General features: G+C 54.1%; 103 protein-coding genes and 1 pseudogene (1 of these 104 running past the window's edge). 40 read left to right on the top strand and 64 right to left on the bottom strand.

All coding sequences use genetic code 11. The features are described from left to right. Nucleotides 1–606, top strand: the 3' portion of a protein-coding gene (cyoE, locus tag IV04_RS13845; RefSeq protein ID WP_037394652.1) for a heme o synthase. Its footprint begins 285 nt before the window's first position; 606 of the gene's 891 nt are visible here — the last part of the coding sequence; the start codon falls outside the window, past its left edge; its stop codon occupies nt 604–606. 238 nt (nt 607–844) lie between these two features. Further along, entirely contained in the window at nt 845–2,209 is a 1,365-nt protein-coding gene (locus tag IV04_RS13840) for an MFS transporter (protein ID WP_037394655.1), read from the top strand. A gap of 33 nt (nt 2,210–2,242) precedes the next feature. Here IV04_RS13840 and IV04_RS13835 read toward each other — a convergent pair whose 3' ends face one another. Continuing rightward, complete coding sequence (locus IV04_RS13835; RefSeq protein ID WP_024913870.1) at nt 2,243–2,734, bottom strand: YajQ family cyclic di-GMP-binding protein; 492 nt, start codon at nt 2,732–2,734, stop codon at nt 2,243–2,245. 168 nt (nt 2,735–2,902) lie between these two features. Here IV04_RS13835 and panE point away from each other — a divergent pair, with 168 nt between their 5' ends. Next, entirely contained in the window at nt 2,903–3,814 is a 912-nt protein-coding gene (gene panE, locus IV04_RS13830; RefSeq protein ID WP_037394658.1) for a 2-dehydropantoate 2-reductase, read from the top strand. Further along, nucleotides 3,777–4,367: a protein deglycase YajL gene (gene yajL / locus IV04_RS13825; protein ID WP_037394661.1), complete on the top strand. Its 591-nt coding sequence runs from the start codon at nt 3,777–3,779 to the stop codon at nt 4,365–4,367. Before panE ends, yajL begins: the two co-directional genes overlap by 38 nt. A gap of 36 nt (nt 4,368–4,403) precedes the next feature. On the opposite strand, the gene thiI is transcribed toward yajL, so the two are convergent. Next, nucleotides 4,404–5,852, bottom strand: coding sequence for a tRNA uracil 4-sulfurtransferase ThiI (gene thiI, locus IV04_RS13820; protein ID WP_037394664.1), 1,449 nt, complete (start codon nt 5,850–5,852; stop codon nt 4,404–4,406). 245 nt (nt 5,853–6,097) lie between these two features. Between thiI and xseB the strand changes: the two genes are divergently transcribed. Genes xseB through dxs form a run of 3 tightly spaced genes read left to right on the top strand, consistent with a single transcriptional unit; the run spans nt 6,098 to nt 9,165 of the window. Continuing rightward, nucleotides 6,098–6,361, top strand: a complete 264-nt coding sequence (xseB, locus tag IV04_RS13815; protein ID WP_037394666.1) for an exodeoxyribonuclease VII small subunit — start codon at nt 6,098–6,100, stop codon at nt 6,359–6,361. A gap of 5 nt (nt 6,362–6,366) precedes the next feature. After that, nucleotides 6,367–7,269, top strand: a complete 903-nt coding sequence (gene ispA, locus IV04_RS13810) for a (2E,6E)-farnesyl diphosphate synthase (protein ID WP_037394669.1) — start codon at nt 6,367–6,369, stop codon at nt 7,267–7,269. A 33-nt stretch (nt 7,270–7,302) separates the two neighbouring features. Further along, the gene (gene dxs / locus IV04_RS13805; RefSeq protein ID WP_037394671.1) at nt 7,303–9,165 is read left to right on the top strand and encodes a 1-deoxy-D-xylulose-5-phosphate synthase; all 1,863 of its coding nucleotides are present in this window, start codon (nt 7,303–7,305) and stop codon (nt 9,163–9,165) included. Nucleotides 9,166–9,208: 43 nt separating this feature from the next. Here dxs and pgpA read toward each other — a convergent pair whose 3' ends face one another. From pgpA to queA, 11 genes are all read right to left on the bottom strand, one after another. Next, on the bottom strand, nt 9,209–9,697 hold the full coding sequence (pgpA, locus tag IV04_RS13800; RefSeq protein WP_037394674.1) for a phosphatidylglycerophosphatase A: 489 nt from the start codon (nt 9,695–9,697) through the stop codon (nt 9,209–9,211). Continuing rightward, nucleotides 9,694–10,680 carry a thiamine-phosphate kinase gene (thiL, locus tag IV04_RS13795; protein WP_037394676.1) on the bottom strand — a complete coding sequence of 329 codons (987 nt, stop codon included), beginning with the start codon at nt 10,678–10,680 and terminating at the stop codon, nt 9,694–9,696. Before thiL ends, pgpA begins: the two co-directional genes overlap by 4 nt. A gap of 45 nt (nt 10,681–10,725) precedes the next feature. Continuing rightward, complete coding sequence (gene nusB / locus IV04_RS13790; RefSeq protein ID WP_037394679.1) at nt 10,726–11,142, bottom strand: transcription antitermination factor NusB; 417 nt, start codon at nt 11,140–11,142, stop codon at nt 10,726–10,728. A gap of 21 nt (nt 11,143–11,163) precedes the next feature. Beyond that, entirely contained in the window at nt 11,164–11,634 is a 471-nt protein-coding gene (gene ribE, locus IV04_RS13785; RefSeq protein WP_037394682.1) for a 6,7-dimethyl-8-ribityllumazine synthase, read from the bottom strand. A 111-nt stretch (nt 11,635–11,745) separates the two neighbouring features. Beyond that, nucleotides 11,746–12,861 (bottom strand): bifunctional diaminohydroxyphosphoribosylaminopyrimidine deaminase/5-amino-6-(5-phosphoribosylamino)uracil reductase RibD, encoded by a 1,116-nt coding sequence (gene ribD, locus IV04_RS13780; RefSeq protein ID WP_037394685.1) that lies wholly within the window; start codon nt 12,859–12,861, stop codon nt 11,746–11,748. Between the two features lie 10 nt (nt 12,862–12,871). Continuing rightward, nucleotides 12,872–13,321 carry a transcriptional regulator NrdR gene (nrdR, locus tag IV04_RS13775; RefSeq protein WP_037394689.1) on the bottom strand — a complete coding sequence of 150 codons (450 nt, stop codon included), beginning with the start codon at nt 13,319–13,321 and terminating at the stop codon, nt 12,872–12,874. A gap of 259 nt (nt 13,322–13,580) precedes the next feature. Beyond that, complete coding sequence (gene secF / locus IV04_RS13770; protein WP_037394691.1) at nt 13,581–14,549, bottom strand: protein translocase subunit SecF; 969 nt, start codon at nt 14,547–14,549, stop codon at nt 13,581–13,583. Nucleotides 14,550–14,559: 10 nt separating this feature from the next. Further along, nucleotides 14,560–16,407: a protein translocase subunit SecD gene (secD, locus tag IV04_RS13765; RefSeq protein ID WP_072010889.1), complete on the bottom strand. Its 1,848-nt coding sequence runs from the start codon at nt 16,405–16,407 to the stop codon at nt 14,560–14,562. Between the two features lie 25 nt (nt 16,408–16,432). Then, nucleotides 16,433–16,765, bottom strand: a complete 333-nt coding sequence (yajC, locus tag IV04_RS13760; RefSeq protein ID WP_037394697.1) for a preprotein translocase subunit YajC — start codon at nt 16,763–16,765, stop codon at nt 16,433–16,435. Nucleotides 16,766–16,798: 33 nt separating this feature from the next. After that, nucleotides 16,799–17,923 (bottom strand): tRNA guanosine(34) transglycosylase Tgt, encoded by a 1,125-nt coding sequence (gene tgt, locus IV04_RS13755; protein WP_037394702.1) that lies wholly within the window; start codon nt 17,921–17,923, stop codon nt 16,799–16,801. Between the two features lie 75 nt (nt 17,924–17,998). Further along, on the bottom strand, nt 17,999–19,066 hold the full coding sequence (gene queA, locus IV04_RS13750; protein WP_037394705.1) for a tRNA preQ1(34) S-adenosylmethionine ribosyltransferase-isomerase QueA: 1,068 nt from the start codon (nt 19,064–19,066) through the stop codon (nt 17,999–18,001). Between the two features lie 120 nt (nt 19,067–19,186). Here queA and IV04_RS13745 point away from each other — a divergent pair, with 120 nt between their 5' ends. From IV04_RS13745 to IV04_RS13730, 4 genes are all read left to right on the top strand, one after another. Next, a complete protein-coding gene (locus IV04_RS13745) occupies nt 19,187–19,768 on the top strand; it encodes an ACP phosphodiesterase (RefSeq protein ID WP_037394708.1) in 582 nt (193 codons plus the stop codon). 229 nt (nt 19,769–19,997) lie between these two features. Beyond that, nucleotides 19,998–20,600 carry a peroxiredoxin C gene (locus IV04_RS13740; protein ID WP_037394711.1) on the top strand — a complete coding sequence of 201 codons (603 nt, stop codon included), beginning with the start codon at nt 19,998–20,000 and terminating at the stop codon, nt 20,598–20,600. Nucleotides 20,601–20,805: 205 nt separating this feature from the next. Next, nucleotides 20,806–22,569: a gamma-glutamyltransferase gene (ggt, locus tag IV04_RS13735; RefSeq protein WP_037394714.1), complete on the top strand. Its 1,764-nt coding sequence runs from the start codon at nt 20,806–20,808 to the stop codon at nt 22,567–22,569. A 119-nt stretch (nt 22,570–22,688) separates the two neighbouring features. After that, nucleotides 22,689–23,687 carry a LacI family DNA-binding transcriptional regulator gene (locus IV04_RS13730; RefSeq protein WP_037394717.1) on the top strand — a complete coding sequence of 333 codons (999 nt, stop codon included), beginning with the start codon at nt 22,689–22,691 and terminating at the stop codon, nt 23,685–23,687. 42 nt (nt 23,688–23,729) lie between these two features. Here IV04_RS13730 and araD read toward each other — a convergent pair whose 3' ends face one another. The 19 genes from araD to IV04_RS13635 form a co-directional block, all read right to left on the bottom strand. Then, nucleotides 23,730–24,422, bottom strand: coding sequence for an L-ribulose-5-phosphate 4-epimerase (gene araD, locus IV04_RS13725; protein WP_037394720.1), 693 nt, complete (start codon nt 24,420–24,422; stop codon nt 23,730–23,732). Continuing rightward, nucleotides 24,416–25,285: an L-ribulose-5-phosphate 3-epimerase gene (locus tag IV04_RS13720; protein WP_037394721.1), complete on the bottom strand. Its 870-nt coding sequence runs from the start codon at nt 25,283–25,285 to the stop codon at nt 24,416–24,418. The genes araD and IV04_RS13720 overlap by 7 nt, the downstream gene beginning before the upstream one ends. Beyond that, nucleotides 25,272–26,765, bottom strand: coding sequence for an FGGY-family carbohydrate kinase (locus IV04_RS13715; RefSeq protein ID WP_037394723.1), 1,494 nt, complete (start codon nt 26,763–26,765; stop codon nt 25,272–25,274). The genes IV04_RS13720 and IV04_RS13715 overlap by 14 nt, the downstream gene beginning before the upstream one ends. A gap of 16 nt (nt 26,766–26,781) precedes the next feature. Further along, a complete protein-coding gene (locus tag IV04_RS13710; RefSeq protein WP_037394726.1) occupies nt 26,782–27,771 on the bottom strand; it encodes an ABC transporter permease in 990 nt (329 codons plus the stop codon). Then, nucleotides 27,768–29,258 (bottom strand): sugar ABC transporter ATP-binding protein, encoded by a 1,491-nt coding sequence (locus IV04_RS13705; RefSeq protein WP_037394728.1) that lies wholly within the window; start codon nt 29,256–29,258, stop codon nt 27,768–27,770. The genes IV04_RS13710 and IV04_RS13705 overlap by 4 nt, the downstream gene beginning before the upstream one ends. 54 nt (nt 29,259–29,312) lie before the next feature. Then, nucleotides 29,313–30,230, bottom strand: a complete 918-nt coding sequence (locus IV04_RS13700; protein ID WP_037394730.1) for a substrate-binding domain-containing protein — start codon at nt 30,228–30,230, stop codon at nt 29,313–29,315. Nucleotides 30,231–30,297: 67 nt separating this feature from the next. Then, the gene (locus IV04_RS13695; RefSeq protein ID WP_037394734.1) at nt 30,298–31,365 is read right to left on the bottom strand and encodes an alcohol dehydrogenase catalytic domain-containing protein; all 1,068 of its coding nucleotides are present in this window, start codon (nt 31,363–31,365) and stop codon (nt 30,298–30,300) included. A gap of 367 nt (nt 31,366–31,732) precedes the next feature. After that, complete coding sequence (malZ, locus tag IV04_RS13690) at nt 31,733–33,556, bottom strand: maltodextrin glucosidase (protein WP_037394739.1); 1,824 nt, start codon at nt 33,554–33,556, stop codon at nt 31,733–31,735. Nucleotides 33,557–33,788: 232 nt separating this feature from the next. Further along, nucleotides 33,789–35,192, bottom strand: a complete 1,404-nt coding sequence (gene proY, locus IV04_RS13685; RefSeq protein WP_037394742.1) for a proline-specific permease ProY — start codon at nt 35,190–35,192, stop codon at nt 33,789–33,791. A 71-nt stretch (nt 35,193–35,263) separates the two neighbouring features. Next, complete coding sequence (brnQ, locus tag IV04_RS13680; RefSeq protein WP_037394951.1) at nt 35,264–36,586, bottom strand: branched-chain amino acid transport system II carrier protein; 1,323 nt, start codon at nt 36,584–36,586, stop codon at nt 35,264–35,266. Nucleotides 36,587–36,989: 403 nt separating this feature from the next. Further along, nucleotides 36,990–38,723, bottom strand: a complete 1,734-nt coding sequence (locus IV04_RS13675; RefSeq protein ID WP_037440918.1) for a M14 family metallopeptidase — start codon at nt 38,721–38,723, stop codon at nt 36,990–36,992. Continuing rightward, a complete protein-coding gene (locus IV04_RS13670) occupies nt 38,720–39,571 on the bottom strand; it encodes an ABC transporter permease (protein WP_197062133.1) in 852 nt (283 codons plus the stop codon). Before IV04_RS13670 ends, IV04_RS13675 begins: the two co-directional genes overlap by 4 nt. Before the next feature lie 6 nt (nt 39,572–39,577). Next, nucleotides 39,578–40,504: an ABC transporter permease gene (locus IV04_RS13665; RefSeq protein ID WP_037394747.1), complete on the bottom strand. Its 927-nt coding sequence runs from the start codon at nt 40,502–40,504 to the stop codon at nt 39,578–39,580. A gap of 54 nt (nt 40,505–40,558) precedes the next feature. After that, nucleotides 40,559–42,079: an ABC transporter substrate-binding protein gene (locus IV04_RS13660; RefSeq protein ID WP_037394752.1), complete on the bottom strand. Its 1,521-nt coding sequence runs from the start codon at nt 42,077–42,079 to the stop codon at nt 40,559–40,561. Nucleotides 42,080–42,134: 55 nt separating this feature from the next. After that, on the bottom strand, nt 42,135–44,009 hold the full coding sequence (locus tag IV04_RS13655; RefSeq protein WP_369794917.1) for a dipeptide ABC transporter ATP-binding protein: 1,875 nt from the start codon (nt 44,007–44,009) through the stop codon (nt 42,135–42,137). A 336-nt stretch (nt 44,010–44,345) separates the two neighbouring features. Next, on the bottom strand, nt 44,346–45,284 hold the full coding sequence (locus tag IV04_RS13650) for a PstS family phosphate ABC transporter substrate-binding protein (protein ID WP_037394760.1): 939 nt from the start codon (nt 45,282–45,284) through the stop codon (nt 44,346–44,348). Between the two features lie 15 nt (nt 45,285–45,299). After that, nucleotides 45,300–46,616 carry a phosphate regulon sensor histidine kinase PhoR gene (gene phoR / locus IV04_RS13645; protein ID WP_037394762.1) on the bottom strand — a complete coding sequence of 439 codons (1,317 nt, stop codon included), beginning with the start codon at nt 46,614–46,616 and terminating at the stop codon, nt 45,300–45,302. A 24-nt stretch (nt 46,617–46,640) separates the two neighbouring features. Next, on the bottom strand, nt 46,641–47,330 hold the full coding sequence (gene phoB / locus IV04_RS13640) for a phosphate response regulator transcription factor PhoB (protein WP_037394765.1): 690 nt from the start codon (nt 47,328–47,330) through the stop codon (nt 46,641–46,643). 205 nt (nt 47,331–47,535) lie between these two features. Next, nucleotides 47,536–49,011 (bottom strand): IS1182 family transposase, encoded by a 1,476-nt coding sequence (locus IV04_RS13635; protein WP_037394768.1) that lies wholly within the window; start codon nt 49,009–49,011, stop codon nt 47,536–47,538. Nucleotides 49,012–49,419: 408 nt separating this feature from the next. Here IV04_RS13635 and sbcD point away from each other — a divergent pair, with 408 nt between their 5' ends. The 3 genes from sbcD to licT all read left to right on the top strand — a co-directional run bounded on the left by sbcD (nt 49,420) and on the right by licT (nt 54,925). Further along, nucleotides 49,420–50,643 (top strand): exonuclease subunit SbcD, encoded by a 1,224-nt coding sequence (gene sbcD / locus IV04_RS13630; RefSeq protein WP_037394770.1) that lies wholly within the window; start codon nt 49,420–49,422, stop codon nt 50,641–50,643. Then, complete coding sequence (gene sbcC / locus IV04_RS13625; protein WP_037394772.1) at nt 50,640–53,876, top strand: exonuclease subunit SbcC; 3,237 nt, start codon at nt 50,640–50,642, stop codon at nt 53,874–53,876. The genes sbcD and sbcC overlap by 4 nt, the downstream gene beginning before the upstream one ends. A gap of 191 nt (nt 53,877–54,067) precedes the next feature. After that, nucleotides 54,068–54,925, top strand: coding sequence for a BglG family transcription antiterminator LicT (gene licT, locus IV04_RS13620; RefSeq protein ID WP_037394774.1), 858 nt, complete (start codon nt 54,068–54,070; stop codon nt 54,923–54,925). Nucleotides 54,926–54,949: 24 nt separating this feature from the next. Here the strand turns inward: licT and mak are convergent, their stop codons facing one another. Continuing rightward, nucleotides 54,950–55,855, bottom strand: a complete 906-nt coding sequence (mak, locus tag IV04_RS13615; protein WP_037394776.1) for a fructokinase — start codon at nt 55,853–55,855, stop codon at nt 54,950–54,952. A 290-nt stretch (nt 55,856–56,145) separates the two neighbouring features. Between mak and IV04_RS13610 the strand changes: the two genes are divergently transcribed. Further along, nucleotides 56,146–56,886, top strand: a complete 741-nt coding sequence (locus IV04_RS13610; RefSeq protein ID WP_037394779.1) for a response regulator — start codon at nt 56,146–56,148, stop codon at nt 56,884–56,886. 49 nt (nt 56,887–56,935) lie between these two features. Here the strand turns inward: IV04_RS13610 and IV04_RS13605 are convergent, their stop codons facing one another. The 6 genes from IV04_RS13605 to IV04_RS13580 all read right to left on the bottom strand — a co-directional run bounded on the left by IV04_RS13605 (nt 56,936) and on the right by IV04_RS13580 (nt 63,182). Further along, on the bottom strand, nt 56,936–57,952 hold the full coding sequence (locus IV04_RS13605) for a carbohydrate kinase family protein (protein WP_037394783.1): 1,017 nt from the start codon (nt 57,950–57,952) through the stop codon (nt 56,936–56,938). Then, entirely contained in the window at nt 57,952–58,812 is an 861-nt protein-coding gene (locus tag IV04_RS13600) for a ketose 1,6-bisphosphate aldolase (RefSeq protein WP_037394785.1), read from the bottom strand. The genes IV04_RS13605 and IV04_RS13600 overlap by 1 nt, the downstream gene beginning before the upstream one ends. Before the next feature lie 11 nt (nt 58,813–58,823). Beyond that, a complete protein-coding gene (locus tag IV04_RS13595; RefSeq protein WP_037394789.1) occupies nt 58,824–59,510 on the bottom strand; it encodes a D-lyxose/D-mannose family sugar isomerase in 687 nt (228 codons plus the stop codon). 137 nt (nt 59,511–59,647) lie between these two features. After that, the gene (locus IV04_RS13590) at nt 59,648–60,589 is read right to left on the bottom strand and encodes an ABC transporter substrate-binding protein (protein ID WP_037394792.1); all 942 of its coding nucleotides are present in this window, start codon (nt 60,587–60,589) and stop codon (nt 59,648–59,650) included. 72 nt (nt 60,590–60,661) lie between these two features. Continuing rightward, nucleotides 60,662–61,630, bottom strand: a complete 969-nt coding sequence (locus IV04_RS13585; protein ID WP_152562881.1) for a ribose ABC transporter permease — start codon at nt 61,628–61,630, stop codon at nt 60,662–60,664. A gap of 28 nt (nt 61,631–61,658) precedes the next feature. Beyond that, nucleotides 61,659–63,182, bottom strand: a complete 1,524-nt coding sequence (locus tag IV04_RS13580; protein WP_037394797.1) for a sugar ABC transporter ATP-binding protein — start codon at nt 63,180–63,182, stop codon at nt 61,659–61,661. Nucleotides 63,183–63,447: 265 nt separating this feature from the next. Between IV04_RS13580 and IV04_RS13575 the strand changes: the two genes are divergently transcribed. Beyond that, the gene (locus tag IV04_RS13575; RefSeq protein ID WP_037394799.1) at nt 63,448–66,060 is read left to right on the top strand and encodes an ATP-binding protein; all 2,613 of its coding nucleotides are present in this window, start codon (nt 63,448–63,450) and stop codon (nt 66,058–66,060) included. 112 nt (nt 66,061–66,172) lie between these two features. Then, nucleotides 66,173–67,084 carry a recombination-associated protein RdgC gene (gene rdgC / locus IV04_RS13570; RefSeq protein ID WP_037394805.1) on the top strand — a complete coding sequence of 304 codons (912 nt, stop codon included), beginning with the start codon at nt 66,173–66,175 and terminating at the stop codon, nt 67,082–67,084. 45 nt (nt 67,085–67,129) lie between these two features. On the opposite strand, the gene ppnP is transcribed toward rdgC, so the two are convergent. The 6 genes from ppnP to IV04_RS13540 all read right to left on the bottom strand — a co-directional run bounded on the left by ppnP (nt 67,130) and on the right by IV04_RS13540 (nt 72,716). Continuing rightward, entirely contained in the window at nt 67,130–67,420 is a 291-nt protein-coding gene (gene ppnP / locus IV04_RS13565) for a pyrimidine/purine nucleoside phosphorylase (RefSeq protein ID WP_037394807.1), read from the bottom strand. 218 nt (nt 67,421–67,638) lie between these two features. Beyond that, a complete protein-coding gene (locus IV04_RS13560) occupies nt 67,639–68,565 on the bottom strand; it encodes a DUF1177 domain-containing protein (protein WP_037394812.1) in 927 nt (308 codons plus the stop codon). A 44-nt stretch (nt 68,566–68,609) separates the two neighbouring features. Further along, nucleotides 68,610–70,178 (bottom strand): OPT/YSL family transporter, encoded by a 1,569-nt coding sequence (locus IV04_RS13555; protein ID WP_037394815.1) that lies wholly within the window; start codon nt 70,176–70,178, stop codon nt 68,610–68,612. A 256-nt stretch (nt 70,179–70,434) separates the two neighbouring features. Next, the gene (locus tag IV04_RS13550) at nt 70,435–71,223 is read right to left on the bottom strand and encodes an IclR family transcriptional regulator (protein ID WP_037394818.1); all 789 of its coding nucleotides are present in this window, start codon (nt 71,221–71,223) and stop codon (nt 70,435–70,437) included. A 371-nt stretch (nt 71,224–71,594) separates the two neighbouring features. Continuing rightward, on the bottom strand, nt 71,595–72,119 hold the full coding sequence (aroL, locus tag IV04_RS13545) for a shikimate kinase AroL (RefSeq protein WP_037394821.1): 525 nt from the start codon (nt 72,117–72,119) through the stop codon (nt 71,595–71,597). Nucleotides 72,120–72,434: 315 nt separating this feature from the next. Beyond that, nucleotides 72,435–72,716, bottom strand: a complete 282-nt coding sequence (locus IV04_RS13540) for a DUF1471 domain-containing protein (RefSeq protein WP_037394825.1) — start codon at nt 72,714–72,716, stop codon at nt 72,435–72,437. Between the two features lie 661 nt (nt 72,717–73,377). On the opposite strand from IV04_RS13540, the gene aqpZ reads away from it, so the two are divergent. Further along, nucleotides 73,378–74,073 (top strand): aquaporin Z, encoded by a 696-nt coding sequence (gene aqpZ / locus IV04_RS13535; protein WP_037394828.1) that lies wholly within the window; start codon nt 73,378–73,380, stop codon nt 74,071–74,073. Between the two features lie 42 nt (nt 74,074–74,115). Here the strand turns inward: aqpZ and IV04_RS13530 are convergent, their stop codons facing one another. Continuing rightward, on the bottom strand, nt 74,116–74,886 hold the full coding sequence (locus IV04_RS13530) for a class I SAM-dependent methyltransferase (protein WP_037394831.1): 771 nt from the start codon (nt 74,884–74,886) through the stop codon (nt 74,116–74,118). A gap of 107 nt (nt 74,887–74,993) precedes the next feature. Between IV04_RS13530 and IV04_RS13525 the strand changes: the two genes are divergently transcribed. Next, complete coding sequence (locus IV04_RS13525) at nt 74,994–75,818, top strand: helix-turn-helix transcriptional regulator (protein WP_051916799.1); 825 nt, start codon at nt 74,994–74,996, stop codon at nt 75,816–75,818. Here IV04_RS13525 and IV04_RS13520 read toward each other — a convergent pair. Then, nucleotides 75,796–76,050: a hypothetical protein gene (locus tag IV04_RS13520; RefSeq protein ID WP_037394833.1), complete on the bottom strand. Its 255-nt coding sequence runs from the start codon at nt 76,048–76,050 to the stop codon at nt 75,796–75,798. The genes IV04_RS13525 and IV04_RS13520 overlap by 23 nt on opposite strands. Before the next feature lie 167 nt (nt 76,051–76,217). Further along, nucleotides 76,218–76,601 (bottom strand): VOC family protein, encoded by a 384-nt coding sequence (locus IV04_RS13515; RefSeq protein ID WP_037394836.1) that lies wholly within the window; start codon nt 76,599–76,601, stop codon nt 76,218–76,220. Nucleotides 76,602–76,880: 279 nt separating this feature from the next. Between IV04_RS13515 and IV04_RS13510 the strand changes: the two genes are divergently transcribed. Continuing rightward, complete coding sequence (locus IV04_RS13510) at nt 76,881–77,492, top strand: hypothetical protein (RefSeq protein WP_037394839.1); 612 nt, start codon at nt 76,881–76,883, stop codon at nt 77,490–77,492. Nucleotides 77,493–77,513: 21 nt separating this feature from the next. Here the strand turns inward: IV04_RS13510 and pagP are convergent, their stop codons facing one another. Then, nucleotides 77,514–78,101, bottom strand: a complete 588-nt coding sequence (gene pagP / locus IV04_RS13505) for a lipid IV(A) palmitoyltransferase PagP (protein WP_037394841.1) — start codon at nt 78,099–78,101, stop codon at nt 77,514–77,516. Between the two features lie 817 nt (nt 78,102–78,918). Here pagP and IV04_RS13500 point away from each other — a divergent pair. The 4 genes from IV04_RS13500 (at nt 78,919) to IV04_RS13485 (ending at nt 82,450) form a co-directional block, all read left to right on the top strand. Further along, nucleotides 78,919–80,595 carry an alpha-keto acid decarboxylase family protein gene (locus IV04_RS13500; RefSeq protein WP_037394844.1) on the top strand — a complete coding sequence of 559 codons (1,677 nt, stop codon included), beginning with the start codon at nt 78,919–78,921 and terminating at the stop codon, nt 80,593–80,595. Nucleotides 80,596–80,712: 117 nt separating this feature from the next. After that, nucleotides 80,713–81,321: an SAM-dependent methyltransferase TehB gene (gene tehB, locus IV04_RS13495; protein WP_037394847.1), complete on the top strand. Its 609-nt coding sequence runs from the start codon at nt 80,713–80,715 to the stop codon at nt 81,319–81,321. 85 nt (nt 81,322–81,406) lie between these two features. Then, on the top strand, nt 81,407–81,967 hold the full coding sequence (locus tag IV04_RS13490; protein ID WP_037394850.1) for a GNAT family N-acetyltransferase: 561 nt from the start codon (nt 81,407–81,409) through the stop codon (nt 81,965–81,967). A 111-nt stretch (nt 81,968–82,078) separates the two neighbouring features. Further along, a complete protein-coding gene (locus IV04_RS13485; protein ID WP_037394852.1) occupies nt 82,079–82,450 on the top strand; it encodes a VOC family protein in 372 nt (123 codons plus the stop codon). Nucleotides 82,451–82,533: 83 nt separating this feature from the next. On the opposite strand, the gene IV04_RS13480 is transcribed toward IV04_RS13485, so the two are convergent. Beyond that, nucleotides 82,534–83,238: a MurR/RpiR family transcriptional regulator gene (locus IV04_RS13480; protein WP_037394855.1), complete on the bottom strand. Its 705-nt coding sequence runs from the start codon at nt 83,236–83,238 to the stop codon at nt 82,534–82,536. Between the two features lie 370 nt (nt 83,239–83,608). On the opposite strand from IV04_RS13480, the gene IV04_RS13470 reads away from it, so the two are divergent. The 4 genes from IV04_RS13470 (at nt 83,609) to IV04_RS13455 (ending at nt 88,931) form a co-directional block, all read left to right on the top strand. Next, on the top strand, nt 83,609–84,397 hold the full coding sequence (locus tag IV04_RS13470) for an SDR family oxidoreductase (RefSeq protein WP_037394861.1): 789 nt from the start codon (nt 83,609–83,611) through the stop codon (nt 84,395–84,397). A gap of 21 nt (nt 84,398–84,418) precedes the next feature. Next, complete coding sequence (locus IV04_RS13465; RefSeq protein WP_152562879.1) at nt 84,419–85,891, top strand: FAD-binding oxidoreductase; 1,473 nt, start codon at nt 84,419–84,421, stop codon at nt 85,889–85,891. A 143-nt stretch (nt 85,892–86,034) separates the two neighbouring features. Next, nucleotides 86,035–87,474: an FGGY-family carbohydrate kinase gene (locus IV04_RS13460; RefSeq protein ID WP_051916798.1), complete on the top strand. Its 1,440-nt coding sequence runs from the start codon at nt 86,035–86,037 to the stop codon at nt 87,472–87,474. A 125-nt stretch (nt 87,475–87,599) separates the two neighbouring features. After that, nucleotides 87,600–88,931 carry a nitrate/nitrite transporter gene (locus IV04_RS13455; protein WP_072010888.1) on the top strand — a complete coding sequence of 444 codons (1,332 nt, stop codon included), beginning with the start codon at nt 87,600–87,602 and terminating at the stop codon, nt 88,929–88,931. Between the two features lie 213 nt (nt 88,932–89,144). Here the strand turns inward: IV04_RS13455 and IV04_RS13450 are convergent, their stop codons facing one another. The 3 genes from IV04_RS13450 to IV04_RS13440 form a co-directional block, all read right to left on the bottom strand. Then, entirely contained in the window at nt 89,145–90,317 is a 1,173-nt protein-coding gene (locus IV04_RS13450) for a cupin domain-containing protein (protein WP_051916797.1), read from the bottom strand. Between the two features lie 159 nt (nt 90,318–90,476). Next, nucleotides 90,477–90,905, bottom strand: a complete 429-nt coding sequence (gene arsC, locus IV04_RS13445; RefSeq protein WP_037394867.1) for a glutaredoxin-dependent arsenate reductase — start codon at nt 90,903–90,905, stop codon at nt 90,477–90,479. A 60-nt stretch (nt 90,906–90,965) separates the two neighbouring features. After that, the gene (locus IV04_RS13440) at nt 90,966–92,606 is read right to left on the bottom strand and encodes an FGGY-family carbohydrate kinase (protein ID WP_051916796.1); all 1,641 of its coding nucleotides are present in this window, start codon (nt 92,604–92,606) and stop codon (nt 90,966–90,968) included. Between the two features lie 114 nt (nt 92,607–92,720). Between IV04_RS13440 and IV04_RS13435 the strand changes: the two genes are divergently transcribed. Further along, a complete protein-coding gene (locus IV04_RS13435; RefSeq protein ID WP_037394969.1) occupies nt 92,721–93,737 on the top strand; it encodes a LacI family DNA-binding transcriptional regulator in 1,017 nt (338 codons plus the stop codon). A gap of 30 nt (nt 93,738–93,767) precedes the next feature. Here IV04_RS13435 and IV04_RS13430 read toward each other — a convergent pair whose 3' ends face one another. The 3 genes from IV04_RS13430 to IV04_RS13420 all read right to left on the bottom strand — a co-directional run bounded on the left by IV04_RS13430 (nt 93,768) and on the right by IV04_RS13420 (nt 97,872). Then, complete coding sequence (locus IV04_RS13430; protein WP_037394870.1) at nt 93,768–95,132, bottom strand: MFS transporter; 1,365 nt, start codon at nt 95,130–95,132, stop codon at nt 93,768–93,770. Between the two features lie 127 nt (nt 95,133–95,259). Next, complete coding sequence (locus tag IV04_RS13425; RefSeq protein WP_051916795.1) at nt 95,260–96,732, bottom strand: 2-hydroxymuconic semialdehyde dehydrogenase; 1,473 nt, start codon at nt 96,730–96,732, stop codon at nt 95,260–95,262. Nucleotides 96,733–96,882: 150 nt separating this feature from the next. Then, entirely contained in the window at nt 96,883–97,872 is a 990-nt protein-coding gene (locus IV04_RS13420) for a LysR substrate-binding domain-containing protein (RefSeq protein ID WP_037394871.1), read from the bottom strand. A 212-nt stretch (nt 97,873–98,084) separates the two neighbouring features. On the opposite strand from IV04_RS13420, the gene IV04_RS13415 reads away from it, so the two are divergent. Genes IV04_RS13415 through IV04_RS13385 form a run of 7 tightly spaced genes read left to right on the top strand, consistent with a single transcriptional unit; the run spans nt 98,085 to nt 103,665 of the window. Next, on the top strand, nt 98,085–98,897 hold the full coding sequence (locus IV04_RS13415; protein ID WP_231566225.1) for a 2-keto-4-pentenoate hydratase: 813 nt from the start codon (nt 98,085–98,087) through the stop codon (nt 98,895–98,897). Continuing rightward, nucleotides 98,894–99,841 carry an acetaldehyde dehydrogenase (acetylating) gene (locus IV04_RS13410; RefSeq protein WP_037394873.1) on the top strand — a complete coding sequence of 316 codons (948 nt, stop codon included), beginning with the start codon at nt 98,894–98,896 and terminating at the stop codon, nt 99,839–99,841. Before IV04_RS13415 ends, IV04_RS13410 begins: the two co-directional genes overlap by 4 nt. Then, nucleotides 99,838–100,875 carry a 4-hydroxy-2-oxovalerate aldolase gene (gene dmpG / locus IV04_RS13405; RefSeq protein ID WP_037394875.1) on the top strand — a complete coding sequence of 346 codons (1,038 nt, stop codon included), beginning with the start codon at nt 99,838–99,840 and terminating at the stop codon, nt 100,873–100,875. The genes IV04_RS13410 and dmpG overlap by 4 nt, the downstream gene beginning before the upstream one ends. Beyond that, on the top strand, nt 100,872–101,654 hold the full coding sequence (locus IV04_RS13400; RefSeq protein WP_037394877.1) for a 2-keto-4-pentenoate hydratase: 783 nt from the start codon (nt 100,872–100,874) through the stop codon (nt 101,652–101,654). The genes dmpG and IV04_RS13400 overlap by 4 nt, the downstream gene beginning before the upstream one ends. Beyond that, on the top strand, nt 101,651–102,070 hold the full coding sequence (locus IV04_RS13395; protein WP_037394879.1) for a RidA family protein: 420 nt from the start codon (nt 101,651–101,653) through the stop codon (nt 102,068–102,070). Before IV04_RS13400 ends, IV04_RS13395 begins: the two co-directional genes overlap by 4 nt. Nucleotides 102,071–102,109: 39 nt before the next feature. Next, entirely contained in the window at nt 102,110–102,682 is a 573-nt protein-coding gene (locus IV04_RS13390; RefSeq protein WP_037394881.1) for a 3-hydroxyanthranilate 3,4-dioxygenase, read from the top strand. After that, the gene (locus tag IV04_RS13385) at nt 102,679–103,665 is read left to right on the top strand and encodes an amidohydrolase family protein (protein ID WP_037394884.1); all 987 of its coding nucleotides are present in this window, start codon (nt 102,679–102,681) and stop codon (nt 103,663–103,665) included. The genes IV04_RS13390 and IV04_RS13385 overlap by 4 nt, the downstream gene beginning before the upstream one ends. 49 nt (nt 103,666–103,714) lie before the next feature. Here IV04_RS13385 and IV04_RS13380 read toward each other — a convergent pair whose 3' ends face one another. Genes IV04_RS13380 through IV04_RS13355 form a run of 6 tightly spaced genes read right to left on the bottom strand, consistent with a single transcriptional unit; the run spans nt 103,715 to nt 109,296 of the window. Continuing rightward, nucleotides 103,715–104,113, bottom strand: coding sequence for a hypothetical protein (locus IV04_RS13380; RefSeq protein ID WP_037394886.1), 399 nt, complete (start codon nt 104,111–104,113; stop codon nt 103,715–103,717). After that, the gene (locus IV04_RS13375; RefSeq protein WP_072010898.1) at nt 104,089–105,375 is read right to left on the bottom strand and encodes a phosphatase PAP2/dual specificity phosphatase family protein; all 1,287 of its coding nucleotides are present in this window, start codon (nt 105,373–105,375) and stop codon (nt 104,089–104,091) included. Before IV04_RS13375 ends, IV04_RS13380 begins: the two co-directional genes overlap by 25 nt. Before the next feature lie 5 nt (nt 105,376–105,380). Continuing rightward, the gene (locus tag IV04_RS13370; RefSeq protein ID WP_037394891.1) at nt 105,381–107,141 is read right to left on the bottom strand and encodes a bifunctional alpha/beta hydrolase/class I SAM-dependent methyltransferase; all 1,761 of its coding nucleotides are present in this window, start codon (nt 107,139–107,141) and stop codon (nt 105,381–105,383) included. Continuing rightward, on the bottom strand, nt 107,134–107,775 hold the full coding sequence (locus IV04_RS13365; protein ID WP_037394894.1) for a 1-acyl-sn-glycerol-3-phosphate acyltransferase: 642 nt from the start codon (nt 107,773–107,775) through the stop codon (nt 107,134–107,136). The genes IV04_RS13370 and IV04_RS13365 overlap by 8 nt, the downstream gene beginning before the upstream one ends. A gap of 4 nt (nt 107,776–107,779) precedes the next feature. Then, nucleotides 107,780–108,697: a phosphatidate cytidylyltransferase gene (locus IV04_RS13360; protein ID WP_037394895.1), complete on the bottom strand. Its 918-nt coding sequence runs from the start codon at nt 108,695–108,697 to the stop codon at nt 107,780–107,782. Next, nucleotides 108,694–109,296, bottom strand: a complete 603-nt coding sequence (locus tag IV04_RS13355) for a CDP-alcohol phosphatidyltransferase family protein (RefSeq protein WP_037394897.1) — start codon at nt 109,294–109,296, stop codon at nt 108,694–108,696. The genes IV04_RS13360 and IV04_RS13355 overlap by 4 nt, the downstream gene beginning before the upstream one ends. A gap of 313 nt (nt 109,297–109,609) precedes the next feature. Between IV04_RS13355 and IV04_RS13350 the strand changes: the two genes are divergently transcribed. After that, a complete protein-coding gene (locus IV04_RS13350) occupies nt 109,610–109,867 on the top strand; it encodes a YjhX family toxin (RefSeq protein ID WP_037394898.1) in 258 nt (85 codons plus the stop codon). A 116-nt stretch (nt 109,868–109,983) separates the two neighbouring features. Here IV04_RS13350 and IV04_RS13345 read toward each other — a convergent pair whose 3' ends face one another. Continuing rightward, on the bottom strand, nt 109,984–111,513 hold the full coding sequence (locus tag IV04_RS13345) for a cryptochrome/photolyase family protein (protein ID WP_037394900.1): 1,530 nt from the start codon (nt 111,511–111,513) through the stop codon (nt 109,984–109,986). A 381-nt stretch (nt 111,514–111,894) separates the two neighbouring features. On the opposite strand from IV04_RS13345, the gene IV04_RS13340 reads away from it, so the two are divergent. The 3 genes from IV04_RS13340 (at nt 111,895) to IV04_RS13330 (ending at nt 114,605) form a co-directional block, all read left to right on the top strand. Continuing rightward, the gene (locus tag IV04_RS13340) at nt 111,895–112,581 is read left to right on the top strand and encodes a type 1 glutamine amidotransferase domain-containing protein (RefSeq protein WP_037394902.1); all 687 of its coding nucleotides are present in this window, start codon (nt 111,895–111,897) and stop codon (nt 112,579–112,581) included. A gap of 157 nt (nt 112,582–112,738) precedes the next feature. Beyond that, the gene (locus IV04_RS13335) at nt 112,739–113,590 is read left to right on the top strand and encodes an aldo/keto reductase (protein WP_037394905.1); all 852 of its coding nucleotides are present in this window, start codon (nt 112,739–112,741) and stop codon (nt 113,588–113,590) included. A 25-nt stretch (nt 113,591–113,615) separates the two neighbouring features. Further along, on the top strand, nt 113,616–114,605 hold the full coding sequence (locus tag IV04_RS13330; protein ID WP_037394906.1) for an aldo/keto reductase: 990 nt from the start codon (nt 113,616–113,618) through the stop codon (nt 114,603–114,605). A gap of 35 nt (nt 114,606–114,640) precedes the next feature. Here the strand turns inward: IV04_RS13330 and IV04_RS13325 are convergent. Continuing rightward, nucleotides 114,641–115,324: pseudogene (locus IV04_RS13325) on the bottom strand (LysR substrate-binding domain-containing protein); the annotation flags it as partial. Nucleotides 115,325–115,343: the final 19 nt, after the last annotated feature.

The following is a 115,343-nucleotide window of genomic DNA, read 5'->3' as shown; positions in this document are numbered from 1 at the left end:
GGTTTTGCACTGCTGTATACCGCTGCTAACCCGCTAGCCATGTGGCTGGCGGTGATGGGCTTTGTGGTTTATGTCGGTGTTTACAGCCTGTACATGAAACGCCATTCGGTATACGGCACGCTAATCGGCAGCCTGTCGGGTGCAGCTCCGCCGGTGATTGGTTATTGTGCCGTCACCAACGAGTTTGACGCTGGGGCGTTGATCCTGCTGGCCATCTTCAGCCTGTGGCAAATGCCGCATTCTTATGCGATCGCCATCTTCCGCTTTAAGGATTACCAGGCAGCCAACATTCCGGTTCTGCCAGTCGTGAAAGGTATTTCTGTCGCCAAAAATCATATTACGGTCTACATCCTGGCGTTTATGGTTGCGACCTTGATGCTGACTTTGGGTGGTTATGCTGGCTATAAATACCTGATCGTCGCAGCGGCGGTGAGCGTGTGGTGGCTCGGTATGGCACTGAGGGGTTACAAGACTGAAAATGACAGCCTTTGGGCTCGCAAACTGTTTGTGTTCTCGATCGTTGCCATTACTTCGCTGAGCGTGATGATGTCTATCGACTTCAACACAGGCGCTTCACCAGAGGCGTTATTAAGCTACGCCTGGTAAGTTCGGTAATTTGTGAATGGGCCGCTAAGCGGCCCATTTTATTTGTCAGACAGAAAAATAGCGTTCCCCTGACTGGCTGGAATCACCGTTTCAAATAACCAAGTGGGCTGTAATATCTGTTAAACAACATTCGATTTACCCCCCTTACCCCACACACTAGAATGACGCAGCTTGCCAGAAGTTATTCCATCAGGTTTCATCCTGCCAGCCTGACGGAATAGGTTTTATTGAGGTCATGATGAACGACAATGTAATGACGCCCCAAGAACGCCGCGCAACATGGGGTTTGGGAGCCGTTTTTTCGCTGCGCATGCTCGGTATGTTTATGGTGCTGCCGGTTCTCACCACTTATGGCATGGCGCTGAATGGTGCCAGTGAAGCCTTGATTGGCATTGCCATCGGTATCTACGGCTTGGCGCAGGCCGTTTTTCAGATCCCATTCGGGCTGGTTTCCGATCGTATCGGGCGTAAACCCCTGATCGTTGGCGGGTTGCTGATTTTTGCCCTCGGTAGCGTCATTGCCGCCGTCAGCGATTCTATCTGGGGGATCATTCTTGGCCGCGCTCTGCAAGGTTCAGGGGCTATTGCTGCTGCGGTGATGGCCCTGCTATCAGACTTGACCCGTGAGCAAAATCGTACCAAAGCGATGGCATTTATCGGCGTCAGCTTCGGTATTACCTTTGCCATTGCGATGGTGGTTGGCCCAATCGTCACCCATGCCTTTGGCCTGCATGCCTTGTTCTGGATGATTGCCGTGTTGGCTTTGGCTGCGATCGTCATTACGCTGGCAGTCGTCCCTTCCGCCGACGATCATGTTCTAAACCGTGAATCGAGCATCGTGCGCGGTAGTTTCAGTAAAGTGCTCAGCAATCCCCGTCTGTTGAAACTCAATTTCGGCATCATGTGCCTGCACATTCTGCTGATGTCCAGCTTTGTTGCCTTACCACTCGCCATGCAACACGCCGGGCTGGCTGCCAGCGAACACTGGAAAGTTTATCTGGTTACCATGCTGATTTCTTTTGCCACCGTAGTGCCATTTATTATCTATGCCGAAAAATATCGCCGCATGAAGCAGGTCTTTATGGGCTGCGTCGCAATTCTGTTTTGCGCGGAAGTGCTACTGTGGTTTGCCGGGGTGCACCTGTGGGGCATCATTGCAGGCGTGCAGCTGTTTTTTATGGCGTTTAACGTGATGGAAGCGATCCTGCCTTCTCTGATCAGCAAAGAATCTCCCGCAGGCTATAAAGGCACAGCAATGGGGATTTACTCCACCAGCCAGTTTATCGGCGTCGCCATCGGCGGCAGCCTGGGGGGCTGGTTATATGGTCTGCAAGGGGCTGGCTTGGTGTTTATCGCCAGTGCAGTGATTGCTGCCGTCTGGTTTGCGGTCAGCAGCACCATGAAAGAGCCGCCGTATGTCAGCAGCCTGCGCATCACGCTCTCTGAACTGGCGGTAAAAGACTCAGCCTTGCAAAGCCGCCTGCTGGCACAACCGGGTGTAGCAGAAGCCGTAGTGGTGCCAGAAGAACGCAGTGCCTATGTGAAGGTTGATACCAAACAAACCAATCGTGGTCAGTTGGAAGCGCTGGTTAACTCACTCTAGAAAACCAGGGCCGCTTGAGCGGCCCGGTGTATTTTAATCGCGGAAGTTTTTAAACTGGAATGGCTGCCCTAGATCGGCACCGCGCACCAGCGCCATCACGCTTTGCAGATCGTCGCGTGCCTTGCCGGTAACGCGCACTTCATCACCCTGAATCTGCGCCTGCACTTTCAGCTTGCTGTCTTTAATCAGCTTCACAATTTTCTTCGCCAACGTCGTCTCAATGCCCTGCTTCAGCTTGGCCTCAACGCTGTAGGTTTTACCGCTGTGGGTCAGTTCTTCCGGGATCTCCAGAGCACCCCCATCAATACTGCGCTTACTGAGTTTTTCACGCAGAATATCCAGCAATTGCTGCACCTGGAAGTCAGACTCACTGGCTACTTTGATGCTTTCATTTTTCTCGTTCAGCTCAAAACTGGCCGGTACGTTACGAAAGTCCCAGCGCGTACTGAGATCGCGCGTCGCGTTCTCGACGGCATTACGCACTTCTTGCATATCAATTTCGGAAACGATGTCGAAAGATGGCATACTTCTTCCTCCTAAATGAGAGCCTAAGCGATTTCGATGCGCTGCATAATACCCGCTTTATCGCCCTTGGCAAAACCCCGATATCACAACCGGGCGAGACGCTCGGCACCAAAAAAGCCTATAATAGGTAGGATTATCAGCGGTATTCCCGAACACCAAGGAGATTGAATGAAAATAACCATTCTTGGTTGCGGTGCGCTCGGGCAACTGTGGCTTTCCCGGCTTTATCAACAGGGCCACGATGTACAAGGGTGGCTACGGGTGCCGCAACCATTTTGTGCAGTGAATGTCATCGAACCCGATGGCAGCTCGTTCAACGGTAATTTGCCCACCAACGATCCAGAACACCTTGCGCAGAGTGAATTACTGTTAGTGACGCTGAAAGCCTGGCAGGTGTCTGGCGCGGTCAGTACTCTGCTGCCTAAGTTACACCCTGATTGTGCCATCCTGCTGTTGCATAACGGCATGGGTACTCAGGATGAACTGCCCCCGCATAATCAGCCGCTACTGCAAGGCACCACCACCCATGCTGCGCGCCACGATGGTAACACGATCATTCACGTCGCCAGCGGGGTTACTCATATCGGCCCTATTACGCCACGGGCGACCCGCCTCAGCCATCTGGCAGAAGTGCTGCATCAGGCGTTGCCGGATGTGGCTTGGCATAATCACATCGCTTCCGCCAGTTGGCGCAAACTGGCAGTCAACTGTGTGATCAACCCGCTTACTGCCTTGTACAACTGCCACAACGGCGATCTACAGCGTTACCCGGAACAGATCGCCACGCTGTGCCACGAAATAGCTAGCGTGATGGAAATGGAGGGGCACCATACTTCAAGTGAAGATCTGATGTCCTACGTTATGCAGGTGATCCAGCTCACCGCAGATAACATTTCCTCAATGCTGCAGGATATCCGCGCTCAGCGGCACACCGAGATTGACTATATTACCGGTTATTTGCTGCGTCGCGGACGTAGCCACGGCATTCCTTTGCCAGAAAATACCCGCTTATTTGAATTAATTAAACGAAAGGAAAATGAATATGGGCGTGTCGGTGTTGGTTTGCCTAGCACCTGGTAGCGAGGAAACAGAAGCCGTTACCACTATCGATCTCTTGGTACGTGCTGGAGTGAAGGTGACTACCGCCAGCGTGGCCAGTGATGGCAGCCTGACGATTGTTTGCTCACGCGGCGTAAAACTGCTGGCTGATGCCCCGCTGGTGGCTATCGTTGATGAACCTTTCGACGCCATTGTGCTGCCGGGTGGGCTTAAAGGGGCAGAATGCTTCCGTGATAGCCCGTTGCTGGTAGAAAAAGTCCGCCAGATGCACCTGCAAGGCAAAATCGTTGCCGCCATTTGTGCCGCGCCTGCGCTGGTGTTGCAGCATCACAAACTGTTCCCGGTGGGCAACATGACCGGTTTCCCAAGCCTGAAAGATCAGATCCCATCCAATCAATGGATGGAAAGACGGGTCGTTTTTGATTCGCGTGTCAACCTGCTCACCAGCCAAGGGCCGGGCACTTCGATGGAATTTGCACTTAAGCTGATCGATTTACTCTTGGGTAAGGCCAAAGCCGCCGAAGTGGCTGCACAGTTAGTACTGATCCCTGGCATGTACGATTTCAGCAACTGAGATTCAACCGGCAAGCCTGCCTGCCGGTACCCGCCTTTATGGCCGATAGACTTTGACGTTGGTGTAACCTTGCTCAAGCAGATACAGCGCCTGCAAACGGCTCATCACACCGCGATCGCAATACAGTAAATAAGTCTTGCTCTGATCGAGATCGCCAAACTGGCTGCTCAGTTTGTAAAACGGCAGCGGTTTTACCTCAACCTGTTCCAGTTGTAGCGGTTTCTCTTCCTGTTCGTCTACCGAGCGGATATCCAGAATCACCTCATCAGAGGCAAACTCGGCCACGGTTTCAACTTCGGTAACCTGTTGCTGCGCTTCTTCTGCGATAGTGCGGATATCAACATTACGCGCTTCACGCACCACACGTTCCAGAATCTCGAAGTCAAAGTTCCCCTCTTCGTCTTCAATTCTGGTTTTTACCGCTTTAACCGTCGGGTTCTTCGAGATCACGCCGCAGTATTCCGGCATGGTTTTGGCGAAGTCCTCAGTGCCAATTTCACGCGCGAGCTTAATGATGTGCTCTTTGTCATGCGAGATCAGCGGGCGCAAGATCAAGGTGTCAGAAGCATTATCGATCAGGCGCAGGTTAGTGAGCGTCTGGCTGGATACCTGGCCCAGCGCTTCGCCGGTCACCAGCGCCTGCACACCATAGCGCTCTGCCACCAAGGAAGCAGCGCGCACCATCATGCGCTTGAGCACCACGCCCATCTGCCCGTCATCTACCTTTTCCAGAATCTCACCAACGACTGGCTCAAAATCGATGGCGACAAAACGCACTTTGTGCGAGCTGCCGAAGCGATTCCACAGGTAATACGCCACCTGCTTGACGCCAATCTCATGCGCGGCGCCCCCCAGATTAAAGAAGCAATAATGCACACGGCAGCCACGGCGCATCAGCATATAGCTGGAAACACCGGAGTCAAAACCGCCGGAAATCAGTGACAGTACGTCTTCCTGAGTCCCGATCGGGTAGCCGCCAATGCCTTCGCGGCGGGATTTAACCAGCATCAGTTTGTCGTCTTCGATCTCCAGATTCACCGTAACCTGCGGATGCGACAGCTTAACGCGGGCACTTTCAATGTGCTGATTCAAACCACCGCCCACATAGCGTTCAACATCCTGAGAACTGAACTCATGCTTGCCACGGCGTTTGACGCGCACACAGAAGGTTTTGCCTTCCAGTTGTTCACGATAGGCTTCCAGCGTCTGTTCGAAGATATGGTGCACATCGGTATACGCACGATCTTCCACTTCCAGAATATGATGGATCCCAGGAATGCGGGTTAATGCCTCAGCGATCGCTGGCCGCTGATTTTCATCTTTGGCACGAACTTCGATAAAATCCCAGTGACGGACCACCGCCAGCGTTTCATCATACTGCTTCAGTACGTTACGAATGTTGGTCGTCAGAATCTTAATAAAGCGCAAGCGCACAGATTGACTCTTGATGGTGATTTCTGGGAACAATTTAATGATAAACTTCATGGCGGCTTTTATTGTCTGATAAGAATTACGGGGCAAAAAGGAGCATACCCATCATTAATGCCTCAGGCATTTGCTGCCTGGCTGCAACTCGAAAGCTATTGGGTATACAATAATGGCGCGAAGTATATCACTAACTGCTCATGCGCCGCGCGCAAAACCATACATTCACGCCATGATTTGCTAATCAAGATCCGCTAGGATAGGCTCTGGCACTACTGTTCACATGATGATGTAAAAAGAAAATTATGCCGAAAAAACCTGCACAATCAGACAGTCCAGAGCAGAACATCAGCTTTGAAAACTCCCTCAGCGAACTTGAGCGCATCGTGACACGCCTGGAGTCAGGTGAATTGCCGCTGGAAGACGCATTGAATGAATTTGAACGCGGCGTGCAATTGGCGCGCCAGGGCCAACAGAAATTGCAGCAGGCAGAGCAGCGCGTACAAATCCTGCTTAACGACAACCACGATGATGCAGTTTTGGCCCCCTTTACCCCGGACGCTGAGTAATTACGATGTCGGATTTTCACCATCAGTTACAGGCTTTCCGTCAACGTAGCGATCGCGCGTTGCTGGACTATATTGCACCGCTGCCATTTAACAACGGCAAAATGGTTGAAGCCATGCGCCACGGTGCGCTGTTAGGTGGCAAACGCCTGCGCCCGTTCCTGGTTTATGCCACCGGGCAAATGTTTGGCCTGTCGCTGAATAATCTGGATGCTCCCGCCGCAGCGGTAGAATGCATTCATGCTTACTCTTTGATTCATGACGATTTACCGGCGATGGACGACGACGATCTACGCCGTGGGCAACCAACCTGCCATATCAAATTCGGCGAGGCCAACGCCATTTTGGCTGGCGACGCTTTACAGACCTTGGCATTCTCTATCCTGGCGGATGCGGAAATGCCCGATGTCGCAGTGCGCGATCGGCTCGCCATGATCTCCGAACTGGCAAGCGCCAGCGGCGTTGCCGGGATGTGTGGCGGCCAATCGCTGGATCTGGAAGCTGAATGTAAACACATCGATCTGGCAGCCTTGGAGCAGATCCACCGCCACAAAACCGGTGCTCTGATTCGTGCCGCAGTTCGTTTAGGCGCCTTGGCTGCGGGTGAGCCGGGCCGGGCAGCGCTGCCGCTGCTTGATCGTTACGCTGCTGCGATCGGTTTAGCGTTTCAGGTACAAGACGATATTTTGGATGTCGTCGGTGAAACCGCGAAAATCGGCAAACGCCAAGGAGCAGACCAGCAGCATGGAAAGAGCACCTACCCGGCCTTACTTGGGCTTGACAGCGCACGGGCAAAAGCGTGGGATCTCTATCAGGAAGCCTTGGCAGCATTAGAATGTTTAGCCGCACAATCTTACAATACCGCGCCATTACGTGCGTTAGCCAGCTTCATTATTGAACGCGACAATTAACGTATGACGTTAATCCTCTGATATGAGTAACGAATGAGTCTTGATATAGCCAAATACCCGACCTTGGCGCTAGCGGAAACCCCGGATGAGCTGCGCTCATTGCCAAAAGAAAGCCTGCCGAAGCTGTGTGACGAATTGCGGCAATACCTGCTGGACAGCGTCAGCCGCTCCAGTGGTCACTTTGCGTCCGGGCTGGGTGCCGTTGAACTGACGGTGGCGCTGCATTACGTCTACAACACGCCATTCGATCAATTAGTCTGGGACGTTGGGCATCAGGCTTATCCGCACAAAATCTTGACTGGCCGCCGCGATCGCATCGCCACTATCCGCCAGAAAAACGGGCTGCACCCTTTCCCGTGGCGGGCCGAGAGTGAATATGACGTTCTCTCCGTAGGCCATTCGTCTACCTCAATCAGCGCCGGTCTTGGCATCGCGGTAGCAGCAGCGCGTGAAGGTAAAGGCCGCCGCACCGTCTGTGTGATTGGTGATGGTGCGATCACCGCCGGGATGGCGTTTGAAGCCATGAATCACGCCGGTGACATCACCCCAGACATGCTGGTGGTGCTGAACGACAACGAAATGTCGATCTCTGAAAATGTCGGTGCTCTGAACAACCATCTGGCGCAGTTGTTGTCCGGCAAGCTTTACTCCACACTGCGCGAAGGCGGCAAAAAAGTGCTCTCCGGCCTGCCGCCAATCAAAGAATTGCTAAAGCGCACCGAAGAACATCTGAAAGGCATGGTGGTTCCCGGTACGCTGTTTGAAGAGTTGGGCTTTAACTATATCGGCCCGGTAGATGGCCACGATGTGCAAGGTTTGGCCGCTACGCTGAAAAACATGCGCGATCTGAAAGGCCCGCAACTGCTGCACATCATGACCAAAAAAGGCCGTGGTTACGCTCCGGCAGAAAAAGATCCGATCAGTTTCCACGCGGTGCCCAAGTTTGATCCTGCCAGTGGCACGCTGCCCAAAAGTGCTGGTGGCTTACCGACCTACTCGAAAATCTTTGGTGAATGGCTGTGTGAAACCGCCGCTAAAGACAGCAAATTGATGGCAGTCACCCCCGCCATGCGCGAAGGTTCAGGCATGGTGCAATTCTCCCGTGATTACCCGCAGCAGTATTTTGATGTGGCGATCGCTGAACAGCACGCAGTGACCTTTGCGGCTGGCCTGGCAATCGGGGGTTTCAAGCCGGTGGTGGCGATCTACTCCACCTTCCTGCAACGGGCTTACGATCAAGTGATTCATGACGTCGCCATCCAGAATCTGCCGGTAATGTTCGCTATCGATCGCGGTGGCATTGTCGGTGCTGACGGGCAAACTCACCAAGGGGCGTTCGATCTCTCTTTCCTGCGTTGCATCCCCAATCTGGTGATCATGACACCAAGCGACGAAAACGAATGCCGCCAGATGCTGTATACCGGTTATCACCATACCGCTGGCCCAAGCGCAGTCCGTTATCCACGTGGGTGCGGCACCGGAGCAACGCTGGAGCCATTAGCGGCATTGCCGCTCGGTAAAGGCATCGTGCGCCGTGCAGGCGAAAAAGTGGCGATCCTTAACTTCGGCACGCTGCTGCCAGAAGCCGCCGCCGCCGCTGAAGCGATGAATGCCACGCTGGTGGATATGCGCTTTGTTAAACCGCTGGATGAACAGTTGGTGCTGGAAATGGCTGCCAGCCACGAAGTGCTGGTCACATTGGAAGAGAATGCCATTATGGGTGGCGCAGGCAGCGGCGTTAACGAGTTACTGATGGCAAAACGCCGATTAGTGCCGGTACTGAATATCGGCCTGCCGGATGACTTTATCCCACAGGGCAGCCAGGAAGAGATCCGCAGCGAACTTGGGCTGGACGCCGCAGGTGTTCAGCGCCAGATCGAGAACTGGCTGGCATAGTCGGCTTACGGGCGCAATCTGCGCCCGTCTGACTGCCTTAACCTCAGATCGGCCAGTAGTGGCCAACCAGGTAGATAATACCGGCAGAGAGCACCCCGGCAATGATATCGTCAACCATGATGCCCATTCCGCCATGCACATTGCGATCAAACCAACGGATCGGCCAAGGTTTCCAGATATCCAGAATGCGGAACACCACAAACCCGGCAGCCACCCATTGCCAACTGTTGACCGGCAGCGCCATCAGGGTGATCCACATCCCCACGAACTCATCCCAGACGATGCTGCCGTGATCGTGTACCCGCATGTCTTTCGCGGTACGGTGGCACAAATAGACGCCAATACAGATACTGAACATCACAAACAGCGAATAGAGCTGTAATGGCAGTTGAATCAGCAACAACCAGAACGGGATCGCCGCCAGTGACCCCATAGTGCCGGGTGCGGTTGGCGAAAGCCCACTGCCAAAGCCTGTTGCCAGCAAGTGCCATGGGTTGCTCATGCTTAAGCGGCTTTTTGCTTCATCTTTCATAGGGTTGACTCTGCATTGAAGTGATCAAAACCTTTCCATGGCAACATAATCTCTTTGTTATCACGGTAGAACTTCAGGCCTTCGGCACTCGGGCCAATCTGGCCGATGCAGGTATAATCCGCCCCCAGATGGCTTAACGCCACTTCCAACGCCCCGCGATTAATCTCTGGCACCGTAAAGCATAGCTCATAGTCTTCACCCCCAGTCAGCGCCCAGCGCAACGCCTGATCGGCATCGGTATTGCCGGTCAGCGCTTGGGACATTGGCAGTTCGTCCAACTCAATGCGCGCACCGCATTCACTGGCTTTCAGCACGTGCTGCAAATCTGAAATCAACCCATCAGAGATGTCGATCGCCGAACTGGCCAGGTCACGTAATGCCTGGCCCTGCAACACACGCGGTTGCGGGCGCAGATGGCGGGCCAACAGATATTCACGAGCGGCCCGATCGCTCACCGTTAAACGATCCTGCAGAATCGCCAACCCAGCAGCGCTGTCACCCAGCATACCGGTCACATAAATCCAGTCACCGATACGTGCACCGGCCCGTGTCAACGCGCGCCCTGCCGGGATCAGGCCGTTGATGGTCAACGTCATACTCAGCGGGCCACGGGTGGTATCACCGCCGATCAGTTGCATACCATAGTAATTCAACTGTTCGAACAGGCTGTCGCTAAATGCCTTGAGCCACTCCTCGTTAACCTCGGGCAACGTCAGGGCCAGCGATAACCACGCCGGATCGGCGCCCATCGCGGCCAGATCGCTCAAGTTAACGGCCAATGCTTTGTAACCGAGATCGGCTGGATCGATATCCGCCAAGAAGTGAACACCCGAAACCAGGGTGTCGGTACTGATGGCTAAAAGCTGTTTCTCTGCCACTGTCAGGAGTGCGCAGTCATCTCCAATGCCCAACTGTACGTCCCGGCGCAGACTCTTGCACCGGTCAAAATAGCGGGCAATGAGGTCAAATTCGCCGCATGCCATGGTCGATATTCCAAAGAAACTAAGGCCGGAAAACCGGCCTTAAATTTATTTTTTCTTGCGGATGTTTGGTGCTGCTTTGTCCAGCACACCATTCACAAACTTATGGCTGTCTTCGGCACCGAAGGTCTTCGCCAGTTCGATCGCTTCGTTGATAGCCACCTTGTAAGGGACATCTTCACGCATTTTCAGCTCGAACAGCGCAACGCGCAGGACAGCTTTTTCCACCTGGCCCAATTCATCAAGCTGGCGTGACAGGTATGGGGCCATCAGATCGTCCAGCATACCTGCATTCACTGCCACACCGGACAGCAACGCACGAAAATAGGCGATGTCAACATCTTTGACATCCTGCTCCGTCAGGAACTGGTGTTCAACATCAGCAATGTCATTTCTAGACAACTGCCAAGAGTAAAGCGCTTGAACAGCGCACTCACGAGCGCGGCGACGAGCAGCAGGTTTCACGGAATTCCCCTTAGACTAAATTCAGGCTTTAATAGCTTTGATAACATTGATCATTTCAAGTGCGGTCAGTGCAGCTTCTGCACCTTTGTTACCCGCTTTGGTACCGGCACGCTCGATCGCTTGTTCGATGCTCTCGGTAGTCAGAACGCCAAAAGCAACCGGGATTTCGGTATTCAGCGAAACATTACCCAGACCAGAACTGGCTTCACCCGCCACGTATTCGAAGTGCGCAGTGCCCCCACGGATCACGGTGCCTAATGCAATCACCGCATCGTATTTACCGGTATTCGCCAACACGCGTGCTGTCAATGGCAGCTCATAAGCGCCAGGAACCCAGACAACGGTGATGTTGTCATCAGCAACCTGACCAATGCGCTTCAGCGCGTCAATCGCCCCTTGCAGCAGGCTGTCGTTAATGAAATTGTTAAAACGTGCAATTGCGATCGCCACACGGGCATTCGGAGTAGCAACAACACCTTCGATAACTTTCATGGGCTTTCCTTAAAAATGGGTTCAGTACCCCGCAGGGGGGCGGATTCTATCATATTCTTTACCTGCCTGCGCGGCGGTTTTGTAAAACCTTAGCAGCACGGCAGGCGAAGCTCATATTTGAAGTTTGGCTTTCAAACGCAAACGCAGATCGGGGCCGATCTGACGCACTTCGCTGAAGACAAATTCCGGCGCATCGGCCAGTTGTTCCAGGCCCGGCAACTGGCACAGGCCACGGCCGCTATCGCCCAGCAATTTTGGCGCAACGTATACAATAAGCTCGTCCACCAGCCCGGCTTGCAGCAATGCACCGGCCAGTTTGGCACCGGCTTCAACCCAGATGGAATTCACCTGGCGCTTGGCCAGTTGCATCATCATCACCACCAGATCGATACCGCCAGCGTGAGCCGGAAACGACAGTTGCTCGACGCTCTGTGGCCATATCTGCTCATCCGGTTGCAAACGTGCCAGCCAGGTTGCTCCCGACTGTTGCACCAACCGATGTTGCGGTGTCACCCGGTTCTGGCTGTCGAGGATGATCCTCACTGGCTGCCGCAGGTCTTCACGCGGGTAAACCAATTGGGTTGCGCTATCGAGCTCATCCCAACGCACCGTCAATGCAGGGTTGTCGGCCAGCACGGTGGCGCTGGTGCTAAGAATAGCCGAGCTTTCAGCCCGCAAACGCTGCACATCCTGCCTGGCCTGTGGCGAGGTGATCCACTGGCTTTCTCCTGATGCCATCGCCGTGCGGCCATCCAGCGATGCCCCTAACTTCAACTGCACATAAGGGAACCCGGTACGCATACGCTTCAAAAAACCCAGATTGACCGCTTCGGCCTCTGCCAGCATCACGCCATGATGAACGTCGATACCCGCCTGTTGTAATCTGTACAACCCACGCCCTGCCACCTGCGGATTAGGATCCTGCATGGCAGCCACCACACGGCTGACGCCTGCGGCCACCAGCGCCTCGGCACAAGGTGGCGTGCGGCCATGATGGCTGCAGGGTTCCAGTGTCACATAAGCCGTGGCACCGCGAGCCTGCTCGCCCGCCATACGCAAAGCATGAACTTCTGCATGAGGTTCACCAGCGCGTAAATGGTAGCCTTCACCGACAATGTGGCCATCGCGCACGATAACGCAACCGACGTTAGGGTTAGGTGTAGTGGTAAAACGCCCTAAACGCGCCAGCTCAAAAGCGCGTGCCATGTAAAACTCATCGCTCTGCATGAGGTTCCTGTTAATCCTGCAGTTTGGCGATCTCTTCGCCAAACTCACGGATATCTTCAAAGCTGCGGTACACCGAGGCAAAACGGATGTAAGCCACTTTATCCAGCTTCTTCAGCTCATCCATTACCAGATTCCCCACCATTTTGGTCGGCACCTCGCGCTCGCCGGTAGCGCGCAGTTGGGATTTGATGTGGCTGATGGCACTTTCCACATCGTCAGCACTGACCGGGCGCTTTTCCAGCGCTTTCAGCATGCCACGGCGCAGTTTATCTTCGTTAAAAGGTTCACGAACCTCATCGCTTTTAACCACTCGCGGCATCACCAATTCTGCAACTTCGAAAGTAGTAAAACGTTCGTTACAAACCAGACATTGGCGACGACGGCGCACCTGCGATCCATCCCCCACCAGGCGAGAATCAATAACTTTGGTATCAACGGCAGCGCAGAAAGGGCAATGCATAACTCGTCCTGATAAACGTTTTTATAGTTAAGAACAGTTTACCCCGAAGTTCAGCCACAACAAAGGCTAGCGGGCATTTGTTACAAACCTCTGCCACAAACGTACATAAACCCGCCACAAAACCGGGATATATCTCTCTTTCTCTAGCGATATCATTAAATTGACAATGAGTTCACCTGCTTACCACTACCTACCGCAGATAAAGAAAAAGCGCCAAATGGCGCTTTTTCTATTCAGCTGAACGTACAGCAGATTAGCTTTACGGCAGGATCGAAGGCTGGTCTGCGCCCTCTTTCTCTACTTTCTGCTGCAGCATGTGCTCACGTTTCATACCCAGTTTCAACGCCAGCGCGGACGCAACGTAGATAGAAGATATGGTACCGATGGACACACCAATCAGCATGGTCAGTGAGAAGCCCTGCAGCATCGCGCCGCCAAAGATATACAGCATCAGAACCACCATCAGCGTAGTGGCAGACGTCATAATGGTACGGCTTAGCGTCTGGGTCAGCGACACGTTCATGATTTCGTAAGGCGTTCCGCGACGAATTTTGCGGAAGTTCTCACGAATACGGTCAGAAACCACGATACTATCGTTTAGCGAGTAACCGATAACCGACATCAAAGAAGCGACAATCGTCAGGTCGATTTCAATATGGAACAGCGACAGCACCCCCATAGTGATGACCACGTCGTGCGCCAGAGCGATAACCGCCCCCAGCGCCAAACGCCATTCGAAGCGGAAGCCAACGTAAATCAGAATACAAATCAGCGCCACCAGCAGCGCCATGCCGCCGGTTTGTGCCAGTTCAGCCCCCACGCTCGGGCCGACAAATTCAATACGTTTGACGGTCGCATTCTTGTCAACGGCTTCGTTGATGACGCCGATCACTTTATTACCCAGTTCCTGGCCTGCGGTGCCGGTCGCAGGTGGCATACGCACCATCACGTCACGGCTGCTGCCAAAGTTCTGAATAATCGGATCTTTAAACCCGGCTTTTTCCAGCGTATCGCGCATCAGATCGAGATTCGCCGGTTTTTCCAGGTTGATTTCAATCACCGTACCACCAGTGAAATCCAGACCCCAGTTAAAACCGCGAACCGACATAATGGCGATTGACGCGATCAACAGCACTAACGAGATGCCGAAGGCCACGTAATCCCAGCGCATAAAGTCATAGACTTTACGGCCATAGTTGAGTTGTTCAACAGTATAATCCTGTGCCACAACGCACTCCTCAGATAGACAGCTTGTTAATGCGCTTGCCGCCGTAAAGCAGGTTGACGATGGCACGGGTACCGACAATCGCGGTGAACATGGACGTCGCCACACCGATCGCCGTAGTAATCGCAAAGCCCTTAATCGAACCGGTACCCACTGCGTACAGAATGACTGCGGTAATCAGAGTGGTGAGGTTCGCATCCACAATACTGGAGAACGCGCCTTTATAGCCCTCATGGATCGCCTGTTGAATGGACCGCCCATTCTTCAGCTCCTCCTTGATACGTTCGTTTATCAGTACGTTGGCATCGACCGCCACCGCCAGCGTCAGCACGATACCGGCGATCCCCGGCATTGTCAGCGTTGCCCCTGGCAACAGTGACATCACGCCGACAATCAGAACCAGGTTAGCTATCAGCGCACTTGAGGCGATCAGGCCAAACTTGCGATACCAGATCACCATAAACACGATGGATGACATCAGGCCCCACAGACAGGCTTCAAGCCCTTGGGTGATGTTCTGCTGACCCAGCGTTGGGCCGATAGTCCGCTCTTCCACAATCTGAATAGGCGCAATCAACGCACCAGCACGTAACAGCAGTGAAAGCTGACGGGCTTCATTCGGGTTGTTGATACCGGTAATCCGGAAGCTGTTACCCAAGCGTGACTGAATGTTCGCCACGTTGATCACTTCTTCCTGCTTCACCAGAACCGACCGGCCATTAGCGTCTTTCTTGCCGCTGTCTTTGTACTCCACAAACAGGGTCGCCATCGGTTTACCGATGCTGTCCTTGGTGAAGTTGGACATCGCGGTGCCACCGGCACTGTCCAGCGAGATATTAACCTGCGGCTGGTTGTACTCATCGGTGCTGGAGGTGGAATCGGTGATGTGGTCACCGGTCAGGATCACACGTTTGTATAGCACGATCGGCTGCCCATCACGGGTGAACTTCACCTCAGAATCACCCGGCACGCGGCCATTGGCTGCCGCAGTAGCATCCGCATTGGTATTGACTAGGCGGAATTCCAGGGTAGCGGTTGCCCCGAGGATTTCTTTAGCCCGAGCCGTATCCTGAATACCCGGCAGTTCGACCACGATGCGGTCTGCCCCTTGGCGCTGTACCAACGGCTCAGCAACACCAAGCTGGTTGACACGGTTACGCAGGATAGTGATGTTCTGCTGCACCGCATACTCACGCGCTTCGCTCAGACGAGCATCGGTCAGCGTCGCTTTCAGTGTATTAGGGCCACTGGCAGAAAGCACCAGATCGCGCTGGCGTGGCGTCATGTAGCTGATCGCCTGATCGCGCGCAGCATCGTCACGAAAGCGGACTTCTACGCCGTTGTTTTCCAGCTTGCGGATTGCAGCATAAGGAATGCCCTTTTCACGCAGTTCACTGCGCAGGGTATCCATGGTCTGTTCTTGCAGCTTGCTGAGCGCGGTATCCATATCAACTTCCATCAGGAAGTGCACACCACCACGCAAATCCAGCCCCAGCTTCATCGGCTCAGCGTTCAGCAAAGTCAGCCAACGCGGAGTCGCCGGAGCAAGGTTCAGCGCCACGACATATTTGTCACCCAGTTCCGCCATCAAGGCTTCACGGGCGCGCAGTTGAACGTCAGGATCTTTAAAGCGAGCCAGGATGGCACCGTTTTCCAGCGCAATTGACTTGCTCGCAATATTATCTTTTTCTAATACGTTACGGACTTGGTCCAGCGTAGCTTCACTGGCGGCGACACCGCGCGCGCCAGTGATTTGTACGGCCGGATCCTCACCGTAAATGTTGGGAAGTGCATAAAGCAGACCGATGAAGATCACCACGATCAGCATCAGATACTTCCACAAAGGATAACGGTTTAGCACGGCAATTCCCTTAGGGAAAACAAAATTACAGGGCCTTCATCGTACCTTTCGGCAGAACGGCCGCCACGAAGTCACGCTTGATCATCACTTCCGTGGTGTCATTCAGCGCAATGGCAATGATTCCGGTGTCAGCCACTTTGGTGACACGGCCAATCAGGCCACCGGTAGTCAACACTTCGTCACCTTTGCTGATGGAATCCATCAGTTTCTTGTGCTCTTTAGCGCGTTTCTGCTGTGGACGCAGGATCATGAAATAGAAAATCAGACCAAATACCACCAGCATAACGATCAGAGAGTACGGGCTTCCCTGAGCCGGAGCCCCTGCGGATGCGACGGCGTCAGAAATGAAAAAGCTCATTGAAAATCCCTCATTAAGTTATCAATTATTAATTCAAACATTTAAAGGTGGGACCGGCTTACCGATCCGCTCATAAAAATCTGCAACAAACAGCTCTAATTTACTCTCTTCAATAGCCTGACGTAAACCCGCCATTAAGCGCTGGTAGTATCGCAGGTTATGAATTGTGTTCAATCGGGCACCTAATATTTCGTTGCAACGATCAAGATGATGCAAGTAGGCACGGCTATAATGGCGGCACGTGTAGCAATCACAGTCTTTATCCAGCGCAGAAGTATCATCCTTGTGCTTGGCATTACGGATTTTCACCACTCCGTCAGTCACGAACAAGTGGCCGTTACGGGCATTACGCGTTGGCATCACGCAATCGAACATGTCGATCCCACGGCGCACCCCTTCCACCAGATCCTCCGGCTTGCCAACCCCCATCAGATAGCGAGGCTTATCTTCTGGAATTTGTGGGCAAACATGTTCGAGAATGCGATGCATATCCTCTTTTGGTTCACCGACCGCCAAGCCGCCCACAGCGTAACCATCAAAGCCGATATCCACCAGCCCTTTTACGGAAACGTCACGTAAATCTTCGTAAACCCCGCCCTGAATAATACCGAACAAGGCATTTTTATTGTTCAACTCGTCAAAACGCTGGCGGCTGCGCTGCGCCCAGCGCAACGACATTTCCATTGAGCGCTTGGCGTAGTCCCAGTCGGCTGGGTAAGGCGTGCATTCATCAAAAATCATTACGATGTCTGAACCCAGATCGTACTGGATTTCCATCGATTTTTCCGGGCTGAGGAACACTTTATCGCCGTTAATCGGATTGCGGAAATACACGCCTTCCTCTTTGATTTTGCGCATCGCCCCCAGGCTGAACACCTGGAAACCACCGGAGTCGGTCAGGATCGGGCCGTGCCACTGCATGAAATCATGCAGATCGCCGTGCAGTTTCATGATCTCCTGCCCTGGGCGCAGCCACAGATGGAAAGTGTTGCCCAGCAGGATCTGCGCACCGGTATCTTTCACTTCTTCCGGCGTCATGCCTTTGACCGTACCGTAAGTACCCACCGGCATAAACGCCGGGGTTTCTACAACGCCACGTTCGAAAACCAGGCGGCCACGGCGAGCGCGGCCATCGGTTGTTTGTAATTCGTACTTCACAAAACCTCCAGCACCGGAAAAACAGTCCGATGACATTAAAACAGGGCCACGCGGTGCGCGTAACCCAGGAATATGTTAGCCAACAGGGTCACTCTCTGCCTGCGGATTACGGCTGATAAACATCGCATCACCGTAACTGAAAAAGCGATACTGCTCGGCCACTGCCTGTTGATAGGCATTCATGGTGTGTTTGTAACCGGCAAACGCCGAAACCAGCATGATCAGCGTCGATTCCGGCAGGTGGAAATTGGTCACCAGCGCATCAATCACCTGATAATGATAGCCAGGGTAGATAAAGATCCGGGTATCGCCAAAAAACGGGGCAATCAACGCGTCTGTACTGGCCTTAGCCGCACTCTCCAGTGAACGCACAGAAGTGGTGCCGACGGCCACTACCCGTTTGCCACGGGCTTTACAGGCCAGCACGGCATCCACCACCTCTTGCGGCACTTCGGCATATTCCGCATGCATCACATGCTCTGCAATGGTTTCCACCCGCACCGGTTGGAAAGTCCCCGCGCCGACGTGCAGCGTGACAAACGCCATTTCAACGCCCTTGGCGCGTAAGGCCGCCAACAGCGGTTCGTCGAAGTGCAACCCGGCGGTCGGCGCAGCAACCGCACCCGGTTTTTCGCTGTAGACGGTCTGATACAGCTCGCGATCGGCATCCTCATCAGGACGAGCGATATACGGCGGCAATGGCATATGACCAACCGCATCAAGAATAGTAAAAACGTCACGATCGTCATTGAAACGCAGTTCAAACAGCGTGTCATGGCGGGCCAGCATGGTGGCGGCAATGCTTTCGTCGTCACCCAACAGCAGCTCAGCACCGGGCTTCGGCGCTTTGGAGGCCCGTACGTGCGCCAGCACGCGGCGATCGTCCAATACCCGCTCCACCAGCACTTCAATCTTGCCGCCGCTGACCTTGCGGCCAAACAGGCGCGCCGGGATCACTCTGGTGTTATTGAACACCAGCAGATCGCCAGCCTCCAGCTTATCCAGCAGATCGGTGAATACGCCGTGCGTCAACGCTCCGGTCGGCCCGTCCAACTGCAGTAAACGGCAAGCGCTGCGTTCTGGCTGTGGGTAGTGGGCAATCAAAGACTCAGGGAGTTCAAAAGAAAAATCGGCGACGCGCATGGGTATTCACTTCTTCAATATATAACGAACGTAGGAAAAACAGGCGCTACAGTCTAAAGCCGTGAGCGGCCAGCGGCAAGAAATAAGGAGGCTTTGCCTAACATGCGTTATAGTTGCCAAATGAATTTTCTTGCTCATCTCCATCTGGCCCAGCTTGCTGAAAGCTCGTTACTGGGCAATCTGCTGGCCGACTTCGTGCGTGGTAACCCTGCCGGGGACTACGATCCTGAAGTGGTGGCTGGCATCATGATGCACCGCCGTGTTGACGTGCTCGTCGATACCCTGCCCGAAATCAGAGGCTGCCGTCATTATTTCAGCGCGGAATTCCGCCGCGTTGCGCCCATTACGCTCGACGTGGTGTGGGATCACTTTCTGGCGCGCCATTGGCATCAGCTTGAACCCACCCGTAGCCTGCAAAGTTTCACTCAGGAAGCACGCGGCCAGATTGTGCCGCATCTGCCATTGACGCCAGCGCGCTTCCAGAATCTGAACCATTATCTCTGGCCGGAACGCTGGTTGGAGCGCTATGCTGAACTGCCGTTTATTGCCAACGTATTACAGGGCATGGCCAGCCGCCGCCCGCGTTTAGATGCACTGGCGGGGTCTTTTGCCGACGTGGAGCGCAATTATCATCTGCTTGAAACACAGTTCTGGCAGTTTTACCCGCAGATCATGCAACAGGCGAAAGCCAAGGCGCTGTAATCGTCTGCTTAAATGCTATAAGGTACGCAGGTTTACAAGAAATTGCCTTTTAGCGCTTGCCCTTTTATGCGAAAAGGTTATTTTTAAAGCTTGCCAAATTTAATCCCTCGGTTTGATAGGTAAAAACTATCTCATTGATTGGTTATTTACCCTTTCTTCACCGAGTCACGGCCCCTATACTGGCCCTTGTTTTTACATCAACCCCCTAACAACTATTACAGGAGTAATTATGGTCCTGGTAACTCGTCAAGCCCCTGACTTCACCGCTGCTGCCGTACTGGGCAATGGCGAAATCGTTGAAAACTTCAACCTGAAGAAACACCTGAACGGCAAACCAGCCGTCCTGTTCTTCTGGCCGATGGACTTCACCTTCGTATGTCCTTCTGAGCTGATCGCTTTCGATCACCGTTATGAAGAATTCCAGAAGCGCGGCGTTGAAGTTGTAGGCGTTTCCTTCGACTCAGAATTCGTACACAACGCATGGCGTAAAACCCCTGTCGACAAAGGCGGCATCGGTGAAGTGAAGTACGCCATGGTTGCTGACATCAAGCGTGAAATTCAGAAAGCTTACGGCATCGAACACCCAGACGCTGGCGTAGCGCTGCGTGGTTCTTTCCTGATCGACAAAGACGGCATCGTGCGTGCTCAGGTAGTTAACGACCTGCCAATTGGCCGTAACGTTGACGAAATGCTGCGTACTGTTGACGCCCTGCAATTCCACGAAGAGCACGGTGAAGTGTGCCCAGCTCAGTGGGAAAAAGGCAAAGCCGGTATGGGTGCATCTCCAGAAGGTGTGGCTAAGTACCTGTCTGAGAACGCTTCCAAGCTGTAATTTCAGTTTGCTTGCGTGTGAACCGGTCAGCCCTGCTGGCCGGTTTTTTTTATGTGTTGTACCTATTTTGTGCTTTACCTCTCTGTTTCAGCCCATCTCTTATTGCCCGCCTGACCCCTGCCGCTACTATCATTGTCCTGACCTGTTTTCTGCTTACAAAGACCGGTACAGAATCTCATCACAATAAAAACCGAAAGGAGTCACCATGTTATTGCAAAAGTGGAGCCAACCGCTGACCCTGGCAGCCTTGCTGGTCAGCAGTAGCCTGTATGCCGCCTCCAATCCGGCGGTAGAAGCTAAAAACGGTATGGTGGTAACATCGCAACATCTGGCCTCACAGGTCGGCGTAGATATTCTCAAGCTGGGGGGCAATGCGGTAGATGCTGCGGTGGCAGTAGGTTACGCCCAGGCGGTCGTTAACCCCTGCTGCGGCAATATTGGCGGTGGTGGCTTTATGACCGTGCACTTGGCCGATGGCACCGACACCTTTATCAACTTCCGCGAAACCGCACCAGCCGCCGCCAGCGCTGATATGTATCTGGATGCTGACGGCAAAGTAAAAAAAGACGCCAGCCTGTACGGTTATTTGGCGGCGGGTGTGCCTGGCACGGTATTGGGGATGGAAACCGCACGTGAGAAATACGGTAAGTTGAACCGTGAGCAAGTGCTCGCACCGGCAATTAAGCTGGCACGTGAAGGTTTTATCCTGACGCGCGCCGACACCGATATTCTCGACACCACCACGGCACGTTTCAGGCAAGACCCAGAAGCGGCGAGAATCTTCCTGCGTAAAGACGGTTCATCACTGCAGCCGGGCGATCGGTTGGTGCAAACCGATCTGGCCAATACGCTGGAAGCGATCGCCAAACAAGGCCCTTCAGCCTTCTATCTGGGCAAAATCCCGCAGGCGGTGGAGGAAGCAGCCAAAAAAGGCGGTGGGATCCTGACGGCAGCCGACTTTGCCAACTATAAAGTTACCGAAGATAAACCCATCACCTGCAGCTATCGTGGCTATAAGTTCGTTTCTGCACCACCACCCAGCTCCGGTGGCGTAACGCTGTGTGAAACGCTGAACATTGTTGAAGGGTATGACTTAAAAAGCATGGGCTTTAATTCAGCCGCAGCGATCCACACCCTAACCGAAGCCATGCGCCATGCCTATATGGACCGTAACACCTACCTCGGCGATCCGGCCTTTATTAATAATCCGGTCGATCGGCTGGTGAGCAAGAGCTACGCCGAACAGATCCGCAAACAGATTATCGCTAATCGAGCAACGCCTTCTGAAAACGTGCAACCCGGCATGCAACCACACGAAAAACCAGAAACCACCCACTACTCGATCGTCGATAGCTACGGTAACGCGGTTTCTACGACTTACACCGTCAATGGCCGTTTCGGCTCTGTGGTGATCGCTCCGGGCACCGGTTTCTTCCTCAATGATGAAATGGATGATTTCACCGTCAAAGTCGGCGAGAAAAACCTTTACGGCCTGGTGCAAGGTGCAGCAAACGCCATCGCCCCCGGTAAGCGCCCACTATCTTCGATGAGCCCGACGCTGGTGACCAAAGGCGACAAAATCTTTATGGTGCTTGGTTCACCAGGCGGCTCGCGCATTATCAGCATCACGCTGCAAACCGCCCTGAACATTATCGATCACGGTATGCCACCACAAGAGGCGGTAGATGCTCCACGCATTCACCATCAATGGTTGCCGGATGAGGTGTATTACGAACAGCGCGGCGTGTCAGCCGATACGCTAAAGATTCTGCAAGAAATGGGCTACAAAATGGTTGAGCAGAACCCTTGGGGAGCTGCCGAGCTGATTCTGGTGGGCTTACCGGGCGCTGCGGGTGTCACTCCTGCTAACTCCGGCAATGATTCTGCCGTTTCCGGTAAAGTGCGGGAAGGTTACCTGTATGGCGCCAACGACGTGCGCCGTCCGGCGGGGTCAGCCGTGGGTTATTGATTCCACGGCCTGACGCTCAATGGATTCCACCTGGCTGCCAGACGGCAAAGTTCGTCTGGCATCCTGTAGGTAGCTTCCCTACAATAGAGTTCTGTTGATGCATAAAGCAAGGATTGACGGTGTCAAAAGCAAATGCAACTATTGTCGATATTGCACGCCGAGCTAACGTGACTAATATCACTGTTTCCCGTGCTTTTAATAAACCTGAATTGGTGAAACCAGAGACGCTTGAAAAAATCCATGCTATCGCTAAAGAGCTTAATTATGTGCCTAATGCTTTTGCTCAGGGATTAAAAAAAAGCAGCAGCCAGATTATCGGGATTGTCACCAGCAGTTTGTATAATCCGTTTTACTCCAATTTAATTCAGACCGTATCGCGTATCGCCCGCTTACAGGGATATCAGATCATGCTGTTTGATACCGACGGTAGCGAAGCCGCAGAAATGCAGGCCATTCAGGCGCTGTTTGGTTATAAGGCCCGTGGCATTCTGCTTTCCGCCGTGCGCGATGACAAGCACTACCAACCGGCCTACCTGAACCAGGCCGAACGTTACCATACCCCGCTGATTCTGATCGACCGCGATATTTATAATCAAAAACTGAGCGGCGTATTTCTGAATAATCGGGAGATCGGCTACCTGGCCGGGAAATACCTCGCTGAACAGCCAGACAGCAAAATTCTTATTCTCGGTGGCCCGGCTGATTCAGAAATCACCCTGATGCGCACTCAAGGCATTATTGAGGCGTTGGAAAAAAGAAACAGTGAAGTCACTATTATCAACGGTGACTATGACTTTATTTCTCAGGCTGCACAGGTTAAAGACTATCTGGCGGTGAAGAAAAATCAGCCACACTATATTGTCGGCCTGAATGGCATTATCACGCTTGGCGCTATTTCCATCTGCCACCAGCTTAATATTTACGACCGGATAACATTCTTTTCGATTGATGAACCGCCCAAAGCCAATGATTACGGTTTACATATCGCGGGGGTTTATCACGATACGCAGATGTTAGGGGAAATAGCCGCAGAACTGCTGTTCAACGCCATTAAAGATACCGCTAATGATCGGCCCCTGAGGCGTGAGTTTTTTACCGGGAAGTTATTGGTGCAATAAACATCAGGTTGCCGCAGTTTACGGCAACCTGAACGCTGGCCGTTATTGCCCGTAGTAGGCATTCTTACCGTGTTTGCGCAGAAAATGCTTATCCAGCAACACCGGTTGCATGGCGGTTGCTGCTGGTGCCAATTGCCGGGTGGCCATCGCCATCGCGGCCACCTCTTCCATCACCACCGCATTGTGCACTGCATCCGCCGCCGTTTTCCCCCAGGCGAATGGGCCGTGGGAATAGACCAGTACCCCTGGCACCTGCAGGGGATCGCGATCGGCCAATTGAAAAGCCTCAACGATCACGTTGCCGGTTTCCCGCTCATAATCACCGGCAATTTCGGCTTCACTCATTGGCCGCGTGCAAGGGATATCACCATAAAAATAATCGGCATGCGTGGTGCCCAACGCCGGGATCGGCTGCCCCGCCTGCGCCCAGATGGTGGCATTGCGGCTGTGGGTGTGCACAACACCACCGATATGCGGGAACGCACGATAAAGCGCCAGATGGGTGTCGGTATCGGAAGAGGGCTTACGCCGCCCTTCCTGCACTACGCCGTCCAGATCAACCACCACCAGATCGTCCAACGTCATTTCTTCGTAAGCGATCCCCGAAGGTTTGATCACCACCAATCCGCGCTGGCGATCGATCGCCGACACGTTTCCCCAGGTAAAAGTCACCAAACCATAGCCGGGCAGGCTGAGGTTGGCCGCCAGCACCTGCTGTTTCAGTTCGCTCAACATGCCATACTCCCTATTTGCCTCTGTTGCTCAATCCAGCGTTTAGCTTGAGCGATATGTTGCCTGTCTTCGCCATCGTTACGCGCCCACATCTCCAGCAGGAACGGCCCCTGATACTTCAAACGGTCTAAAACGGCAAAGGTATGGGCAAAATCAACGCAGCCGCTGCCAAAAGGCACGTCACGAAACTGCCCCGCCGCCCCCGGAGCCACCGGTAGGGTATCTTTCAGATGGATGGCCGTGATCTTGTCGATGCCCTGTTCCAGCTCAAAAGCCACATCGTTACCCCAAGCGCTCAGGTTGCCAATATCGGGATAAACGGTGAACCACGGGCTGGCAATCTGCCGCGAAAACTCGCGCCATTTACTGATGCTGTTGATAAAGGGGGTATCCATGATCTCCACAGAGAGCATCACCTGTGCTTTAGCCGCTAGCGCCACCGACCACTGCATACCTTCGATAAAACGCTCGCGCGTGTGGCGATCCGAGCTTTCGTAATAAACGTCATACCCCGCCAGTTGGATATTCCTGATACCGAGGTCCACCGCGAAATCCAGCGCCTTCTCCAGCAAAACCTGTGCCTGCTGACGGGTAGCCGCATCGGCACTGCCAAAAGGGTAACGCCGATGTGCCGACAGGCACATGCTGGGCAAGGCAATGCCGCTGTCAAAACGAGCATTAATCAGCGCTAAACGCTGTTGACGATCCCAATCCAAACGCTGCTGGCGCTCAGGCTGCTCATCAATAGAGATCTCCATAAACTGGAAACCCAGCTCACTGGCAATCCCTAACCGTTGTGCCCAATCCAACTGTGCCGGTAACGCCTTCTCATATAGCCCCAGACACAGGGTGTTAGTGTTTTGCATAATTGACCTCGTTTAATGCCTGGGCGATCGCCAGATAGCCCGCAAACCGCTCGCGTAAACGCCGATTGGCAGCGGCATCGGGGAAATAGGTGTGTAATTTAGGCTGAACGACCTGTACCGCTTCGCTAAAGCTGGCGTATTCGCCCGCCCCCACGGCGGCGCAAAGAGCAGCAGCGCGGCAACCGCTTTGCTGGATATCCACCACTTCCAGCGGCAAGTTGCCCGCATTGGCAAACATCTGCATCCAGATAGCCGATTGGGTTGGGCCACCGGTCATGCGGATCCGCTCCACCCTTGGGTTCAGCGCCACCAGGCGATCCTGATGAACCAGGTGCGAGAACACGATGCCCTGATAAATCGCATGAACAACATCGGCCAGATCGTGATGGCTACCCAGGCCGATCAACCCACCGGGCAGATTGCTGCCGAGGTTAGAACCATACAGGTAGGGTAAAAACACAATATCGCTTGGCCGCTCGCTGCGCTCAGCCACCCAACGGTTGAACTGCGCATAACGCTGCTGGTCATTGTCACAGAATTGGCGTAAAAACCAGGCCAGATTGCCCGCTGAAGTCGGGCTACCTTCATGCACAAAATAGCGGTCCGCCATGCAATAACGCCCCCAGGCAAACGGGTGCGGAGATGGGATCACGCTTTCAGTCACACAGGTCGCTATCGACCAGGTGCCCGCCACCGTGCTCAGGATGCGATCATCGACAACCCCGGAACACAGTGCGGCTCCCACCACATCAAACAGTCCACCATACACCGCCGTTCCGGCAGGCAACCCGCACTGCGCTGCGGCGCTGGCGGTAACCCGCCCGGCCAGTTCAGCCGATCCCAGCAGCGGCGCGGTTTTATCCACCACTTCGTCTATGCCAAAAGCCGCCATCAGTTGTGGATCATAAGCCGCCAACTGCTGATTAAACAGGTTGCTGCCAGAGATATTGGTCACCTCTGCCGCCACCTCACCGGTCAGGCGAAAGCGCAGATAGTCATGGGCCATCAGCACCGCATCTATTGCGGCATACTGCGCAGGCTCATGCTGCTTCAACCAGCGCAACAGCACCGCCGGGTGGCTGCTCCAAATCGGCTGCAGGCTGCGTGGATAGGTTGCCGCTTCCACTCCTTGCTGCTGTAAATCAGCGACAATCGTACTCGTACTGGCACGGGTATCTGATGAAACGATACCGTTGCGCACCGGTTTGCCCTGCGCATCAATCGCATACAACCCTTTACCATGCGACGAAAAGCTCACACCGCGCACCTGCTCACCGCTTACTGCCGCCAGTTGCAGCACTTGGCGGGTCGTTGCACAAAAATCCCGCCATAGCGCCTCCATCTCACGCTCGCTGAAACCCGGTTGCAACGACAACGCTTCACCATCACATTGCGCGACGGCAACTTCCTCACCGTCAGCTCGATACAGCCCTGCCTTGATCAAGGTTCCGCCAATATCAACGCCCAGAAAATATCTCATTGTTCTGCCCCTGCCGTTACTTACGGCGGCTAGAACTGAGGTAAATAGCCGCAAGAATAATGCCGCCCTTCACCACGTTCTGAATGTAAGGTGACACGCTCATCAGGTTGAGGCCGTTGTTCAACACGCCAAGCATCATCGCGCCAACCAGGGTGCCGATAATCGCCCCACGGCCCCCCGAGATCGCCGCCCCACCCAACACCACGGCAGCGATCGCGTCCAGTTCAAAGCCTTCACCGGCATTCGGCTGCCCGCTCATCAGGCGCGAAGTCAGCACCAGCCCGGCCAACGCCGCCGTCACCCCGCTGACCACATACACCAGAACCTTATAGCGAGAGACGCGAATACCGCTCAGGCGGGCAGCCTCTTCGTTACCGCCGATGGCGTATACATAGCGGCCAAACGGCAGGTGGTTGAGCATCAGCCACGCCAGAACATACACACCAGCCATGATCAGGATGGGCACCTGAATGCCCAGAAACGAACCCCGCCCGAAGAAAGCAAACACCTCCGGCAGGCCGGAAATCGGATAACCGCCGGTGTACAGCAGCGCCAAACCGCGGGCAATGCCCATAGAGGCTAATGTCACGATGATCGGCGGCATGCGCAGATAAGCGATACAGGCACCGTTCGCCAAGCCGAACAGAGCACCGATCAACAGCGCAGCAACCATCGCCAGCGGAATGGGGATGCCACCGAGCATCAACCCGGCGGCAATTGAACCAGACAGTGCCATCACCGGCCCGACCGACAGATCGATACCGCCGGTCAAGATCGCGCAGGTCATTCCCACGGCAATAATGGCGTTAATGGACACCTGCCGCGCCACGTTGGTCAGGTTATTCACTGTCAGAAAGCTGTCATTAAACAGGCTCATCAACACGAACAGGATGACAAAGCCGATAAATGGCAACACGGCGGGATGGTGCAGCCATTTATCCCAGCGTTTGCCGAGGCTCTGCGTTGAGGCATAGCGGGCGGGTGAAGACTGTTCAATTCCGATCATAGCGCACTCCCGGTAGCGTGAAGCATGATGTTGTGAGACTCGATTTCATCACCGCTCAGTTCGGCAACAATGTGGCCAGCACGGAATACCAGCACGCGATCGCAGACGCCGATAATCTCTGGTAATTCTGATGAAATCATGATGATAGAGATGCCTTCCTGCGTGAGCTGCTGCATCATCTGGTAAATTTCAGACTTCGCCCCCACGTCAATCCCACGCGTCGGTTCATCGAAAATAAGGATGTTGCAGTCATTGTTCAGCCAGCGGGCAATGACGACCTTCTGTTGATTGCCACCGCTCAGGGTGTTGACCGTGGTATCCGGGCTCGGCGTTTTCACCCCCACTTCCAGGATCAGGCGGCGCACATTCGCGCTATCCTTGCGAGCGTTGACCAAAAACCTGCCGAACCGCTCGTGGCGATTGAGCGTAATGTTCTGGGCAACCGAGAACGGCAATACCAACCCTTCGGTTTTGCGGCTTTCCGGCAACAGACCGATACCCCGCTTTAGCGCCTCCGCCGGGCTGCGCAGCGTTACCGCCTGCCCGTTAAGGCTGACCTGCTTGTGATAGCAAGCACTTGCACCAATCAATGCCGATACCGTTTCCGTACGGCCAGATCCCACTAACCCGGCAAAGCCCAGAATCTCGCCTTTGAACAGGTGAAAGTTGTCTGTTTGCTGGTGTTTGCTGCGCTGAATGCTGGCTTCCAGCAGACGCACCTGCGTGTTTACCGCGTGCCGCTTCGGCGGAAAGGTGTTCTCAATCTTGCGCCCAACCATCAGCTTCACCAGTTCATCCACGTTTGTCTCAGCCGTGGGCAACGTCTGCACATAAGTGCCGTCGCGCAGCACGGTAATCTGGTCGCAAACGGTGAAGATTTCGTCCAGATGATGCGAGATAAACACCATGCCGACACCAAGCAATTTCAGATCGTTCATCACGCTGAACAGGTGCTCGGCTTCGCCGGGAGTCAACGTGGCGGTAGGTTCGTCCAGCACCAGCACGCGTGCGTCCAGCGACAGCGCCTTGGCAATCTCGACAAACTGCTGTTGGGCAACGCTGAGTTGTTCAACCGGGCAATCGAGATCGATATTGACCGCCAGGCGTTTAAATATCGATTCGGCTTTTTTACGCATCGCCTTGCGGTCTAATAATCCCCAATGCGTTTTAATTTCCCGATTGAGGAATATATTATCAATGGCGTTCATATAAGGAATTAATGAGAACTCTTGAAATATAATCCCCACACCCGCATCAATCGCTTGGCGATAATTATCAAAATGTTGGCTTTCACCTTCCATAAATATTTCACCAGAATCAGGCTGGTGAATACCACACATAATTTTAACCAGCGTTGATTTACCGGCTCCGTTCTCCCCCAGCAAAGCATGTATCTGGCCGGGTTGAATAGTCAGATCAATACCATCTAACGCTTTCACCCCCGGAAAGGATTTCTTAATCTGCTTTAATTCTAATAGTGCCGTCACGATAAACTCCTCTGCAATTATCGCTCTGCCTCCAGACAGAGCGATACCGAGCGCTTACCAACTAAAACCGGTCGCGTTACTGCTGTCGATCAGCTTCACTTTTACCGGAATGGTTTTCGGTACGTTAGCTCCCCAGTGGCGGGCCAGCGCAATCCCCAAGGCAATACGCATCTGATCGCGGGGGAACTGGGCAGAGGTGGCAATAAACGGCGAGTTCGGTTTCAGGATCTCCTTAATCGCTTCCGGGTGGCCGTCAACGCTCACCAGTTTGACCTTGGCACCGTTGCTTTCAATTGCAGCCAAGGCTCCCAGGGCACCTACGTCGTTAACGCTGAAGATACCGGCCAGATCGGGCGTCGACTGCAACATGTTTTCGGTCACCGTCAGCGCAGTATCACGCTCTTGCTTACCGTTTAGCTTGGTGACAATCTGCATCTCCGGGTGCTTTTTAATTGCATCTTCAAAGCCGCGCACGCGTTCAAGGATCGGCACCACCGGGATACCGTCCAGAATCGCCACTTTGCCCTTGTTACCCAATGATTTCGCCAGATATTCACCAGCCTGGAAACCGGCGTCATAGTTTTCTGAACCGACAAATGAATCCAGCGGGCCTTCGGCTTGTGCATCGATCGCCACCACTACCGCTCCGGCCTTGTGTGCCGACATCACTGCCGACTGCACGCCAACCGAATCCGTCGGGTTAATCAGCAGAATATCCACTTTCTTTTGCAACATATCTTCAACGTCATTAATTTGTTTTGATACATCATGACGAGCATCGGCAATATAAACTTTGGCACCAATATCATTGGCCGCCTGTTCTAATGCCTGTTTCATTGAAACAAAATATTCGTTATTCATCTCCTGAAAAGAGACACCAATCGTGATTGGTTTGGCGATGACTGAATGACTGGCGATCAACATCCCGCCAGCAACAATAGCAGGCAGCGTTTTTTTGATAAAAGAAAACATATTTTATTCTCCTGTAGGGTGAGTCATTATTATCAGAACAACAATATGTACTTATTAATGCAGGGTATTAAGGAACCAGTACCACTTTAATAGAGTCCGTGGAGTCGGCGATGGCGAAAGCCTGATCCCAATCGTTTAATGAATAACTGTGGGTAACTACGCCTCTGGAAGTCACTAAACCGCGTTCAAACAGATCGATGGCGATTTCATAACTGTAAGGAGCCAAATGCGCGCCGCGAATATCCAATTCTTTGCGATCGCCAATAATCGACCAATCGACGGTGGTTTCTTTGCCAAATACGCTGAACTCAACAAAACGCCCCAATTTGCGGATCATCTGCAAACCCTGAGTCACACCGATGGGAGCCCCAGTCGCTTCAATATAGACATCGCAACCGTAGCCGCCGGTTAAGGCCTTAACGATTTTATCGGCATCTTCTTTCAATGGGTTGATCACCACATCGGCACCAAATTCTTTGGCAAGCTCCAAACGCTCATCAATGGCATCAATGACAATCAGCTTTTTCGGCGTTTTCAAGCGCGCGACCTGCACCATGCATAACCCAAGCGGCCCGGCCCCGGCCAGCACTACGACGTCATCCAGTTGGATATCACCGCGCGCCACGGTGTGGATGGCACAGGCCATCGGTTCGATCAGCACCGCATCTTCGTGGCTCAGGCTTTCAGGGATCTTATGCACAATGGCGTTTTCCGAAAAACGCATATATTCCGCCATCCCCCCTTCGGCGACATCTTTCTGGAAACCATAAATATTGTGCGTTTCACACATCCAATAGCTGCCGGACTTGCAGTAACGGCATTCCCAGCACGGTACGATCTGTTCGGCGATCACCCGCTCGCCAATTTTGTACTTCTTCTCTGCCCCTGGCCCCATGGCGGCAATGCGGCCATAAAACTCGTGGCCCGGCACCACCGGGGGTTTCACCCAAGGTGTTTCGCCCCAGAACATCTGAGCACCATTTTTACATTTACAGTCTCCGGCACAGATCCCACAACCTTCAACCTTGATCACTAACTCCTTGGCTTTTGGCAACGGAGTCGGCACTTGTTCAAAACGGTAATCCTGTGGACCATGACAAACTACCGCTCGCATCTTCTCTGGTAACTGGCTCATTTTCTTCTCCATTTTCAATTTTAACCGACTGAAAACCAAAATGTTGACGTTGTCATTTTTCATAAAAATAATAATGAAAATATTATTAATGATTATATTTCAATGAAATAACCCTTTAACTCCCACCAAGATAAGAAATGACAACGTAAACATTGGAGATCATATAACCAAAGCTCAGAAAACAAATGTTTGAACAGAGTCACAGTTCGTTAACATCTAGTCTAAAAGTGCTACAGATTTCAGATCGTGATCACATTAGCCAAGGGCGAGTGCTTGAGAATACCGAGGGGAATGTATGAGAAATTCGACCTAACAGGCGGTGCGTTGCCATTGAGTACAACGCACCACCTGCTGGCGTTAATGAGGTTTAATGATTTAACCGCCAGATGGAGGCAGACTCCGCCCCCAACCGCAGTTGTAGCCCATTGTCCACTGCGTTGAGTTCGCCTTCACCTTCTAACCGTTGCCATGCACCCGCTGGCAACAGGGGGTTATAGGGCAACACCACGTCGCCATTGCCGCAACGCTGTAATGCCACCAGCACCTGTTCTTGCTGGTAAGTACGCACAAACACCAGAGTTTCCCCTGTGGCATACAATACCTGGCAACCCCCACGCCGCAGCGCTTTACTCTGTTTACGCAACGCAATCAGGTGGCGGAACAGGTTCAACAACCGGTGATTCCACTGGTTTTCATCCCACGGGAAGGTTTTGCGGCAGAACGGATCGTTGCCACCGTCCAGGCCGATTTCATCGCCATAATACAGGCAAGGCACGCCAATCCAGCTCATCAGCCACACCGCCGCCATCTGCATACGCTGGGTATTATTCTCCAGCATCGTCAGAAAACGCGCGGTATCGTGGCTATCTAGCTGATTAAACTGAATAAGCTGGCGATTGTGCGGCAACCCGGCACGATAACCGTCCATCCACTCCGCGCAGGTGGCTGCATCGATCTGTACCGGATGATAAGCCACGTCCTGCCCCGCCAGAAACGCCCGCACCGGCAAGGCAAAGCCCACATAGTTCATCGCGGCATCTTCAACCCCGGCATGCAGCCAGCGCCGAGCATCGCCAAAATGCTCGCCCAGAACATAGGCTTGCGGGTTCTCCTGCTTAACCGCCTGATAAATCCCGGCCAAATGATGCAGGTTACCGCCCGCACCGCCGTTCTCCCCCAGCATATGCACCACGTCCAGCCGCCAGCCATCAATGCTGTAAGGTGGCCGCATCCAGTGGCGCACCACGCTGTTGTCGGCACGATAAATGGCGTCCACCACCTGTGGTTCGGCAAAATTGAGTTTGGGCAGATTAGTGTGGCCTTTCCAGGTCAACGCTTCCCCATCCGGGTAAAAATTAAACCAGCCACGGTAAGGGGAATCCGGGTTATGGCAAGCCCCCTGTTCAGCCTGTTGATAGCGATCGAACCACGGATGTGAATCACCAGTATGGTTGAAAACCCCATCCAACAGCATTTTCATCCCCACCTGGTGAGTGCTTACTCGCAAACGTTGCAGCGCCTCGTTGCCCCCAAAGTGCGGATCGACCTGGTAATAATCATCAGTGTCATATTTATGCACGCTCGGCGAGGTGAAAACCGGATTGAGATACAGCGCCGTTACGCCTAGCTGCTGCAGGTACGGCAGTTTCTCGCTGATGCCATCCAGATCGCCGCCATAAAAGGTGGAAGCCGAATGTTGTTCTTCCAGCGGGTGCTGCCAATCACGGCGGATCACATCGCAACCCGCCGCATGGTGATGATAGCTGCCGCTGGCAATCCCATGCGCCGCACCGCTGCTGGCAAAGCGATCGGGGAATATCTGGTAAAACACCTGATCGGCCACCCACATCGGGCTATGATTCGGTTCATCGACCGCGAACTGCGCCAGTTGCCCCGGCGGGATCAGCGACCAACCCTGCGGGCCAAACCACTGCTGGCGATGGGCCCACAGCAGTTTGAAACAGTAGCGCCGGGTGGCTTCCCCTTCGTTCAACGTCAGGCTGGCGTGGTAACGCCACATTCCTTCCGAAGCCTGCGCCTTCATTTTCAGCAACCATTCCTCATTATCCGGCTCGGTGCGCAACAAGACCTGTTCGGGCAGATCATCGCCCTGTAACCACAGCGTGATCTCCAGACGTTGCCCTTTCTTCACCACAAATGGGGGGACGGGCTGGTGCCAGGCATTAAGCATGAAGGTTCTCCTATAGACGGCACGATTCAATGCCCCGAACAATGCCACGTTGCATGCCATTTCCCCTCCTCTCTGATCGACAAACTCGGGGGAGGAGCCGAGGGGTGGAGATGCGGATGCGTAAGATGAATTTTAGGTTAACGTATTTTCGCGCTGCAGAGTGTTTTTTGAGCTGTTTTAGCCGGGGAATATCATCCTATCGGCCCTGCTTGCAGGGCCGATAGTCTTCAGATCAATCTTGTTGTACTGCCAGCGCCGCCTGCTTCTTCTGGCGGTTCACCTTGAAGTAATAGCCCAACAGCAATAACGCTACCCATACCAGCCCGGCATACAGCGAAACGCGAGTGGCCGGGAAGTAGCCGATCAGGCCAATGATGAATACCAGGAAGATAATGGCAATCACCGAAGTGAAAACACCGCCGCGCAGCGGGAAGTCCAGCTTCTTCACCTGATCTTTGCTCAGGCTGCGGCGGAAGGCGATCTGTGAGATCAGGATCATAATCCACACCCACACGGTGGCAAAGGTCGCCAACGAGGCGATCACCAGGAACACGTTTTCCGGCATGATGTAGTTGAGGTACACAGCGATCAGCATTGCCAGCATCATCACCACAACCGTCACCCAGGGGATACCGCGTTTAGAGATTTTACTGAACACTTTCGGTGCATGGCCCTGCTCGGCCAAACCGTGCATCATACGGCCAACGCCGAACACATCGCTGTTGATCGCCGACAATGACGCGGTGATCACCACAAAGTTAAGAATACCTGCCGCCATGGTGATCCCCATATGCTGGAAGGTCAGTACAAACGGGCTACCGTTGACGCCAACCTGATTCCACGGGTAGATCGACATGATGACAAACAGCGTCCCCACGTAAAACACCAGAATACGCCATGGCACCGAGTTGATCGCTTTAGGAATCGACACTTTCGGATCTTTGGCTTCACCAGCGGTGATACCGATAATCTCGATGCCACCATAGGCAAACATCACCAATTGCAGCGACAGCAGCATGCCGATAACGCCATTACTGAAGAAACCGCCGTTGGTCCACAGATTGCTGATCCCCGTCGCTTGGCCGCCGTTGCCAATCCCCCAGACAATGATACCGATCCCGGCCACGATCATGATGATAATGGTGGCCACTTTGAAGAAGGAGAACCAGAACTCCAGCTCACCAAACACCTTCACGCTCATCAGGTTAATGGCACCAATGATCAGCACAATGCTCAATACCCAAACCCAGTGCTGCACATCGGGGAACCAGACGCCCATATAAATACCGAACGCTGTCACATCGGCAATCGCGACGATCAGGATTTCAAAACAGTAGGTCCAGCCGGTGATATAACCGGCCATCGGGCCAAGGTAATCCTGGGCATAGCGTGAGAACGAACTGGCCTGCGGGTTGTTGACCGACATTTCGCCCAGCGCGCGCATAATGATAAACGCGATAACCCCGCCGATCAGGTAAGCCAACAGAACGCTGGGGCCCGCCATGCGGATAGCTTCGGCAGAACCGTAGAATAACCCGGTGCCGATAGCGGAACCGAGAGCCATAAAACGGATATGGCGCGTACTCAGGCCCCGTTTCAGCTTATTGGGCGCGGTGGTGGATGACTGTTGTTGCATGAAGATGACCTGTCCCTTTAAACGTGCAAAAGCCACGGACAAGTCCGTGGCCCAAAGTTAAAATCGTCGTTTTATGAGTGCGCAGTGACTTCGCGGCTGCGTGCAAAAACTCGATCATAAATTGCGACCAACGCCAGCATCAGCAATGAAGGTGGCAACCATGCCAAGCCCTGCACCGCCAGCGGTAGGTTATTCGTCCAGGCTGGCAGCAGATGCTGCAAGCTGGACGCTTTTACCGCATCAAGAATACCAAACAACAGGCTGACTAACATCACTGGCGCAACAATTCGTGAAGTGCTGTTCCACCAGCGCAGCGTGAAGCTCAGCAGCACCAGCACGATACAAGGAGGATAAATCGCCGTCAGTACCGGGATCGAGATCTTAATCAGATGGCTCAGGCCGAGGTTCGACACCAGCATCGAGAACAGACCCAGAATGAACACCAGTGTCTTGTAAGAGAACGGCAGATACTGCTCAAAAAACTCGGCACAGGCACAGGTCAAGCCCACCGCCGTCACCATACAGGCGATAAAGATCAGCGCAGCCAGGAAGAAACTGCCCAAACCGCCAAAGGTATTTTGCACGTAAGCATGCAGGATCACCGCGCCGTTAGTGGCATCCGGCGTCAACACACCGCTGCCGGAACCCAGCTTGAACAGGCTCAGATACACCAGCGTCAGACCGATACCGGCGATCAACCCTGCCAGAATCGTGTAACGGGTCAACAGACCGGTATCTTTTACCCCACGCGAACGCGCCGCATTGACGATCACGATGCCGAATACCATCGCCCCAAGCGTATCCATGGTCAGGTAACCGTTCACGAAACCGGAAGAGAAAGGCACGCTCTGGTAAGCCTCTATCGCTGGAATCGGTGTTCCGGCGGGCCACACCAGCGCAGCAATGCCCAGAATAGCCAGCGCCACTATCTTCAGCGGGGCCAGCACATGGCCCACGGTATCAAGCAGGCGGCCCGGATACAGCGAGATACCGATCACCAGCGCGAAGTAAACCAGGCTGTAGATAAACAGCGGCAATGGGCCGTCACCGGTCAACGGCGCAATACCCACTTCAAAGGAAACAGTTGCAGTACGCGGAATGGCAAACAGAGGGCCGACGGCCAGATAACACACCGTTGCCAGCAGCAGGCCAGCACTGCGGCCAATCGGCGAGCTCAGGGCATCAACACCGCCCCCCACGCGCGCCAACGCGATCACCGTCATCACCGGCAACCCCACAGCGGTGACCAAAAAGCCCAGAGCAGCAATCCAGACATGCTCACCTGACTGCAAACCCACCATCGGTGGGAAAATAATGTTCCCGGCCCCGACGAATAACGCGAAGGTCATAAACCCCAACGCCAGAATATCTTTTGATGCTAAACGCTGACTCATACGATGCTGCATTGCCTGTACAAAATGAAAAAATTGCCGCCAGCGGCGCAGAGCTTGCCGCGTGGCTCGGCCCAAGCCTGGGCCAGCACAAATGCTGTGCAAAAACGCATGGCGTTCTTGTTATGCGGCTCGGATTATTTAGAGTCTAGTGCCGAAAGGCAAGATGCAGCAAAGAAAGCAGAACGATCGTCCAGATAATATTTTTCGACCAGTCGATCATATTAGTTATCAATGAATACACACTACATGATTTGTATTATTTTTGAGCGCAGCTCTCACGAAGTGTGAAAAATTTCGCCAGATATTGCGTGTAAAAACCAAAAAATAACCACCTCATGCATATAGCATGCTCACTTTTAGCACTGCTCAAGTGGATTGCGCTGCCGACCGGCAGCGCGCACGGTTAATCTAACAACCCACTCTGTAAAGCGTCATAAGCGGCGATCACCGCCGCCATCTGGACAGTATGCGCACGTATGAAATCCGCGCCATAAAGGGTTTCATCGGGGTACTCGGTGATCAAGGTCAGCGGTACCGTGTGGCGCGCATCCTCCCCGAGCAAACACGGGAACCCATTGAGCAGACGAAAACCGGTCTCCCCTGCGCACTCTTCAAATAGCGCGATTTGCACATTGTTGTCAGCAACCAGCCCATCAATGGCCGCTAACTGACGAGTGACGGCATCAAGCAACCGTTCCGCCTGCCGTGCCCAACCCGCATGGTGGTTTACAATCAGAAAGAAACCTTTCGGCAGCGTCCACATCTCGAAGCCGCGCGGCAGATAACCCGAAAATGGCCGCGTCCATTCATGGCTGGGATAGCCGTGCAAGTTGACATGTAATCGGCTTCCCGTCAGCGCTTGCGCCTGAACGCGGATCGCTTTTTCCCACAGCGCTTCCCCGGTGCGGTACTCCAGATCGTCCCCCAACGCGGTGTAGCGCGCCGCATGGTGCATATGATGCGGATAAACGGCGCAGAGCCGCTGATGCAGCGCATAGCCATCCGGGTTTTCCTGCGGCGAGAGCGTAAAGTGGGCGCCCTGGCGAGCATGCAATTGTTGTGCAGCACGCAGCGCCCCCACCACGCCGGACGTTTCATTGGCATGTTGCCCTGCGCTGATCATCATTGGCTGGTCGCTGCCTTTGGTGTAACTGCCGTAGACGATGCGGCCAGAACGAGAAGCTGCGGTGTAAATCTCGCCCCCTAAACGGGTCAGTTCCTCGGTGATCTGCCTGGCGTAAAGCGGTGCGGCTGCCGTCGTCAGTTCCTGTGCCACCCCAGAAGCGTCCTGGGTCGATAACCCGCACAATCTTATACACACCGAAGGGTTCCCATCGGTATAGCTGATTTCCGGCACAATCTGCCCCGGTTGCAGGCCGCGATCCCCCAATGGGCGACCTGACTTTTGCTGAAACACCTCCAGCAAAGAGAAGTAGATGTCCTCATGCAGCGCTTCCGCCAGGCTGATCACTTCATGGCCATATGCCAGCGGTTGCTCTTTTACCGCAAGCTGCACGGCAATGTTCAGCTCTTCAAAATAAGGCTCGCGTTCACCCCAGTCATAATCACCGATCGCCGTCATAATTTGCTGGAACAGGCGCTCAATATCAGTCTCGAAACGCTCGCTGCTGACCGTGTCCCGTTGGACGACGGTCAACCAGCCGGTCGGCGAGAGCAACGTCTGCCCGACGCTGTCCTGATGGAGCCGGTTAGGTGCAAAAACCGCATGCTGTTCCTGGTGCCCATCGTGAAAGGTCAGCATCACTTCATAAGTACAATCGTCTTTCTCTGAAGCATGAAATTGTACCGGCACCTTATCAACCAGCTTGGTGAGCGGGTAAGTCTCCAGCAGAAAACGGTTTTTAGCGGCAGCGGGATGGTTTGGGTAACGGAGCGTTATCGCTGCAAGCTGCTGGCAATCAACCTCTTCAAGAAAAAAATGCAGCAAGGGTTTATACGCGCTGCGCAACCTGGCATTAACGCCGCAGGCTTGCAGTTGCCTGGCCGCCGCCTGGCGGCTCTGCCGATCGTCGAACAACCATGCCTCAACGGTCGCACCGCGCATCGCCGGGTCAGAAAAACGCGCTACCAATTGTTCCAGGCTGCGCTCAATAGATTGCTGAAAAACAATGCTCATCGCGAGGTTCTCCCCGTCGGATCAAGGCTATCACGCAGCCAATCCCCCAGCAGATTCAGCCCCAGAACCGTCAGCAAAATAGCCACTCCGGGGAAAACGCTGATCCACCAGGCCGTTTGCAGATAGGTCCGCCCATCGGCCAACATCCCACCCCAACTTGGAATCGTAGGATCCACGCCCAACCCCAGGAACGTCAGGCTGGATTCAAGCAGGATATTATTCGCCACGTTGAGGGTCATCAGCACAATCACCGGGCCCAACAGGTTAGGTAGCAGATGCTGAAAGATAATGCGCCAGTCCGTCACCCCGATGGCGCGCGCCGAGAGAATAAACTCACGCTCGCGCAGCGCCAGCACCGAGCCACGCACCAGGCGCGCATACTGCACCCATTGCGAAACAATCAGCAGGATAATGGTATTGATCAGGCCGCCGCCAACAATGGCGATAAAGGTGATCGCCAACAGGATAAAGGGCAATGCCAATTGCACATCCGCAAAGCGCATCACGACCATTTCCCAGAAACCACGATAATAACCGGCGATGAGCCCCATGATCACACCAATGACCACCGCACCGATGACGGAGGCAAAGCCCACCAGCAGTGAGATTTTCCCTCCGGTAATCACGCGCGCCAGTATATCGCGCCCGAGCGGATCGGTGCCCAGCGGGTGGGAAAACTGGCTAAACGGCGCCAACAGCCGCGCCATCAGATCCACTTTTTCGCCGCCATCGGGGAACAACAGGCCGGAAAACAACACTGCCAGACAGATCAGCAGCGTCAATCCCACCCCAAGAATAAACTCCAGATTCGCGAAGCGAGAGGCCGGTAAAGAAGATGAAATGTTCACAATCGGTTACGACTCCGTCCGAATACGAGGATCGACCAGGCCATAGGCAATATCGACCAGAAGATTCACGCCAATGATCATCAACGACAGCACCGTGATACTGGCCTGGAGCACCGGGTAATCGCGCGCCTCAACCGCTTCGAACGCCAGCGTTCCCATTCCCGGCCAGTTAAACACGCGCTCGACCACCACAATACCGCCGAGCAAACCGCCAAATTGCAGGCCGAAGTAGGTGATCAGCGGGATGGCGCAATTACGCAAAGCATGCTTGTACAGCACCTTGTTTTCGCTCAGCCCCTTGGCCCGCGCCACCATAATGTACTGTGATTGCAGCGTTTCAAGCATGGCAGTGCGGACCAGGCGCACATTGGTGGCGGTGAGGATGATCCCCATCGTCAGCGCGGGCATCACAAAACTCTCCAGGCCGCTCATGCCGCTCGGCGGTAACCATTGCAGGGTGACGGCAAACAACAGCACCAGCATGGTCGCCAGCCAGAAGTTAGGAAAGGAGAGCCCGACTAATGAGACAATGCGGATCACTTGATCCACCCATTTACCGCGCGCCACAGCGGCCTTGATCCCCAGCGGGATCGACAGCGCGATGGATACCGCCATCGAGGCAACGGCCAATAGCAACGTGGCGGGCAATGCGTCACCAATCAGCAGAGCAACCGGTGTGCCGCCCATAAAGCTCCGGCCAAAGTCGAGCGAAAATATCCCTTTGATAAAATTCAGGTATTGCACCATAAACGGCTGATTTAACCCCAGCCCGATGCGGATCTGCTCTAGATCCGCTTCTGTGACGCTACTGGCGCCCAGCGTCAGCATCATCGCCGGATCGCCAGTGAGACGGATCGCGAAAGCGACCGTCAATGTCACCACCATCACCACGAAGATCGCTTGTAACATGCGTTTAATCAGAAAAGCAGCCAAAATTGATATCCTTCCACAAACGTGACAATTCCCTGCAGCGACTCCGGCCAGTATTTACTCCACGCTCACTTCGGTCAGACGCAGGCGGCTATCCGGCGGCGGAACAAAATCTTTCACGCGTTTGTTGATACCGTAAATAACCTTGAGGTTATATAGTGGCATTTCCAAGGCGCGATCCGCCGCATAACTGGCAATTTCCCTGAGGATTTTCTCGCGTTTGGCCCCATCAAGCGTGGCGCGCTGGGATAACAGCAACGCATTCATTTTGCTGTCATTATCGTAGGGGTTCCATTTCTCGCCAGCGTAATACATCGAGTAGGCCGTATTATCGTAATCGAACGTCCAACCGCCCCAGGACTGCTGGAACATCGCCCCGGTCTTTCCTTGCGGGATAATGTCATTCAGCAGCGTATTGGTTTCATAGGGTTTGATGGTGGCATTGATGCCCACCATCTGTAGGTAGCTGGCGACCGCCTGCACCACTTCATTAAAGGTGGCGTCGTTGCCGCGAATATCAACCTGGATCTTGGCACCCGGTTTCACCCCGGCTTCCGCCAGCAGTTTCTTCGCCTGCACCGGATCGTAAGGGAGCGGCTTCATTGCCGGATCATAGCCAAAGGAGAGTGCGCCCTGGAGGCTGGCAATCGGCACCGCCTGACCGGCGAGAATGGATTTGATAATGGTATCGCGATCAACGCCGAGGATCATCGCTTTACGCACGCGTTCATCCTGAGTGATACCATTGCGGGTGTTAAAACGCAGCGAATAAACCGTCGGCCCGTCAGTGGTCACAACGGCCAGCTTAGGGTTGGCCTGAATGGTGGGAATCATACCGATCGGGATCGTCGGAGGGATCACCAGGTCCACGCGGCCCGCCTGCAATTCCGCCACGGCCGTCGCCGGTTCGGTAATAAAGCGATACTCCAGTTCCGACAGCTTCGGCGCGCCACCCCAGTGCTCGGCAAACGCCTCCAGTTGCAGGTTCACCTTCGGCTTATAGGCGACAAACTTAAACGGCCCGGTGCCGACAGGGTGAGTGTTAAAAAAGTCGTCACCCTTTTCCTGAATGTATTTCGGCGGCACGATCATCGCACCATAACTCGCCAGCTTGGTCAGCAGCACCGGGTCAAGGTTTTTCAGATGAAAATCAACCGTTTTGTCATCAATCACTTCAACGCGTTCAATCGCATTGTAATTCGAACGCTGCGGGCTTTTGGCTCCCTCTGCGCCCAGCAAGCGATCAAAAGTGAATTTTACCGCAGCGGCATTAAAAGGCTCGCCATTGTGGAATTTCACCTGCTCACGCAGATGAAAACGGATGCGTTTGCCTTCATCCAACTCTTCCCAGGATAACGCCAATGCGGGCACCAGCTTCAGGTCGGGCCCACGGTAGAGCAACCCATCATAGATGTTGGTCGCAACCGAGGCCCAGTTGACCAGGAAGGTATCGATCGGATCCCAACTGCCCGGATCCTGTGGCGATGCTACCGTCATTTTACCGGCCGCCCAGGCTGGCGCCGTAGAAAAAGCCATGCTGGAGAAAACCAGCGCTGCTAACAGCCGTTTATATTTCATTCCTTTTCCCTTTGATTGCAAAAAACACCCTTGAATGCTCTACCTAATAATGTGATTAGTTGCTCTGCGCAACGAAGTGCCCTTGAGCAATTTCTGTGTGCTGCCAAACCACCGGTTTATCCTCTACCCGGCGGGCCAGGCTCGGGATCTCCCCTTCCAGCTTCACCCGCTGTTTGCGCGCCAATGGATCCGCCACAGGCACCGCCGACAGCAGGCGTCGCGTGTAATCATGTGAGGCGGTTTCAAACACCTGGCGGCGGGAACCCAACTCCATGATCTGCCCCAGGTACAACACGGCGACCCGGTGGCTCATTTTCTCCACCACCGCCATGTCATGGCTGATAAACAGATAAGCCAGCCCCTGCTCTTGCTGGAGATCCATCAATAAATTGATAATTTGCGCCTGAATAGAGACATCCAGCGCGGAAAGCACCTCATCGGCGATGATCAGCTTTGGGTTAGACGCCAACGCCCGGGCAATACACACCCGCTGGCGCTGCCCACCGGAGAATTCATGCGGGTAACGCCGGGCCACTGATGCGCTCAAGCCCACTCGCTCGAGCAGTTCTGCCACCCGTTTGCCGATCGCCGTTTCCCCCAGAAGCAAACCGTGCGTGCGGATCGGTTCTGCGATCGAAAAGCCCACGGTCTTACGCGGATCCAGCGAAGCAAACGGATCTTGGAAAATATACTGCACTTCTTGCCGCACTCGGCTGCGCTGGGCGGCACTCATGGCCGCATAGGCCTGGCCGTTAAAGCGGATCTCCCCCGCCTGCGGGCGCAGTAATTGCTGAATAGCTCGCCCAATGGTCGACTTGCCGGAGCCGGATTCGCCCACCAGCGCCAATGTTTCACCGGGATAAATATCGAAACTGACCTGAGAGACGGCGTTGCAGACATGGGTCACGCGGCCAAACAGGCTTTTTTTGAGATCAAAACGCACCGAGAGATCGCGCACCGTCAACAAAGGTGCCTGATCGAGGCACGCTGTATCTTGAATGCGGCTGTTGCCGCTCAGCACCGGCACACCGTTTTCCAATAACGTCACCGGCATACGCTGCGGGAAATCTTTGCCCGCCATGCTGCCAAGTTTCGGTACCGCCGCCAGCAACACCTGGGTATAGGCATGCTGCGGATTGGCAAAAATCTCACGCACCGGCCCCTCTTCCACTTTCTCGCCCTGCCACATCACCACCACATCATCGGCCATTTCAGCCACCACCCCCATGTCGTGGGTGATGAAGATCACCGCCATCTGCAACTCTTGCTGAAGATCGCGGATAATCTGCAAGATTTGCGCTTGAATGGTGACATCGAGCGCGGTTGTCGGTTCGTCAGCAATCAGCAGCTTCGGGCGGCAAGCCAACGCCATGGCGATCATCACACGCTGGCGCATGCCCCCTGACAGTTGGTGCGGATAACGGCTCAACATATTTTGCGCATCGGGCAAACGCACCATTTCGAGCAGACGCTGAGCTTCGCGCAGCGCATCCTGTTTATCCCTGTTTTCATGGAGCATCAGCACTTCAGTAATCTGATCGCCAAGCGTAAAGACCGGGTTCAGCGACGTCATTGGCTCCTGAAAAATCATGGCGATCTCTTTGCCACGGAGCCGCTGCATGGCTTTTTGTTCCATCTTCAGCAGATCGCAGGTTCCCTGGTTAGCGTTGAACTGGATGCTGCCCCCCAGAAAACTTGCCCCCTGCATCTCCGCTAAACGCATGATCGACAGCGAAGTCACAGATTTGCCGGAGCCAGACTCGCCGACTATCGCCAGGGTTCGCCCTGCGGCAACCGAGAAACTCAGGTTGTTGATCACTCGGGTGTTGCCGAATGCAACGGACAGTGCCTTGACCTTCAGCAGTGGCTCGACATCAACAGGGAGGGGAACAGCCATTAGGCTAGGTGGTACATTGTTCACACTGGTCATCCTTTAGAGCGTGATGGTGGCGCGGGCTGCCGGGCATCTACCCGTCATACTTCAAGCTGCTTGGGTAGAGAACAGAGAATCAACAAAATAGGGCGTATGTTCGGCCCTTCAATGAGCGCACAGGCTTGGGCGGATGTCACCACCCTGTGTATATTTTGTCAATTTAATGTGAATTTTTGCCGTTCTGGATGCCGATATTTGTGAGAGGCTTTCAAGTTTTACCGGGCTAAAGGTTCCACGCCCCAGACCGAGAGCCAGGGAGAAACGATCGAACGTATGAGGGAAAGCGTAAAGGAAGGTGGCGAATTTACCCTGAACAGCAGGCGTTCAGCGGACCTATTCCAACCCCAGCATATCGCGCGTTTTACGCAGCGTATCCGGGGGTAATGGCAGATAACCGTCGTGATTCACCAACGCCTGCCCCTGCTGTGAAAGCACCCGATCGAGAAACGCTGCCGTCAGCGGCTCCAGCGGTTGGTTAGGGGCTTTATTAATGTAGATATACAGATAACGCGCCAATGGATAGCTGCCGTTACGCACGTTGGTTGCCGTCGGCATCACATAGTTATCACCAGATTCAGCCAGCGGCAGCAAACGCACACCGCTGGCACGAAAACCGATGCTGGCATAGCCGATGCCGCTCACCGATCCCGCCACCGCCTGCACCACCGAGGCAGAACCGGGCAATTCATTCACCCGCGCCATAAAATCACCGCCGCACAGCGCACGCAGTTTGAAGTAACCGTAGGTGCCAGAAGCCGAGTTGCGGCCAAAACGTTGCAACGTCCGCTGCGCCCAACTGCCCTGCAAACCCAACTCGCCCCAGCGCTGGATTGCGCTGCTCTCGCCACAGCGGCGGGTCGCAGAGAAGATCTGATCAAGCTGCTGCAAATTCAGCCCAGGCAGTGGATTGTCCTGATGCACCAGCAACACCAGCGCATCAACCGCCACCGGCACGGCCAACGGCGGATAACCATAGCGCTGCTCAAACGCCGCCACTTCCGCCGCTTTCATCGGTCGGCTCATCGGCCCCAGTTGGGCAGCACCGGTCGCCAACGCGGTGGGCGCCGTTGAGGAACCCGCCGCCTGAACTTGCAGGTTAACGTTAGGGTAGTGCTGGCTGAAATCCTGCCCCCACAGCGCCATCAGGTTAGCCAGCGTGTCGGAACCGGCACTGGAGAGGTTGCCGGAAAGCATTCCGTCCTGCTGCGCCAGCGCACCAGGGCTGAGCAACAGCATCAGACAAACCAGCAATCCTTGAGTGAATCGAGCCATAACCACGTCCGCGCGTTAATTTTTCACCGCATTCTCTGACAAAGCAGCGGGGACAATCAACCGATTGGGCAAGGTAAAAATAAAACGCGTACCAATACCGCGCTCACTCAGGATCTCCAGCCGCGAATCATGGTGGCTAAGCGCATGTTTAACGATCGCCAACCCCAACCCACTGCCGCCGGTCTGGCGTGAGCGCGCCTTATCAACGCGGTAAAAACGCTCAGTCAACCGTGGAATATGTTCAGCCGCAATGCCGGGCCCGCTGTCGCTCACCTGGAACTGCGCCCCTTGCGGGGTTTGCTGCCAGCTTACCTCCAGGCTGGTGCCCGGTGGCGTATGGTTAACGGCGTTGTACACCAGATTAGACACGGCGCTACGCAGTTGATCCTCATTGCCAAACACCTTGAGATTCTCGTTGATACGGAAGCTGATCGTATGATTACCGTTACTCAGCGACTGCGCTTCACGCTGCAACACCCGCAGCATCAGCGGAATATCGACCTTTTCATTCATATCAACATTCGGTGCCGCCTCAATGCGCGACAGCGTCAGCAGTTGCTTCACCAGCCCGTCCATACGCTTGGTCTGTTCCTGCATGGTGCTCAGCGCTTTGCCGCGCAGTGAACCATCAAGCTCCTGATCGCTCATCATCTCCAGGTAGCCTTGCAGCACCGTCAGCGGAGTCCGCAATTCATGGCTGACATTGGCAAAGAAGTTGCGCCGCGCCCCTTCCAACTGGCGCATCTGGGTGACATCACGCGCCACCATCAGCAATTGCCCTTCGGAATAGGGCATAACGCGGAACTCAACAAAGTGCTCATTATTCAGTTGCAGCGTCAACGGCTTAACAAATTCCTGCTGTTGCAAATACTGGCTGAATTCCGGGTAGCGCAGCAGGTTGAGAATATGCTGGCCGTTATCCTCTGGCCAGCGGAAGCCCAGCAGGTGCTGCGCCAGGCCGTTACACCAGAAAATATTGCCTTCAACGGTGGTCATGACTACCGCATCGGGCAACGATTCGGCTCCGCTGCGGAAGCGTTTGATCAACAGCGCCAGCTCACGGCGGCGGCGGCGGTTACGCTGCTGCATCTGATACAAACCGTAAAACAGCGGCTCCCAGCTCCAGCGCCCCGGCGGCGGCGTCATGCTGCGATCGACCCACAGCCAGTGTGAAAGTTTGAGTTGATTATAAAAATTCCAAGCCAGTGCAATCAGTACCGCAACCAGCAGGAACCAGGGCAGATAACCAAAAATCAGCCCCAGCAGTAAAGCAGGCAAACAAAAAAGGGCCAGCTCAAGAGCCAGCCTCTTCCAGGATAGGCGTTCTAACACGGCATCTGCTCCAACATTGCGCGGTTAATAGCGCGTTGAGAACCGGTAGCCGGTACCTCGAACGGTTTGAACCATTTTATCATGACCACTGGTCTCCAGCGCCTTACGCAGCCGGCGAATATGCACATCAACGGTACGGTCTTCTACATAAACGTTAGTGCCCCAGACGTGATTAAGCAACTGCTCGCGGCTGTAAACCCGCTCTGAGTGAGTCATAAAAAAGTGTAACAGCTTGAATTCGGTCGGCCCCATATCGAGCGCCTGCTCGTTCGCCATGACCCGGTGCGAGGAGGGATCCAGACTCAACCCTTGCATTTCAATCACTTCTTCCACGGCCATCGGCGAAATCCGGCGCATCACTGCTTTGATACGCGCCACCAACTCTTTTGGCGAGAACGGTTTGGTGATGTAATCATCCGCCCCCACTTCCAGGCCACGTACCCGATCTTCTTCTTCACCGCGTGCGGTCAACATCATCACCGGGATATCGCGGGTCAGCGTCTCGCGCTTCAGGTGCTTGATAAACTGAATACCGGAACCGCCCGGCAGCATCCAGTCAAGCAGCACCAAATCAGGGAACGGCTCGGACAGGCTCGCAATGGCACTGTCATAATCTTCGGCTTCCAACGGCTGGTAACCATTCTGTTCCAACACAAAACACACCATCTCACGGATCGGCGCTTCGTCTTCTACCACCAGTATGCGTCTTGCCATCGTCAATCCTGCCAATGTGTTAACTATTTGGGCTATATTGCGGCGCCATTATGCGTCAGTTTTATGACACTTTTATGAAAATGGCTATCACCTTATACCCAAAATAATTCGAGTTGCTTGTAGGCGGCAACTGAACGACAAACCGGTCAAAGACCGGTTTCAGACTGCTGACTAACCCCACTTTTTCAGGTGGGGTTCTTCTTTTCTAGCGACCGCAGGTCGCGATTGCGATATTTTTCCATAATACCGTCAGTTGAGCTTTCTGACCGCCTAAGCTGGCGTTCTGCCCTTCCCAAGACGCTTTCCACCACCGGTAAAAACAATAAAGAAGCGCCAGCAGCGCCATCTTTTTCATATTCTGCGCTGTCGCCGCCAGCAGGCACTGCATCTGCACTTTTGACAGTCCGCGGAACCGCGCATATCGATGACCATGGTGCTGTTTCGCATCCGCGAAGCTCCTCTCCACCGTCTCTTTGCGCCGCACGTAGATTTTCTTGCCCCATGTCGTCAGCCTTAACCTGTTCGCCTCCTCTTTCGACGCCTCCCACACATGCCGCGTTATCGTTTTCTGTGCCTTGCTGTTCTGCGTACATTGCTGCCTCTGCTCACAGCGCTGGCACACTGTCGGGGGTGAACGGTAATGCCGATAACCGTTACGGTCTGTCGTGCTGTAGATCAGCAACGCGTCTGCCGGGCACACATACACATCACGCTTCTCATCGTACCTGAAGTGCTTTTTCTGGAAGTCATTCTGACCCTTGTGCGGCCGCCGATAGCCGGGAACCAGCGCGATACCCCTTTCCTGCGTCAGATGGCACACCGCGGCGGTGAAGTAGCCCGCATCCACACCCACCGCTACCGGCTCCAGAGCGAAGCGCTCTACTTGCCGCTCAAGTCGCCCGATAAAGGGTTGGCTATCATGGACATTGCCCGGTGTCACATGCGTATCCAGGATGATGCCGTGCTTCCCGTCCACCGTGCGGTGGTCCAGATAGAAGAAGCCCTTCGGTTTGTTGTCCCGGTGCATAAAGCCGCTGTCCGGGTCAGTGGTGCTGACTTTGGTGTTCTTAACGGCGACAGCGTTTTCGGATGTCTTTTTTACGGCGGGCAACGGCTTTTTTGCGTGCTTCTTCCTGTCAGCCCCCACGGCAGCATCAAGCTGCTCCAAATATTCACTGACGCCCACCGGACGTTCTTCATTCACCGCCTTGCGCGGGTTGGCGTCGGCTTTCAGGTGAGTGCTGTCGGTGTAGAGAACACGCCCGTTAGCCATGCCACGGCTGAGAGCCTGTTCTACGATGTGGTCGAAAATCTGCTGGAAGACATCACTGTCGTTGAAGCGGCGGAGACGGTTCTGGCTCAGGGTGGAGGCATCAGGGACTTTTTCAGTCAGCCCCATACGCAGGAACCAACGATAAGCGACATTGACCTGTATTTCCTTGACCAGACGGCGCTCACTGGGAATACCGAAGAGATAGCCCAGCAGCATCATTTTAATCAGACGAACGGGGTCAATGGCGGGTCTGCCGTTATCAGGACAGTAGAGATGAGCCACGGCGTCGCGGATAAATTCAAAATCGATGGTGGCATCAATTTTACGCACCAGATGGTCTTCAGGAACCAACTCATCGAGGGTGATGGTTTCAAACTGATATTGCTGGGGAGAGGGTGTTTTGAGCATGGCAGTCAGTCCATTTTTTGCACTGACCTTATTAGATCAAAGTCCTGGCCTCACGACCAGGACTTTGTCATCAATCTGAAACCGGTCAAAGACCGGTTTGAACAGCGCTTGCGCTGGCCCGCAGGGTGAGCCTCTTTGAGGCTCATAATCCCCAGGAGTTTACTCAAGTAAGTGACTGGGGTGAGTGACAAAGCTGCGAAAGCAGATTTGAACGCTGCTTGCAGCGGCCCCGAAGGGGCGAGGCCCTGTCAGGGCCGAGTAACGCAGCCAACACCCAAGCAACTTGAAGTATGACGGGCATAGATAGTTCAAGATGGTGGGCTACTATCCAATCCCGGTGATTGCACCACGACAGCGCGCCTCAGCCTTCTTATAATCACCCCACTCTAGTTTTACGCAGGGAGCCTCATGCGCCTGATTCATACTTCCGACTGGCATCTGGGCCAATACTTTTTCACCAAAAGCCGCGCCGCCGAACATCAGGCCTTTTTACGCTGGCTGATCGCACAGGTGGAACAGCAACAGGTGGATGCGCTGATCGTCGCTGGAGATCTGTTCGACACCGGTTCCCCACCAAGCTACGCACGTGAACTGTACAACCGCTTTGTGGTGGAATTACAGCGCACTGGCTGCCAGTTGGTGATCCTCGGTGGCAACCATGATTCCGTGGCCACGCTCAATGAATCGCGCGAACTGCTTTCCTGCCTGAATACTACCGTGATTGCCAACGCGCAAACGACGCTTGAACAGCAGATCCTGGTGCTCAAACAGCGCAACGGCCAACCGGGTGCCATACTGTGTGCCGCACCGTTCCTGCGCCCGCGCGATCTGCTCACCAGCCGCGCGGGTGAATCCGGCACGCAAAAACAGCAGGCTTTACAGGAAGCCATCGCCGAGCATTATCACCATCTGTATCAGGCCGCCTGCGCGCGCCGCGATGCGCTGGGTCTGCGGTTGCCGATCGTAGCGACCGGCCACTTAACCACCGTAGGGGTTACCACTTCCGATTCGGTGCGCGATATCTATATCGGCACGTTGGATGCCTTCCCGGCACAGGCGTTCCCCCCTGCCGACTACATTGCCCTCGGCCATATCCACCGCGCGCAGAACGTGGCTAAATCCGAACATATTCGCTACAGCGGTTCGCCGATCCCACTTAGTTTTGACGAGCTGGGTAAAAGCAAAAGCGTATTTATGGTCGATTTCGCCGATGGCGCTCTGCAACAGGTTAGCGCGCTGGAAGTCCCCACCTTCCAACCCATGCAACTGCTCAAAGGCGATGTCCAGCAGATTGAACAACAGCTGCAGCAATTCGCTGATTATCAAGGGGAGTTGCCAGTTTGGCTGGATATCGAAGTGGCCACGCAGGATTATCTCAGCGATGTTCAACGCCGTATCCAGCAATTGGCTGATGAGTTGCCGGTCGAAGTCTTGCTGTTGCGGCGCAGCAAAGAACAGCGCCGCCTGGCGATCGTCCAGCAGGACAAAGAAACCCTGAATGAATTGAGCGTGGGCGACGTCTTCGAACGGCGGCTGGCGCTGGAGAGTGACATGCCTGAACCCCGCCAGCACAGGATGCGCCAGATGTTCCAGCAGGTGGTTGAAACGCTGCATCAGGAGCCTTCCGCATGAAGATCCTCAGCCTGCGTTTGAAAAACCTCAACTCGCTGCAGGGCGAGTGGAAAATCGACTTCACCGCCGAACCTTTCGCCAGCAATGGATTATTCGCCATCACCGGCCCGACCGGCGCGGGCAAAACCACGCTGCTGGATGCCATTTGTCTGGCGCTGTACCACCAGACGCCCCGGTTGAACGTCACGCCAAGCCAAAACGAACTGATGACGCGGCATACCGCCGAATCGCTGGCGGAAGTGGAGTTTGAGGTGAAAGGCATCGGCTATCGCGCCTTCTGGAGCCAGCGCCGCGCCAAAAACGATCCCACCGGTAACTTGCAGGCCCCGAAAGTCGAGCTGGCTTTGCGGGAAAACGGCAAGATCCTGGCAGACAAAGTGCGCGATAAGCTGGATCTGACCGCCTCAATTACCGGGCTGGATTTTGGCCGTTTCACTAAATCAATGATGCTGTCGCAAGGGCAATTTGCCGCGTTTCTCAATGCTGACGCCAACGATCGCGCCGAACTGCTGGAAGAACTGACCGGCACCGAGATCTATGGCAGGCTGTCCGAACGGGTATTTGAGCAGCACAAGCAGGCGAAAACCGATCTGGATGCCCTGCATCATCGCGCCAGCGGCATTGAGCTGATGAATGATGAGCAACGCCAAATCTTAACCAACCAGCTCGCTGCACTCAGCGCGGAGGAACAACAGCTTAGCCAGTTGGCGCAGCAGCGCCAGCATCAGTTGAACTGGCTGCAGCAGTGGCACCACTCCCAACAGCAATTGCAGGAGTATCAGCAGCAACTCAGCGCCGTGCAGCAAGATCATCAGCAGGCGGAACCGCAGTTGCAGCAGTTGGCGCGCAGCGAACCGGCAGAAAAACTGCGACCGCTATTGGAGGCTCGCCACCGCTGCCAGCAGGATAACCAGGATCTGCAACAGCAGATCGCGCGGTTAGTCCAACAGCAGCAACAGCAATTGGCGCAAATTGTGCCACTGCAACAGCAGTGGGAACTGGCACAAACGGCAAAACAGGCACAGGTTGCGCATCAACAGCAACAACAGACCCTGATCGATGAAGTGCTGCCGCTCGATCAGCAGATTAACCTATTGCAAATCACGCTGGCCGAAACGCAAAAAAATCTTACCGACAGCCAGAATCAGCATCAGGAACGCAGTCATACGCTGGAACAATTGACCAACCAGCGCGCACAGCTTGCCAATCAGTTTGCGCAATCGCAGGCGCAGCAGGCCAAACTGACCACCGCGCTGGAACAGCAGCAACAACAGCAAGCGGCGTTGGAAACGCAGTCTCCGCAAGAGCAACTGCGTCAGCGCCAAACCGAGCTGACCGAACTGCGACCGGTGCGCCAACGGTTATCCAATCTGGCGTTACTGTTTCAACAAGGCCAGCAGCATCTGGAGCAGCAACGGCTGGAGTTTGACGCGCGCCAAAAGCAGTTGGCTGCAGCAGAAACGCAGCTTGAGCAAATCCGCTCACAGTACAAACAGCACAAAGCGCATCTCAATGACCTTGAGAAAACCTACGAGTTGGAAAAACGGATCGTCAGCCTGGAGGCGGAACGTGCCCGGCTGCAAACCGGCGAACCCTGCCCGCTGTGCGGCTCCACCCAGCACCCGGCGATTGCCCAGTATCAGGCGGTGAAATCTTCGGAAACCGAGCAACGCCTGGCCGAAATGCGGGCGAAAGACCAAGCGCTGCACACGCAAGGCACGGAGTTGCGCGCGCGTTGCGAAAACCTGAAAGAGCAGCAACAGCAGCTACAATCGCAATTGGAACGGCAACAGCAGCAACAGGAACAGCATCTGCAAGGTTGGCAGGTACTCAGCGCGCCGCTGGCATTAGACTTCACCCTGCACGACGCACAGCACCTGAACGATTGGCTGGCGGCTTGTGATCAAGAAGAAAACCAGGTTCAGCAACGGCTGTTGCAGCACCAGCAGGCCGCCCACACCGTTCAGCAGGCCAAAGATGCACTCAACGCCCTGCAACGCGAGCAGCAAAAAAACCAGCAGGATATCGCGCTGCTGGAAGAACGTTTTGGTCTGCTGCAAACCAACCATGCCGAAGCCCTGCGCCAGCTTGAAAAGTTACAACAATTGGCACAGCAGCAAGCACAACAGCTGGCCGAATTGCGCCACCAGCGCAGCGCCTTGTTGGGTGAACAGCAGGTAGCGCAAGTCCGCCAACGGTTGCAGGCGGCACAAACGGCCTGTGATGACGCCTTGAAACAGGCGGCAGAGCAGCTCAGCCAAGCACAAGAGCAGCGCGAACGCTTAAAGGGCCAGCTCACCGGTCTGCAACAGCAGCAACAACAGCAGGCCGAACGCTTGCAACAGGCTGAACAGCAGTGGCTGCAGGCGCTCGCCAACAGCGAATTTGCCGATGAAGCTGCACTGCGCACCGCCCTGCTCGAAGAGAGCTTGCGCCAGCAATTGCAACAGCAGAAAGAGCAGCTCCAGCAGCGCCAACTGCAGGCCAGCACTCTGTTAGCGCAGGCGGCGCAAACGCTGGAACAGCAACGCATGAGCCGCCCGGCGGATCTGGATGAGGCGCTGGCGACTCCGGAAGCCCTCAGTCAGCTCGCCGAACAGTTGAAAACGCTGCAACTGCGCCAAGGTGAAGTACGCAACCAGTTAAGCAGCGATGCGGATCGCCGCTTAAACCAGCAGGCGCTGTTTGAGCAGATCGCCCAAAGCCAGCAGCAGTATGACGACTGGAGCACGCTCAATCAGTTGATTGGTTCGAAAGAAGGCGACAAGTTCCGCAAATTTGCCCAAGGGTTAACCCTCGATCATCTGGTGTATCTGGCCAACCACCAGCTTGGCCGCTTGCACGGGCGCTACCTGTTGCAGCGCAAAACCAGCGACGCGCTGGAGTTGCAGGTGGTGGATACCTGGCAAGCCGACGCTCTACGCGACACCCGCACTCTGTCCGGCGGCGAGAGTTTCCTGGTCAGCCTGGCGCTGGCCTTAGCGCTGTCGGACTTGGTCAGCCATAAAACCAGCATTGACTCGCTATTTCTTGATGAAGGCTTCGGCACGTTGGACGCCGAAACCCTCGATACCGCGCTGGATGCCCTCGACAGCCTCAATGCCACCGGCAAAACCATCGGCGTCATCAGCCATGTCGAAGCCATGAAAGAGCGCATTCCGGTGCAGATCAAGGTGAAAAAGGTTAACGGGCTGGGCGTCAGCAGGCTTGACGCGCAATTCCGCGTCGAATGAGCGGAAGAGAACGCGATAAAATGTGATCGCGGCGGCAGTACAAAGCGAAACGCGTTGAGCCAGGGCTGGCAGTGGTTATTATGCAGCAGATAAAAGGATTGTTACTGTAACACAGGCAAAACCTGACCTCTGGGATCGCTCCTGGGCGTCGGGTTTTTTCTTTTTCAGCGGGCTGAAAACCAGGAATAGCCATGAAAATCGCTAAAATACTCAATAATAACGTAGTGATTACGCTGAATGACCATCAGGAAGAAACGGTGGTTATGGGTCGTGGCATCGGCTTTAAAAAGAAAGCCGGTGATAGCATCGATGAAAGCCTGATCGAGAAGGTATTTACCCTCAACAGCGGCGAGATGAGCGAACGTTACAAAGAGCTGCTGGCCGAGATCCCGCTGGCCTGCATTACCACCGCCGACCGCATTATCACCCTCGCCCGCCAGCGGCTGCCGGGGAAGTTGCACAACATCGTCTACATCACCCTGACCGACCATATCCATTTCGCGCTGCAGCGCCATGCGCAGGGGTTGGATATCAAGAATGTGTTGCTGTGGGAAATCAAAAAGCTCTACCCGAACGAATTCGCTCTCGGGCTGGAAGCCTTGACGATCATCGCCCAACGCCTGCAAACCCAGTTGCCAGAAGACGAAGCCGGATTTATTGCCCTGCACCTGGTCAACGCCCAGCTCAATGACGAAATGCACAACACCCTGCATATCACCCGCGTGATGCAGGAGATCCTGAATATCGTCAAATACCATTTCCGCTTTGATTACAATGAAGAAGCGCTCAGCTATCACCGCTTCGTCACCCATCTCAAATTCTTCGCTCAGCGCCTGCTGGGGAAAAACTACGTCGATAGCGACGATGACTCGCTGTATCAGGTAGTGAAAGACAAATATCACGAGTCATTCGCCTGTGCTGGCAAAATCAACCAGCACATCGAAAAGCACTATCAGCACCGGCTGACCCGCGAAGAGATGATGTTTCTCACCATTCACATTGAACGGGTACGCAGCGAAAGCGAGGGGAATTACATCGCCAAGGAGTGAGGCTGCCCTCCTTGGCAACAGCCATTACTGCGGCCACAACCAGGCCGCGCCGCGCACGCCGCTGGAATCGCCGTGGACCGCTTTGCGGATTGGGGTTTCACATTCGCCGCCGAATACCCAAGGCTTCACCAACTGCGGCACATGCTGGTACAGGCGCTCAACGTTGCTCATACCGCCCCCGAGGACGATCACGTCTGGGTCAAACAGATTGATCACGTGCGCCAACGACTTCGCCAGCCGCATTTCATAGCGGGCAATCGCCTGCTCGGCAGTGGCATCCTGCTGTTGCACCAGCGCCATGATCTCGCTCCCTTTTAACCCAGTGCCGCTCAGCCGCGCGTAGTCGGTAGCAAAGCCGGTGCCGGAGATAAAGGTCTCGATACAGCCCTGTTTGCCGCAGTAGCAAGGCACTTCTGCGCGAAAGCGCAGTTCGTCGTCATCCAGCCAAGGCAGCGGGTTATGGCCCCATTCACCGGAAATACCGTTACCCCCGGCATGTACCTGGCCGTTAATCGCCACGCCCGCACCGCAACCGGTGCCAATAATCACCGCAAACACCGTTTGGCAGCCTGCGGCTGCACCATCGGTGGCTTCCGACACCGCCAGGCAGTTAGCGTCATTAGCCAGCCGCACTTCACGCGCTAGCATAGCCGAAAGATGTTTATCCAGCGGTTGGCCATTCAGCCAGGTCGAGTTGGCATTTTTCACCAGCCCGGTAAAGGGCGATAGCGTGCCGGGGATGCCGACGCCAACCGACCCCTGCTGGCCGGTTTGCTCTTCCGCCAGTCTCACCAGCCCCACAATCGCCTCCAGCGTCTGCTGATAGTCATGGCGCGGCGTGGCGATACGATGGCGGAACAGTTCCCGCCCGTCATTGGCTAACGCGATCACTTCAATTTTGGTGCCACCCAGATCAATACCAATGCGCACGATTTTTCTCCTCAACGCACGACGATAACTGCTCTTTAGCCTAATGTAAGCCGCGCTTGGAATCACGCGATTCACACCGAATGTGACGATGCTGGCAATTTCCGCATCCGGCGGTGGTTGACTACCGCTGATACACTCAATAATCCGCATTGCAGGCAGGCGGGGCGGCCAACCTGCGCCGAGTCACGCCGCCAACGCAGGTGCAGCTTGAAACGGGGTAAATCCCTTCAGGCACACTGCCTTGAACTGGTTGATAACCTTCATAGCCATACAAAATCAGGAGAGCAGCGATGAAACCTGCCGTGCTGATCGTTGATGACGATCCGGCCATTTGTGAGTTACTCAATGACGTGCTGCATGAGCACGTGTTTACCGTACACACCTGCCACCGGGGGAGCGATGCGTTAACGCTGCTCAGCCAACAACCGGATATTGCACTGGTTCTGCTCGATCTGATCCTGCCAGACACCAACGGGTTACTGGTGCTGCAACAGATCCACCGCCTGCGGCCAGATCTGCCGGTAGTGATGTTGACCGGCCTTGGCTCCGAGTCCGACGTGGTGGTCGGGCTGGAGATGGGGGCCGATGATTACATCGCCAAACCCTTTAACCCACGGGTCGTGGTCGCTCGCGCCAAAGCGGTGCTGCGCCGCACCGGGGCGCTGGCGCTCGATCCCGTGATACCCAGCCACAACCTGCCCGAAGGTTGGCAGTTTAACGGCTGGTGCCTGGATACCACCCATTGCACCTTGCAGAATCCGCAGCGGCAAACCGTCGATCTCACTCAAGGCGAATATGGCCTGCTGCTGGCGCTGGTGCAGCATGCCCGTAAAGTCCTGACGCGCGATCGCCTGCTGGAACTAACCCACAGCGAAACGCTGGAAGTGTTTGATCGCACCATCGATGTGCTCATTATGCGCCTGCGCCGCAAGATCGAAACCAATCCACATCAGCCAGAACTGATCCGCACCATTCGCGGGCTGGGCTATGTATTTGCTGCCGATGTCAGCCAGCCAACCGCTGCGGTCTGATATCCCCGGCATACTTCAGGTTGCTTGGTTGTTGGCTGCGCGCTGTCGCCTACAGGCAACTCGAATTATTGAGGGTAATATACGCCATCAATTCTGCTAATGGCCGTGCACCATCGATCGCGTTGGCACACAGCAGGTTAAAACGGGCACAGGTATGTGCCAGTTGCAGCGTTTCTTCTAACGGCCAGTTTTCATGGCTGGCATACAGCACACCAGCACAGAACGCATCCCCCGCCCCAACGCTGCCAACAATTTGGGCCGCATCCAAAGGCCAGGAAGGCTGCCAACGTGCTGCGCCGTTCCGCTCCAGCCCATAAGCGCCCTCAGGGCAGTGGATCACCACCCGCCGCCGCACACCTTCGTTCATCAGCTGTTCTGCAGCCTGCGCCATTAAATGCTGTTGCAAGGTGCCATCGGCGGCACGCAGTACCAGCCCGGTAAACTCCCCGGCTTCCAGTTCGTTGATCACCAGATAATCCAGCCAGCGCAATGCGGGCAACACCAGCGGGCGATAGCGCGGATCGCCCTGGCGCGAAACCAGATCCAGTGAAGTGTGATAACCGCGTTGCTGCATCTGTGCCAGCAACCGCGCACTGCGTGTACCAAACTCCGCATCGGAGCGATCCAGGCTGTCGAGCAACAGCAGATAACCCAGGTGAAAAATCTTGTGCTCGCTGTTAACCCGCTCAAAAGCGGCCAAATCCAGCAGGCGGTTAGCCCCTGGAGCATGAAAGAACGTGCGCTGCCCACCTGGTTCGGTCATCACCTGTGTCATCGCGGTCATCGCCTGCGGGTTACGCTGCACCCCACGGTGCTCAACCTGATGCTGCTCCAGCATTTGCAGCAGGTAATCGCCGTCAGCATCGCAACCAATCAGCCCGATCGCCGCCAGCGGCAGCCCCGTCTGCATGCGCGCCAGCGTCAGCAATACGTTGAGCGGCGCACCACCGCTGGCCCGTTCGCTATGCTCAATCTCTACCAACCAGCCGGGCTGCGGCCAGTGGGCGATCTGATGCACGTGATCCACCAGCATATTGCCAGCCGCAAGAATACCGCGCCGCTTCATTACAGCCGCCCGGCGCTGCCGAAGATCTGCATCTGCTGCTGCACCACTTCACTGATTGACTGTTCGATCGCCAGCAGCACTTCGGCAAACTCATCATAAATCGCGTGGCGCTGTGCTATACGCTGCTCGATCGTTGCCAGCGCGGCCTGCGACATCCCGGTGTAAAAGTTGATCTTGTGGATACCTGAAGCAATGGCGCGTTTGAAATCGGCATCACTGATCCCGGAACCGCCGTGCAGCACCAGCGGTAACCCCGTCTGCTGCTGGATCGCCGCCAGGCGGGCAAAATCCAGTCGTGGCTCCCCTTTGTATTTACCGTGTGCGTTGCCAATCGCCACCGCTAACGCATCGATACCGGTGTGCCTGACAAACTCCCGCGCCCGTTCTGGATCGGTAAATTTGTTGCTGTCCGCCTCACCGTACAGCGCGCCGCCTTCATCACCGCCCACCGCGCCCAGTTCGGCCTCAACCGAAACCCCCACGGCGTGGCACATGCGCACCACTTCTTTGGTCTGGCGCAGATTCTCTTCATAGCTCAAACCCGAACCATCAAACATCACCGAGCTGAAGCCCAACCGCAACGCCTGTACGATTGCCTCAAAATGCAGGCCGTGATCGAGGTTCAGCACCACCGGAATATCGTGCTGTGCCACTTCGCTTTTAATCGCCGCTACCAGAGATTCCAACGAGACATATTTGAAATGCACTTCGGCGATATTAATGATAAACGGCGATCGCGCCTGCTTGGCGGCGTTGAACAAGGCGCGTAGAAAGTGGCTGTCGAGTACGTTAAATGCCCCCAGGGCATAGCCGTGCTGGCGCGCATGGGCCAGCCCTTGTGCCAATGAAATCAAAGCCATGGTATTACCCCTTACTCAATAAAGCCCAAATACTCATTGCACAGCAGCCACTTTGGCGGCTGATCTTCTTCGATCCGATCAAAACGGCTGAGGGGCTTCAGGAAGCGGTTATCGGTGTCGTCATCGTTCACCATCGACACCTCCCCGACCAGTACGTCGCCAAAGCCTTCTTCACCCCAAAAACTGTGGTAGATCCCCGGTGTCAGGCAAATGCTCTCCCCCGGAGCCAGGCGCAGGCGTGAGCCCGCTGCGTGGGTCTGGCGGCAACCGTCGAGCACTACCGTCACTTCCTCTGCCGCCAGTTGCCCTTGTGGATCGGCCTTGTGCAGTTCAATAACCAGGTTGCCACCGCCACGATTAATGATGTCCTCACTCTTGTGCCAGTGAAAATGCATCGGCGTCACCTGCGCTTCGCGGCAGTGCATCACCTTTTCCGCATAGCATTTGCTGTACGGCTGGCCGCTGGGGGAACCGTTACGCAGCGTGAACAGCGTCAGGCCACAGTGGGTAAAATCATCTTCACCGAAGGCGGTGACGTCCCACCCCAGCTTCAGGTCGAACACTTCCTGCCAGGGTTTACGATCGATTTTTTGCCACACCTGTGGGCTGAAATGAGCAAAAGGCGGTAAATGGACGCCGTGCTGAACGAAGAAATGCCGGGTCTGCTGTAAGATCTGGTTCACGCTGGAACGTTTCATCCTGCCTCCTGAGTGGACTCCTGTTCACATCTTAAGACTGCGGACGCATGTTTGGGTTTATTCGGTAACGCGGTGAATGCAACCGAGCTGGGGGCTCAAGAGCCCCCTCTCACCCCAACCTGAGCGGGATGCGACGGTTATTTCACCGTCCAGCCTTTGTAGCTGCCGATATTGTTTTTATCGATCAGGGTAACCGGGATCAGCACTGGCCCTGTCGGTGCCGGTTTGCCTTGCAGAATGTCATAGCCGATCTCTACCGCTTTCGCCGCCATCACCTGCGGATCCTGCGCCGGAGTCGCGACAAACAGCGAGTTACCGCGTTTTAACGCTTCTTCACCATCCGGTGAACCATCAACACCGGCGATAAAGAATTCGTTGCGTTGCGCCTGCTTGGCGGCCAGATCGGCGCCAATCGCCGTCGGATCGTTAATCGCAAACACCCCGTCAATATGTGGGTTCGCCGCCAACAGAGAAGTCATAATCTCCAGCCCACCCTCACGGCTGCCCTTGGCATTCTGGTTATGGGAAAGCAGCTTGATCTCCGGGTGTTTCTTCAGTTCGTTCATACAGCCTTCTACCCGGTTTTGTACTGCAGAAACCGGCGGCCCGTTAATGATCACCACGTTGCCTTTGTTTTTCAGCCGATCAGAAATGTACTTACAGGCCATTTCCCCCGCCTGGGTGTTATCAGAAGTAATGGTGGCATCGGCACCGTCTGCCGCCACGTCCACCGCTACCACCACAATCCCGGCGTCTTTAGCGCGCTTCACCGCCGGGCCGATACCTTTGGAGTCGGCAGCGTTCAGGATGATCATATCGACCTTGGCAGCGATAAAGTTATCGATCTGCGCCACCTGTTGCCCCAGATCGTAACCACTCGACACCAGCGTAACGTTGACCTTATCCCCCGCCAGTTCACGCGCTTTCAGCTCCGCGCCTTTGGTGATCTGCACAAAGAACGGGTTAGCCAGATCGCCCACCGTCACCCCAATCGATTTCAACTCTTTCGCCTGTACCAGCGTGGCGCTGCCCAACGCAGCAGTTACCAGTAAAGCGGTCATCAATGGCTTGAAACGCATAGTGTTTTCCTCGTTATTTATGGACTCCAAGTTGCAGCGAATGGCGCTGTAACCTGCAGGACGACGGGTAAATCAATGCTGGTAATTGCGGGTACGGTATTTGTCGATCATTACCGCAACAATGATCACCGCACCTTTAATCACCAACTGCCAAAAATACGAAACGCCCATCAGCGTCATACCGTTATTCAGGGTGGCGATGATTAACGCCCCCACCAGAGTGCCGGTAATGGTGCCGATGCCACCCACAAAACTGGTGCCGCCCAGGATCACGGCCGCAATCGCATCCAGCTCATAGCCCATCCCCAGGTTGCCGTTGGCGCTGTAGAGGCGCGAAGCACTCATCACACCGCCCAACCCGGAAAGCAGGCCGCTCATGCCGTACACAAACAGCAGCACCGCACCAACTTTAATCCCGGTCAAACGAGCCGCCTGCATGTTGCCGCCCACGGCGTAAATATGTACGCCCAGCGTCGTACGGCGCAGGATGAACCAGCACAGAGCAATGACCGCAAAGGCAATCACCACCAGCCACGGGATCGGCCCCAGATAAGCGTTACCGATCCATTCAAAACTGATATCGGAATTAATAATGGTGGTGCCATCCGCCAGCAGATACGCCGCACCACGCAGCGCCGTGTAGGTGCCGAGCGTCACGATAAACGGTGGCAAACCGGCATAAGCCACCAGAATGCCGTTAAACAATCCCATGCCCAGCCCGGCCAGCAAAGCCAGTGGAATAGCCAGCCCGGCAACACCCGGCATCAGCGATACCGCCATCGCCACCACGGCGGTCGTCCCCAGCATCGAACCAACAGAGAGATCGATCCCCCCGGTGAGGATGATGAAAGTCATCCCAGCCGCCAGCACGATATTGATCGAAGCCTGACGGGCGATATTCAGCAGGTTGGCATCGGTGAAAAAGTTAGGGGCAACAAAGCCAAAAATGGCGACGATCAGGATCAATATCGGCAAAATACCGACCGTTTGCATCAGATCGCCGAGTAACGCCCGTTTCAAGGCTGGGGCTTTAGTGGTCATAGCAGGTTCCTTGAGCATTCGGCTAGGGTTATTCATGATGAGCGACCTGTGGTTGGCCTGTTTCGACGCCGGTTGCCAGCGTCATGATGTTTTCCTGAGTGATATCAGCACCGGCCAGCTCACCGGCAATGCTGCCTTCATGCATCACATACACGCGGTCGCTCATCCCGACCACCTCCGGTAACTCGCTGGAAATCATCAGGATCGCCACACCTTGTTGCGCCATTTGGCTCATGATGCGGTAGATTTCGCTTTTCGCCCCGACATCCACTCCGCGCGTGGGTTCGTCGAGGATCAGAATGCGCGGGCCAATCGCCACCCAGCGCGAGATCAGCAATTTCTGTTGATTACCACCGGAAAGCCCCCCGGCACGTACTTGCGCATGAGGTACGCGGATGTTCAGCAACTTGATAGCGTCGCTGGAGATAGTCTGTGCCTTAGCGCGGTTCAGCAGCCCATAGCGCGCATCGCGTTCCAGCGTCGCCATCACGATATTTTCATGGGCTGCCAGATCGAGGAACAACCCCTGCTCTTTGCGGTTTTCCGTTAAAAAACCAATGCCGAGAGCAATGGCATCACGCGGGGAATGGATTACAGCCGGTTTGCCGTCGATCTCGATCGTGCCCGCAGTGGCCTTGCGCACACCAAAAATCAACTGTGCCAGTTCAGAGCGCCCGGCCCCCACCAACCCGGCCAAAGCGACGATCTCCCCGGAACCTACCTGTAGGTTGATCGGTTTGATCTTGTTACCGTCCGTCAGGCCATGCAGCGCCAGGCGGGCTTCACCCACCGCGATCCCTCGTTCTTTATTGAACAGATCGCTCAGTGGCCGCCCGACCATCATGCGCACCAGTTCGCTGGCGGAGAGTGTGTCGCGCGTCAGGCTGCCCACATATTGGCCGTCGCGCAGCACGCTGACCCGATCAGAAAGCTCATATACTTCTGCCATACGGTGGCTGATATAGATGATCGCCATGCCTTCGTCGCGCAGGCGTTTGATCAAGGCAAACAGGCGCTGTGTCTCGCGTGATGACAGTGCAGCGGTCGGTTCATCCATCACCAGAATACGGCTGTTACGGTACAGCGCACGGGCGATCTCCACCTGTTGCTGCTCGGCAATGGTCAGTTTCATCACCCGATCGCTGGCACGGAACTGCGCCCCTAAGCGATCAATCACCTTCTGGGCCTCTTCCTGCATCTGCTGGCGCTGCACCAGGCCAGCACGCTGGATCTCGCTGCCGAGAAATATGTTCTCTGCCACTGTCAGATTCGGTGCCAGATTCATTTCCTGATAAATCAGGGTGATCCCCGCTGCCAGAGCATCTTTTGGCCCTTTGATGGCAAACGGCTGTCCGTCGATAAAAATTTCCCCGCTGCTGGCGGTATACGCACCGGCCAAGATCTTCATCAATGTACTTTTTCCTGCGCCGTTTTCCCCCATCAGCGCATGGATTTCACCGCGATATACCGTCAGATTGACCCCATTCAGCGCGTAAAACTGGCCAAAACTTTTGGCAATATTCTGCATTTCCAGAATCGGCGTAGCGCCCATCATCATTCCCCAGATTACGGTTTGGCGTGATGGCAGTTAATCACGCCCGAATAAATACAAAATGTCAGCCACCATTCATGATTGTCATAATGTTAACGGCGGGGCTTTTATACCCTAAATAATTCGAGTGGCTTGTAGGCGGCAACGGAACGAGTCCCCAGGAGCTTACTCAGGTAAGTGACTGGGGTGAGTGAGGGCAGCCAACACCCAAGCAACTTGAAGTATGACGGGTATATACTGTGGGCAAACCGTTGAGGGAGATATAATGCGCAAAACGCCTTTTCTCGCCAGTGCTCGTGGGCGCTTGCTGATGTTCAATCTGCTGGTGGTGGCCGTCACGCTGATGGTCAGCGGCGTGGCGATCATCGGTTTCAATCACGCAGGCAAACTGCAAGAACAGATGCAGGCGCAAACGCTGCAAGAAATGAGCGACAGCATGGCGCTGAGCCGCGATACCTCAAACGTCGCCACGGCGGCCATCCGGCTTTCACAGGTGGTCGGGGCGCTGGAATATCAGAGTGAATCAGCACGGCTGAAACAGACCCAATTGGCGTTGCAAGCCTCTTTGGCTCGTCTGGCCGATGCCCCACTGGCCCACAGCGAACCGGCGTTGGTCAACCGCATTATTGAACGCAGTAATGCGCTGGAAACCAGCGTGACCCGCATGCTGGAACTGGGGCACACCCGCCATCTGCAGCGCAATATCCTGTTGAGTGAGCTGTATCAGGCGCAAAGCACGCTGCGCCATATCACCAGCCTCAGTCAGCACGCCGACCTTAAGCAGCCACCACCGGCATTGCTCAGCCAGCTCGATCGCTTATTGGTGATTGCCATCCAGACGCCGATCCCCAAGGCAGCCACCCAACAGATTAACCAGGTGATGGCCGCTTGGCCCGCGCACAGCAGCGACGCGCTGATCGATGAGAAAATGCGCCAGTTCCGCCACAGCGAGCTGTCGTTACTGCCACAAACTCTGGAACTGGAGCAGAGCGATCTGGCACTGGCCTATTACACCTACCACATCAAAGCCCTGGTAGCGATGCTCAGCGATGACATTAACCTCTACGTGCAAAAGGTGGCGGATGAGTCGGAGCAACGCACCCACAAAACACACAGTGAACTTAACTCGATTATCGCGTTTATCGGCCTGTTTGCCTTGCTGTCGCTGGTGATTACCGGTTTTGCCGGGCTCTATATCTACCGCAATCTGGGTTCCAACCTGACGGCGATTGCCAACGCCATGACGCGCTTAACGCGTGGTGAGCGTGAAGTTAACGTACCCGCCCTGCAACGGCGTGATGAATTGGGGGAACTGGCGCGCGCGTTTAACGTTTTTGCCCGGAACACCGCTTCGCTGGAACAGACTTCACGCCTGCTGAAAGAGAAAAGTACCCAGTTGGAAACCACTTTTCTGGCAATGCGTGACGGCTTTGCGCTGTTCGACAATAACGGCCATCTGGTGGTGTGGAATCCGCAATATCCGCTGCTGCTGGGGCTGAACGAGCAGCAGTTGCATCGCGGCCAGCACTATCGCGCCTTGCTACAGCACGTTACGCCACCCCACGGCCAGCGTTGGGAAGAGGTGCTGGCCAATATCTCCAGCGAGCTACCGCATCCACAAGAGCTGCAACTGGCCGGGGGGCGCACCGTTGAACTGCGTTTCAGCCCGGTGCCCAACCGTGGCGTAGTGAACGTGGTGCTGGAACGCACCGAGCGCAAAGCGCTGGAAGAAGCGCTGTTGCACAGCCAGAAAATGAAAGCGGTGGGTCAACTGACCGGCGGTTTGGCACATGATTTCAATAATCTGCTGGCCGTGATTATCGGTAGCCTGGAACTGACCACCCAGCACCGGTTGGACGCCCAGAGCGAGCAGCGCATCGCCCGCGCCCTGAAAGCCGCCGAGCGCGGCGCACAGTTGACGCAGCGCCTGCTGGCCTTTTCCCGCAAGCAGGCGCTGCACCCGCAGGCGGTGGCGTTAAAAGACCTGGTGGAAAACCTGCAGGAACTGCTGCGCCATTCACTCCCGACGACGCTTTCCCTGACCATTGAGGCTCAACAGCCCGGTTGGCTGGCGTGGATCGACGTCAATCAATTAGAGAATGCGCTACTGAACCTGGTGGTGAATGCCCGCGATGCCATGGAAGGCCGCAGCGGCACGGTGCGTATCCGCATTTACAATCAGCGAGTGGTGCGAACCGGGGGTAAAAAACAGGATATGGTGGCGCTGGAGGTCATTGATACCGGTAGCGGAATGTCGGAAGAGGTCAAAGCACGGGTGTTCGAACCTTTCTTCACCACCAAGGCCGTTGGCAGCGGCAGCGGGTTGGGCCTGTCGATGGTCTATGGCTTTGTGCGCCAGTCCGGTGGCCGGGTGCAGGTGGAAAGCGCTCCCGGTAGCGGGACGCTGGTGCGGCTGCAACTGCCGCGTGCGCAAGCGGCTACCGCTGATGCGCCACAGGTTTTACCTGCAGAAGCAAACGACGCTACCGATCATCTGGTTCTGGTGCTGGAAGATGAAAATGACGTGCGCCATACCCTGTGCGAGCACTTGCATCAACTCGGCTATCTGACGCTCGACAGCGCCGACAGCCAGGAAGCGCTGGCCATGCTGCGCCAGACGGCGGATATCACGTTGTTGATCAGCGATTTGATGCTACCCGGTGAGTTGAACGGCGTGCAGGTGATCAATCAGGCACGTGCGGTCAATCCACGGCTAAGCACGTTGCTGATCAGCGGCCAGGATATGCGCCAGCACAGCGAAGATGAATCATTGGATATCGAACTGTTGCGTAAGCCGTTCAGCCAGCGGCAACTGGCTTCTGCGTTGCAACGGGCAAGGCACAGAAACGCGGGAGACACCGCAAAACCACGGGAATAAGGCGATTTCCCCGCGTCAATTCGTTATCATGCCGCCCTGCTTTTGATGAATCTGCGTGCAACCCTGACGAGATATGAGGGGGATAAGTGCACGCCCAGCCTGGGATAACATTATGCTGTGGTTTAAGAATTTGATGGTTTACCGTTTGAGCCGCGACGTTGCGCTAAACGCGGATGAAATGGAAAAACAGCTCAGCGCCTTTGCGTTCACCCCGTGCGGAAGCCAGGATATGGCGAAAACCGGCTGGGTCTCACCAATGGGCTCTCACAGCGACGCACTGACGCATGCGGTTAACGGGCAGATCGTGATCTGCGCCCGTAAAGAAGAGAAGATCCTGCCCTCTCCGGTGCTAAAACAGGAATTGCAGGCGAAGATTGATAAGCTGGAAGGCGAGCAGCACCGCAAACTGAAGAAAACCGAGAAAGACTCACTGAAAGATGAAGTGTTGCACAGCCTGTTGCCGCGCGCTTTCAGCCGCTTTAACCAGACGTTTATGTGGATCGACACCGTCAACAGCCTGATCATGGTGGATGCCGCCAGTGCCAAACGCGCCGAAGACACCCTGGCGCTGTTGCGCAAAAGCCTCGGTTCCCTGCCGGTAGTCCCGTTAACCATGGAAAGCCCGATCGAGCTGACGCTGACCGAATGGGTGCGCTCCGGTGAACTGCCCGCCGGTTTTATCATTCAGGACGAAGCCGAACTGAAAGCCATTCTGGAAGATGGCGGCGTGATCCGCTGCAAAAAGCAGAACCTGATTAGCGATGAGATCGCCGTGCATATTGAAGCGGGCAAGCTGGTGACCAAACTGGCGGTGGATTGGCAGGAGCGGATCCAACTGGTGCTGGCCGACGATGGCTCGCTCAAGCGCCTGAAGTTTGCCGACGTCTTACGCGAGCAGAACGCTGACATCGACCGCGAAGACTTTGCCCAGCGCTTTGATGCTGACTTCATCCTGATGACCAGCGAGCTGGCAGCGTTAATCAGCAATACCATTGAAGCCTTGGGTGGCGAAGCGCAGCGATAACGCTGGCAAAGCCGCCGGGTGCAACAGGTTGCACCCGGCGGTAAATTATTTACTCAGATAACGGCAAAGATAAGCGGTAGCATCCGCAACCTGCAGGTTGAACTCACTGTGCCCCGGTACGAAGAACTTTTCGCCTGGCGTAAATACCTGCCAGTCCGGCGCGCCCGGCAGCAACACTTTTAATGCGCCGGTGATCACCGTCATTTCCTCCGGTTGTGCGGTGCTGAAAGTGTACTGCCCCTCCTCCATCACACCGACGCTGGTAAGACCGATGCTGCTACTATCGAAACCGATAGACTTCACTTTCCCGCCAAAATACTCATTTACTTTCAGCATAGACTGGCCTCACGTTATCATCTTAGTAGACCCCCATATTGGGGGATTGAGCCTGATCTGTCACTGGTTTTTCACACGAAATGCGATCGCGATGCGCGGGAGGGTTGCACCGGTTTTTCCTAGCGGTTCAAAACAGCCGGGCAGAATAAAAAACGGGGCCCGCAGGCCCCAAAGAATAACAAGTTAACAGGATTAAAGGAAAAGAAGACAAATCTTGATTAACGCTGTTGCAGATGGCGCATGCTGCCATACAACGCCAACAGGCGGGCATATTCAGCCGCGTCATAAAAATGGCAGGTACCGCGCCCGAACTCTTTCGCCACTTCCACAGCAAATTTCACCGTTAACGCGATGTCCGTTTCATGGCTAGCCCCGGTGCCACACCCCGGCACCACCGACTCCGTGCAGATCGCCACCCCAACCACTGGTGCCGTCGTGGCGGTTGAGGGCTGCAGAATACTGTTGAGATGATGCACATCGTTGCCGTAAGGCGTAATGTCCTGCATGGTGATCGGGAACGTCACCGCCGCGCGGCCACTGGTCATCTCCATAATGCGCAGCAGATCTTCCGCTACCCGCAGGATGTACCCCTCTTTCACCGTCGGCGACAGGGCATAACCTTTGTGGTTAATGATCCTGTTACCTTTGGTGGTATCGATCGACAAAATGGCATCCGCTTCTGGCACCACTTCGTGAGCGTTCATTGTGACGTCATCAATCGGTGAATCCATAAAATCCACCGGATCGTGCGGGCGCGTTGGTGCATTAGGGCAAATGTGGGTGGTTACAATCACATCCCCTGGCAACACATCGCCTTTACGCTGCATCTCTGCCAGCTTCAAAGCACAGGCAATTGCTGCAATGGCACCATCACCGTCAGAAACCAGCCCAATACGCGTCGGGCGCGCACCAATGCCCCCCAAGCGCCCAATAATCCCCAGAGTCGGCGCGCTGCCGCCTGCACTTTTACCCGCGTTACCTGCAATCTCGATACGGACAAAATCGGTCGAGCCTTTTGTACCGCTGGCGCGGCTGGTGCTGGCCTTTACCGCCGGATATGGAGCGAATAAGTCAACAATGTCCTGACCGCTGACATAGGCGTTGTCAATCAGCTCAAAAACCTGCAGTGTTTGTTGCAAACTCATGTTGGTACCTCATCAATTTCTCTGGTGTGGCGATACGCTTGGCGTTACTTCCCTTTACTGGAAAAAATCGAGTTAAAGAAGTTGTACAATGCGTCACCGGCAATAAATCCGGCAGCCATAATCTCCATCGGGGTACGGCCTTTATCACCCCAACGCTTAATAATCAGAATGCGTAATGCAATACCCACCACCACCGCCCAACCAGCCAATGGATTGTTGATCAGCAAACCGGTTGCCAGCAGCACGCCTAACTGGCGTTTTGGCCCACCAATCCACTGCACGATGGCCCCCGGAATAGCCCAGATCAGCAGGCTGAAAGCGATGCCCGGCTGCGCCCCGGCCTCAATCGTTTTGGCATACACACGCGCCACCGGCGGAACCAGATCCTGCAGGAAATAGCTGTTATAGGAGAAATAAACCACTGGAATGGCGATCACAAACGCGATCATCGCGGCAATCAATTGAATACGGCGGCCCAGCAGTTCCTGCTGCAAATCCTTGCCATAACCGCGCAGGATGAAGCCCGCTTTCAGGTCAAAGCCCATATCGGCAAACGCCGGGCCGGTTGCCGCAGTGAAACCGGTTAAAATGCACAGCGCCAACGGCGGAAAACCAAGCAAAATGCCGACAATCAAAGTGATCAACGCCACGGCAAAAGCCGGGAACCAACCGGAGTGCATCGCCGCGATGCCAACAATCAGTTCATGCACAAAGGCGGCGAAAGCCGCATAAAGCACAAACAACAGCAGCATGGTCAGTGACATTTCACTGTACAGCCCACCCGCCAGCGCCAGCAGCGCAGCGATCGCCACATATCCACCAGCCCCCAGACCCAGTGCTTTACGCACTTCGCTGTCGGGCTGCGTATGGGTGGAGGCAGCGTCTGCGTTTTTATTGCGGATCACCTGAACCACCTGGATCAACGCCACCAGCCCGGCCCCCACCATGACACCGTGTGGAATATACTGCGCGTTGATATCCACCCCGGTCAGTGGTTGACCGTAGGCGCGCAGCAACAGGCCAATACCGAACATGCTCAACGCCCAGATATTGCCGATAAATGCTGTACCAAAGGCGGCCATCGGGATCTTGAGCATCGAACCGGCAACCCCGATCACCACGCCCACGACCAGCAACCACGCCTGTTTCCCCCCGCGATCCCCCGCCTTGATAGCTTCTGCAGCAGCAACACCCGGTGGCCAGGCATTAGCAGCAGGGAACACTTTGGTATCAAACAGGCGATACAACAGATAGGCATCCAGCAGCATCGCCGCAGCCACGCCGCAGAACATCGGCATAATTAACTGAGGTTGCCCCATCACGTAAGGGACGGCAATCGGCATTAACAGGCTGTTGGCAGCACCGAAGGTGGCAGAAGAGATCACCGTTTGTGCCAGGTTTTGCGTGTGTATCGAGCGGTAACGTTGAAACATCTGCAACGGAATTCGCGCCAGCAGCATGGCAAACAGCGCACCGATAATTGAGGTATTGGGCGTTACGCCTAGCGTGGTGATCAACTGCACACCGATAATGGCACCAATAATGGACAGCAGCACCATCACCAGTAGCGTGCCAAGATCTTTTAATGGGTTAATGGTTTTCTCTGATTGCATACACAGTATTCCTGATTATCCCTATTGTCCGGCAAAAATAATATTTCAGGTACCCGCCAGCGCTGCAGTTCCGCTATTTGGAACTTACAGTGAAATGATTGATTTCCTGCCAATACTCTAAATCATTCAAGTTACGCGTAATATATTGAATTCTGATAGGTATATTTAGGCTGATTAATTACGGCCTGATCATTAAACCGCAAGCCAAGTTCCCTGGTGTTGGAACGCTAATTAATTCAGCCGTAATGCTACCTTTTCAGCGAGAATATTCCCAAACGCGCTGTTGCCAATATTCATCACCGAGCCTTTCTGCCAGTTGGCGAGAAACCGTCATCAGCGCCTCAAGTACCTGAGGTGAATAAGGTTGTTCCTCGCGCTGTGAAGGAAAGGATAAACATAACCCCACCGTCTCATTGCGGTGCTTATTGGTTACCGCTGTTGCTAATGAACTGATACCAGGCAGCGTTTCGTTACGCGCCAATGACCAGCCCCGCTGCCTGACCAAGGCCAGTTTTTGCAGCAATTCCTCCAACGTTTGCGGCGAGTTGGCAGCCACCGCCCGATAACCTGCCGCAAAGCGTTCGCATACCTGTTCATCGCTGTCGCGCGCCAGCAATGCACGGCCCACCGAGGTTTCCGCTGCCGGTGAACAGACGCCTACCGGTGTAATCACCTGAAAGAAATGGCGCCCCGGGAATGTACGCATCACCCGACCATCACGCCCATCCAGCATCGCGATATACCCTGTGCAAAAGGTTAACTGGTCAAGCTGAGTCATCAACGCCGCAGCGTTTTCCACCAGCGGCGTTGACAGATAATGGCTAGCCACCGAAAGCAGTACCTGCCCGATCCTATACAGACGGCTCGTGGGATCGCGCTCCAACATCCCTTGGTTTTCCATGGTTTGTAACAAGCGCGACACGGTGCTTTTCGGCAAACCAAGTTGCTCCACCACATCGCTGAACGAAATACCCGGCTGACCGTAAGTCATGCCCTGTTGAGAAAATAACTTTAATACTGCCGCAGCATTCTCTAATGTGGTCATGACACTCTTTGTTCCACTATGCGGAACTAAGTTCCTATTCAATATTTAAAAACTAGAACTCATAGCACTTATCGTCAAGAGGTTTATTTTTGATAATCAGGTTTAATTGCAGCAAATAATGCTTCTATAACAGAAATATAGGAAATAATGCATAAGTATCACTAATGAAACTTTGCATATAGTCGGGGCAGGATAAGTATCTCAGCACAAAACTCTGATAAAACCAACTTCATCAGAAGTTATCAAAAAAGTCGTTGAGATCTCAAATTCCACTTTATCGGACAATGCCGGATTGGCAGAGTAAATTGATTTACTCTGGGCTCTAGCCATTTGATAAGAAAGGAGCACCAGAAACGTGCCCCAGAAAACCGTTACTTAACCGCTTCACCCTGTAAAGCTACAAGGATTTGCTCAACCACCTGCGCCGGAGGCAGAGTACAGTCCATCACATAATGTGCCGCTTCTTGATACAGCGCTTCACGCTGCGCCAATACTTCCAGCATTTCTTCCGCTATCGGGCGGCCCGTCAAGGTCGGGCGTTGTGCATCCTGCGGATACTCAGTCAAACGCTGCGCTAACACGCTGGCTGGCGCACGCAGATAAATCACCGTGCCGTGCTGCCGCATAAACCGACGGTTCTCTTCCGCCAGGATCATACCGCCCCCGGTGGCAACCAGGGTTGACGGCTGTGTTACTTCTTGCAAAGCCAGTGTTTCACGGCGGCGGAACCCCAGCCACCCTTCTTGCACCACCATCTCTGCTACACTCATTTGCGCAGCCTGCTGCATAAACAGATCGGTATCGATAAACTGATAACCCAGAGCCTGCGCCAATGCGCTACCCACCGTGGTTTTACCAGCTCCGCGCGCGCCTACCATAAAAATGGTTTGTGTCATTACAGGTTGTCCCTTATGCGGTCACTTGAGTGCATTACTTACCAACAGGATATCTGACAGAGAGATCGAGCGTGGCTGCAGCATCATACCGCCCCTGCACTGTATTTCAATATTTACGATAGTGTAAATCTTATGGCACAGCGGCCTGCACGCACGAAATTCTGCACCAGAATGGTTCACCATCGTGCATCCTATCGGTTCAGAGCGCGTCATTTAAACAGATTGTCACAACGAGTAAAAGCCTAAACGCCCCAGTCACCTGGCGATCTCTGCTCCTGGGGCTCACTCATTTGCCGCCTTGCTGCGGTTGATTTATTAACGATAGATTTCCGCATTACCACGCCAATTGCTGGAATCGCCAGGGTTATCCAGCCCAATGATACGATAATGTGTGGCCCCGTCCTCCGTCGCTTTCTGTTTTAACGCGTGGACAGCATCATCTGGCGAACCACTGATGCCAGATACCGAGACAACTCCCATACTCTGCATCGTGCTGGCCTGATTGCTGTTGACCTGTTGAGCAGACATATTGGCCGCCAAAGTTGAGAATGAAGCCGTGGCGATCAGTGCTGCAGCGAGACAAGGTAATAGTTTCATGATTGACTCCGTTACTTTAATGTTTTGATGGCTATACCCGCCATACTTAAAGTTGCTTGGGTATAATCCGATTCGTTCTCAGCGATTTAATTATTAGCCAGCAAATGCAAACGGACGTCACTCAAGGTAAAGAAGCTCAATGATTGTGAAGAAAATGAGGAGGAAATGAGAGCTTTTATTTCTCAACCATAAAGGGATATTTACCATATAACCTCATACCCTGCTTTATTTAAACAACGCTAAGTTCGTCGTATATCAAGTTGTCGGCGTATTGGCTTTCCTGCGACTTGAATTATTTTGAACACAATAAGTACCAAGTAGGAATAGTACAAATCAGGATTTTTTCAGACAATAACCAAGAAAGTCACCTATAAAAGAATAAACAAGACAAGAAAAGCAAGACGTTTCTTAAAATCAATTCCGTGTTCTAGACAAATTATAATAATAGGGATTTAATACCCCCGTAATTAAAGGCCTATCAAACACCATCACTCATACCCATAACCTTCCAAGATACGGGGAGTTGGCTGTGCTCGCGCAACCAAGGCAATCAACACCCAAGCAGCTTGAAGTATGACGGATATAAATTCTGGGAATAAAAACCGGGGTTCATAGTGTTAGTGCTGATAAAAATCTATTTTTCTTGCAGGGTTCAATCTATATGTCAAAGCGACTCTTTGCCGAATTTTTTGGTACATTTTGGTTGGTATTCGGTGGTTGTGGCAGCGCTGTCTTAGCCGCCGCATTCCCACAACTGGGTATTGGTTTTACCGGTGTAGCTCTAGCGTTTGGTCTCACCGTTGTCACCATGGCGTATGCCGTCGGTCATATTTCTGGTGGGCATTTTAACCCGGCAGTTACTCTGGGATTATTTGCCGGTGGCCGTTTCCCGGCAAAAGATGTTATCCCTTACGTGATTACTCAGGTTATTGGGGCTATTGCCGCAGCTGCGGTGCTGTATTTAGTCGCCAGCGGTAAAACCGGCTTTGATGCCACCAGCAGTGGTTTTGCTTCCAATGGCTACGGCGAGCATTCGCCAAATGGCTATTCTCTGCAGGCTGCAATCGTTATTGAGCTGGTGCTGACTGCCTTCTTCCTGATCGTTATTCATGGTGCGACAGATAAACGCGCCCCTGCAGGATTTGCCCCCCTGGCTATCGGCCTGGCATTAACGCTGATTCATTTAATCAGTATTCCAGTCACCAATACCTCCGTTAACCCGGCGCGCAGCACCGGTGTGGCAATATTCCAGGGTACTTGGGCATTGCAGCAACTGTGGGTATTCTGGTTAGTGCCATTAATTGGCGGCGTTATCGGTGGGCTGATTTACCGTTGCCTGCTGGAAGAGAAAAAATAAACATGAATCTCAGGGCAACCTTTAATGGTTGCCCTGCGGCGATTATCCCTTGCTCACTTCAAACATCATAATGTCACTGGTAAATGAGCCATCGTCCTGAATGGCGAAATGCTGCCGCACATCTTCTGCTACCCCTTGCTGCAGAGCGCGAATCGCCGTCACAAAATGTTCCGGGGTACGCATCCGCGCTACCCAACTGCCGAACTCCAGATCCAGACGATCCGAGGTGACTTGCCGCACCACCAACCCAGCCTCAGTGAACATTCCCAACCATTCACCAGGCGCATAGTTGCGTACGTGTGAGGTATCGCGCAACACTTCTACCGTCTGCAAATAGATATCCAGCAACGGATGCCCTGGGGAGACCACATCCATAAAAATGGCGCGGCCACCAGGTTTCAGCACCCGCCTCACTTCACGCAATGCGCGGCCAACGTCGTGCCAGTGGTGTGCAGAATAGCGGCTGATCGCGATGTCGAAACTACCATCGTCAAACGGCAGTGATTCAGCCACACCTTGTTGTAACTGAATATTCTCCAGCCCTTTCTCCGCCGCCGCCTGGCCAACCACTGACAGCATTTGTGCAGAAAGATCGTATGCTACTACCTGAGCCACCTTTGCCGCAGCAACAAAACTGGCATGCCCTGCCCCACAGCCCAAATCAAGCAGCCGGGCGTTAGGGCTGCCTTGCAACAGGCCCGCCAAGCGTTGCAAATCTTTCCCCTGTGCATGTACGGCACTGTTCAAATAGGCCTGGGCCTGATCGCCAAACTGCCTTTCAACCGCATTCTTGTGGCTGTCACTGATGCTCATATCTCCCCCTTAATGGTAGTGGTGCCGGATGGCCTGCAGTGACTATAATTAACTTGCTATACGGGTACAATATGACCATTTATCCTAGTATGATTAGGTACCACGCTATGGAATCAGATGCTTTATCCGGCCCAAAAGCCCTTGGCGCTTTTCTGCGTGCGCACCGTGAACGGGTCACGCCAGAAATGCTGGGCTTGCCCACTGCTTCACGCCGCCGCACCAGCGGCTTGCGCCGTGAGGAACTGGCGCAAATCAGCGGCATCAGTGCCACCTGGTATACCTGGATCGAACAGGGGCGCGAGGTATCGATTTCACCGTACACGCTGGCGCGGATCGCCAAAGCGCTGCGGCTCGGCCATGCCGAACGTCACTACCTGTTTACGCTGGCACGGATCGCCGATCCTGAGTTGGAGCAACAGCAGGAAACGGTGAATGCCGCCGTCCTGCACAGCGTGCACCAGATGACCGTGCCTTGTTATCTGCTCGATCTCACCTGGAATATGGTGGCCTGGAATCAGCAGGCAGCAGAGTTGTTCAGCGGCTGGCTGCAACAGGCCAAAACACCAAACCTGCTACATTTTATGTTCTTCCACCCGCAGGCAAAAAAACTGGTAAGCAATTGGGAAGATCGTGCCCGTCGTGTAGTGGCAGAGTTCCGAGCGGAAACCAGCCACCACCAGGGAACCGAAGAGATACGCGCTTTTGTGCGCAATATGACGCACAACAGCCAGACTTTTCACCATTGGTGGAAGCAGCAGGACGTTATGGCACGCGAGGGGGGAGCCCGCGCTTTTACCCACCCATACAGAGGGGAACTGCATTATCAGCAGGTCACCTTTTACCCTGCGGAGCACCATGGGCTCAAACTGGTGATGTTAATGCCTTTGCCGCCAGACGATAGTACCGGGCTCAAGGGGCTTGATCGTCGCTGATTTTTGCCAGCGCCGTGAGGTAAGCCTGTACCTTTCTGCGTTTCTTCAACCAGGTAGTGAAAGAAACGACAAAAATGGCCCCAGACATGGCCAGCACCCCAATAGGGTGGTCATAAAATAGCATCAAAATAAAATAAACGGCTGAAACAATCGCCACCCATTTGGCCGAATTCCCTACGGCATTTTTCTCGGAGGTTAAACGGCGGATCGACTCTTCTTCACTGATTCCCATACGTTCTCCTTTTGGCTCAACGTTCCATTATATGTAACAGGATTGCTGACATTTCAATGAATTACACCGTAAAGATGCGTAAATATCAGCAAACGCCATTACAGCAAGCCAGCAGGTTGGTTCGTTGCTTAATTCAACAACCGTTTAACCCACTTGAAAAAGCGGGTTCAGCCAGTGATCTCGATGGCATTGCCGTCAGGATCCTGAATGATCGCCTCATAGAACCCATCGCCGGTATAACGCGGCGCGGCACGCAAAATACCATCCTGCTTTGCCCGCTGTGCCAGTTCGTCCACCAAGGCCTCACTGCCCAATGAAATGGCTATGTGCGCCCAACCGATACCCTCCTCACCCGGTTTGCCCGGCAGCAAACCCGGAACGGCCATGATCTCCAGCGTTGGCCCAGAAGCCAGGCTGACAAAGCGGGAAACAAAACCAGGGCGATTCTTGCTGACATACTCTTCTCCGGCAACGCCGTTGAAATAACGCTGCCAAAAAGCAACCTGCGCCTCAATATTCTGCGTCCATAGCGCAACATGGGCTATTTTCATCATCATTCTCCAGAGGTTGAAGGAATGTAGAGCAGGTTACCGCCACTGCGCGCCACCTGCGGTTCAAACGGTGAATGCCCGCAGTGGGCCATGGCGGGCAAAAACGTTCATTCGGCAGCAATTTTGCCATGATGGCTTCCTCTTAGCGATTAAACGATCACCACCGTCCCATCAGTTTGACAAAAAATTCCGTAGCCAATTTAGCCAAGCAGGATGTTGGCTATACTGGAAAAACGGGTGTCAGTGCAGGCGTAACCCATCAGGCGCAAGGGGAGAGTGATGTTATTGAGAATCGCCAGTTGGCTATTTCAACTTCCTGGCAGGCTGTTTGCCCCCATCTTCAGAAATCGCCTGACGATACTGATCTTTTTTATGTTGGTTGCTGCGAGCATTTTTGCCGCCAAGCGCCATCTGTACACACAGCAACACCAAGAAACAGTGGCGCTTACCACACCGAAGAATTACCAGATCCCGCGCGAAGTGCCTTTACGAGAGGCTCGTGAACATTGCGGTGGGCCACTGCTCGATAATCAAGGGCAACCCTGGCCGACTGCTGCCGGTTATCTGCAACAGCCCCAATGGCCAGCGGGCAGTTCCCTGCGCGAGTTCACGCTGGATAACCGGCAAAACGCTTTTGCCATTCTGGTCAAACTGGAGAATACCTTGGCACCGCAGCAGCCTGCGGAGGTGTTTATCCCCGCTGCTGGCAGTTTCACGGTCAAAATGGATGCGGCAGGGGAATACGTGATGAAAGCCAAGGATCTCAAAAGCGGTTGCAGTTTCCGTTCGGCAACCCTTTCCGTGGCTGAACATCAGGGCGGGCAATTATCGTTAAAATTATCGGGAGAAGATTCAGAACTCTATCACCCGATTAGCGACAGTGAGTTCTGAACCTTAACGATTCAGCTCAAATCAAAACTGCCAGCGCAACCAGGCAAAGAACACGTTGCCGTTGTTGTAGGTACCTGGAATGTAGGTTGCCTGGAAAGTAAGCTGCTGATAACCAATGGAAGCCATCGGCAACGGAGCCGGGAGCGGAATATAGCTCCAGTTATCGCGCGCGGTGATGCTGGCGGTAAAACCGAGGCCAAGGCGAAAATCCTCGCCCTCAATTGGCCGCCAGATATTCTCATAGGCATAGCCACCGATCGGTTCCCACTTGTTGAACGAATCTTTGAACATCATAAAGTAGATGGTGTGCCAGTCACCGTCTGCGTCAAAGCGCGAGATACCGTACCCCAGCCCCCACGGACGTTCATTGTAGCTATCGATCTTTTCCTGCGAGTAAGTCCAGCGGTTATGCCAGGTGATCGCAGGCAGGTAGAGTTCTTTGTTCGGCGAATCGTTCCAGGTTTCGGCAACGTTACTCTTAAAACGCCCCCACAAACTCTGTTCTTCTGCCGTTGTGCTGTTACTTTCTGTACCAACCTCAGCGTAAGAAGGCAGTGCAGAAAATAACAACGCCAGCGAACATGCCGAAAGAGTCCTTTCAAAATACATTATCAAGCTCCCATAAAAATAAGCGGGGGATTTTTACCGATCGCTATGCCGAGATCAAGCCGTATCGTACTGGCACCGCGCCTTTTATACCCGCTTATTGAAGTTTGGTTTACCTCCACCTCCGGGTCTGTTTTCTGTAAAAAAACACAGCTAATCTACTCATTTTCCACCAGATTGTCCGTCAGAAAACTCTTTTTCTTACGCTTATATATCAATGGATTATTGCAAATTTTTAACATTTTTTCTGAAAGAAAAAGTTACATTATCCTTATACAAATGAATGATATTATAATTTTTTGCGGCCCAGCATGTAAAGCCACGGTGCCACTCATGGCAATGGCTCAAGAAAAGGAAGTCATACATCAGGTATGTTATTGAATCTGCTTGTTTCTGCGGTTAGAAACACCCAAAAGAGGTCATTTACCTTTATCTGCTATTACCCATTTTCTCTTGATGATTCAAATAGCTGAAGGCTCACGTGAGAAATACCGGTTGAGCACCTGCCTCAGTAGACGCTATCTGTCCCAAACCCGGCCATTCTGCAAGTTGTCTCAGAATACCCTCTCAGGAAAAGTGCTCACCGTCTTTATTCGCCCCACCGCCCCCATCTTGCAAAGCGTAAACCCCCGGATACGGCAGGCTCCCGACCAGCAAGCCGGGCAGGCTTGAACAACGCCCTATTTTAACCAACTGTTAACACTGATTCTCAGGCTGTTCTGACTCTCGCATGTTCAACGCCTAAAGGAACAACATCGCCGGTCGATCTCTGCCCTGTTCCTTTAAATAACAAAAAAATTAATGTGAATGTGGAGCCGTAATGAAAATAACCATAGGTGCATTCCTCCTGCAGCAACTGCGTGCCCTGCGCATCAGACATCTCTATGGCGTGCCCGGTGATTACAACCTGGCTCTGCTGGAATTGATTGAGCATGACGCCAGCGTTGAATTTATCGGTAACTGTAATGAGCTGAATGCCGCTTACGCAGCCGATGGCTATGCCCGGCTCAACGGGGCGGGCGCGTTAATCACCACCTACGGGGTGGGCGATCTGGCCGCGCTCTCTGGCATTGCCGGAGCTTATGCGGAATCAGCCCCGGTTATCTGCCTCGCTGGCACACCACCGCTGCACGCCATGAAAAACCGGGCTCTGGTGCATCACTCATTGGCAGACGGCAATTTTGATAATGTCATGAACTGCTTTAAGCAATTCACCGTGGCGCAGGCGCTGATCACCCCGGAAAATGCGGCCAATGAGATCCCGCGCGTATTGTCCACCGGCTGGCAACAGAAAAAACCGGTTTATCTGCAATTGCCTTCCGACATTCACAACTTCGAGATCGAGGTAGACGACTTTCTCCCACTACGTTTACCCTGCAGCGATCCCCAGAAGTTACGCATGGCAGCAGCAGCCTTATTGCAACGCATTCAGCAGGCACAGCGGCCAATGATCCTGATCGACCAGATGGTCGATCGTTTTCGGCTCCAACCACTGGTGCTTGCGGTAGCTCATAAATTTGCCATTCCATTAACCAACATGCCCACGGCAAAATGCGTCATTCCAGAAAGCACGCCGGGCTGGCAAGGGGGCTACAGCGGCGATCTCTCCTCCCCTGCGCTGTTCGAAAAGCTGGCTCAGGCCGACTGCGTGCTCAGCTTTGGCACACGCCTGGTCGATTCCACCACCGGTTATTTCAGCCAGCAAATCCCCATGCAGGCGGTGGTAGACATCCAGCCCTACTCATTGCGACTGGATGGTACTTTATACCCGACGGTGACAACGGCAGATGTGCTGCAAACGCTGCTGGAACTGGCTGAGGAGACAAACGCCCCAGCGCAGGCGGTTCTGCCAAAAGCGCAGCGAAGATTGGCGATTCCCAGCGATACCGCACTCGATCAGGCTTATTTCTGGCAGCGTATCAACCACTTTATTCAGGCGGATGATGTACTGGTGGTTGAGAACGGTACCTCCGGCGCAGCCGTGGGTGCTATGCGTATGCCGGATGGCATAACGGTAGTGAATCAGCCCATTTGGGGATCGATCGGCTACACCTTGCCTGCACTGCTCGGCACCCTGATGGCGGCCCCTGCACGCCGGCAGTTGCTATTTATCGGTGATGGCTCATTCCAATTTACTGCGCAGGAGGTGTCTACCTTGCTGCGTTGCAATCTGAAACCGATTATCTTTCTGATCAATAATGAGGGGTACACCATTGAGCGCTATATCCTTGGCGAGTTATCGTCTTATAACGATATCGGCTCATGGGATTATGCCAAACTGCCAGCCGTGCTGAACCACCAGGCCACGCCGTTCTGTGTAGCGGTTGAGACCAGTCAGCAATTGGAAATGGCGCTGGAACAGGCTTCAAGGCAGGATAGACTGGCCTTTATTGAGGTAAAATTGCCGATGATGGATGCACCATCGGCCATGAAAGAATTTTGCCAGCGCTGCAACCGCTTCAACTTTGGCCAGCACGATCCACAGCCTGGAGCATGATTTCCATAAGGTTCAGTCTCATCTTTTTCATGGAGAGCAGGGTTGGCCAGCAGAAGTCTGGTCAACCCTGCAATAAAGATGTATTTTATATGCAACATATAAAACAGGATGACGACGATGAACCATCAGGCGACAAATCACGCTTTACCGGAAGACTACTACAGCCAAAAGTATTCTCTGACCCCCACCCACTCTGAAGTGATTGCGGCGGCACAACAGATCACGCCCGGCAGGGTTCTGGACCTGGGCTGTGGCAGCGGACGTAACGCACTCTACCTCAATATGAAAGGTTTTGCGGTAACCGCCTGGGATAAGAACCCGCTGGCTGTGGCCCGTTTGAAGCAAATCATCGACAGTGAACAGTTGCACCATATCACCGCCAGCGAGCAGGATCTCAATACCCATCGCTTCAGCGGCCAATACGATTTTATTCTTTCAACCGTGGTGTTCATGTTCCTGCACCCTGAGCAGATCCCGGCAATCGTGCGTAATATGCAAGACAGCACGGTGAAAGGGGGTTACAACCTGATCGTCGCCGCCATGGACACACCGGATTACCCATGCTCAATGCCGTTTCCTTTTACCTTCAAACCCGACGAACTGCGGAATTATTACCAGGATTGGGAAATCATTAAATACAATGAAAACCCCGGCGAACTGCACAAAACGGATGCCGCAGGTCACCGTATCAAGCTGCGCTTTGCAACTTTGCTGGCACGCAAGTAACGCAGCCTCCTTGTCAGGCTTGTGACAAGGAGGGCATAAATGCCAGTAAACGGTACGCCGCATGAGTTTCAAGGAGCAATGACTGATGAAAACAGAGAGAAAACATGCTGTTCCGACGTTAAAAACCCACAGGCTGATATTGCCGCCACTTGAACTATCAGACTCGGAAGATATTCAGCGGCTGTTCCCCCAGTGGGAAATCGTCAAATACATCACCAGTCAAGTCCCTTGGCCTTATCCCGAAGGCGCTGCACGGCAGTTTATCCAAGAGATCGCCTTACCCAGTATGGAGAAAAACTCTGGCTGGTATTGGTCCCTTCGGCTCCAAGAAGATCCTGACCACTTAATTGGCGTTATCAATCTTTGTGACACACCTAATGCCAACCGTGGGTTCTGGCTGACAGCGGCATTTCAGGGTAAGGGATTAATGAGCGAAGCCAGTGAGGCCGTTACCGATTTCTGGTTCAATCAGCTTGATAAACCCGTGTTACGCGTACCCAAAGCGAAAGCCAACCTGGCTTCGAGGCGCATATCAGAACGCAATGGCATGCGCGTAGTTGCCACCCAATGGGCTGATTTTGTTGGTGGTCGTATGGAAACCGAGATTTGGGAGATCACCAAAGACGAGTGGAATCACCGCAGGTAAAATGTACATAATTTGTACTGATTACATGATCCAGATCACTGTATAAACATACATTATTAGTGACAATCCTTGCCAGAAAACAAGTCGATCAAAACCCTAAAGGAAAGTGCCATGAAAACGAATATCGTTGGTTGGTTTGAGATTTATGTTGCCGATATGTCACGTGCTAAAAAATTCTACGAGTCGGTTTTCAACACTCAGCTTGAAAAGATGCCAAGCGAGGAAATGGATTACTGGTTATTCCCTTACCAGGGTGGGAGCGAAGGAGCTGGTGGTGCGCTGGCTAAAATGGACGGCGTTACGCCAGGGCCTGGTGGCACCATGGTGTACTTTATTTGTGAAGATTGCGCCGTAGAAGAGGCGCGAATTGTGCCTAACGGCGGCGAAATCTTGCGCGCCAAGTTTTCTATCGGCGAAAACGGCTTTATTACGATCGCAAAAGACACCGAAGGCAATGTGATCGGTCTGCATTCAATGAAATAAAATATTTGCACTGTAGCAATGCGAGTTGCAGGGATGTTTACTACCTGCAACTTGCAGCATAACGGATATATGCCAACAGCGAACTAACTAGGCGGTTTGAATTTTTGTATAACCTCTTCCAAGAAAATAAAAAACAACGTTCTCGATTTCTCATAGGGTTTAAGCGCACTGTTACCACCGCTATTGGTCAGATAAAAAAGCGTATGCTGTTGTAATTTAGGGAAATAGCGAAACTCTTCAAATAAGAAGATCACCTCTTTGTAATTCAATCCTGAGAGCTCTTCATCAAAAGACTTGAATAATCCCGTGGTAGATAACACCAGTAGCTTCGTGTCCTTACTGTCAGAATTCCTGAGCGTGGTGACTTCATTAGTTGCTAACGAAAAAACATCAGAAAAAATACGCAACCGATAGGCAAAATAATCAGCACAAATAAATGAAGGGCCTAGTCCATAGATAATCAACTTATTGCAGTCTTTTATTTTCATCCAAAATTCATAAGCGAGATGGTCATCAAAATTGGCAACATAGTCTGAGATGCGCTGTAGTTCACTCGATGGCCTTTCTGGGGGGGCATTATTATGCTCGCTGATAATAAATTTTTTATATTGCTTAAAAGATTCAAACCCTAGCTTTCTCACAAATTTGGATATCTTTGAAGTTGAAACATCGAACTGGGTACTGAGCTCGGTAATGGAGATCTTTGAGTTATGCTGAATACACTCTTTGGTACTGTCTAATAGTTTTTTTTCCAAGGTATTCAAATTGTTGTAATCGATTTTTATCATGATTTGTTTCCGATGTTCACCCTAATCATCATCCCGGCCCAATGGTACGAGAAAAACCTCCAGATGAGTACCCCGCTTGCCGAAGATATAACCACCTCTACAGAATTCCCCCTCGGTTACAGCCTTAAAAACCACGTTATGACAAACAAAATATCCATACAATCACATAAATTAAGAATTAAAATCCATTTAAATTAAATTTAATAAAACAAAAGTCCAAATAAATTCAAAAAAACAGCCAATAGGAATTTAATTTAAATAATTTTCCACAAAATGGATCTAAAGCATAGTTTTATGGAAAATAATCGGTATAAATGTTACCCAGGATCAGGGTTAATGAAAGTTAAATGTTAAAAATCATCAGGAAACGATCATGTTGGAAAAAATCACAGACTTCAGTTTGAACCTGTTCTCTTTAAAGGGAAAAACAGCGATTGTCACAGGAGGTAACAGCGGGTTGGGCCAGGCATACAGCGTCGCATTTGCCAAAGCCGGGGCCAATGTAGCGGTGATTGCGATTGCAGACGACGAAGGGGAAACACGGCGTTTAGTGGAAGAGTGCGGAGTGGATTATCAGTTTATTCTTGCTGACATTACCCGTGAAGGAGAACCGCAGCAGGCAATCGACAAAGTAGCCGCACGCTTTGGCCGCATCGACATACTGGTTAACAACGCCGGAATGTGTATTAACGAGCCCGATGTCCTTAAATTTACCCGCGTGCAGTGGGACAAAATGATCGCACTCAACCTGAGTGCCGCATTTGAAATGTCACACGAAGTTGCCAAATATCTGATTCCCCAACGCAGCGGGAAAATTATCAACATCGCCTCCATGTTCTCGTACTTGGGCGGGCAGTGGTCACCGGCATATTCAGCCAGCAAACACGGTATTGTCGGGTTGACCAAAGCCTATTGTGATGAACTGGCACAATTCAACATTCAGGTTACCGCTATTGCACCTGGATATTATGCAACACCATTAACTGAAAAGACACGTTCAGATCCAGAAGCTAATAAACGAGTGCTTTCGCATATTGCGGCTAATCGTTGGGGAAATATTGCCGACCTGATGGGAACAGCGGTCTTTTTGGCTTCCGATGCCTCTAATTATGTTAACGGCTCAGTAATAGCGGTTGATGGTGGCTTTTTAGTGCGTTAATCAATGATGATAAGGGTAATTATGAACAAGCACGAAACATTAGAGCAATTGCGTCATCTGCTGAAAGCCGATCAGATCGTGACCGATCATGCAAAATTATATGATGCAGCAGCCGACAGATATAAAAAATATGCCAAGGCCAAAGAGCAACTTAATGTGCCGCTCCCTACGGCTATTGTGCTGCCAGAAAGTGCCACCGAGGTGGCGGAAATACTTCAATTCTGTAATCAAAACGCCATTAACGTTATCCCGAGAAGTGGCAAAACGGCAACCGAAGGTGGCCTGGAAAACTGGAAAGACAATACCCTGGTGATTGACTCGGCACGCCTGAATAAAATCATCAAAATCGACAGCTACAATATGGAAGCTACGGTGCAAGCGGGGGTTTGCCTGCAAACGCTGGAAGACGAAGCGCGTAAGCAGGGGCTGACAACCGGCCATTCGCCGCAGTCCAAACCGGTTGCACAGTATGGCGGGCTGGTAGCCACGCGCAGTATCGGCCAGTTTTCTACTCTGTACGGCGGGATCGAGGACATGGTGCTCGGCTTGGAGTGCGTCTTCCCTGATGGGCACATCTCGCGCATCAAGAGTGTTGCACGCCGTGCTGGCGGCCCGGACATCCGCCATGTGGTGATTGGTAACGAAGGCACCCTGTGTTTTATCACCGAAGTTACGGTGAAACTGTTCAAGTTCTACCCGGAGAACAACCGCTTTATCGGCCACTTAATCAAAGACGTTGCTTCAGGGATCAAGATCCTGCGTGACGTCATGGTTGCAGGCTACCGCCCTTCCGTAGCACGGGTTTACTCAGAAGAAGATGCCGCGCAGCATTTCTCCGCCTTCCACGAAGGCAAATGCGTTCTGATCTTTATGGTGGAAGGGCCCTCCGGCATCGTGAATGCCACCATTGATGGCATCAATCAGATCATTGCTGAGCATGCGGCCGGGATCTTGAAACCGGTTAAAAGCCAACTGATCGAAAACTGGTTCAACCATCTCAACTGGTCCCAGGCGCGCATTGAGCAAGAAGTCAGCGACATGGTGAATCACAGTCGGCACGACGGCTTCACCACGGAGATCTCCGCAAGCTGGGAAATGATCCCGAAAATCTACGATCGCGTGATCCAGCGTATCCGCTCTGAATTTGAACGGAGTGAAGATCTCACCATGTTGGGCGGGCACTCGTCGCATAGCTATATCAACGGTACCAATATGTACTTTGTTTATAACTACAATATTCATTGCGAACCGAAAGATGAAATGCGCATTTATCACCACCCTATCCAGCGCATTATTGTAGAAGAAACGCTGAAATTGGGCGGGTCCATGTGCCACCACCACGGTATTGGTAAATATCGTAACCAATGGACTGAGCAGGAACATGGCAGTGCCTATTATATTCTGCAAGGGCTGAAGCAGGTTTATGACCCGAAAGGCATCATGAACTTTGGTTGTATTTACCCACAACCTGGCACAGAGCATTTTTTTGAGTAATCTTCACGGATAAATCCCTCAACGAGGAGTCTGTGTAATATCCGACGTGCCTGATGTTGTATTCAACGCTGCTGCAACTCAGGCCGTCTCGACATTTAATCATTCCCTCACTCCACCTAGATCAAAAATAATGGAAGTGAATAATGAAAAAACTATTCATGGGTATTGATAGCGGCTCGCAAAGTACCAAGGTGGGTATTTTCGATCAACAGGGTAATGAAATCTGTTATGGCAGCGATCAATTGCAGAACACCGAAACACCGGCCCCCGGTGTGGTTTACCACCCAGGAGAAGATCTCTGGGAAAGCCTACAGCGAGCGATAGAAAATTGCCTGAATAAATTTACCGGCGATCGCCAGCAGATTGTGGGAATTGGGTTATGTACCATCCGTTGCTGCCGAGTTCTGCTGGGTAAAAACGGTGAGCTGGTTGAACCGGTTATTAGCTGGATGGATATGCGCATGTCGCAACCCTATGTTCACCAGAATGATGCGGTGAAATATGTCACCACCACTTCCGGTTACCTTGGGTTACGCTTAACCGGTGCTTTTAAGGACAGCTGTTCCAATCAGGAAGTTTACTGGCCGATGAATTGGCAAACTCTGCAGTGGGCAGATGACGCCGAAATTCAGCGCCAGGGGCTAACACGCAGCCAACTGTTTGAACTGATCAAACCCGGTGAGAGTTACGGCCCGCTACGTGCAGAACTGGCCGAGCGTTTTGGCCTGAACACGGCTATCCAGGTGTTCGCTACAGGCAATGACAAGGCGGTTGAAGTATTGGGGGCTGGGATCACCGATGCCAATGAAATCATGATCTCGTTAGGGACATTTATTTCAGCCATGCTCTATCGCCATGATTACTACTCTAATGCCGAGAGCTTTTTCCCAACGCTGGCGTGTGAACCGTTTAAATATGTCTATGAATCCACCGGGATCCGGCGTGGTATGTGGACGGTGAGCTGGTTTAAAAATTTAGCCGGGGAAGATATCAGCAAAATTGCCGAGATGGAAAACATCAGTGAGGAAGATGTTTTAAACCGTATTGCCGACTCTATTGCGCCAGGCTCTGAAGGGTTGATTACTATTCTTGACTGGTTGAGCCCGCCGAGCCATCAATTCCGCAAAGGGATTATGCTTGGCTTTGATCAACGACATACTAAGTACCATATTTACCGTTCTATTCTGGAGGCTATTGCCTACACGATAAAAAATAATATAGATGCCATGTTGCAAGAAACCGCATCGAACATAAACAGCATTCGCATTATTGGCGGCGGTGCAAAAAGTGATGTTTTAGTACAGATTATCTGCGATCTGTTTGGTAAAGAGACCTACACGCTAAAAGCTAACAGTTCGGCCTGCCTGGGTGCTGCTATGTGTGCTGCTGTTGGTTTAGGCGTAGTGCAGGATTTTAACCAGGCGAAAAAAGAAATGGTACAGATAAAGAAAAAGTACACACCGAATAACGACAATCATATTTACTATGATGCCATTAATAAGAATGTGTACACAAAAGTCCGTAATTACACGGATCCACTCCTGTCTGAGGCTTATAGCTTCCTTAATAGACAAGCAAGATAAATACATCGCTATCCCCACTCCCGGCCGACGCCGGTATAACACTCAGGTATTAAACAAATACCTGAGTGATGGCGCCTTGCCGTTTGGGAGTCAGAGGGTAACCGACATCATACAGGTAGACAATTATGGAAAATACAATAAAGACAGAGCAAGTAAAGAATAGCACCCGATATATGCAGATCTTGCTGCTGACCGCTGCCGGTGGTGCAATATATCCGATGTTATATTTAAGGCAGATTTATCAGGATACCATGCTGCACGCTTTTAATATTACCAATGTGCAACTCGGTGAACTGTATTCAATCATGGGGCTTTTATTCTTTATCTGTTATACGCCCAGCGGTTGGTTAGCAGACAGAGTAAAACCGATGAAGTTAATTACCCTGTCTCTGCTGGGGACCGGGCTGCTGGGGCTGTGGTACAGCACCTTACCCTCCTACACCGCGCTGCTCATCATTTTTTCTGGCTGGGGCGTAACCACCGGTTTGACCTTCTGGGGAGCGGTGATGAAGCGCATTAAGCTGCTTGCGGCCAAAAATGAAGCCGGGCGATTTTACGGTATTTACGACGGTGGCCGTGGTTTAGTGGAATCGATCCTGGCGAGCATTGCGTTATTTATTTTCTCGGTTACGGTTGGCCCGAATGACAAAAATGTGGTGCAGGGATTGGTCTACGTTATTCACATGTATTCCTGGTTCTGTATTGCGTTGGCCATCGTCTGTTTTGTCTGCATCTGGTTTGAAGGCAATCTGCCGAGTACAACAGAGGAGAAACAGCCTAAAACCAGCCATAAAAACGTTATTAAGGATTTGGGGTTTATCCTGCGGCAACCTGAAGTGTGGCTGATCGCCATCATCATCTCCTCTGGCTATCACTTATTCTGGTCTACCTACAGCTTTTCGGGCTATCTGCAAGCCGGTGGCTGGGGCTTCACCGCCGTGATGGCGGGGACGATTACCACCATCAAACTGTGGTTGCGCCCGATTGGCGGGGTCGCCGGTGGATTCCTGGGGGACAAACTGGGCAATATCAGGGTATTAACCTACGCATTAATACTTAGCGCGCTTGGGCTTGTCGGCCTTATCTGTATCCCTGCAACGCAATTACCTTCAAACGTCGTGATTGGCTTCTGTGTGTTCTTTATTCTGTTCGTCGGCCTACTGACTTACGCAGTACGTGGTCTGTATTGGGCGATTATTGAAAATCTGAAGGTGCCAGAAAACAAACTCGGCCTGGCAATCGGGGTGATTTCTGCGGTGGGCTATTGCCCAGATATCTTTATCCCGTTGATTAACGGCTACATTATGGACTACGCCCCCAACCAGGAAACCGGTTACCAGCTTTATTTTGGTTACACCGTCGTGATGGCATGCTTTGGCATCGTCGCCTGTTTTGTGCTTAAACATCGCGTCACGGCCCAACCACACCATAGGGTGAAACCGGTTATGGCTGAGTAAGTTCCAAAAAACGGCTGCCAAATCACATTAAACCTGTGCATTTGGCAGCCGTTCTTCACAGCGCTATTATACCCAAAATAATTCGAGTTGCTTGTAGGCGGCAACGGAACGAAGCCCCAGGAGCTTACTCAAGTAAGTGACTGGGGTGAGTGACAAATCTGCGTAAGCAGATTTGAACGCTGCTTGCAGCGGCCCCGAAGGGGCGAGGCCCAGTCAGGGCCGAGTAACGCAGCCAACACCCAAGCAACTTGAAGTATGACGGGTATAGTCGTCGAAGAACCAGTACCCCTGATTGATCAGCCCGGTTAACTCGGTAACAAATGCCGGATTATGCAGCGCCTCGCCCAGCTCTTTTTTGCCGAGCATCGTGTAACGGCACAGGGCATCAGCCGCTTTCGGTGCTACCGTTTCCAGCGGTTCGCTATTGATAAAAAAGCCATCGCCAATGCGTAGAACCCGCAACCCACTCAGCCGCGTCAGAACTTCACCACTCATCAGAGCATCAACAATCTCACTCGGCTCATAAGGCGGGTGCGCGGGGGCAATATCCAGTTCATGGCGCGGCGTGGTAGCAAAGCGGCCAAACCACTGCTTAAAATCTTCTGGCTGATTAATCATGTCGATCATCATCCGGCGCAGGCGATCAAGCTCATAATCCTCAACCTTACCCGGGTGTTCGCGGCAGGTTAAATCAGGATCGCTGTAGTGTTCACCGCCGAGATCGTTTTCCAGCGCATAATCAGCGAAGCTGCTGATTAAATCCCGGCCATTGGGGCCACGGAAACCGACCGAGTAGTTAAGTGCGGCTTCGTGAGTAAAACCATCGTGCGGAAAGCCCGGCGGGATATACAGGATATCGCCCGGAGCCAGATCTTCATCGATGATCGGCGTAAACGGCTCCACATGCAGCAGCGCCGGGTGTGGACAAAACTGCTTGAGAGGCAACTTATCGCCCACGCGCCAGCGGCGGCTACCCATTCCCTGAATGATAAAAACATCATACTGATCGATATGTGGCCCGACGCCACCACCTGGCACAGAAAAGGAGATCATCAGATCGTCCAGGCGCCAATCCGGCAACACACGGAACGGGCGCACCAGCTCCGCAGAGGGAGCGTGCCAATGGTTAACCGCCTGAGCCAGCAACGACCAGCCGGTTTCCCCCAGATGATCAAAATGCTCAAACGGCCCGTTACTGGCCTGCCACAGGCCATTTTCCTGGCTGACCAAACGGCTATCAACCTCCGCTTCCATTGCCAAACCCGCCAGCTCATCCGGCGTGATCGGGTCGACAAAGTCTGGCAAGGCATTTTTCAGTACGACCGGTTGTTTCTGCCAGTATTTCTCTAGAAATTCTGGCCAGTTAAGGTTCAGTTGATACGCCATACGTTCACACCTGTGAGAAGACAAACAGCTGTGATTATAAAGAGGCCAATACCTTGGCCGCCTTGTCATGGGTCAATAATATCCCTGCCGTGGCGTACAGTTGGGGATATCTATACCCGTTATACTTCAACGTTGGCTTTCCTCGCTCACCCCAGTCACTTACTGGTCTACGCGTTTCCCCTGAGCATCCACGACTCGCTCGCCATCTTCCTTGGTGAAGGCCGCACGTTGGGCGTCGGGTAAAATATCCAGCACGGCTTCAGAAGGACGGCACAGTTTAGTCCCCAAAGGGGTGACCACTATTGGGCGATTGATCAGAATCGGGTGCTGCAACATAAAATCGATCAGTTGATCGTCGCTAAAAGATTCTTCTGCCAACCCCAACTGTTCAAAAGGCTCAACGTTCTTGCGCAATAGTGCCCGAACCTCAATCCCCATATCCGCGATCAGTTGGACTAACTCCGCCCGGCTTGGCGGTGTCTCCAAGTAATGAATAACCGTGGGTTCAACCCCACTGTTGCGGATTAACTCCAGCGTGTTACGTGACGTGCCACAGGCCGGATTATGATAAATGGTTACCTTACTCATCGCGCTATTCCCCTATTGAAACGCCAACCGGTTATGCCTGCTGGCGTAATAAATAAAAAATTACTGTAATTCATCTCTGATCTGTTTTGCACTGTACTGCAGGCGTTTATACGCTTCGTAGCGCCGGGCATGCAGTTGGCTGAAATGGGCATCTGGCTGATACTGCTTATCCAATACGGCGAAATGTTCCATCGCGTCCTGAACCGATGGTGCAAGTTGAGCTGCAACCGCCCCTAAAATCGCCGCCCCCAGCAAAACCGGTTCGCTGGCTTTGGTCGCCAGCACGGTGTAACCACAGGTATCCGCAATCAGTTGGCGCACGAGCGGGTGTTGCCCGGCACCACCGCTGATCGCAATTTTTTCAATGTTGACCCCCATTTGAGCCTGAGCTTCGATAATCTGCCTCAAGCCATAACCAACGCCACAGAGACCCGCAATATACAATGACAGCAGATTGTCGAGATCGCTTTCCATCCCTAAGCCAACAATGATGGCGCGAGAATGGGGATCGGCAAAAGGGGCGCGGTTGCCGAGGAACTCCGGAACCACATGCATACCGTCTGCGAGTTTGGCCGCTGCAGAGGCCGAAGGCATTCTTTCCAGCGCCAGATTGGCCAGAAACACCGGTAACGACCAACCCGCCATTTTGGCCTGTTCTGTTGCTTCAACCGCCGCCGGGTGGAAAGAGAGCAGCTGTTTGATTGCCGCCCCGGCGGCGCTTTGCCCGCCTTCGTTTAGCCACAAGCCTGGGACCATAGCGGAATAGTAAGGCCCCCAAACGCCAGGCACAAAAGCCGGGGTTGCCGTGGTGGTCATGGTGCATGAAGAGGTGCCAAAAACGTAGGCCAGATTATTGATCGCCCCACTGCCGACGCCGACGGTGCCAATGCCGCCAGCATGTGCATCAATCATCCCGGCGGCAACGGGAGTGCCCGCCGGTAGCCCCATTTGCTCGGCGGCCTGTGCCGTCAGGCCGTTACCGCACGGCGTTCCGGGCTCCACAACCCGTTCCCCAATGCGCCGAAAACCTTCATCGGCAAGTTCCCCCAGCCCGATGGTGTGAAAATAGTCCGGATCCCAACGCTTTTCGTGCGCCAGATAGGTCCATTTACACGTCACCGTACAAACCGAACGCGCCAGATCGCCAGTAGCACGCCAGGTGAGAAAATCCGCGAGATCGAAAAACTGCCAGGCACTGGCGTAAACATCAGGCTTGTTTTCCTTCAGCCAGGCAATTTTGGGCGTTTCCATCTCGGGTGAAATCTTTCCGCCCACATACTTGAGCACCGGGTGCCCGGTGGCATTAATCCGTTCCGCCTGCGGGGTCGCACGGTGATCCATCCACACAATGATGTTGCGATCGGGATCCCCCGACGGCCCCACGGGAAGCGGTTCCCCCCCTTCCCCCAGAACCACCAATGAGCAGGTGGCATCAAAACCTATTCCGGCAACGCTAGAAGGGGCAACCCCCGATAACGCTACCGCGCTTTTTATGCTGTTGCACACCGCGTCCCAGATCTCGCGGCTTGATTGTTCGACAAAATTTTCCGGGCCACGGAACAGGCTAATCTCCTGGCTGGCATGTGCCAACATCTCGCCGGAAAGATCAAACACCCCAGCCCGCGCGCTGCCCGATCCCACATCAACGCCAATCACTACCCGTTCGCCTGAATGATTTCCGTTGTTTTTTTCACTGTTCATAATTCCTCACTTTGTCATCGGCTTTATCGATTGCGCACCAAGCTCAATCGATGGAGCCTAATTGCTACTTTAAAATATTACTGTCAAGATGTAGAAAATTTTGGGGTGCAATTTGTGACTGACTTCAAATCAAAGAAAACAACTATTTACGATCTGGCAGAACTGGCTGGAGCTTCTTCCAGCGCGGTCAGCGCGGTGCTCAATGGCAGCTGGAAAAAGCGGCGGATCAGCGCGCAACTGGCAGAGAAAGTGCTGCAACTTGCTGAGCAACAAGGGTATACGCTAAACCAGCAAGCCAGTCTGCTGCGCCGCCGGAAATCAACCATGATCGGTATGATCGTGCCCAAATATGACAACCGGTATTTTGGTTCGATCGTCGAGCGCTTCGAGTCCATGGCCCGTGAACGCGGCCTGTTCCCGGTGATTACCTGCACCAACCGCGATCCTGAGCTGGAGATCGAAGCGGCACGCACCATGCTTTCTTATCAGGTGAACGGGATCGTCTCAACGGGTGCGACCGCCCCGGACCACATTAGCCAAATCTGCTCTGCCGCTGGCGTACCCACCTTTAACCTGGATTTACCAGGCACCTTGGCCCCTTCGGTGATTACCGATAACTATGCTGGTGCCAAAGAGTTGGCTTTGCGCATTCTGGCAAACGGTGAACAACGGCTGGGGCGCGCGCAACCGCTTATTTTCGTGGGTGGGCGCGGCAGCGATCACAATACCATGGAAAGGCTCAGAGGGTTCCGGAGCGCCCACCAGCAGTGGGGCCTTGAAGTGATCGAGGAAAACATCCTGACCTGCGGCTATTCCCCCGACAAAGCAGAAAAAGTGCTCAGCGATTTCATCGCCAAAGGCGGTAACCTCGACACCGGGCTGTTTGTGAACTCGACGATCTCCCTTGAGGGCGTAATGCGCTGGATGATTTCGGCAGGCTATCGCGGCGCAAAACAGCCAGTGATGGGTTGCTTTGACTGGGATCCGTTCGTGATGCTGTTGGGCCATGACATTGTGATGGTGCAACAGGATGTCAGCAGCATGCTAGATGCACTGTTCGCGCTGATCGATGCCAATGAGAGGGGTAATAAACGTCTTGAAATCGCCCCCCTCTTCCCTGCTACAGAATAGTATCACCCGCCATCGCGGCGGGTGAGGTGTTCAGAGTTTATTCTGCAAATGGGTCAACAAAGGTGCACGCCGCCGCCCACTGTAATATTTCAATATCAGTGCCAGACAGACCAGCCAAGCAGGGATCAGCAACAGGCTGAAAATAGTAGTGGCCGGGAACTGGTAGCGCAGCAGTTCGGCACCGGCCAGCACGCCAGAGATCGCTCCAAAACGCCCTACACCATACATACTGCCCACCCCTGTCGCACGGCAACTGGTGGGGTAGTACGACGCCGCCAGTGAAGCCAGAGCAGACTGCCCACCACCAGAAGCAAAACCCATAAAGAACACCAGCGAGCCCAATATCAGGGTCTGCTCGACATTACCCACCGCCAGCCCGACGCCATAAGCCAACAATCCAGCCAGCAGATAGGTGAAAGCCAGTACCTTATTCGGTTCACGGCGATCCATCACCCAGCCGATCAGGATTGAGCCTATCCCGCCCCCCAATGGAAACAGCGCACTGATGTGGGAAAATTGCTGCACCTCGAGCCCCGCCTCTTTCAGCAGTAGCGGCATCCAACTGACGATCATATAAAACACCAGCATACTCATAAAACAGCTCAGCCAGAGCAGAGCGGTAATAGTACGGTGCGGCGTGGTTAAAATGGCACGAATGGCTGAATGACCATCGCCAATTTTTTCCGCAATCACAAAATGTTCTATCTGCTCCATGCCTTCGCTCTGTACCCGCTGCAGAATGGCGCGGATGCTGGCATTAGGATAGCCCTTAAGCACCATATAGCGCACCGATTCCGGCAGCACCCAAGGCAATATAACGCACAGCACAATCGGTACAACGCCCCCTATCACCAGCACCGAACGCCAGCCAAACGCGGGGATCAGATAGCCTGCCAGCAAACCACCGGCTGCAGCCCCCAGCGGGAAGCCACACAGCATAGCGCTGACGATCATAGTACGGCGTTTGCTGGGGCAATATTCAGACAGCAGCGTGATGGCATTAGGCATCGCAGCCCCTAGCCCCAGCCCTGTGACAAAGCGCAGCGCAGTCAGTGAGCCGACTGATGAAGACCAGGCCGTCGCCAGGCTGAACACCCCAAACAACAACACGGAATAGATCACCGCCGGCTTGCGGCCAATCCGATCCGCCAGCGGCCCAGACAGCAGCGAACCGAAGGCCAACCCGAACAACGCGGCGCTCATGGCCGGGCCAAGTTCTGCTTTTTGCAACCCCCACTCATCCAACAGCGAAGGGGCTACATAGGCAATGGCAGCCATGTCGTAGCCATCCATAAAAATCACTAAAAAGCACAGTAATAGCAGCAACCATTGGAATGGAGAAAACGTGGTGCGATCGATAAAAGCTTCAATATCCAGCGATGTAGGGTTAGGCATGAGGTAACGCTCCTGTCAGCGACCCTGCCATATTTCAAGCTGCCAGTATTCCTGCAACTCGCATTATTTAGGGTCTGGGGCAAGACTCAGCTGGCCGTCAACCACTCTGGCTGCGGCCAGTGGTCAATTATAGTTTTATGCAGATATTGCTGATTTCAGAGTAAAAATCCAGCGAGTGGCGGCCACCTTCGCGCCCCATGCCCGACAGTTTGCTACCGCCAAACGGGGTGCGCAGATCGCGGGCGTACCAGCTGTTGACCCAGACAATCCCGGTATGGATACGGCGTGCCAGACGGTGAGCACGCCCCACCTGGCTGGTCCACAGCGCGCAGGCCAAGCCATACTGGCTGTCGTTAACCCGCGCCAGCACTTCTTCTTCGTCATCGAAAGGCGCGATGTGGCACACTGGCCCGAAGATCTCTTCCCGCACACAGCGCGCATCATCACCTAACCCAGTCCAGATGGTCGGGCGGATCCAGGAACCGTTATCGCGCGTGTCGCCGAACACCGGCACTTCACCGCCAGTGATCACATTAGCGCCTTCGGAACGCGCCAGCGCAAAGTAAGAAAGCACTTTATCCCGATGTTTCTGCGACACTAGCGGGCCAAGATCTACCCCCGGCTCATCGGGATACCCCATCTTCAAGGCTTCGGCCCGCGCCTTCAAGGCTGTGACAAAGCGCTCAAAGATCGGGCGTTCGACATACACCCGTTCAGAGCACAAACACACCTGCCCGGTATTAAAGAATGAAGAACGCGCCACACCCGCTACGGCGGCGTCAAAGTCGGCATCGGCAAACACCACCGCTGCGTTTTTCCCACCCAGTTCGAAAGAGACCTCTTTTACGCCATCTGCCACGGCCTTCATAATCGCGCTACCGGTACGGGATTCACCGGTAAAAGAAACGGCCGCGATCTCAGGTTGGCGGGTCAGGAACTCCCCAGCCGAACCGGGGCCAAAACCGTGGAGCAGGTTAAAGACCCCAGCAGGCAGACCAGCTGCGTGCATCACTTCCGCCAACAGACTGGCAGAAGAGGGCGTTTCTTCCGATGGTTTGCACACCACGGTGTTCCCCATAGCCAATGTGGGCCCGAGTTTCCAGGTCAGCAACAGCAACGGTAAGTTCCAGGGAGAGATAACGGCAACAACGCCAAGGGGTTTGCGTACCGTGTAGTTGAACAGCAGACCACCGTCAGCCTGCGGGGTTTCACAGCATTCACTCACCGAAGTCGCCGCCAGATCGGCAAAGGTTCGGAAGTTGGCAATAGCACGCGGCACGTCCAGCGTACGTGCCAGATTCTCTGGCCGCCCGGTATCAGCCACTTCTGCCGCGACGAAATCATCAAAACGAGCCTCGATCCCGTCGGCGATCCGGTGTAACAGCGCGCTGCGTTCCGGCACGCTCAATTGCCCCCAAGGCCCAGAAAGTGCGGCCTGTGCGGCTTTGACCGCTGCGGCAACCTGGGCCTCACCGGCTTCGGCTACACGCGCAACCAGATGCCCGTCAACCGGGCTGATATTGTCGAACTGCCGGATCCCATCGATAAACTGCCCGTCGATATACAAGGGTAAATCCGGTGCGGATTGGTAAGTTGCCACGGCACTGTTCCTCCTGAGTCACAAATCGGCACGGAGTCACCATTCATTTGCGTCTGAGTGCAACGCCGTTGCAGGTAACCTTCGGCCAAGTATCGTTACGCAGTGTAAGGAGCCGTTGAAATAAGTTGAAAATGAATAAAGTGGGCTTTGCTATTCCATTTGGTTATAGCCGGGCAGGTCAGTATCTTCCTGTACCGCCTGCTTAAGGCATTCGATCAGTTGTCTGCTCGCCGGGGTCAATGGCTTATCTTCGCGGATCGAAAACCCTACTTCTGCCGGTGGCCCCACGTCCCCAAGCGGCAGTTGGATCAGCAGGCCCACGGCAATAAAGCGCCGCGCCGCTGCGGCAGGCATCAATCCAAGGAAAGAGGAATCCACCAGCAGGTTAACGTTGGTCAGCAGCGACAATGATTCGACAATATTTTCCGGGGCCGCCAGCCCAGACTCTTTGAAGAAGTGATCGGCCACCCGTCGAGCGGGTGAATCAAGCGGCGGCAGGATCCATGGCCACTCGGCAAGATGCTGCAGCTGGATATCGGTTTGTTTAGCCAAGGGGTGGTGGCCACCCGCAACCACGCACAGGCTGTTGCGATACAGTGCTCGGTGGCTCAAAGCCATTCTGGCAGTCAGAGGGGCATCAGGCTCCGGCAAGCGCCCCACAACCACATCCAACTCGCCGCTCGCCAAAGCAGGGAACAGATAATCCTGCGGCCCTTCCCGCACCGTTACCAGGATTTTTGGCGCACGTGCTTTCAGCAGCAGGATGGCACGTGGCAGCAAACGGGCGCTGGCAGAGATTTGGGTTCCCACCACCACATGCCCCACCACACCGCCTTTAAAGGTATTCAGCTCATCGGTCAGGTAACGCAGTTCGGCAATCACCGACTTCACCCGCTCCCCCAGCAGCACCCCGCAATCCGTGGGGGTCACGCCACGATTATTACGATCAAACAACACCGTATCCAATTGCTGCTCCAGTTCGCGGATCGCTTTGGTCACCGCAGGCTGGGTCAGATTCAGTTCCCTTGCCGCACGCGCAATCGACTGGTTACGCAATACCCGATCAAAAATCAGCAACGGACGCAGTTTGAGACGATTGAGAATCATGTCGCTAACGCTAAAAGGGGCGCGTTCACTCATTGTCGTTTACTCCAAGATTCATCAGCCCAAGGCGACGCTTGCGGCCACTATGGCATAACTTTAGGGAATAGCAAAAGCCACTTTATTCATTTTCGCTTATTACCAGGCTGGCTAGACTGCCGATATGTCCAGCACCAGGCTATTGCAAATCAGCCAGGAATATCTCCCACGACCACCGCTGGTGATCCGTGGCATACCAACAGGAGATCCATGTGTCAAACCCACTGAAGCCTGAATATCATGAAGCCGCCACTCTGCTCAGGCAGGCAGCCAGCAGCGGCCTGCCATGTGCACCAGTACGCAATCTGATTGGCTCCAACGATATCGATGCCGCCTATGCAGTGCAGCGGTTGAATCACGACGAGCAGCTCAAACAGGGCCGCCGTCTGGTTGGCAGTAAAATCGGTCTGACTTCGCCAGCGGTACAGCGGCAACTGGGCGTCAACCAGCCGGATTTTGGTCGGCTGTTCGCCGACATGGCACTGTGTGACGGGGAAGAAATCACCGCAGGCCGCCTGATACAACCCAAAGTGGAGGCCGAGATCGTGCTGGTGCTTGAGCAAGATCTGCCCCATGAGAAACACACGCTCGCCGATCTGATCCGCGCCACCGCCTATCTGCTGCCCGCCATCGAAATTGTCGACAGTCGCATTACCAATTGGGATATCTCGCTGGCTGATACCATTGCCGATAACGCTTCCTGCGGTCTGTTCGTACTGGGCAACCGCCCGGTACAGTTGAAAGACGTGGATCTGCTCGGTTGTGGCATGGTGCTGGAACGTGCAGGGGAACCTGTTTCGGTTGGCGCGGGTACCGCCTGCCTGGGCAATCCGCTGCTTGCCGCACTCTGGTTGGCGGACACGCTGGCACAGCGGGGAGATGCTCTGCGAGCTGGCGATATTATCCTCACCGGCGCACTGGGCCCGATGGTAGCCGCTAATGCAGGCGAGGTATTCACCGCACGCATTGAGGGCCTTGGCCAAGTCAGTGCCCGCTTCGCGCAACCCACAGGAGGCAAGCAATGAGCCAGCCTACACAGATTTCTGCCGCCATTATCGGTTCAGGTAACATCGGCACCGACCTGATGATCAAGATCCTACGCCACGGTAAACACTTGAAAATGGCAGCGATGGTCGGTATCGATCCGACCTCTGACGGCCTGGCGCGCGCCAACCGGCTCGGCGTGACAACCACCCATGAAGGCATTGACGGGCTGCTGGCCCTGCCCGATTTCGGTGCAATCAAACTGGTGTTCGACGCCACCTCTGCTGGAGCACATGCGCATCATAATCAGTTGCTGCAACAGTTTGGTGTACGGGTAATCGATCTTACCCCAGCGGCCATCGGCCCTTACGTGGTGCCGGTGGTTAATCTGAAAGCTCAAGGTGATGCGCCCAACCTGAACATGGTCACCTGCGGTGGGCAAGCCACCATCCCAATGGTCGCCGCCGTCGCCAGCGTGACCGACGTTTACTACGCCGAAATCGTGGCTTCGATCTCCAGCCGCTCCGCAGGCCCCGGCACCCGCGCCAATATCGATGAATTCACCGAAACCACTTCACAGGCACTGCAAACGGTCGGCGGAGCCCGGCGCGGCAAAGCCATCATTATCCTCAACCCAGCCGAACCACCGTTGATGATGCGCGATACCGTTTTCTGCCTGACACCACATGGCGATCGCCACGCTATCAGCGCCGCAGTGGCGGCCATGGCGGCCAAGGTGCAGGAGTACGTGCCCGGTTATCGGCTGAAGCAGGAAGTACAGTTTGAAGAAATCTCTTCAGCCGATGCACACCTTTATCCCGATCTGGGGCCAGAAGGTGGCCTGAAGGTCTCGATTTTTCTGGAGGTAGAAGGGGCTGCCCACTATCTGCCCGCCTACGCAGGTAATCTCGACATCATGACATCAGCCGCACTGGCCTGTGGTGAGCACATTGCCACCCGTCTGTTGCAACGTCAGGGAGCATGAAGATGAAGAAACTGTCTATTTCCGATGTGACTCTGCGCGATGGCTCCCATGCCGTGCGCCACCGCTATTCGCTGCCGCAGGTGCGGCAGATCGCCAGCGCGCTGGATCGCGCCGGGGTCACGTCGATCGAAGTCGCACATGGCGATGGTTTATCAGGTTCCAGCTTCAACTATGGTTTTGGTGCACACAGCGATGTCGAGTGGATTGCCGCCGCCGCCGAGTCAGTCAGCAACGCCAAAATCGCCACGCTGTTACTGCCAGGCATCGCCACTGTGCATGATTTGCGCCATGCCTACGACGCAGGTGCTCGCGTGGTGCGCATCGCTACCCACTGCACCGAAGCAGATATCTCACGCCAGCATATTGCCTCTGCCCGTCAACTAGGGATGGATACCGTTGGTTTTCTGATGATGTCCCACATGGCTGAACCCCAAAAACTGGCTCAGCAGGCCAAGCTGATGGAATCCTATGGAGCTACCTGTATTTACGTGGTCGACTCCGGCGGGGCTATGTTGATGCAGGACATCCGCGATCGCTTCCGCGCCCTGCGCGAGGTGCTCAACGACAGCACTGAACTCGGTATGCACGCCCACCATAATCTGGCGCTCGGCGTTGCCAACTCCATCGTCGCAGTGGAAGAAGGCTGTGACCGCGTGGATGCCAGCTTGGCTGGCATGGGCGCAGGGGCCGGTAATGCGCCGCTTGAAGTATTTATCGCCACCGCTGAACGCCTGGGTTGGAACCATGGTTGCGATCTGTTGCAACTGATGGATGCCGCCGACGATCTGGTGCGGCCATTGCAGGATCGCCCGGTACGCGTCGATCGCGAAAGCCTGTCGCTAGGCTACGCCGGGGTTTACTCCAGCTTCTTGCGCCACGCCGAGAACGCCGCAGAACGTTATCAGCTCAAAGCTGCCGATATTTTACTGGAAGTTGGCCGCCGTCGCATGGTGGGAGGCCAGGAAGATATGATCGTTGATGTCGCCCTGGATCTGCTGGCGCAACGCAACGGGCAACGGGAGAAAACCGTATGAGCAAAGTCATGGAGTTAACCGCTTTGGCCAACCAATTGGACCAAGCCATGCTGCGCCAGCAGGCCGCCCCTCAGTTAACCGGGCAGGTAGCGCTGGATCTTGCCACCGCCTACCGCGTGCAGGCAGAGGGGATCCGCCTGCGCGAACAGCGTGGTGAACGCCGTGTCGGCCTGAAACTCGGGTTTACCAGCCGTGCAAAAATGCAGCAGATGGGTGTCGATCACCTGATCTGGGGTGAACTGACCGACACCATGCAAATTGAAGAAGGTGGTTCACTGGATCTGAGCGAGCTGATCCACCCACGCGTTGAACCTGAACTTTGCTTTATCACCCGCACAGAGATCAACGGGCCGCTATCTTTGGCCGAAGCTTGTCTGGTGCTGGAAGGAGTTGGCCCGGCGTTGGAGATCATCGACTCCCGCTATCGGGACTTCCGCTTCACCCTGGAAGATGTGGTAGCCGACAACTGTTCATCAGCCAAATTCGTTGTGGGGGCGTTGCAAAACCCACAGCGCGCCATTGATAACCTGGGGGTGGTGATGAACTTTAATGGCCGCCCGGTGCAGGTTGGTAGCTCGGCGGCAATCCTTGGGCATCCGCTGCGTGCACTAGTACAGATCGCCAGCCTGTTACATCAACAAGAGCGTGTCTTGCCTGCAGGATCGGTGATCCTGGCTGGCGCCGCGACCGCCGCCGAAGCACTCTCTCCGGGGCTACACGTCAGCGTTGATATCTCCGGTTTTGGCCGGACAGCATTTCATACCAGAGGTGGACAATGAGCAGCCAGGCAGTAGTGGTTAAAGGGAAAGCGACTCCGCGTGGACGATTCCCGCACGTAAAACGGGCCGGTGATTTTCTGTTTGTCTCTGGCACCAGTTCAAGGCTGCCAGACAACAGTATTGCCGGTGCAGAAGTGGATGCGATGGGAGCCACCCGCCTGGATATCGGTGTGCAGACCCGCGCGGTGCTCGATAATATCCGCGATATTCTGCGTAGCGTCGGTGCCGATCTGAATGATGTGGTCGAGATCGCTGCATATCTGGTCAATATGAACGATTTTGCCGGTTATAACGCGGTATATGCCGAGTATTTTGACTACGACGGCCCGACCCGCACTACTTTAGCGGTGCATCAATTGCCCCACCCGCATTTGTTAATTGAAATCAAGGCGATCGCCTATAAGCCGCAACAATAAGCGGTTTTTATCCTCTGCCCTACACATCGGAGAATAACCATGTCTAACTTCAAATATGGATTACCGCTCAACTTTAAGCATTGGCTAGACACCAACACCCACCTGCTCAAACCGCCGGTGAATAATCAGCAGATCTGGCAAGACAGCGATTTTATGGTCACCGTGGTTGGCGGGCCGAATCAGCGCACCGACTTTCATGACGATCCGGTCGAAGAGTTCTTCTATCAGTTTAAGGGGAATGCCTACCTGAACATTTGGGATAACGGCCACTATGACCGTATCGATCTACACGAAGGGGACGTTTTCCTGATGGCCCCTCATGTGATCCATTCCCCACAGCGACCAGAAGAGGGCAGTCTTTGTCTGGTGATTGAGCGTGTGCGCCCAGCAGGAGAAGCGGACGCACTGCAATGGTCATGCGCCGCTTGCGGTACCCTGATCAGGCGCTATGAGATGAACCTGGAAAGTATCGTGGCGGATCTTCCCCCAGTTTATGAACAATTTTATGCAACCAGCGATGAAGAACGCCGCTGCAGCAAGTGCGGTGAAATTCACTCAGGCCGCGACTGGCAGACCTGGCATCGCATACTGAAGGCAAAAGAGAACCGATGAAAATAGATATTCACTCGCACTTCTTCCCGCAAATCAGCCAGCAGGAGGCCGCCAGACTGGACGTTGAGCAGGCACCCTGGTTGGCAACCAACGGGCGTGAAGGCCAGATCATGCTGAACGATAAGCCATTCCGCCCAGTCTATGATGCGCTGTGGGACGCCAATCGTCGCCTGGAACTGCTGGACGAACAGCAGATCGATATTCAGATTATGTGTGCCACACCAGTGATGTTTGCCTATGACGTTGCCATCGAACGTGCCTTGCCCTGGGCACAGCTGATGAACGACAAAGCGCTGGAAATGGCCTCTGCCAACCCACAGCGCTTGAAAGTGCTGGCACAGGTTCCGTTGCAGGATAGCGATGCCGCCTGCCGCGAAGCCAGCCGGGCGAAGGCTGGCGGCCACGTTGGCGTGCAGATCGGCAACCACGTGGGGGCAAAGGATCTCGATCATGAGTCGCTGATGACCTTTCTGACCCACTGTGCCAAAGAGGAGATCCCAGTCCTGGTACACCCTTGGGATATGATGGGCGGCGCGGAACGCATGAAGAAGTGGATGCTGCCGTGGCTGGTGGCGATGCCAGCAGAAACGCAGTTGGCAATCCTGTCGCTCATTCTCTCTGGGGCGTTCGAACGCTTGCCGCGTAACCTGAAACTGTGCTTTGCCCACGGTGGCGGCAGTTTTGCCTACTTGATGGGACGGGTGGATAACGCCTGGGAACAGCGCGACATCGTGCGTGAAGACTGCCCGCAGAAGCCCTCGAGCTATCTGGATCGTTTCTGCGTCGACTCTGCCGTGTTTGACCCACGGGCACTACAGTTGCTGGTGGAGACCATGGGTGCCGAACGGGTGATGCTCGGTTCGGATGCCCCATTCCCGTTGGGTGAACAGCAGGTGGGACATCTGGTCAGCAGCTCAACACTGCCTGAAGAGAGCAAGTGCCAAATTCTGGCGACCAATGCACATGCGTTTTTCTCTCTCTAGTCAGCCTGCCGGGAACGGGATTGCTCCGTTCCCGAGCTATCTAGCCTCATTAATACAGCGCCAAACCAAGTAGCCAACACCCCCACAGCAGCAGGGTTACCAGGATCGTGCGTCTGAGTTGCTGCAGCGCCCCCTGCTGACGCTCGGCCAATGACAGTTGTGTTAACCTTTCCCGCTGCCAAATCAGCGCCAGCGCTGCCCCTGCCTGCTGATTCTGTGCGGCGTTAAAGCGCGCCAGATATCCGGCATCCAGCCACAGCCGCCAACAACCGTAACCACTCACACCGCTCAACAACGCAATTACCACCCGCAGTACGCTGGGCGATGCCGCGAACATTACCCACAACAGCGGTGGCGCAGCCATCAGCAATAAAAAACGCCAGCTTGCTAATGTCCGCTCAAGCAGCGCTGCCTGCACGTCGGTCACTTCGTCATTTGCGTTCGCCATTGTTCCAACTGCTCCAGGTGTTGAGAGGTGAAAACGATCTGTGGCCGTTGCTGGCGAATAAATGCTACCGCCTGAGCCACCGTTAGCGTCGGCTGTTGCTGCAGCAACCAGGCGGCAGCAACCATCGCGCTGCGCGACAGCCCCAGTGCGCAATGCACCAGCACCGTCCCCTGAGATTGCCGCAACTGCTCCAACGCCGTTACCGCCTGTTGGAGTTGGGTGTTGTCCGGGCACACCAGATCCAGCATCGGTACACAGTGGTAAGCTACTCCGTTGAGGTGGCGCGAGCGAGGGAATTCACTGGTCACATCCAGTACCGCCTGCTGCACGGGCTGGCGACGCGGGTAACTGCCAAGGAACACCTCGTCAGTCAGTTGGCTGACCGCTGGCAAACGGCGGGTGTAACCCAGCAGAGAGATAAACATCCCGCACCGCCAAGGCAGCAGCAGCCAACGTGCTGCGGGCGTCAGTTGCCCTTGTTGATCTTTCTGCAAGGCGGCAACGCCAAGCCCGGCATAGGCCAGCGTGACGATACCCAACGCCAGTGCAGGCCACCACAGCCAAGGGGAAACCCCGCCTGCCACCAAGCAGATCAGCGCACCACACAAATAACGCCGGGCCAGCGTTTGACGGCGAGCATCTGGGCGCTGCCAGCGCCAATGCCCCCGTTGAGGGATCAGCCAGTCAATCACCATCCCGGCCACCAGCCCGGTAATCACATCAATAACATGGTGTTGCCAAGTGGTCAGTACCGAGAGTGCAATAAGCAAAAACCACGCACTGCACAGCCAACGCCAGCGGCCAGTGAGGTGGTGGTTGAAATGACGCCACAGCAGCCAACAGAGAATAATGTGCAGCGAAGGCGACTGGTTATAGGGCAAATCAAACTGCTCCAACTGCCCGAACAGCCAACCGGCAAAACCAGAAACCGGTGGCCGGATAAAGGTAAAACGCAGCGGAAACAGCAAGAACCCGGCGCAGGCCACCAAAGACGCCAGTACCAGCCGCCCCACCAATCGGTGCTGTTCGCTGAGCGAGAAACAGACAAACAGCGACAGGCCATACAGCAAATCCAGGCTCCAGTAAGGAATAATGGTCAGCGGCATAAAAGGAATATGCGGCTCCCAGGCGAACACCACGCTGCCTACGCCATCCCTACCCGCAGTGAACTGATTCACCTGACCATAAGTGAGGAAGAAAAACGGGGCCAGCAGGAGCAACCACCCCATCCCCTGAATAATCAGCCTACGGCGCGTTACCAAGTGGCTCATAGGTGACGACGCACCGCCAGCGAGACGGTAAAAATCCCCCATTGATCGATCAACTGAGCACATTTATCAAAACCGGCTTCCCGTACCAGCGCATCCATCTCGCCTTGAGTGCGTACACGCATCACCCACGCTTTGCCGTCTTTATGGCTGGTGAGCGACCAGGCGATCGTTTTCAACTGCGGATGCCAGGGCTGCCCGGTGTAGATCAGCATTCCACCCGGTTCGATAGCGTCCGCCAGCCCGGCCAGCGATCCACGCACCAAGGCATTTTCCGGGAACAGCTCATAGAGGCCGGAAACGATACCCAGCGTCGGGCGTGGCGCTAACGTCGCCAGTTCCGAGCGGTTGAAGGCATCACCGCGTTCAAAACGCGCTTTATCTGCCATGCCACGTTCAGCGATCATCTCCTGCCCCTTCGCCACGTTCAGTTCGCTGTAATCACGCAGTAAAATCTCGCTGACCGCCGCTTCGCTCGCCAACGCATCCAGCACATAACGGCCATGCCCGGCGGCGATATCGACCACCCGCACCGGTTTACCCTGCTGCGCCAACCGTGCTACCGCCTGCTGAATGAGCTGCTGCAAATGGACCTTACGCTGGCGAATCCCCTGCCAGCCCACGCTGTTAAGGTAGTTTTTATCAATTTGCCGCCCCAACCAACTGCTGCCGTGTGGCTGGTTGCGATAGACGTAATCCAGCGTGCTGCCAGAATCAAAGCCGGTCTCAAACCCCAGCTTCACGCCGGTTGACTGGGTGCCGAGCATTTTCATGCCATAACGCATGGCGCGATAGGTCATATCATCAAGGGAATAAGGTGTCGGGCCGCCGCTCAGCATCCGCCAGTTGTCCGCACCAGGGCTCCAGCGATCTTCATTCTGGTAATCGAAACGCTGTGGCGGCATGGCGTACAAGGTGTCGATAAAAGCGCGCATTTTGTCGAACGCGATGTGCCGATCGCGTTCACCGAGGGTGTCGTGATATAACCCTGGTAAGACGTGCAGTTCTTTGAGTGGGCTGCGCAGGCGCTGGTAGAAGTCCAACTGCGGCTTGCGGTGAACCACATAATCCTCACCGGAAACCAGCAACTGCGTCGGTAAGGTGATCGCAGCGGCATCGCTCACGATCCGTTCGGCGGTGCGGTACAGATCGAGCAGGATATTGACGGCTATCGGCCGGGTAATCAGCGGATCATGATTAAAGCTCGCTATCCGCTCAGGATCGTGCGTCAGGTATTTGCCTTTAACGTAGGAGTTGACGAAAAACAGCCCGCGCAGGCGATGCAACAGCGCCAACCCAGGGCGAGCAAACGGCACATACAGTTTGACCTTAAAGGCGGGCGATGCCAGCACCAACCCACGGATCGCGGGCGCATAGTCGTGTACCCAGGTTGCCGCCAGCACCGCACCAACGCTTTGTGCCACCACGATCACGTGTTCCAACTCCGCCTGGCTGTCGGCAGCGGCAAAGCGGACAAACTCGTCTACATCCTGCACCGAGCGGGCCAACGAGGGGCTGTGCCCACGCTGGCCCGGTGAGCGCCCATGGCCGCGCGCATCCCATGCGTAGAAGGCGGTATCCGGCATCGCCAGTTCATCAACGATGTGCTGCAAACGCCCGGAATGTTCATGGCCACGATGAAACAGAACGATGACTTTGCGTAGCTCACCCTTTTCTTGCGCTGGCCAGTGGCGATAAAACAGCTCGGTATGATCACTGGTCAGAAAGCTTTTTTCGTCTGGTGTGCGGATATCAGCCATGGGATTCATTTCCTTTTATCTCCTGGCGAAGCTGCAGTAAGCGTTGCAACAGCGCTTCCTTAAACAGGCCTTTGTCGGGGTGAAACTGCATTGCCTCACCCACATTGGCATCAATAAACAGCGGCAGCGGGATGCGGTTCCCCTTCGCCATCACCCGTTCGGTGCCTTTCAGCCAGACGGGAATGATCGGCACCTCTGGCATGCTTTGGCTGAGATGCCACAAGCCTGATTTGAGCGGTGCCAGTTTACCCGGCTCACCGCGTGAACCTTCTGGAAACAGGATCAGCATCTTGTTGTCGCGCAACGCCTGCTCACACAGCGCCAGCGGGTTCTCTTCGCCCCCCTGACGCGAGATCGGGATAATATTGAGGATATTGAGCGTAAACCACGCCAGCCACCGGTTACGCAGAAAGTAGTCTGCAGCGGCCACCGGATGCACGATATGCTGCTGCCCCAGCGGGAACAGCGACAACAGTACAAACACATCCATATGGCTGTTATGGTTCGCCACCAGGATCGCCGGGCCCTGCTGCGGCAGGCGTTCCCGGTGCTTTACCCGCAGCCCAAGCCACAGCCAGATGACTGGCCAGACGATACACAGGGAAAACAGCGTTCTGAGGAATTTTTTCATCATGGCGTCAGTAGCAGAAGTAACGGATAAAGTGGAAGAAAACCGGCGCAGTGAAGATCAGCGAGTCCAGGCGATCGAGAATGCCACCGTGGCCCGGCAGCAGCGTGCCGCTGTCTTTTATGCCGATATCGCGCTTGATCGCCGACATCACAATATCACCGCAGAACCCCGTCACGCCGATAATCACCCCCGCCAACAGCGCCAGCGGCCAGCTTAACGGGGTCAGTAACGGGCCAAGCAGCAATGCCGCCAACGCGGTGCTGCCAATGCCACCCAGCAGGCCCGCCAGAGTTTTATTCGGGCTGACCTTCGGCGTGACCTTAATCCGCCCCAGCGATTTGCCCCACAGATACTGGGCGATGTCGTTAAACTCGGTCAGGCCGACCAGAAACAGCACCAGCAGCGCCCCGGTTTGCAGACCATCAGCAGGCAGCACCAGCAGGCATGCCACATGGCTGAAGGCAAAAACAGTGGTCATCAGGCTCCAGTGCAATTGCGCAGCCGTACTCAAAAAGCCCTGAGTGTCACCAGCGATTACCATGCGCGCGGGCAGGAATAAAAACACGTACACCGGAATAAACACGATGAACATGCCGTACCAGCCAATGCCGATCAGCCAGTAGTTGATGGGGATGGCAATAAACATCCACAGCATCGGCATGCGATCTGAATGCCGGGAGGGCACCAGCGTCAGGAATTCTTTCAAAGCCATAAAACTGACCAGCGCGAAAAAGATCAACGCCAGCCAGTGCGGGCTGATCATCGCCAGTGAAAACAGCACGATAATCACCCACCAGGTACGGATGCGCAGCGTCAGTTCACGCCAGTCTTTCTCTGGCCGCAACCAGAGCAGCAAGCCGTTCACCAGCGTGGCGAACAGCAACAGGGCAAAAATGACCGCCAGCGATTTTTCCAGCAACATCATTGATGCTCCCCTACCAAGGCACTGTGGCAACGATTCACCACCGTCCAGGCTAACAATAGCGTCGCGACGCCCCACACCAGGTTGCTCCACTCCGCCGCTGGCGGCCAGATCGCCAGCACCAGCCCCCAAGCGCCGAACAGCAACGCCCGGTCACTTTTGCCCAACGGCCCGGCGTAGCTACGCACGCCGTTGATGGTTTGTGCCAAAATGCCGCAAAACTCCGTCAGCACCGCGCAGAACAGCATAGCCAATACCAGCGGGGCGTAGCTGCCGGGTAAAAAGATAAAGGGGATATACAGGGCGACATCTGAGAGGACATCGCCGATTTCATTAAGAACGGCACCGAGGCGGCTTTTCTGGTCGCACTCACGGGCCAGCATGCCATCCAGCGCATTCAGCGCCATGCGAATAAATAACACTATCGGCAGGAGATAAAACAGACTCGGTTGCGGGAATAGCACCAGCAATCCACCGGTCAGCAGCGAAAGCAGCATCGCCGCCAAGGTAACATGGTTGGCTGTCACATGGCGTTTATCCAACCAACGCATACTGGGCCGTAACAGCGCCTGAAAAGCAGGCTTGATCTTATAGAGAGTCATTTTTCATCCCTGATTTACATTTATAAAATGCCTTTATACTGCCTTAGAAAACAACCACTCCGCTACCATTGTCTCTGGGCTAAAGTTCACACTTTCCAGACTAGCCTATTCCCATACTAAAATCAGGTGTTACAATCCGCGACGAAAATCTCTTTCAACTCTCACCGAGGCTTTGATGCTGGAGAATGTGATCATCAGATAATCAGTTTGCCGACCACTCAAGGCCGGGCTGGTTATCAATGCGCTGAAATCGAATGCGGACACCGTTGGGTGTTTGCACGTTTTGCTCATGATGATTAACAGGTTTTCCAGTATGAATTTATCCCGTCAGGAACAACGTACCTTACACGTTCTCGCCAAAGGTGGACGTATTGCGCATATTCGCGATGCATCAGGCCGCATCACTTCCGTTGAATGCTATAGCCGCGAAGGGCTACTGTTGAGCGACTGTACGCTTGCTGTGTTCAAAAAACTCAAGACCAAAAAACTGATCAAATCCGTTAATGGTCAGCCATACCGCATCAACACCACTGGGTTGAACAACGTGCGTTCACAGCCAGACAACCAGTGAGGAAAAAGCCATGACTACAGCGCCCCCATCTGCCGATAGGGGCGTCTTGTTTGGTTTAAGGTGGATAAATATTGGCTGGTCTGAAAAACGTTTTAAGTCATTAACACCCACCCCAATTACAGTTTCTCTATCGCTATCAGCAGATTTTGCGCATGCTGAGTGATATTTTCCTGCTCCTGTGGCGAGAGTTTTTTGAGCTGGTGATACACCATCGACAAACGCAGGTTATGCGCCAGTTGCGACTGATGCTGGATAAAAAAATGCCAGTACAGCGCATTGAATGGGCAGGCGTTTAGCCCAAGGCGTTCTCGCGGATTGTATTCACACCCAGAACAGTAATTACTCATCTTATTGATATAAGCCGCGCTGGAGACGTAAGGTTTGCTGGCAAGCAACCCACCATCGGTAAATTGACTCATCCCGAGCGTGTTGGGGAGTTCGACCCATTCGAAAGCATCGATGTAAATACCTAAATACCATGCATGAACCTCGGCAGGGGCTAGCCCTGCGAGCAATGCAAAATTGCCGACAATCATCAGCCGCTGGATGTGGTGCGCATAAGCCTGATCCAGCGATTGCCCAATCGCATGCGCCATGCAGTTCATTTTGGTGTTGGCATCCCAGAACCAGGCAGGCAGCGGGCGCTGGTGATTGAAGAAATTGTTATCGCGATAGCCAGGCATTTTTGCCCAATAAACGCCCCGCACATACTCGCGCCAACCTAATACCTGCCGGATAAATCCCTCTGCAGAAGCCAAAGGCACTTCGCCATTTTGCCAAGCGGCCTGCGCCTTGCTCACCACTTCCCGTGGTGACAGCATTTTAGTATTGAGGGCAAAAGAGATCAGGGAGTGAAACAGATGCCAACAGTCCGTGTGCATCGCATCCTGCCACTGTCCAAAATGGCGCAGATCGTCGCGGATAAAGCATTCTAATAGTGCTAAAGCTTCCTGGCGATCCAACGGCCAGCGGAAGTCTGCGGCATGCGGCTCACCAAAACTTGGCACCTCAAGCTCGGTCAGGCTTTGCCAGAGTGCTTCATGGTTGTGCACTGGCCGACGATCGTCCGGCGTTGCGGGAGTGCCTTTCCATGGCTTGCGGTTTTCGGCGTCGTAATTCCATGCGCCCCCTTCAGGCTGGCCGTCCGGGCACATCAGCACCCGCTCACGGCGGCGCATTTCGTGATAAAAATTTTCCATACGCCAGGTTTTACGCTGGCCAAAAAAGCTCGCGACCTGTTCGCGATGACAAAAAAAGTGTTCGCTGTCTACGCTTTGGGTGACCACCTTGCAAGACGTAGCCCAGCGTGTTAACTGTTGATCCAGCCGCCATTCATCGGGGAGTTGCCAACTGAATTTAACTGCCTGGTAGTGGGCAATCAGGGCGTCCAGATTATCGGTCAGCGATCCACGGTTCGAGGGATCGTCAAGCTGAACATAACGCACTCGGTGGCCTTGCTGGCTTAATTGGCGGGCAAATTCACGCATGGCGGCAAAGATGGCAATAATCTTTTGAGCGTGATGGAGGACATAGCGCGTTTCTTGCCGCAGTTCCAACATCACATACACCACCCGATCAGACCGTTGCCTGAACCAGGAATGCTCGGGATTAAGCTGATCCCCTAAAATAAGCCTGAGTTCCGTCATATTGCCCCAGATAAGCCCATGCCTGAGCGCCTTTAGTTAAGCCCATGAATTGCACCATGCAAAACGGTGGCGAAGCCAATCCACACCGCATAAGGAATATACCCGTCATACTTCAAGTTGCTTGGGTGCTAGACATATCAAGCATAGAACGGCTTTCGGCTAAAGACTGGGCATGCTGCTGAATTTCCAGACGCAACCAGCGAGGCGTTACGTTCCTGATACAACACATGGAAGAACAGCAGCAGATTAAGGTCTTTGTTGGCTATATTCATTTTTTGAATACCAGAAATGAACAGTTTTGATTTTTAGAATTATAGCGAGTCGCCTAAGCTGATATCCAGTTCACTGATTCACGCGCTACGGCGCTTAACGGAGCAAATGATGAAAATACTGATGGTACTGACCTCTCACGACAAGCTGGGTAATACGGGCCACAAAACCGGTTTCTGGCTGGAAGAGTTTGCCTCACCGTATTATGTTTTCCGCGATGCCGGTGCAGAAATCACACTGGCTTCGCCCAACGGTGGCCAGCCGCCTCTGGACCCGAAAAGCAGCCAGCCAGATGCTCAAACGGCATCCACCCATCGCTTCGCTCAAGACGTTCCTGCGCAGCAAGCGCTGGCAAATACCCTGAAATTGCAGGATGTTAGCGCCGATGATTTTGATGCACTGTTTTACCCTGGCGGCCATGGCCCGCTGTGGGATTTGGCGGAAGATCCCCACTCTATCGCCCTGATAGAGCAATTCCAGGCACAGGGTAAACCGGTGGCAGCGGTTTGCCACGCGCCTGCCGTGCTGCGCCACCCCAAAAACGCGGCAGGCCAGCCGTTGGTGATGGGGAAACAGGTCACGGGCTTTAGCAATAGCGAAGAAGAAGCCGTCCAGTTAACCCAGGTCGTCCCGTTCCTGGTTGAAGAGATGCTCAAAGCCAACGGCGGGCACTACAGCCGTGCCGAAAACTGGCAAAGCCACGTCGCGGTGGATGATTTGCTGATTACCGGGCAGAACCCGGCGTCTTCAGAGGCTACTGCTGAGGCGTTATTGGCGACACTGCAAAACCAGGGTTAATAGCCACCGGGCGGTAGCATCGTTCTGGCACGCTGCTACCACCGTTCTGGGAACCCTATTAATGAGCCCTGCTAATTAACCTTAGCGCACTACCCCATCTAATCGAATTAATCCCTCTGGGTTATGCTTCATCGCACAACAATTGAGGGGTAACGTCATGCAAACAGTAAAACTGAATAACGGGGTTGCCATACCTCTACTGGGCTTTGGTGTGTTTCAGATGACCAATGCCGCCGAATGTGAGCGTGCCGTTATCGATGCCATCGAAACGGGCTATCGCCTGATTGATACTGCTGCCTCCTATCAAAATGAAGCCCAGGTTGGGAATGCGCTCAAACAAAGCGGTATTGCGCGCAGCGAACTCTTTGTCACCACCAAACTGTGGCTGCAGGATACCCATTACGAAGGGGCTAAAGCGCAGTTCGAACGTTCATTAAATCGCCTGCAGTTGGACTATGTTGACCTGTATCTGATTCACCAACCCTACGGTGATGTCCATGGTGCCTGGCGGGCCATGGAGGAATTGCAACAGGCCGGGAAAATCCGCGCGATTGGCGTAAGTAACTTCCATCCGGACAGGCTTGCCGACCTGATCGCCTTCAACAAAGTCACTCCAGCCATAAACCAGATAGAAGTTAACCCATTCAACCAGCAGTTGCAGGCCGTCCCCTGGATGCAAAGCCGTGGGGTTCAGCCTGAAGCCTGGGCCCCTTTCGCGGAAGGGAGAAACGGCTTGTTCCAGCATCCGCGCTTAAGCAAACTGGCTAAGAAGTATGGCAAAAGCGTAGGGCAGATTGTCCTGCGTTGGATCTATCAGCGCGGGATTGTCTCGCTGGCGAAATCCGTGCGTAAAGAGCGGATGGAAGAGAATATCAACCTCCTTGATTTCGAACTAAGCCCTGAAGACATGCTGCAGATTGCCGCGCTCGATACCGCAACCAGCGCATTCTTCTCACATCGCGACCCGGCCATGGTGGAATGGCTGACCGGTCGTAAACTCGACGTTTAACGCCGCCACAAAAAGGTACTTATTGATGCAAAAACGTTATCTCGGTAAATCCGGCCTTGAGGTTTCCGTATTAGGCCTGGGCTGTATGGGGCTAAGCCACGGCTACGGCCCGGCTACCGATACCCGTCAGGCGATCGAACTGATTCGTGCTGCGGTTGAGCGTGGCGTGACCTTCTTCGACACCGCCGAAGTGTATGGCCCTTATCTGAATGAAGAAGTTGTCGGCGAAGCGTTAAAACCATTTCGCGATCGGGTGGTTATCGCCACTAAATTTGGCTTTACCTTCGGTGCTGATAACAGGCAGCAGATTTTAAACAGCCGCCCAGAGCATATCCGTACCGCGGTGGAGGGCTCACTGCGCCGCCTCAAGATCGACGCTATCGATCTGTTGTATCAACACCGTGTCGATCCTGATGTCCCGATTGAAGAGGTTGCTGGAACGGTGCAAGCACTGATTGCTGAAGGCAAGGTCAAACATTTCGGCCTGTCGGAAGCTGGGGCGCAAACCATTCGTCGTGCCCATGCCGTACAACCCGTCACGGCCCTGCAGAGCGAATATTCCATGTGGTGGCGTGAGCCAGAGCAGGAAATCCTGCCGCTGCTGGAAGAACTGGGTATTGGTTTTGTGCCATTCAGCCCGTTAGGCAAGGGCTTCCTGACCGGCACTATCAAGGCCGAGACGAGGTTCGCCGAGGATGACTTCCGGAATCTGGTGCCGCGTTTCGCTGCAGAAGCGCTGAAAGCCAATGAAAAACTGGTCGCTCTGTTGGGGGAACTTGCCGCAGAAAAAGGCGTGACCTCAGCACAAATTGCGCTGGCCTGGCTGCTGGCACAAAAACCGTGGATTGTGCCAATCCCCGGCACCACAAAGCAGCATCGACTGGCAGAAAACCTGGGTGCCGCAGATATCAACCTTTCTCAAGATGATTTGCGTAAAATCACTCAGGCGCTTGAAACGGTAAAAATCGTCGGCGAGCGTTACCCTGCGGCGCTACAGGCCCGGGTAGGTCGTTAAGCTTTAAACTGGCTTACGAGCGGCTCGCAAGCCAGTTATTCAGAATAGCGCAGCGCCTCAATCATCAGTGCAAAGGCAGGTGGGTGCTGTTTACGGCTGGGGTAGTAAAGATAGTAACCAGGGAAGAACGGGCACCAATCCTGCAAAACCTGAATAAGTTCCCCGGACTTGACCAAGCCCTGAACCCTATCTTCAGGCACACAGGCAATACCAAAACCAGACAGCGCCGCATCTATTCTTTCCGACAAGAAATTAAACGTCAGTTGCCCTTCAACCCTGACGCGCAGTGGCTTGCCCGCTTTCTCAAACTCCCAATGGTATAAGCCACCAGCGGTGGGCAGACGCATATTGATGCATCGATGGTTCTGAAGCTGATGAGGCGTTTCAGGAATAGGGTTGGCCGCAAAATATGCCGGGGATCCTACAACTGCCATACGCATATCTGGCCCAATTTTTACAGCAACCATGTCTTTATCGACACTTTCGCCAAGGCGAACGCCAGCATCGAAACGCCCTTCAACAATATTGACGAAACCGTTATCAACAACCAGTTCAACCTTGATTTCTGGATATTCCCTGAGAAAGGGTTTCAGCTTTGGCCACACCAAACTACGTGCGGAGTGTTCCCCTGCTGATAAACGGAGATTCGCGGAGGTCGTGCCATTCAACTGGATAAGTGCCCCGAGTTCCTGCTCAAGATCGGCAAGACGGGGTTCAAGTGTAGTGGATCACAAAATC

The sequence above is a fragment of the Serratia sp. Ag1 genome (assembly GCF_000743355.1).
GTDB lineage: Bacteria > Pseudomonadota > Gammaproteobacteria > Enterobacterales > Enterobacteriaceae > Chania.
This window is presented reverse-complemented; position numbering and strand designations above follow the sequence as displayed.

Excerpts from the sequence above, each read along its gene's own strand:
- IV04_RS13840 (WP_037394655.1), top strand. The coding sequence starts at position 845 with ATGAACGACAATGTAATGACGCCCCAAGAACGCCGCGCAACATGGGGT.
- IV04_RS13835 (WP_024913870.1), bottom strand. The coding sequence starts at position 2,734 with ATGCCATCTTTCGACATCGTTTCCGAAATTGATATGCAAGAAGTGCGT.
- panE (WP_037394658.1), top strand. The coding sequence starts at position 2,903 with ATGAAAATAACCATTCTTGGTTGCGGTGCGCTCGGGCAACTGTGGCTT.
- yajL (WP_037394661.1), top strand. The coding sequence starts at position 3,777 with ATGGGCGTGTCGGTGTTGGTTTGCCTAGCACCTGGTAGCGAGGAAACA.
- thiI (WP_037394664.1), bottom strand. The coding sequence starts at position 5,852 with ATGAAGTTTATCATTAAATTGTTCCCAGAAATCACCATCAAGAGTCAA.
- xseB (WP_037394666.1), top strand. The coding sequence starts at position 6,098 with ATGCCGAAAAAACCTGCACAATCAGACAGTCCAGAGCAGAACATCAGC.
- ispA (WP_037394669.1), top strand. The coding sequence starts at position 6,367 with ATGTCGGATTTTCACCATCAGTTACAGGCTTTCCGTCAACGTAGCGAT.
- dxs (WP_037394671.1), top strand. The coding sequence starts at position 7,303 with ATGAGTCTTGATATAGCCAAATACCCGACCTTGGCGCTAGCGGAAACC.
- pgpA (WP_037394674.1), bottom strand. The coding sequence starts at position 9,697 with ATGAAAGATGAAGCAAAAAGCCGCTTAAGCATGAGCAACCCATGGCAC.
- thiL (WP_037394676.1), bottom strand. The coding sequence starts at position 10,680 with ATGGCATGCGGCGAATTTGACCTCATTGCCCGCTATTTTGACCGGTGC.
- ribE (WP_037394682.1), bottom strand. The coding sequence starts at position 11,634 with ATGAAAGTTATCGAAGGTGTTGTTGCTACTCCGAATGCCCGTGTGGCG.
- ribD (WP_037394685.1), bottom strand. The coding sequence starts at position 12,861 with ATGCAGAGCGATGAGTTTTACATGGCACGCGCTTTTGAGCTGGCGCGT.
- nrdR (WP_037394689.1), bottom strand. The coding sequence starts at position 13,321 with ATGCATTGCCCTTTCTGCGCTGCCGTTGATACCAAAGTTATTGATTCT.
- yajC (WP_037394697.1), bottom strand. The coding sequence starts at position 16,765 with ATGAGCTTTTTCATTTCTGACGCCGTCGCATCCGCAGGGGCTCCGGCT.
- queA (WP_037394705.1), bottom strand. The coding sequence starts at position 19,066 with ATGCGCGTCGCCGATTTTTCTTTTGAACTCCCTGAGTCTTTGATTGCC.
- IV04_RS13745 (WP_037394708.1), top strand. The coding sequence starts at position 19,187 with ATGAATTTTCTTGCTCATCTCCATCTGGCCCAGCTTGCTGAAAGCTCG.
- IV04_RS13740 (WP_037394711.1), top strand. The coding sequence starts at position 19,998 with ATGGTCCTGGTAACTCGTCAAGCCCCTGACTTCACCGCTGCTGCCGTA.
- ggt (WP_037394714.1), top strand. The coding sequence starts at position 20,806 with ATGTTATTGCAAAAGTGGAGCCAACCGCTGACCCTGGCAGCCTTGCTG.
- araD (WP_037394720.1), bottom strand. The coding sequence starts at position 24,422 with ATGTTGAGCGAACTGAAACAGCAGGTGCTGGCGGCCAACCTCAGCCTG.
- IV04_RS13720 (WP_037394721.1), bottom strand. The coding sequence starts at position 25,285 with ATGCAAAACACTAACACCCTGTGTCTGGGGCTATATGAGAAGGCGTTA.
- IV04_RS13715 (WP_037394723.1), bottom strand. The coding sequence starts at position 26,765 with ATGAGATATTTTCTGGGCGTTGATATTGGCGGAACCTTGATCAAGGCA.
- IV04_RS13710 (WP_037394726.1), bottom strand. The coding sequence starts at position 27,771 with ATGATCGGAATTGAACAGTCTTCACCCGCCCGCTATGCCTCAACGCAG.
- IV04_RS13700 (WP_037394730.1), bottom strand. The coding sequence starts at position 30,230 with ATGTTTTCTTTTATCAAAAAAACGCTGCCTGCTATTGTTGCTGGCGGG.
- IV04_RS13695 (WP_037394734.1), bottom strand. The coding sequence starts at position 31,365 with ATGAGCCAGTTACCAGAGAAGATGCGAGCGGTAGTTTGTCATGGTCCA.
- malZ (WP_037394739.1), bottom strand. The coding sequence starts at position 33,556 with ATGCTTAATGCCTGGCACCAGCCCGTCCCCCCATTTGTGGTGAAGAAA.
- proY (WP_037394742.1), bottom strand. The coding sequence starts at position 35,192 with ATGCAACAACAGTCATCCACCACCGCGCCCAATAAGCTGAAACGGGGC.
- brnQ (WP_037394951.1), bottom strand. The coding sequence starts at position 36,586 with ATGAGTCAGCGTTTAGCATCAAAAGATATTCTGGCGTTGGGGTTTATG.
- IV04_RS13675 (WP_037440918.1), bottom strand. The coding sequence starts at position 38,723 with ATGAGCATTGTTTTTCAGCAATCTATTGAGCGCAGCCTGGAACAATTG.
- IV04_RS13660 (WP_037394752.1), bottom strand. The coding sequence starts at position 42,079 with ATGAAATATAAACGGCTGTTAGCAGCGCTGGTTTTCTCCAGCATGGCT.
- IV04_RS13655 (WP_369794917.1), bottom strand. The coding sequence starts at position 44,009 with ATGACCAGTGTGAACAATGTACCACCTAGCCTAATGGCTGTTCCCCTC.
- IV04_RS13650 (WP_037394760.1), bottom strand. The coding sequence starts at position 45,284 with ATGGCTCGATTCACTCAAGGATTGCTGGTTTGTCTGATGCTGTTGCTC.
- phoB (WP_037394765.1), bottom strand. The coding sequence starts at position 47,330 with ATGGCAAGACGCATACTGGTGGTAGAAGACGAAGCGCCGATCCGTGAG.
- IV04_RS13635 (WP_037394768.1), bottom strand. The coding sequence starts at position 49,011 with ATGCTCAAAACACCCTCTCCCCAGCAATATCAGTTTGAAACCATCACC.
- sbcD (WP_037394770.1), top strand. The coding sequence starts at position 49,420 with ATGCGCCTGATTCATACTTCCGACTGGCATCTGGGCCAATACTTTTTC.
- sbcC (WP_037394772.1), top strand. The coding sequence starts at position 50,640 with ATGAAGATCCTCAGCCTGCGTTTGAAAAACCTCAACTCGCTGCAGGGC.
- licT (WP_037394774.1), top strand. The coding sequence starts at position 54,068 with ATGAAAATCGCTAAAATACTCAATAATAACGTAGTGATTACGCTGAAT.
- IV04_RS13610 (WP_037394779.1), top strand. The coding sequence starts at position 56,146 with ATGAAACCTGCCGTGCTGATCGTTGATGACGATCCGGCCATTTGTGAG.
- IV04_RS13605 (WP_037394783.1), bottom strand. The coding sequence starts at position 57,952 with ATGAAGCGGCGCGGTATTCTTGCGGCTGGCAATATGCTGGTGGATCAC.
- IV04_RS13600 (WP_037394785.1), bottom strand. The coding sequence starts at position 58,812 with ATGGCTTTGATTTCATTGGCACAAGGGCTGGCCCATGCGCGCCAGCAC.
- IV04_RS13595 (WP_037394789.1), bottom strand. The coding sequence starts at position 59,510 with ATGAAACGTTCCAGCGTGAACCAGATCTTACAGCAGACCCGGCATTTC.
- IV04_RS13590 (WP_037394792.1), bottom strand. The coding sequence starts at position 60,589 with ATGCGTTTCAAGCCATTGATGACCGCTTTACTGGTAACTGCTGCGTTG.
- IV04_RS13585 (WP_152562881.1), bottom strand. The coding sequence starts at position 61,630 with ATGACCACTAAAGCCCCAGCCTTGAAACGGGCGTTACTCGGCGATCTG.
- IV04_RS13580 (WP_037394797.1), bottom strand. The coding sequence starts at position 63,182 with ATGGGCGCTACGCCGATTCTGGAAATGCAGAATATTGCCAAAAGTTTT.
- IV04_RS13575 (WP_037394799.1), top strand. The coding sequence starts at position 63,448 with ATGCGCAAAACGCCTTTTCTCGCCAGTGCTCGTGGGCGCTTGCTGATG.
- rdgC (WP_037394805.1), top strand. The coding sequence starts at position 66,173 with ATGCTGTGGTTTAAGAATTTGATGGTTTACCGTTTGAGCCGCGACGTT.
- ppnP (WP_037394807.1), bottom strand. The coding sequence starts at position 67,420 with ATGCTGAAAGTAAATGAGTATTTTGGCGGGAAAGTGAAGTCTATCGGT.
- IV04_RS13560 (WP_037394812.1), bottom strand. The coding sequence starts at position 68,565 with ATGAGTTTGCAACAAACACTGCAGGTTTTTGAGCTGATTGACAACGCC.
- IV04_RS13555 (WP_037394815.1), bottom strand. The coding sequence starts at position 70,178 with ATGCAATCAGAGAAAACCATTAACCCATTAAAAGATCTTGGCACGCTA.
- IV04_RS13550 (WP_037394818.1), bottom strand. The coding sequence starts at position 71,223 with ATGACCACATTAGAGAATGCTGCGGCAGTATTAAAGTTATTTTCTCAA.
- aroL (WP_037394821.1), bottom strand. The coding sequence starts at position 72,119 with ATGACACAAACCATTTTTATGGTAGGCGCGCGCGGAGCTGGTAAAACC.
- IV04_RS13540 (WP_037394825.1), bottom strand. The coding sequence starts at position 72,716 with ATGAAACTATTACCTTGTCTCGCTGCAGCACTGATCGCCACGGCTTCA.
- aqpZ (WP_037394828.1), top strand. The coding sequence starts at position 73,378 with ATGTCAAAGCGACTCTTTGCCGAATTTTTTGGTACATTTTGGTTGGTA.
- IV04_RS13530 (WP_037394831.1), bottom strand. The coding sequence starts at position 74,886 with ATGAGCATCAGTGACAGCCACAAGAATGCGGTTGAAAGGCAGTTTGGC.
- IV04_RS13525 (WP_051916799.1), top strand. The coding sequence starts at position 74,994 with ATGGAATCAGATGCTTTATCCGGCCCAAAAGCCCTTGGCGCTTTTCTG.
- IV04_RS13520 (WP_037394833.1), bottom strand. The coding sequence starts at position 76,050 with ATGGGAATCAGTGAAGAAGAGTCGATCCGCCGTTTAACCTCCGAGAAA.
- IV04_RS13515 (WP_037394836.1), bottom strand. The coding sequence starts at position 76,601 with ATGAAAATAGCCCATGTTGCGCTATGGACGCAGAATATTGAGGCGCAG.
- IV04_RS13510 (WP_037394839.1), top strand. The coding sequence starts at position 76,881 with ATGTTATTGAGAATCGCCAGTTGGCTATTTCAACTTCCTGGCAGGCTG.
- pagP (WP_037394841.1), bottom strand. The coding sequence starts at position 78,101 with ATGTATTTTGAAAGGACTCTTTCGGCATGTTCGCTGGCGTTGTTATTT.
- IV04_RS13500 (WP_037394844.1), top strand. The coding sequence starts at position 78,919 with ATGAAAATAACCATAGGTGCATTCCTCCTGCAGCAACTGCGTGCCCTG.
- tehB (WP_037394847.1), top strand. The coding sequence starts at position 80,713 with ATGAACCATCAGGCGACAAATCACGCTTTACCGGAAGACTACTACAGC.
- IV04_RS13490 (WP_037394850.1), top strand. The coding sequence starts at position 81,407 with ATGAAAACAGAGAGAAAACATGCTGTTCCGACGTTAAAAACCCACAGG.
- IV04_RS13485 (WP_037394852.1), top strand. The coding sequence starts at position 82,079 with ATGAAAACGAATATCGTTGGTTGGTTTGAGATTTATGTTGCCGATATG.
- IV04_RS13480 (WP_037394855.1), bottom strand. The coding sequence starts at position 83,238 with ATGATAAAAATCGATTACAACAATTTGAATACCTTGGAAAAAAAACTA.
- IV04_RS13465 (WP_152562879.1), top strand. The coding sequence starts at position 84,419 with ATGAACAAGCACGAAACATTAGAGCAATTGCGTCATCTGCTGAAAGCC.
- IV04_RS13460 (WP_051916798.1), top strand. The coding sequence starts at position 86,035 with ATGAAAAAACTATTCATGGGTATTGATAGCGGCTCGCAAAGTACCAAG.
- IV04_RS13455 (WP_072010888.1), top strand. The coding sequence starts at position 87,600 with ATGGAAAATACAATAAAGACAGAGCAAGTAAAGAATAGCACCCGATAT.
- IV04_RS13450 (WP_051916797.1), bottom strand. The coding sequence starts at position 90,317 with ATGGCGTATCAACTGAACCTTAACTGGCCAGAATTTCTAGAGAAATAC.
- arsC (WP_037394867.1), bottom strand. The coding sequence starts at position 90,905 with ATGAGTAAGGTAACCATTTATCATAATCCGGCCTGTGGCACGTCACGT.
- IV04_RS13440 (WP_051916796.1), bottom strand. The coding sequence starts at position 92,606 with ATGAACAGTGAAAAAAACAACGGAAATCATTCAGGCGAACGGGTAGTG.
- IV04_RS13430 (WP_037394870.1), bottom strand. The coding sequence starts at position 95,132 with ATGCCTAACCCTACATCGCTGGATATTGAAGCTTTTATCGATCGCACC.
- IV04_RS13420 (WP_037394871.1), bottom strand. The coding sequence starts at position 97,872 with ATGAGTGAACGCGCCCCTTTTAGCGTTAGCGACATGATTCTCAATCGT.
- IV04_RS13410 (WP_037394873.1), top strand. The coding sequence starts at position 98,894 with ATGAGCCAGCCTACACAGATTTCTGCCGCCATTATCGGTTCAGGTAAC.
- dmpG (WP_037394875.1), top strand. The coding sequence starts at position 99,838 with ATGAAGATGAAGAAACTGTCTATTTCCGATGTGACTCTGCGCGATGGC.
- IV04_RS13400 (WP_037394877.1), top strand. The coding sequence starts at position 100,872 with ATGAGCAAAGTCATGGAGTTAACCGCTTTGGCCAACCAATTGGACCAA.
- IV04_RS13395 (WP_037394879.1), top strand. The coding sequence starts at position 101,651 with ATGAGCAGCCAGGCAGTAGTGGTTAAAGGGAAAGCGACTCCGCGTGGA.
- IV04_RS13390 (WP_037394881.1), top strand. The coding sequence starts at position 102,110 with ATGTCTAACTTCAAATATGGATTACCGCTCAACTTTAAGCATTGGCTA.
- IV04_RS13385 (WP_037394884.1), top strand. The coding sequence starts at position 102,679 with ATGAAAATAGATATTCACTCGCACTTCTTCCCGCAAATCAGCCAGCAG.
- IV04_RS13380 (WP_037394886.1), bottom strand. The coding sequence starts at position 104,113 with ATGGCGAACGCAAATGACGAAGTGACCGACGTGCAGGCAGCGCTGCTT.
- IV04_RS13370 (WP_037394891.1), bottom strand. The coding sequence starts at position 107,141 with ATGGCTGATATCCGCACACCAGACGAAAAAAGCTTTCTGACCAGTGAT.
- IV04_RS13365 (WP_037394894.1), bottom strand. The coding sequence starts at position 107,775 with ATGATGAAAAAATTCCTCAGAACGCTGTTTTCCCTGTGTATCGTCTGG.
- IV04_RS13360 (WP_037394895.1), bottom strand. The coding sequence starts at position 108,697 with ATGATGTTGCTGGAAAAATCGCTGGCGGTCATTTTTGCCCTGTTGCTG.
- IV04_RS13355 (WP_037394897.1), bottom strand. The coding sequence starts at position 109,296 with ATGACTCTCTATAAGATCAAGCCTGCTTTTCAGGCGCTGTTACGGCCC.
- IV04_RS13350 (WP_037394898.1), top strand. The coding sequence starts at position 109,610 with ATGAATTTATCCCGTCAGGAACAACGTACCTTACACGTTCTCGCCAAA.
- IV04_RS13345 (WP_037394900.1), bottom strand. The coding sequence starts at position 111,513 with ATGACGGAACTCAGGCTTATTTTAGGGGATCAGCTTAATCCCGAGCAT.
- IV04_RS13340 (WP_037394902.1), top strand. The coding sequence starts at position 111,895 with ATGAAAATACTGATGGTACTGACCTCTCACGACAAGCTGGGTAATACG.
- IV04_RS13335 (WP_037394905.1), top strand. The coding sequence starts at position 112,739 with ATGCAAACAGTAAAACTGAATAACGGGGTTGCCATACCTCTACTGGGC.
- IV04_RS13330 (WP_037394906.1), top strand. The coding sequence starts at position 113,616 with ATGCAAAAACGTTATCTCGGTAAATCCGGCCTTGAGGTTTCCGTATTA.